This window comes from Alkalinema pantanalense CENA528 (assembly GCF_050753345.1).
GTDB lineage: Bacteria > Cyanobacteriota > Cyanobacteriia > Leptolyngbyales > Leptolyngbyaceae > Alkalinema > Alkalinema pantanalense.
Genome location: NZ_JBLZFX010000008.1, coordinates 1 through 106,686, shown reverse-complemented (window position 1 = coordinate 106,686; position 106,686 = coordinate 1). Strand labels below are relative to the sequence as shown.

General features: G+C 49.9%; 95 protein-coding genes and 1 pseudogene. 49 read left to right on the top strand and 47 right to left on the bottom strand.

What is annotated here, in order from left to right; all coding sequences use genetic code 11:
- Nucleotides 1-135 precede the first annotated feature (135 nt).
- The 3 genes from ACN4EG_RS04790 to lexA form a co-directional block, all read right to left on the bottom strand.
- A complete protein-coding gene (locus tag ACN4EG_RS04790) occupies nucleotides 136-480 on the bottom strand; it encodes a DUF4870 domain-containing protein (protein WP_431628076.1) in 345 nt (114 codons plus the stop codon).
- Between the two features lie 222 nt (nucleotides 481-702).
- Nucleotides 703-2,052, bottom strand: coding sequence for a bifunctional ornithine acetyltransferase/N-acetylglutamate synthase (argJ, locus tag ACN4EG_RS04785; RefSeq protein ID WP_431628075.1), 1,350 nt, complete (start codon nucleotides 2,050-2,052; stop codon nucleotides 703-705).
- Between the two features lie 621 nt (nucleotides 2,053-2,673).
- The gene (gene lexA, locus ACN4EG_RS04780; protein ID WP_431628074.1) at nucleotides 2,674-3,306 is read right to left on the bottom strand and encodes a transcriptional repressor LexA; all 633 of its coding nucleotides are present in this window, start codon (nucleotides 3,304-3,306) and stop codon (nucleotides 2,674-2,676) included.
- A 312-nt stretch (nucleotides 3,307-3,618) separates the two neighbouring features.
- Here lexA and ACN4EG_RS04775 point away from each other — a divergent pair, with 312 nt between their 5' ends.
- Together ACN4EG_RS04775 and ACN4EG_RS04770 are read left to right on the top strand one after the other, a co-directional pair.
- Entirely contained in the window at nucleotides 3,619-4,596 is a 978-nt protein-coding gene (locus tag ACN4EG_RS04775) for a sodium-dependent bicarbonate transport family permease (protein ID WP_431628073.1), read from the top strand.
- A gap of 2 nt (nucleotides 4,597-4,598) precedes the next feature.
- On the top strand, nucleotides 4,599-4,934 hold the full coding sequence (locus tag ACN4EG_RS04770) for a P-II family nitrogen regulator (protein WP_431628072.1): 336 nt from the start codon (nucleotides 4,599-4,601) through the stop codon (nucleotides 4,932-4,934).
- Nucleotides 4,935-5,025: 91 nt separating this feature from the next.
- Here ACN4EG_RS04770 and hpsU read toward each other — a convergent pair whose 3' ends face one another.
- From hpsU to rimO, 9 genes are all read right to left on the bottom strand, one after another.
- Nucleotides 5,026-5,709, bottom strand: coding sequence for a hormogonium polysaccharide biosynthesis acetyltransferase HpsU (gene hpsU / locus ACN4EG_RS04765; protein WP_431628071.1), 684 nt, complete (start codon nucleotides 5,707-5,709; stop codon nucleotides 5,026-5,028).
- Nucleotides 5,710-5,814: 105 nt separating this feature from the next.
- Entirely contained in the window at nucleotides 5,815-6,774 is a 960-nt protein-coding gene (locus tag ACN4EG_RS04760) for a glycosyltransferase family 2 protein (RefSeq protein WP_431628070.1), read from the bottom strand.
- Nucleotides 6,749-6,955: a hypothetical protein gene (locus ACN4EG_RS04755; protein ID WP_431628069.1), complete on the bottom strand. Its 207-nt coding sequence runs from the start codon at nucleotides 6,953-6,955 to the stop codon at nucleotides 6,749-6,751. Before ACN4EG_RS04755 ends, ACN4EG_RS04760 begins: the two co-directional genes overlap by 26 nt.
- A gap of 66 nt (nucleotides 6,956-7,021) precedes the next feature.
- Nucleotides 7,022-8,314: a glycosyltransferase family 4 protein gene (locus ACN4EG_RS04750; protein WP_431628068.1), complete on the bottom strand. Its 1,293-nt coding sequence runs from the start codon at nucleotides 8,312-8,314 to the stop codon at nucleotides 7,022-7,024.
- A 415-nt stretch (nucleotides 8,315-8,729) separates the two neighbouring features.
- Nucleotides 8,730-9,596, bottom strand: coding sequence for an NAD(P)-dependent oxidoreductase (locus ACN4EG_RS04745; RefSeq protein WP_431628067.1), 867 nt, complete (start codon nucleotides 9,594-9,596; stop codon nucleotides 8,730-8,732).
- Nucleotides 9,597-9,672: 76 nt separating this feature from the next.
- A complete protein-coding gene (queC, locus tag ACN4EG_RS04740) occupies nucleotides 9,673-10,368 on the bottom strand; it encodes a 7-cyano-7-deazaguanine synthase QueC (RefSeq protein ID WP_431628065.1) in 696 nt (231 codons plus the stop codon).
- Between the two features lie 107 nt (nucleotides 10,369-10,475).
- On the bottom strand, nucleotides 10,476-11,237 hold the full coding sequence (locus tag ACN4EG_RS04735) for a 3'-5' exonuclease (RefSeq protein WP_431628064.1): 762 nt from the start codon (nucleotides 11,235-11,237) through the stop codon (nucleotides 10,476-10,478).
- Nucleotides 11,238-11,339: 102 nt separating this feature from the next.
- Nucleotides 11,340-12,848 (bottom strand): DEAD/DEAH box helicase, encoded by a 1,509-nt coding sequence (locus ACN4EG_RS04730; RefSeq protein ID WP_431628063.1) that lies wholly within the window; start codon nucleotides 12,846-12,848, stop codon nucleotides 11,340-11,342.
- A gap of 117 nt (nucleotides 12,849-12,965) precedes the next feature.
- Nucleotides 12,966-14,321, bottom strand: a complete 1,356-nt coding sequence (rimO, locus tag ACN4EG_RS04725) for a 30S ribosomal protein S12 methylthiotransferase RimO (protein WP_431628062.1) — start codon at nucleotides 14,319-14,321, stop codon at nucleotides 12,966-12,968.
- A 680-nt stretch (nucleotides 14,322-15,001) separates the two neighbouring features.
- Here rimO and ACN4EG_RS04720 point away from each other — a divergent pair.
- The 6 genes from ACN4EG_RS04720 (at nucleotide 15,002) to ACN4EG_RS04695 (ending at nucleotide 21,114) form a co-directional block, all read left to right on the top strand.
- Nucleotides 15,002-16,762, top strand: coding sequence for an iron uptake porin (locus tag ACN4EG_RS04720; protein WP_431628061.1), 1,761 nt, complete (start codon nucleotides 15,002-15,004; stop codon nucleotides 16,760-16,762).
- 578 nt (nucleotides 16,763-17,340) lie between these two features.
- Nucleotides 17,341-17,637 carry a hypothetical protein gene (locus ACN4EG_RS04715; protein WP_431628060.1) on the top strand — a complete coding sequence of 99 codons (297 nt, stop codon included), beginning with the start codon at nucleotides 17,341-17,343 and terminating at the stop codon, nucleotides 17,635-17,637.
- A 234-nt stretch (nucleotides 17,638-17,871) separates the two neighbouring features.
- Entirely contained in the window at nucleotides 17,872-18,336 is a 465-nt protein-coding gene (locus ACN4EG_RS04710) for an RrF2 family transcriptional regulator (RefSeq protein WP_431628058.1), read from the top strand.
- Between the two features lie 103 nt (nucleotides 18,337-18,439).
- Nucleotides 18,440-19,393 carry a cysteine synthase A gene (gene cysK, locus ACN4EG_RS04705; RefSeq protein WP_431628057.1) on the top strand — a complete coding sequence of 318 codons (954 nt, stop codon included), beginning with the start codon at nucleotides 18,440-18,442 and terminating at the stop codon, nucleotides 19,391-19,393.
- A gap of 140 nt (nucleotides 19,394-19,533) precedes the next feature.
- Nucleotides 19,534-20,235 (top strand): J domain-containing protein, encoded by a 702-nt coding sequence (locus ACN4EG_RS04700; RefSeq protein ID WP_431628056.1) that lies wholly within the window; start codon nucleotides 19,534-19,536, stop codon nucleotides 20,233-20,235.
- A gap of 615 nt (nucleotides 20,236-20,850) precedes the next feature.
- Nucleotides 20,851-21,114, top strand: a complete 264-nt coding sequence (locus tag ACN4EG_RS04695; RefSeq protein ID WP_431628055.1) for a DUF7219 family protein — start codon at nucleotides 20,851-20,853, stop codon at nucleotides 21,112-21,114.
- 125 nt (nucleotides 21,115-21,239) lie between these two features.
- On the opposite strand, the gene ACN4EG_RS04690 is transcribed toward ACN4EG_RS04695, so the two are convergent.
- From ACN4EG_RS04690 to ACN4EG_RS04665, 6 genes are all read right to left on the bottom strand, one after another.
- Entirely contained in the window at nucleotides 21,240-22,370 is a 1,131-nt protein-coding gene (locus ACN4EG_RS04690; RefSeq protein WP_431628054.1) for a glycosyltransferase, read from the bottom strand.
- Nucleotides 22,371-22,376: 6 nt separating this feature from the next.
- Nucleotides 22,377-22,688 carry a hypothetical protein gene (locus ACN4EG_RS04685; protein WP_431628053.1) on the bottom strand — a complete coding sequence of 104 codons (312 nt, stop codon included), beginning with the start codon at nucleotides 22,686-22,688 and terminating at the stop codon, nucleotides 22,377-22,379.
- A gap of 70 nt (nucleotides 22,689-22,758) precedes the next feature.
- Nucleotides 22,759-23,907 (bottom strand): NAD-dependent epimerase/dehydratase family protein, encoded by a 1,149-nt coding sequence (locus ACN4EG_RS04680; RefSeq protein ID WP_431628052.1) that lies wholly within the window; start codon nucleotides 23,905-23,907, stop codon nucleotides 22,759-22,761.
- 485 nt (nucleotides 23,908-24,392) lie between these two features.
- Nucleotides 24,393-26,177: a ribonuclease J gene (locus tag ACN4EG_RS04675; protein ID WP_431628051.1), complete on the bottom strand. Its 1,785-nt coding sequence runs from the start codon at nucleotides 26,175-26,177 to the stop codon at nucleotides 24,393-24,395.
- A gap of 522 nt (nucleotides 26,178-26,699) precedes the next feature.
- Nucleotides 26,700-27,584, bottom strand: coding sequence for a 4-hydroxy-tetrahydrodipicolinate synthase (gene dapA / locus ACN4EG_RS04670; protein ID WP_431628050.1), 885 nt, complete (start codon nucleotides 27,582-27,584; stop codon nucleotides 26,700-26,702).
- Nucleotides 27,585-27,753: 169 nt separating this feature from the next.
- Nucleotides 27,754-28,788 carry an aspartate-semialdehyde dehydrogenase gene (locus ACN4EG_RS04665; protein ID WP_431628049.1) on the bottom strand — a complete coding sequence of 345 codons (1,035 nt, stop codon included), beginning with the start codon at nucleotides 28,786-28,788 and terminating at the stop codon, nucleotides 27,754-27,756.
- Between the two features lie 788 nt (nucleotides 28,789-29,576).
- Between ACN4EG_RS04665 and tig the strand changes: the two genes are divergently transcribed.
- The 4 genes from tig (at nucleotide 29,577) to ACN4EG_RS04645 (ending at nucleotide 34,329) form a co-directional block, all read left to right on the top strand.
- Nucleotides 29,577-30,986: a trigger factor gene (tig, locus tag ACN4EG_RS04660; RefSeq protein ID WP_431628047.1), complete on the top strand. Its 1,410-nt coding sequence runs from the start codon at nucleotides 29,577-29,579 to the stop codon at nucleotides 30,984-30,986.
- Between the two features lie 205 nt (nucleotides 30,987-31,191).
- Nucleotides 31,192-31,875: an ATP-dependent Clp endopeptidase proteolytic subunit ClpP gene (clpP, locus tag ACN4EG_RS04655; RefSeq protein ID WP_431628046.1), complete on the top strand. Its 684-nt coding sequence runs from the start codon at nucleotides 31,192-31,194 to the stop codon at nucleotides 31,873-31,875.
- Between the two features lie 76 nt (nucleotides 31,876-31,951).
- Nucleotides 31,952-33,298, top strand: a complete 1,347-nt coding sequence (gene clpX / locus ACN4EG_RS04650; protein WP_431628045.1) for an ATP-dependent protease ATP-binding subunit ClpX — start codon at nucleotides 31,952-31,954, stop codon at nucleotides 33,296-33,298.
- Nucleotides 33,299-33,450: 152 nt separating this feature from the next.
- A complete protein-coding gene (locus ACN4EG_RS04645) occupies nucleotides 33,451-34,329 on the top strand; it encodes an alpha/beta fold hydrolase (RefSeq protein WP_431628044.1) in 879 nt (292 codons plus the stop codon).
- Between the two features lie 26 nt (nucleotides 34,330-34,355).
- Here ACN4EG_RS04645 and ACN4EG_RS04640 read toward each other — a convergent pair whose 3' ends face one another.
- Nucleotides 34,356-36,200: a M3 family oligoendopeptidase gene (locus ACN4EG_RS04640; protein ID WP_431628043.1), complete on the bottom strand. Its 1,845-nt coding sequence runs from the start codon at nucleotides 36,198-36,200 to the stop codon at nucleotides 34,356-34,358.
- Nucleotides 36,201-36,328: 128 nt separating this feature from the next.
- A complete protein-coding gene (locus ACN4EG_RS04635; RefSeq protein ID WP_431628042.1) occupies nucleotides 36,329-36,874 on the bottom strand; it encodes an NADPH-dependent FMN reductase in 546 nt (181 codons plus the stop codon).
- Nucleotides 36,875-37,235: 361 nt separating this feature from the next.
- On the opposite strand from ACN4EG_RS04635, the gene ACN4EG_RS04630 reads away from it, so the two are divergent.
- From ACN4EG_RS04630 to ACN4EG_RS04615, 4 genes are all read left to right on the top strand, one after another.
- Nucleotides 37,236-38,204, top strand: a complete 969-nt coding sequence (locus ACN4EG_RS04630; protein WP_431628041.1) for a sensor histidine kinase — start codon at nucleotides 37,236-37,238, stop codon at nucleotides 38,202-38,204.
- Nucleotides 38,205-38,381: 177 nt separating this feature from the next.
- Entirely contained in the window at nucleotides 38,382-39,566 is a 1,185-nt protein-coding gene (locus ACN4EG_RS04625; protein ID WP_431628040.1) for an NAD(P)H-quinone oxidoreductase subunit H, read from the top strand.
- Nucleotides 39,567-40,714: 1,148 nt separating this feature from the next.
- Nucleotides 40,715-40,930, top strand: coding sequence for a hypothetical protein (locus ACN4EG_RS04620; protein ID WP_431628039.1), 216 nt, complete (start codon nucleotides 40,715-40,717; stop codon nucleotides 40,928-40,930).
- Nucleotides 40,931-41,344: 414 nt separating this feature from the next.
- Entirely contained in the window at nucleotides 41,345-42,634 is a 1,290-nt protein-coding gene (locus ACN4EG_RS04615; protein WP_431628038.1) for a class I SAM-dependent methyltransferase, read from the top strand.
- Between the two features lie 338 nt (nucleotides 42,635-42,972).
- Here the strand turns inward: ACN4EG_RS04615 and ACN4EG_RS04610 are convergent, their stop codons facing one another.
- The gene (locus tag ACN4EG_RS04610) at nucleotides 42,973-44,079 is read right to left on the bottom strand and encodes a septal ring lytic transglycosylase RlpA family protein (RefSeq protein WP_431628037.1); all 1,107 of its coding nucleotides are present in this window, start codon (nucleotides 44,077-44,079) and stop codon (nucleotides 42,973-42,975) included.
- Between the two features lie 438 nt (nucleotides 44,080-44,517).
- Between ACN4EG_RS04610 and purM the strand changes: the two genes are divergently transcribed.
- The 4 genes from purM to ACN4EG_RS04590 are packed head-to-tail and all read left to right on the top strand — an operon-like array spanning nucleotide 44,518 to nucleotide 47,848.
- Nucleotides 44,518-45,546, top strand: coding sequence for a phosphoribosylformylglycinamidine cyclo-ligase (gene purM / locus ACN4EG_RS04605; RefSeq protein WP_431628036.1), 1,029 nt, complete (start codon nucleotides 44,518-44,520; stop codon nucleotides 45,544-45,546).
- A 4-nt stretch (nucleotides 45,547-45,550) separates the two neighbouring features.
- Nucleotides 45,551-46,534, top strand: coding sequence for a 16S rRNA (adenine(1518)-N(6)/adenine(1519)-N(6))-dimethyltransferase RsmA (gene rsmA / locus ACN4EG_RS04600; RefSeq protein ID WP_431628035.1), 984 nt, complete (start codon nucleotides 45,551-45,553; stop codon nucleotides 46,532-46,534).
- Nucleotides 46,531-47,481 carry a 4-(cytidine 5'-diphospho)-2-C-methyl-D-erythritol kinase gene (gene ispE, locus ACN4EG_RS04595; RefSeq protein ID WP_431628034.1) on the top strand — a complete coding sequence of 317 codons (951 nt, stop codon included), beginning with the start codon at nucleotides 46,531-46,533 and terminating at the stop codon, nucleotides 47,479-47,481. The genes rsmA and ispE overlap by 4 nt, the downstream gene beginning before the upstream one ends.
- A 34-nt stretch (nucleotides 47,482-47,515) precedes the next feature.
- Nucleotides 47,516-47,848, top strand: a complete 333-nt coding sequence (locus tag ACN4EG_RS04590) for a DUF3082 domain-containing protein (RefSeq protein ID WP_431628033.1) — start codon at nucleotides 47,516-47,518, stop codon at nucleotides 47,846-47,848.
- Between the two features lie 247 nt (nucleotides 47,849-48,095).
- Here the strand turns inward: ACN4EG_RS04590 and ACN4EG_RS04585 are convergent, their stop codons facing one another.
- Nucleotides 48,096-48,512 (bottom strand): DUF4351 domain-containing protein, encoded by a 417-nt coding sequence (locus tag ACN4EG_RS04585; protein ID WP_431628077.1) that lies wholly within the window; start codon nucleotides 48,510-48,512, stop codon nucleotides 48,096-48,098.
- 234 nt (nucleotides 48,513-48,746) lie between these two features.
- Complete coding sequence (locus ACN4EG_RS04580; protein ID WP_431628031.1) at nucleotides 48,747-49,310, bottom strand: PadR family transcriptional regulator; 564 nt, start codon at nucleotides 49,308-49,310, stop codon at nucleotides 48,747-48,749.
- A gap of 474 nt (nucleotides 49,311-49,784) precedes the next feature.
- Between ACN4EG_RS04580 and ACN4EG_RS04575 the strand changes: the two genes are divergently transcribed.
- The 3 genes from ACN4EG_RS04575 to ACN4EG_RS04565 all read left to right on the top strand — a co-directional run bounded on the left by ACN4EG_RS04575 (nucleotide 49,785) and on the right by ACN4EG_RS04565 (nucleotide 55,240).
- A complete protein-coding gene (locus ACN4EG_RS04575; RefSeq protein WP_431628030.1) occupies nucleotides 49,785-51,245 on the top strand; it encodes an efflux RND transporter periplasmic adaptor subunit in 1,461 nt (486 codons plus the stop codon).
- Between the two features lie 114 nt (nucleotides 51,246-51,359).
- Nucleotides 51,360-54,719, top strand: a complete 3,360-nt coding sequence (locus ACN4EG_RS04570) for an efflux RND transporter permease subunit (protein ID WP_431628029.1) — start codon at nucleotides 51,360-51,362, stop codon at nucleotides 54,717-54,719.
- Between the two features lie 77 nt (nucleotides 54,720-54,796).
- On the top strand, nucleotides 54,797-55,240 hold the full coding sequence (locus tag ACN4EG_RS04565; RefSeq protein WP_431628028.1) for a hypothetical protein: 444 nt from the start codon (nucleotides 54,797-54,799) through the stop codon (nucleotides 55,238-55,240).
- A gap of 127 nt (nucleotides 55,241-55,367) precedes the next feature.
- Here the strand turns inward: ACN4EG_RS04565 and ACN4EG_RS04560 are convergent, their stop codons facing one another.
- Nucleotides 55,368-57,080 carry a calcium-binding protein gene (locus ACN4EG_RS04560; RefSeq protein ID WP_431628027.1) on the bottom strand — a complete coding sequence of 571 codons (1,713 nt, stop codon included), beginning with the start codon at nucleotides 57,078-57,080 and terminating at the stop codon, nucleotides 55,368-55,370.
- Between the two features lie 60 nt (nucleotides 57,081-57,140).
- Between ACN4EG_RS04560 and ACN4EG_RS04555 the strand changes: the two genes are divergently transcribed.
- The 3 genes from ACN4EG_RS04555 to ACN4EG_RS04545 all read left to right on the top strand — a co-directional run bounded on the left by ACN4EG_RS04555 (nucleotide 57,141) and on the right by ACN4EG_RS04545 (nucleotide 61,418).
- The gene (locus ACN4EG_RS04555) at nucleotides 57,141-57,338 is read left to right on the top strand and encodes a hypothetical protein (protein WP_431628026.1); all 198 of its coding nucleotides are present in this window, start codon (nucleotides 57,141-57,143) and stop codon (nucleotides 57,336-57,338) included.
- Nucleotides 57,339-57,399: 61 nt separating this feature from the next.
- Nucleotides 57,400-58,695 (top strand): dicarboxylate/amino acid:cation symporter, encoded by a 1,296-nt coding sequence (locus ACN4EG_RS04550; RefSeq protein ID WP_431628025.1) that lies wholly within the window; start codon nucleotides 57,400-57,402, stop codon nucleotides 58,693-58,695.
- A gap of 917 nt (nucleotides 58,696-59,612) precedes the next feature.
- Nucleotides 59,613-61,418 (top strand): DUF6345 domain-containing protein, encoded by a 1,806-nt coding sequence (locus tag ACN4EG_RS04545; RefSeq protein ID WP_431628024.1) that lies wholly within the window; start codon nucleotides 59,613-59,615, stop codon nucleotides 61,416-61,418.
- A 332-nt stretch (nucleotides 61,419-61,750) separates the two neighbouring features.
- On the opposite strand, the gene ACN4EG_RS04540 is transcribed toward ACN4EG_RS04545, so the two are convergent.
- The 8 genes and pseudogenes from ACN4EG_RS04540 to ACN4EG_RS04505 form a co-directional block, all read right to left on the bottom strand.
- Entirely contained in the window at nucleotides 61,751-62,506 is a 756-nt protein-coding gene (locus tag ACN4EG_RS04540) for an HAD family hydrolase (RefSeq protein WP_431628023.1), read from the bottom strand.
- Between the two features lie 187 nt (nucleotides 62,507-62,693).
- Nucleotides 62,694-63,122, bottom strand: coding sequence for a tetratricopeptide repeat protein (locus ACN4EG_RS04535; protein WP_431628022.1), 429 nt, complete (start codon nucleotides 63,120-63,122; stop codon nucleotides 62,694-62,696).
- A 375-nt stretch (nucleotides 63,123-63,497) separates the two neighbouring features.
- A complete protein-coding gene (locus tag ACN4EG_RS04530; protein WP_431628021.1) occupies nucleotides 63,498-64,463 on the bottom strand; it encodes a DUF1517 domain-containing protein in 966 nt (321 codons plus the stop codon).
- A gap of 192 nt (nucleotides 64,464-64,655) precedes the next feature.
- Entirely contained in the window at nucleotides 64,656-64,865 is a 210-nt protein-coding gene (gene thiS, locus ACN4EG_RS04525) for a sulfur carrier protein ThiS (protein WP_431628019.1), read from the bottom strand.
- A gap of 283 nt (nucleotides 64,866-65,148) precedes the next feature.
- On the bottom strand, nucleotides 65,149-65,901 hold the full coding sequence (locus tag ACN4EG_RS04520; RefSeq protein ID WP_431628017.1) for a phycobilisome rod-core linker polypeptide: 753 nt from the start codon (nucleotides 65,899-65,901) through the stop codon (nucleotides 65,149-65,151).
- A 362-nt stretch (nucleotides 65,902-66,263) separates the two neighbouring features.
- Nucleotides 66,264-67,343, bottom strand: coding sequence for a thiamine phosphate synthase (locus ACN4EG_RS04515; RefSeq protein ID WP_431628016.1), 1,080 nt, complete (start codon nucleotides 67,341-67,343; stop codon nucleotides 66,264-66,266).
- Nucleotides 67,344-67,402: 59 nt separating this feature from the next.
- Nucleotides 67,403-67,711: an element excision factor XisI family protein gene (locus tag ACN4EG_RS04510; protein ID WP_431628014.1), complete on the bottom strand. Its 309-nt coding sequence runs from the start codon at nucleotides 67,709-67,711 to the stop codon at nucleotides 67,403-67,405.
- Nucleotides 67,696-67,971 (bottom strand): annotated as a pseudogene (locus tag ACN4EG_RS04505) (element excision factor XisH family protein); the annotation flags it as partial. The gene ACN4EG_RS04510 and the pseudogene ACN4EG_RS04505, both read right to left, overlap by 16 nt.
- A 311-nt stretch (nucleotides 67,972-68,282) precedes the next feature.
- On the opposite strand from ACN4EG_RS04505, the gene ACN4EG_RS04500 reads away from it, so the two are divergent.
- The 4 genes from ACN4EG_RS04500 to ACN4EG_RS04485 all read left to right on the top strand — a co-directional run bounded on the left by ACN4EG_RS04500 (nucleotide 68,283) and on the right by ACN4EG_RS04485 (nucleotide 73,543).
- Complete coding sequence (locus tag ACN4EG_RS04500) at nucleotides 68,283-70,163, top strand: DUF1565 domain-containing protein (protein WP_431628013.1); 1,881 nt, start codon at nucleotides 68,283-68,285, stop codon at nucleotides 70,161-70,163.
- Nucleotides 70,164-70,222: 59 nt separating this feature from the next.
- Nucleotides 70,223-71,551, top strand: a complete 1,329-nt coding sequence (locus ACN4EG_RS04495) for a hemolysin family protein (RefSeq protein ID WP_431628012.1) — start codon at nucleotides 70,223-70,225, stop codon at nucleotides 71,549-71,551.
- Between the two features lie 570 nt (nucleotides 71,552-72,121).
- Nucleotides 72,122-73,066, top strand: coding sequence for a hypothetical protein (locus ACN4EG_RS04490; RefSeq protein WP_431628011.1), 945 nt, complete (start codon nucleotides 72,122-72,124; stop codon nucleotides 73,064-73,066).
- A 216-nt stretch (nucleotides 73,067-73,282) separates the two neighbouring features.
- Nucleotides 73,283-73,543, top strand: a complete 261-nt coding sequence (locus ACN4EG_RS04485; RefSeq protein WP_431628010.1) for a YiaA/YiaB family inner membrane protein — start codon at nucleotides 73,283-73,285, stop codon at nucleotides 73,541-73,543.
- Between the two features lie 55 nt (nucleotides 73,544-73,598).
- On the opposite strand, the gene ACN4EG_RS04480 is transcribed toward ACN4EG_RS04485, so the two are convergent.
- Entirely contained in the window at nucleotides 73,599-74,384 is a 786-nt protein-coding gene (locus ACN4EG_RS04480; protein ID WP_431628009.1) for an MlaE family lipid ABC transporter permease subunit, read from the bottom strand.
- Nucleotides 74,385-74,834: 450 nt separating this feature from the next.
- Between ACN4EG_RS04480 and ACN4EG_RS04475 the strand changes: the two genes are divergently transcribed.
- The gene (locus ACN4EG_RS04475; protein WP_431628008.1) at nucleotides 74,835-76,076 is read left to right on the top strand and encodes a DUF4912 domain-containing protein; all 1,242 of its coding nucleotides are present in this window, start codon (nucleotides 74,835-74,837) and stop codon (nucleotides 76,074-76,076) included.
- Between the two features lie 455 nt (nucleotides 76,077-76,531).
- Nucleotides 76,532-78,013: an ABC transporter substrate-binding protein gene (locus ACN4EG_RS04470; protein WP_431628007.1), complete on the top strand. Its 1,482-nt coding sequence runs from the start codon at nucleotides 76,532-76,534 to the stop codon at nucleotides 78,011-78,013.
- A gap of 12 nt (nucleotides 78,014-78,025) precedes the next feature.
- Here ACN4EG_RS04470 and ACN4EG_RS04465 read toward each other — a convergent pair whose 3' ends face one another.
- Nucleotides 78,026-78,250 carry a hypothetical protein gene (locus tag ACN4EG_RS04465; protein WP_431628006.1) on the bottom strand — a complete coding sequence of 75 codons (225 nt, stop codon included), beginning with the start codon at nucleotides 78,248-78,250 and terminating at the stop codon, nucleotides 78,026-78,028.
- A gap of 246 nt (nucleotides 78,251-78,496) precedes the next feature.
- Between ACN4EG_RS04465 and ACN4EG_RS04460 the strand changes: the two genes are divergently transcribed.
- From ACN4EG_RS04460 to ACN4EG_RS04440, 5 genes are all read left to right on the top strand, one after another.
- On the top strand, nucleotides 78,497-79,063 hold the full coding sequence (locus tag ACN4EG_RS04460) for a hypothetical protein (protein WP_431628004.1): 567 nt from the start codon (nucleotides 78,497-78,499) through the stop codon (nucleotides 79,061-79,063).
- Between the two features lie 215 nt (nucleotides 79,064-79,278).
- Nucleotides 79,279-79,836: an NUDIX domain-containing protein gene (locus ACN4EG_RS04455; RefSeq protein ID WP_431628003.1), complete on the top strand. Its 558-nt coding sequence runs from the start codon at nucleotides 79,279-79,281 to the stop codon at nucleotides 79,834-79,836.
- 35 nt (nucleotides 79,837-79,871) lie between these two features.
- Nucleotides 79,872-80,279, top strand: a complete 408-nt coding sequence (locus ACN4EG_RS04450) for a DUF2358 domain-containing protein (protein WP_431628001.1) — start codon at nucleotides 79,872-79,874, stop codon at nucleotides 80,277-80,279.
- Nucleotides 80,280-80,401: 122 nt separating this feature from the next.
- On the top strand, nucleotides 80,402-81,592 hold the full coding sequence (locus ACN4EG_RS04445; RefSeq protein WP_431628000.1) for a TRC40/GET3/ArsA family transport-energizing ATPase: 1,191 nt from the start codon (nucleotides 80,402-80,404) through the stop codon (nucleotides 81,590-81,592).
- 38 nt (nucleotides 81,593-81,630) lie between these two features.
- Nucleotides 81,631-81,774, top strand: coding sequence for a hypothetical protein (locus ACN4EG_RS04440; RefSeq protein ID WP_431627999.1), 144 nt, complete (start codon nucleotides 81,631-81,633; stop codon nucleotides 81,772-81,774).
- 41 nt (nucleotides 81,775-81,815) lie between these two features.
- On the opposite strand, the gene ACN4EG_RS04435 is transcribed toward ACN4EG_RS04440, so the two are convergent.
- Nucleotides 81,816-82,454 carry a phosphoribosylanthranilate isomerase gene (locus tag ACN4EG_RS04435; RefSeq protein ID WP_431627998.1) on the bottom strand — a complete coding sequence of 213 codons (639 nt, stop codon included), beginning with the start codon at nucleotides 82,452-82,454 and terminating at the stop codon, nucleotides 81,816-81,818.
- Between the two features lie 491 nt (nucleotides 82,455-82,945).
- Here ACN4EG_RS04435 and ACN4EG_RS04430 point away from each other — a divergent pair, with 491 nt between their 5' ends.
- A complete protein-coding gene (locus ACN4EG_RS04430; RefSeq protein WP_431627997.1) occupies nucleotides 82,946-84,262 on the top strand; it encodes a site-2 protease family protein in 1,317 nt (438 codons plus the stop codon).
- Here the strand turns inward: ACN4EG_RS04430 and ACN4EG_RS04425 are convergent.
- The 4 genes from ACN4EG_RS04425 to ACN4EG_RS04410 form a co-directional block, all read right to left on the bottom strand.
- Complete coding sequence (locus ACN4EG_RS04425; protein WP_431627996.1) at nucleotides 84,259-85,107, bottom strand: acyl-CoA desaturase; 849 nt, start codon at nucleotides 85,105-85,107, stop codon at nucleotides 84,259-84,261. The genes ACN4EG_RS04430 and ACN4EG_RS04425 overlap by 4 nt on opposite strands.
- 186 nt (nucleotides 85,108-85,293) lie before the next feature.
- Nucleotides 85,294-86,382, bottom strand: coding sequence for a photosystem II q(b) protein (gene psbA / locus ACN4EG_RS04420; RefSeq protein ID WP_431627995.1), 1,089 nt, complete (start codon nucleotides 86,380-86,382; stop codon nucleotides 85,294-85,296).
- A 337-nt stretch (nucleotides 86,383-86,719) separates the two neighbouring features.
- The gene (gene hemN, locus ACN4EG_RS04415; RefSeq protein ID WP_431627994.1) at nucleotides 86,720-88,117 is read right to left on the bottom strand and encodes an oxygen-independent coproporphyrinogen III oxidase; all 1,398 of its coding nucleotides are present in this window, start codon (nucleotides 88,115-88,117) and stop codon (nucleotides 86,720-86,722) included.
- A 436-nt stretch (nucleotides 88,118-88,553) separates the two neighbouring features.
- A complete protein-coding gene (locus tag ACN4EG_RS04410) occupies nucleotides 88,554-89,312 on the bottom strand; it encodes a biliverdin-producing heme oxygenase (protein WP_431627993.1) in 759 nt (252 codons plus the stop codon).
- Nucleotides 89,313-89,603: 291 nt separating this feature from the next.
- Here ACN4EG_RS04410 and acsF point away from each other — a divergent pair, with 291 nt between their 5' ends.
- The 3 genes from acsF (at nucleotide 89,604) to ACN4EG_RS04395 (ending at nucleotide 93,229) form a co-directional block, all read left to right on the top strand.
- Entirely contained in the window at nucleotides 89,604-90,671 is a 1,068-nt protein-coding gene (gene acsF / locus ACN4EG_RS04405; RefSeq protein WP_431627992.1) for a magnesium-protoporphyrin IX monomethyl ester (oxidative) cyclase, read from the top strand.
- A gap of 679 nt (nucleotides 90,672-91,350) precedes the next feature.
- Nucleotides 91,351-91,611 (top strand): hypothetical protein, encoded by a 261-nt coding sequence (locus ACN4EG_RS04400; protein WP_431627991.1) that lies wholly within the window; start codon nucleotides 91,351-91,353, stop codon nucleotides 91,609-91,611.
- Nucleotides 91,556-93,229, top strand: coding sequence for a hypothetical protein (locus ACN4EG_RS04395; protein ID WP_431627989.1), 1,674 nt, complete (start codon nucleotides 91,556-91,558; stop codon nucleotides 93,227-93,229). The genes ACN4EG_RS04400 and ACN4EG_RS04395 overlap by 56 nt, the downstream gene beginning before the upstream one ends.
- On the opposite strand, the gene hetL is transcribed toward ACN4EG_RS04395, so the two are convergent.
- Nucleotides 93,226-93,939 carry a heterocyst differentiation pentapeptide repeat protein HetL gene (gene hetL, locus ACN4EG_RS04390; protein ID WP_431627988.1) on the bottom strand — a complete coding sequence of 238 codons (714 nt, stop codon included), beginning with the start codon at nucleotides 93,937-93,939 and terminating at the stop codon, nucleotides 93,226-93,228. The genes ACN4EG_RS04395 and hetL overlap by 4 nt on opposite strands.
- A gap of 494 nt (nucleotides 93,940-94,433) precedes the next feature.
- Here hetL and ACN4EG_RS04385 point away from each other — a divergent pair, with 494 nt between their 5' ends.
- Nucleotides 94,434-95,723 carry an NAD(P)/FAD-dependent oxidoreductase gene (locus ACN4EG_RS04385; protein WP_431627987.1) on the top strand — a complete coding sequence of 430 codons (1,290 nt, stop codon included), beginning with the start codon at nucleotides 94,434-94,436 and terminating at the stop codon, nucleotides 95,721-95,723.
- 64 nt (nucleotides 95,724-95,787) lie between these two features.
- Here ACN4EG_RS04385 and ACN4EG_RS04380 read toward each other — a convergent pair whose 3' ends face one another.
- Together ACN4EG_RS04380 and ACN4EG_RS04375 are read right to left on the bottom strand one after the other, a co-directional pair.
- A complete protein-coding gene (locus tag ACN4EG_RS04380) occupies nucleotides 95,788-96,168 on the bottom strand; it encodes a hypothetical protein (RefSeq protein WP_431627986.1) in 381 nt (126 codons plus the stop codon).
- A 9-nt stretch (nucleotides 96,169-96,177) separates the two neighbouring features.
- Nucleotides 96,178-96,327, bottom strand: a complete 150-nt coding sequence (locus ACN4EG_RS04375) for a hypothetical protein (RefSeq protein WP_431627985.1) — start codon at nucleotides 96,325-96,327, stop codon at nucleotides 96,178-96,180.
- 279 nt (nucleotides 96,328-96,606) lie between these two features.
- On the opposite strand from ACN4EG_RS04375, the gene mazE reads away from it, so the two are divergent.
- Both mazE and ACN4EG_RS04365 read left to right on the top strand, forming a co-directional pair.
- Nucleotides 96,607-96,831, top strand: coding sequence for a type II toxin-antitoxin system MazE family antitoxin (gene mazE / locus ACN4EG_RS04370; RefSeq protein ID WP_431627984.1), 225 nt, complete (start codon nucleotides 96,607-96,609; stop codon nucleotides 96,829-96,831).
- On the top strand, nucleotides 96,824-97,198 hold the full coding sequence (locus ACN4EG_RS04365; RefSeq protein WP_431627983.1) for a type II toxin-antitoxin system PemK/MazF family toxin: 375 nt from the start codon (nucleotides 96,824-96,826) through the stop codon (nucleotides 97,196-97,198). The genes mazE and ACN4EG_RS04365 overlap by 8 nt, the downstream gene beginning before the upstream one ends.
- A gap of 61 nt (nucleotides 97,199-97,259) precedes the next feature.
- Here the strand turns inward: ACN4EG_RS04365 and ACN4EG_RS04360 are convergent, their stop codons facing one another.
- From ACN4EG_RS04360 to ACN4EG_RS04350, 3 genes are all read right to left on the bottom strand, one after another.
- Nucleotides 97,260-97,391 (bottom strand): hypothetical protein, encoded by a 132-nt coding sequence (locus ACN4EG_RS04360; protein WP_431627981.1) that lies wholly within the window; start codon nucleotides 97,389-97,391, stop codon nucleotides 97,260-97,262.
- A gap of 106 nt (nucleotides 97,392-97,497) precedes the next feature.
- Nucleotides 97,498-98,061, bottom strand: coding sequence for a Uma2 family endonuclease (locus tag ACN4EG_RS04355; RefSeq protein WP_431627980.1), 564 nt, complete (start codon nucleotides 98,059-98,061; stop codon nucleotides 97,498-97,500).
- An 81-nt stretch (nucleotides 98,062-98,142) separates the two neighbouring features.
- Nucleotides 98,143-98,388, bottom strand: a complete 246-nt coding sequence (locus ACN4EG_RS04350) for a hypothetical protein (protein ID WP_431628078.1) — start codon at nucleotides 98,386-98,388, stop codon at nucleotides 98,143-98,145.
- Here ACN4EG_RS04350 and ACN4EG_RS04345 point away from each other — a divergent pair.
- Nucleotides 98,272-99,609 carry a toll/interleukin-1 receptor domain-containing protein gene (locus ACN4EG_RS04345; protein ID WP_431627979.1) on the top strand — a complete coding sequence of 446 codons (1,338 nt, stop codon included), beginning with the start codon at nucleotides 98,272-98,274 and terminating at the stop codon, nucleotides 99,607-99,609. The two genes, ACN4EG_RS04350 and ACN4EG_RS04345, sit on opposite strands and share 117 nt — an antisense overlap.
- 49 nt (nucleotides 99,610-99,658) lie before the next feature.
- Here ACN4EG_RS04345 and ACN4EG_RS04340 read toward each other — a convergent pair whose 3' ends face one another.
- Entirely contained in the window at nucleotides 99,659-100,888 is a 1,230-nt protein-coding gene (locus tag ACN4EG_RS04340; RefSeq protein ID WP_431627978.1) for a glutathione S-transferase family protein, read from the bottom strand.
- A 136-nt stretch (nucleotides 100,889-101,024) separates the two neighbouring features.
- On the opposite strand from ACN4EG_RS04340, the gene ACN4EG_RS04335 reads away from it, so the two are divergent.
- From ACN4EG_RS04335 to ACN4EG_RS04320, 4 genes are all read left to right on the top strand, one after another.
- Complete coding sequence (locus ACN4EG_RS04335) at nucleotides 101,025-101,315, top strand: nucleotidyltransferase family protein (RefSeq protein WP_431627977.1); 291 nt, start codon at nucleotides 101,025-101,027, stop codon at nucleotides 101,313-101,315.
- A complete protein-coding gene (locus ACN4EG_RS04330) occupies nucleotides 101,305-101,655 on the top strand; it encodes a HepT-like ribonuclease domain-containing protein (protein WP_431627976.1) in 351 nt (116 codons plus the stop codon). The genes ACN4EG_RS04335 and ACN4EG_RS04330 overlap by 11 nt, the downstream gene beginning before the upstream one ends.
- 143 nt (nucleotides 101,656-101,798) lie before the next feature.
- Complete coding sequence (locus ACN4EG_RS04325) at nucleotides 101,799-102,689, top strand: FecR family protein (protein ID WP_431627975.1); 891 nt, start codon at nucleotides 101,799-101,801, stop codon at nucleotides 102,687-102,689.
- 40 nt (nucleotides 102,690-102,729) lie between these two features.
- Nucleotides 102,730-104,640 (top strand): CHASE2 domain-containing protein, encoded by a 1,911-nt coding sequence (locus ACN4EG_RS04320; protein WP_431627974.1) that lies wholly within the window; start codon nucleotides 102,730-102,732, stop codon nucleotides 104,638-104,640.
- Between the two features lie 13 nt (nucleotides 104,641-104,653).
- Here the strand turns inward: ACN4EG_RS04320 and ACN4EG_RS04315 are convergent, their stop codons facing one another.
- On the bottom strand, nucleotides 104,654-106,288 hold the full coding sequence (locus ACN4EG_RS04315; protein WP_431627973.1) for a hypothetical protein: 1,635 nt from the start codon (nucleotides 106,286-106,288) through the stop codon (nucleotides 104,654-104,656).
- Nucleotides 106,289-106,686: the final 398 nt, after the last annotated feature.

Genomic DNA, 106,686 nt, shown 5'->3' with positions numbered 1-106,686 from the left:
CTTCAATGAATACCTTCTCAATCAATTTATTCACAAGTTAGAGCTTGACCCGACTTCGATTAAATCACATCCCAACTACTCAACCCTCTGTGAACACGGCATCATCGCCGCTTAATTTTGTCCGGAGTATTGCAATTATAGTAAATGAAGGATAAAAGGATAGCGATAAGGCCGATCGAAGTTTGCTGCACACCCCACCATAGCAAGAATCGGCAAAACTACATTTAAGATAATCAGCGGAATCAGTGCTAAAAAGCCAATCAACACGAAACACAAAATTCCAACAATAATGCCATAGATAAAAAAGGTGAGTTGGAAGTTGACAGCTTCCTTGGCATTTTCCTGAACAATATAATCTTCGGACAAAAGCAAAATAACGATCGGAATCGCAATCGACACGATCGAGAAACTCAGCAACCCTGCAGCATGGCTGACAATGCAAAGTAACTTTTGTTTAGTCCGGTCTTGGTGACTATGCATGATATTGGGTGAAGTGAGGGAATCGGGTTTCGACGCTCTGCATGCCCCTTAGGAAGCTAGTCTCCTAGAAGGATACCAACTAGTCTAAGGGATGCCACTATCTACAGTCGGAGATGACACCATTCCCGATCCCTTGGCACAGAAAACCGGCTGATTAATGACCTGTGATCGCCTCCCTCATTGAAAGACGATCATCCTCACATCAACCTCCTCACATCAACCTCACGTGGTATATTCCGCGTTGATCTTGACGTAGTCATAGCTCAAGTCACAGCCCCAAGCTTTACCCTGGCCAGTTCCTTCACCCACTTGAACTCGAATGATCACAGGATGGTTCACAAATTGAATACTCGCCGCTTCCCGATCGAATACGGTTGGATAATTCCCTTCTAATACCAGTAATTCATTACTGTTTGCAGCACTCACCACGGATTTACCCGCCAAGGGACTGCTGCTCGCGTTGGACTGCTGGACAAGATAGGCGTTGGCTCCCGATCGATCGAATTCCAACGGCTGGCCATTTTGCATCAAGCAAAACTCCCCTAACCAAATGCTGAGCTCCTCTTGGTTAAAGGGGACTCCAGCTCGTCCTGCCGCTCCGGCAATGCGCCCCCAGTTAGGATCTCGGCCAAAAATCGCAGACTTGGTCAGGGAAGACCCCGCGATCGTCCGAGCAATCTGACGGGCAGCGGCATCACTACTAGCCCCAGTCACCTGAACTTCAATTAAACACGTTGCACCCTCGCCATCCCGTGCGATTGACTGAGCGAGATAGGTACAAACCTCCGTCAGCATCGCTTCCAGTTTCTCCGCCTCCGGACCCATTTCAGTAATCACGGGCGTACGAGATTGGCCGTTTGCTAGAGCCATTAGAGAATCGTTGGTGCTGGTATCGCCATCCACCGTGATTTGGTTAAAACTCTTGTCGGCGGCACGGTGCAGCATCTCCTGCCACAGGTGAGGAGCCACGGCAGCATCGCAGGTAATGAAGGCCAGCATCGTTGCCATGTTGGGATGAATCATACCGGAACCCTTAGCAATTCCACCGATTCGCACAGGGCGATCGGCAATCCGCGTTTCCAGCGCGATCGACTTTGTGACTAAATCCGTCGTGGTAATTGCCTTAGCTGCACTATCGGATCCATTCTCATTCAAGGCCACAACCACATTAGGAATCCCTGACCGCAGTCCCGTCATCTTGATCCGTTGACCAATCACCCCCGTTGAAGCCAACAAAACCGCATCCGGTGAAATATCTAGGGCTTGGGCCACCAACTGCGCACTTTCTATCGCATCCTCTAGCCCTTGCTGTCCAGTCCCTGCGTTGGCCTGACCCGCATTGCACAGAATAGCCCGAGCATAATGTTTAGCCTTAAGGCGTTGACGGCAATAGTCCACACAGGCAGCTCGCACACAACTGGTGGTAAACACCCCTGCCGCGATCGCGTCTACATCCGACACAATCAACGCCAAATCTGGTAATCCTGAGGGTTTCAATCCGGCAGTAATGCCTGCGGCCCGAAAACCTTTGGGTGCCGTTACCCCACCTGCGATCGTTTGCCAATCCACCATTCCTACTTCTCCGCCTAAATCGCCTGATTCGCGATTATATCAGGGGCGAAGAATCGATTGTGCCAGGAGACTAAACTTTTCGGGATCGCTGGAGCAACCCGAGTTAATTATCCAAAATTAGTTACTCAATTAGTTGCCCAAAAGGAGAGACCTATTAGCTTGACTCAAATGAAGGGCTCGCAGTAGTTGCCTAAAAGCACTGACTTTATTTCAGTTGCGGAGCTTCACCAGGAGGCTTTTAGGGCATAATTATCAAATTCAAAGAAAAAAGGGAGGGTTGCTAGGGCAACTCCCCCTATCATCAGGGTGCATCTACTAGGCATAGTATGCCACATTCGGGGTGAGGGGTAACACCCCTCATTTTGAAAAAATGGAGAAGAATTTACTGAACTTTTGATAAAGCTATTTCCAAAATTCAGTATTTTACGTATTGACGATCGGGTGATTGGCCGAATTATCGCCTCTACAGCGACTACAAAACACCCTGACAACTCAGCTAGCAGATCAAACTTTTTTTCCAATAAGACCTTCCAATAAGAAATTAAGGACTCACTGAGGGCTGAGTTAGCTTCAGTAAGCCCCTATTCTGAGATAGACCATGGAATAGTTATTGGATCCAAGTTACTTGCAGCTACGCCACACTGCAACTAAAACGCCCTCAATTTCTACGTCGGAGGCATTCACTTCGGTAATGGGGTAGGTTTCTCGATCGGGGTTTCCAGGCATCAAGATCACTTTCTTACCCTTTTTCTGATAGTACTTCAGGGTAATTTTGCTCTCGACTCGGGCTGCAACGATCGTGTCATTTTTAATCGTTTTCGGGTCAGTCACCGGCTGCATGATCACAATATCACCGTCATCAATCAGGGCGTCAATCATACTGTGACCGCGCACCTTTAAAGCAAAGTGTCCCGGCTTCATCATGATGTTGGAAAAGTCGAGATGCTCCACTTCCGTATCATTGAACGTTTCCACCAAGCTGGTTGCCGCGATCGCACCGACCACGGGAATGCCCTTAGGCCGTGCATGGAGCAACCGAATCGTTCTTGCTTGGCCTTCTTCCCAAGCGATATACCCTTTCTTTTTGAGATGATCAAGACGACTTTGAACCGGAGCCGGGGATCGGAGATCCATCGCCCGCATCATTTGTCGAATCGAAGGGGAGTGCTGATGCTCGTTAATGTATTCGGTGAGCCAGTCATAGAGTTCCTGCTGGGCTTCGGTCAACGGATCTAAGCGTTCTAAAGGTTCCATAGCGGTTTGGGGTGAAATGCGTTTAGGGATAATAACCCACCATAGAACACTTGTATCCTAAAACATTTGCACTTGTCCAGGACTTTGTTAGAAAACTTTGCTAGCGCCCTGAATCTGCACCTAGAAATCGGTTGAGTCTCTGAAAATCAAGAATTTGCTCCAGATATTTTGTAACCAGGGAAATATATCAGCATTTTACGATCGTTGCTTTACATTGCTGAGACTGAATTTCCTCCTGAACTCACGGTAAAATCCATCAACTTAAATCAATCTTCACGATTGAAATACCCAATTCTCCTAGGAGGAGTGTTTGTGGACACAAGTTTGTTGCTGTTCAACATTCTTAACCCGCCTGTTTTATTCTTTTTCTCAGGGATGCTTGCCAAATTGGTCAAATCCGATCTGGAAATTCCACCTCCCCTACCCAAGCTGTTTTCGCTGTATCTGTTAATGGCGATCGGCTTCAAAGGGGGGTATGAAATTGCAGAAAGCGGCTTTACCAACGAAATTGCCCTAACCTTAGCAACCTCGGTGGCGATGGCCTGCTTGATTCCGATCTACTCGTTTTTCATCCTGCGACTACGCTTAGATGTTTACAATGCAGCGGCGATCGCGGCAGCCTACGGTTCCATTAGTGCTGTGACCTTTGTAACGGCAGGTTCCTTTCTGAATAAATTGGGAATTGACTTTGGAGGGCATATGGTAGCAGCCCTTGCCCTAATGGAATCCCCTGCAATTATTGTCGGACTGTTGCTAGTTCGGATGTATGCAGCTAAAAAACAAGAAACAGAGTCGATGTCTTGGAAGGAACTCCTACGAGAAGCTTTTTTAAATGGTTCCGTCTTCCTGCTGATGTGCAGCTTAGTTGTTGGATTGCTGACAGGCGAAGCGGGCTGGGAAAAAATGAAGCCCTTTGTCAATGATCTATTTTACGGAGCTTTAGCTTTCTTCCTTTTAGATATGGGCCTTGTTTCCGCCAAGCGTTTAGGTGATTTGCGGAAAGCTGGCTCTTTCACAGTGGGCTTTTCTATTTTTATGCCAGTTTTCAATGCAATTCTAGGAATTCTGATTGCTCGATTCCTCGGAATGACAGTGGGCAACGCTCTGTTATTTTCTGTCCTTTGTGCGAGTGCATCCTATATTGCAGTTCCGGCAGCAATGCGGATGTCTGTACCTGAAGCAAATCCCAGTATTTACATTTCCATGGCTTTAGCGTTGACTTTTCCCTTCAACATTGTGGTGGGAATTCCTGTCTATCTAGAAATCATTAAACAGATTTGGGGGGTATAGAAATGACAACACCAGACATTAAACAAGGCCCTAAACCTGTAAAGCGGATTGAAATTATTGTTCCAGCCGTAGAGTTACGCAAGATTTTAAAAGTGCTCGATCGAATTGGCGTTGGTTACAGTATTTTTCGCAACGTCATGGGCCGGGGAAATTGTGGTCAGTCAGTGGATGACTTTGATCTAGGGACTGATTTAGCTAATGATTACATCCTCACCCTTTGCGATCGCGATCAAGAAGAGCAAATTGTGGAGGGAATTCGCCCCCTATTAGAACGCTATGGTGGAGTTTGCTGGACTTCGGATGCGAATTGGGTCATCCACACACTGTCCTGTGAATGAGCTGTAGTGCTAGTGCGTTGCATTGCTAGGTTAGTTCAATTCGCTTGATTGAATTAGCCTAGTGAGGCGTCCTCTTATCCAGTTGCCAATCTCATGAAGGATCTTGAGAATTAGATGACTTTCGATCGTTCATCACCCGTTCATATCGAGGGCGACAAGGGCTACCCCAACAAACTTGTTGACTAGGTAAGTCATTGAAAACACTACTACGAGCGCCAACGACTGTATTAGCACCGATCGTAACACCGGGTGCAATAAAACAATCCGCCGCAATCCAACTTCCATTTCCGATCGTAATTGCTGCGGTTTGTAAACCAAAACAACGATCGGTCATGTCATGGCTACCAGTACACAGATAGCTTTTTTGCGAAATGACACAGTGATTACCAATACAAATAGTATCTAAACTGTAAAAAACAACATCATCGCCAATCCAACTGTAATCACCAATCTCCATTTTCCAGGGATAGGTAAATCGCGCCGTGGGTCGAATCAGCACACCCTTGCCAACCTTAGCGCCAAACCGTCGTAACACCCAACAGCGCAATCCACTAGCGGAATGCAAACTGAGGGGAAAGACGATCTCCTGCACCAGCCACCACAGCAGAATCTGCCAGCCTGGACGTCCACGATCGAACCAGGATTGATCATAGGTACGCAGATCCACCCAGGCAGGTACCGTGAGCGGATCAATCCCACCTTGTGGAACGCTATCTGCTGACATGCAATCTTCTGGAATGGAAGAGATCGGTTGAGAGGCTGCGTTGGGAAGCATAGAAGATCAATCAGGGATATTGGGCATAGGGAAGATAACCCATGCCCTCTTGCAATCGAGTCCTAATCCTGTCGTAGGCAGAGCCTAAACTTCTGGTTGCAGAATCTAGGCTTCCGGTTGGGGAACAGGAGACAAGGGCATCCGCTCGGTCAGGGTATCAGCCTGATTCAAAACGCCGCCCAATTGCTCTAATTCAAATAGCTTAACGCCAATTTGATATTCGTACTGGCTAAGCAATCGACCATAGGTATAACCTGCTTGGCCGTCCAAAAATCCTAAACGCAGAATGTAGAACAAAATAAACCGCAGAAATGGTCGGAAGGGTAAACGCACCCAAATCTTTTTCAAAAAGCGTTTTCGCTGAACGGCTCCTCCAAATAAATTGGCCCCGATCGTCCCGGCTTCGTCTTTCCCGTTACGCAAATTGTAATAAACCTGAGCTTCCCAGTTGGAATAGCGATTGTGGCGCTCTAGCCAGTGATAAATATCCCGGAAATCAATGTGGAGCATATCATGTTTCAGATAGCCCACTTCCCCTTGCAACACCACATGTTCGTGGACTTCGTTATCCCCAGTATTGCGCATTCCTTCAGTCCCCAGGTTCTCGTAACGGCCCTGAGCGTGCTGGAACAGACGGAGATTCCAGTCCGGATATTTTCCACCATAGCGAATCCACTTGCCTAGAAAGAAGACTTTGCGATTGAGGTAGTAGCCTTGGAACGCTGGATTCTGAATGGCCTCGGCAATTTCATCCCACAATTCTGGAGTAATCCGCTCATCACAATCCACAATCAACACCCAGGGATTGCGAAAAGGCAGATTGTCCAAAGACCAGTTTTTCTTCTTGGGATAGCGCCCATTGAACTGGAATTGCACCACCTGAGCACCGTAGCTTTCGGCAATTTCAACGCTTCGATCGCTGCTTTGCGAATCCACAACAAACACTTCATCCGCCCGAGACACACTTTGCAAACAAGCGGGTAAGTTGGCTTCTTCGTTGCGGGCAGGAATCAGGACAGAAACGGGAATTTTCGGTGAATTAGACAAAGTCTTGGAGTAGGTCATAACCGTTGAAACTAAAGGACTGGCCTAGAGTGCGTGATTCGGTATGGGAAATGGTTGTCTTAGTGTGCCCTAGGAGAAGTCGATTTGCGCGATCGGCCTGTAATTTTTGGGCTGTAGGGCTGTCCCAGCCATGAATCCCCAACAGCCCCCTAACACGATAGAACGATCGAGATACGCCCATGGCAATCTCGATCGTTCCAACCTGGAGATCTTGAATGGTTACACTGTAATAGTCACAAGGGATTGCTTAACTCCCCGACTTTTCAGGGCTGAGGGTGTAGGTTTCCACTAATTCACTATCCTGTACGCCCGATCGCACAGTTGCTTGCTTAAAGAGTGCTTCGTATTGATTGAGCGCTTGGTCAAAGGAATAGCGTTCTAGGGCAAATTGCCGACCTTGCTGCCCTAGAGTTTCCACTAATTTAGGATCCTGATAGAGCTTGAGCAGAGTCTTGGCAAGGGCTTCAGCATTTTCTGGCTCAACAACAACACCCCCATGACTTTTTTCGATCGCCTTTGCAGCACTACCCGTACTGGGAACCGAAGCCACGACTGCCCGACCACTGGCTAGTAAAACCTGGGTCTTGGACGGCATATTAAATGAAACCACATTGCGCTTTTGCACAATTAAACCCACATCCGCCGCAGACAACATTTCAGGCAATTTTTCCCGAGGTTGGAAGGGGAGTAGTTTAACGTTATCCGTACCGTAGTGACTGCACAGCTCCTGTAATTTTGCGATCGCCTTCGATTCCCCCACAATGACAAACGCAATGTCAGTCTGGTGCTTGAGTTGGGCTGCTGCTTGAATCACGGTTTCCAGCCCTTGGGTCAAGGCAATATTACCGGAATACATAACAACAAACTTATCCTCAAGTCCATGGGCTTGGCGGAAAGCATTATTCGTTTTGGAAAGCGGGCGGATGAATTGCGTATCCACCCAGTTGGGAATACAGGTAATTTTGTCGGCAGGAACGCCTTTTCCCACTAAATTATCGATAAAACCATCTGCAATGACGCTGATTGTATGGGCTGATCGATAGGCAAATTTTTCAAGTTTTTCTAATACCTTAATCAGCGGTTGATTGCGCAGTAATCCCAAATGAACCGCAGCTTCCGGCAAAATATCCTGCACATTCAGAACCACAGGTGCGTTATAAATCCACCCCAGCAATGTGGCAGGAACGCAGACGGGTAAGGGAGGAACTGTCAAGAGAATGACATCCGGTCGCCACCCTCGCAACGCTTGCAGAAAGCTAGTCAGCACAAAGCTGCCATCGAGAAGAATACGATCAATTAAATTCGGGCGAGGTTTGACCCAAATATAGCTACGTTGAATCGTGACTCCGTTCCGCTCTTCGGTCATGTAGAGCTTGTTGCGATACCCTTCGTAAATTTTGCGTTGGGGGTAATTGGGCATGCCCGTTATCACCCTCACTTGATGTCCTCTTTTCACAAGCCCTTCGGCCAACTCTGTCATCAAAGGGGCAATGCCGATCGGCTCCGGGTGATAGTTGTAGGCGTAGATCAAAATTCGCATATTTGAGTGTCGCGCTGGCACAGAGGAGATTCATTCAGAAGGTTCCAGCTTCCTCAAAACTGAGGTCGCATCTGCCAGAAAACCAGTCCCGCTCAATTCAAGGATGCTCTGGGTAGATTGAGAATCTAATGTCACAGTAGCGACAGACAAACTTTCCAGAAAAGCCCCTGTGGGCTGAGTTCAGGGAATCTTTGTCTGACTCCAGACTGTCCTAAAGATTCTTTAAAGATTCCTCATGATTTCTACGGGGCTACAGCGGCTTTCTATGTAGCATTAATCACTAATCCATGAATCAATACACTGACCCGTACAGGCACAGAAATATCACTCTATGGAGGTATGTGAGTTACTGTGCCCAGTTTAACGGGGTGCCTCTGGGGCTTCCTCTGTGCAAACACTAAACTTACACCCGGCTTTATTGCGGGGAATGATGAATCGCTGCGAAAATTGCGGAATAGTCTTTGTCAGCCCACCCTTGTTCGATCGTAGTTTGTAAAATTTGCTGCACTCCTGCCATCGCCTCTACCGAGAGCTGCTGAGATCGGGCCGTCTCAATGACCAGATTCATATCCTTAAGGAGGTGCTTGGTGGGAAAGTTGGGATTCTCGTAATTTCCGTCCAACATCCGTTGTAGCTTTTTATCAAATGTCGGTGCATAGAGCGCACTCTGCCGCAGGATATCCATAAAGGCCGACACATCCCCACCCGTCTGTTGAACCAAGGCCAAACTCAGCGCAAAGGCAGAGGTTAATGAGCCAATTAACTGATTTAAGGCAAGCTTGAGGGTAGAAGCGCTGCCCACAGGGCCAATGAGTCGAGGAGATTCACCCAGGGCTTGCAGGATGGGCAGACAGCGATCGAAGGATTGCGGTTCAGCCCCCACCATGACCAGTAGAGTGCCATTTTTAGCTTCCGGAATACTACCCAACACAGGAGCTTCTAGGTAGTCCCCCCCAGCGGCAACCATTTGATCACGAATGGCAACACTTTCCGATGGGGCGATCGTGCCCATTTGAATCACCGTTTTGCCCGCTAAACTGGAACGATTCTCGGGGGTCAGTAATGTGGCGCGGATGGCCGCCGCATCGGTCAGCATTAAAATTAGGTAATCCGCAGCGGCGATCGTAGCTTGAGGAGACGGGGCAATTTGGGCACCCACTTGCTGCAACGGAGTTAATTTTTCTGCAGTGCGATTGTAGGCAATCACCGTATGTCCAACTTCTAGCAACCGCTGGGCCATCGGTAATCCCATCAAGCCTGTTCCCAAAATTCCCAATTGCATCTCGATGACGCTCCCTTGTTATGACCGTACTTAGCCTACTACGGGAATGATGGGTTACTAGATATGACGGGGCGCACTAGACATCTTGATGATGCAGTTGGCGGCCTTGCTCCGTTGCCAAGTCTGGATAGCCTGCGTCAATCAGGGCTTTGTCTCGAATCCGGCAGGAGTCGCACAAGCCACAGGGTTGCAATCCACCTTGGTAACAAGACCAGGTTTGTGCGATCGGCACCCCCAATTTCACGGCACGATGCACAATATCGACTTTACTGTCTAGAACTAACGGAGCCACCAACCGAGGGGCATGGCCCTCTAATCCTGCCTTAGAAGATAGTTGGGCTAATCTTTCAAATGCCGCCAGATAGTCGGGCCGACAGTCAGGATAGCCAGAATAATCCACGGCGTTGATACCTAGGTATATCGCCTCCGCTTGTTTGGCCTCTGCCAAAGAGAGTGCGATCGCGATGAAGACCGTATTACGACCGGGAACATAGGTGCTAGGAATGATATCGGGTTGGACACCGTCTATGGGAATCTCGATTTGCCGATCGGTCAATGCTGACCCACCCCACTGGGACAGATTCACATCCAAAATAAAGTGCTCACTCAGGTTCAGGGCTGCAACAATGTCTCGGGCGGCTTGTAGTTCCCGATCGTGGCGTTGACCGTAGTAGAGCGATAGGGCAATGACTTCGTAGCCATCGGCGATCGCTTGGGCCGCAGAAGTTGCAGAATCCAAGCCACCGGATAATAGAACTACTGCTTTTTTCATGGATGTTATCTTCCCTTGCACACGCAAAAAAATACAATACAAAAATCACAGACCTATGATAAAAATCACAGCATTCAAGTGATTCTCTCTACCACACAAAACAATCCCTAATTTGCAATCTCGTGAATGAGAGACTCTACCGCCGATCGTGGATAGAGGAAGGTGCGACGACGGCTCGATTCACGGGATTCAATGCCTGCTTGTTGCAATCGCTGGGCGGCAGCTTGGGGTTTGCATTGCAAGAGACGCGCCACTTCAGGGAGGGGTAACCATTGCTGGCCAAACCGTTGCAATAAAACCTCATCCTCAGTATTCAAAATTTCAGTCAGCAATTGCTGGGCCAAAAGCCAACAAGCCAGTGCATCCGCTGCGGCCCGGTGCGATCGCTCAACAGTAAACCCAAAATACTGAACTAAATCCGGCAGACTGCGGGAAGGCAAGTCAGGTAACATTAATCGCGCTAGTTGTAAGGTACAAAAACGCTCCTTTCTAGCTTTAGAGAAATCGATCTGACAACAGCGTAGTTCTGCTTTGAGAAATGCATAGTCAAACTCTAGGTTATGGCAGGTGAGAATTCCGGATTGCACCCAGGGCCAATACTGTGGCCATACCTCGATCGCCAGAGGAGCATTATCCACCATGGCTTGCTGAATGCCTGTTAGCTGGACAATGAACTCAGGAATCTGGGTTTGACTATTGATTAAACTGGTCTGCTGGAAAGTAATCCCTGTTGTGAGGTTGGCATGAATGACCGCAATCTCTGTAACCCTTGCTTGGGGCGGCTTATACCCAGTCGTTTCCAGATCAACGATCGTCAAATCTTGCTGGGCAATGTCGCGATAAAAGGCAAGCAAATCGGTGGATAGCATAGTACTCGGCTAAACAAATAAAAGACGTGCCAATGACACGTCTTTCAGTTCTGAATTAATCCAGGTTAATCGATAATAGTGACATCGATGACTAGGTTGCGATTATTTTTTCAACACTGGACGGGGCACGTTACCACGCTCGGCATTGTTTCTAGAGCGGCGCTCTCCATTACGATCACTACGATCGCTGCGACCCCGCACACCGCCCCCGCGTCGATCATCCGAGCGGAAGCGACGGCCACCCCCACCATTACGCATTGGGCGATCGGCAGCCAATTCTTCCGGTGTGGGATCTGCCGAAGCATTCATCCAGTTAGGACGAGTCTTATCGTAATAGAGTTGCAAAGCTGCAGCTGCGATCGCGTGGGTTTCGTACCCTTCCTCCGACAGTTGGGAGACGATTGGTAGGAACGACGCCATCCGTTCACCAGAGACTGCTTCTGCTAGTTGGGTCTTCAGCTTTTCAAGATGCTTCGCTTCAATTTCCGCACGGGTGGGCACATTGCGAATATCTAGTTTTTGGCGAATGTGAATTTCAATGTCACGCAGTTTTCGCTTATCCAGAGGATGCACAAGGGAGAGGGCTGTTCCTTCTTTACCAGCACGCCCAGTTCGACCAATCCGGTGAACATAGTTATCTACGCTATCGGGCAGATCGTAGTTAATCACGTGGGTCAGGTCATCGACGTGAATCCCACGGGCTGCAATATCAGTCGCCACAATCCAACGAACTTGGCGTTGCTTAAACCGCAGCAGCAATCGTTCCCGTTGGCTTTGGGTCAGGTCTCCATGGTACTCATCCACGCTATGCCCTGCGGACTGCAGTTGGCTAGTCAGTTCCGCCGCTGCCTTCCGAGTTCGCACAAAGATAATGGCAGATTCTGGATCTTCTAATTCCAAAACGGGTTGTAGCGATCTCGCCTTTGTCCAACCCCGAGGCACCATATAAACCACTTGGTTAATCCGGGAGGGGGCTGCCTTCGGTTGTTCGATCGTGACATTCACCGGAGAACGCAAAAACTTAGCAACCAACTTGCGGATTGAGGGATCCATAGTTGCGGAGAAGAACGCCGTTTGCCGTTCGCTGGGCGCTTGGCTGAGGATTTTTTCCACATCCTGAATAAAGCCCATATTCAGCATTTCGTCCGCTTCATCGAGGACAAACCAGCTAATTTGATCCAGCTTCAGGTCGCCTCGATTCATCAGATCAATGACTCGACCCGGTGTTCCGACAACAATTTGCACACCCCGTTGCAGACGGGAAATTTGTAAGTCGATCGACTGACCACCGTAAATCGGCAGAATCCGCACACGACGATCGTCTGCAAAGCCACGCACTGCGGCACAGACTTGCACCGCAAGTTCACGGGTAGGGGTCAAAATCAGGGCCTGGACGGCATGGTTCCGGGGATCAATCCGTTCCAGAATCGGCAAGGAAAACGCCGCCGTCTTCCCCGTTCCCGTTTGCGCTAATCCCATCACATCGCGACCGGCTAGAAGCTGGGGAATCGCCTGGGCCTGAATAGGCGTCGGATTCGAAAATCCCTGCTGCTCTAGAAATTGAACGCGAGCTTCAGAGAGTCCAAGGCTTTGAAACGAAAGAGTCGTCATCAGATTTCCTAAAAACAAAGAAGGTTAGGCAAACGGGTGCGCGATGACCGCTGGGCGCGACCTGATTACGCACCAATCCCAAAAGTTTTTTAATGGGAAAAGGAGAAAGTTATAAACCTACCGAACTAGCGCGGCTTGGTGCAAGACCAAATCGGCAGCGGTAGCAACATGTCCATAGAGATCGTAGACATCAGCATCGTCAATGCGCACAGGCACGAGCGAGCCCAGGGATGCTTCACCCTGCACATAGACTAAACCATCCACTTCCGGGGCAAAGCGAGCCGATCTACCCACCAGTTCCCCAGTTTCAGGATTTTCTTGTTCAATTAAGACATCTACAACTTTGCCAATTTCCGATCGGTTGCGCCGGAGGGAAATGGGTTGTTGAAGTTGCATGAGTTCATCCCGCCTTGCATCCATAACGGCTTGGGGGACAGGATTCGGCAAATCATAGGCAGGTGTGCCCTCCTCCGCAGAAAAGGTAAACACCCCAATGTGATCAAACTCATGGCGCTGGACAAACTGCTTCAAGTGGTCGAAGTGTTCGTCCGTTTCCCCCGGAAAGCCCACAATAAAGGTTGTACGCATCACAGCATTGGGAATGGCGTCCTTAATGCGCTCAATAATGCCGTCGTTGACGCGACCTTGCCAGGGTCGATTCATCGATCGTAGGACTTCTGGGTGGGAATGTTGTAACGGTAAATCAAGATAGGGCAAGATGTTTGGGGTCTCTCGCATCGCTGCGATCACCTTGGGCGTCAACCCCGTTGGATAGGCATAGTGCATGCGAATCCAAGGAATATCCACTTTACCTAAGGCTTGAAGCAGCTCCGCTAGTTTCGGTTCACCATAAATGTCCAGACCATAGTTAGTGGTGATCTGGGAAATCAGAATAGCTTCTTGCACCCCTTGAGCTGCTAGCGCTTCTACTTCCGATACGATCGATTCGATAGAACGGGAACGCTGCTTGCCGCGCAAATGGGGAATGATGCAAAAGGCACATCCGTAGTCGCAACCCTCTGCCACCCGCACATAGGCAACGCCTTCGGTGGTAGTGCGATAACGAGGTGTGGTTTCATCGGCAATGTAAGTGGGTTCCAGGGAAACCTCTTTAACCCGTTCTCCCGCTTCAGCCCGATGGATCACATCAACGATTTTGTGATAGTCCCCGGTGCCAACCAGGGCAACGGCTTCGGGCAGCTCTTCCAGGAGTTGATCCTGGAAGTGTTGCGCCATGCAGCCCGTAATCACAATCTTCTTATTCGCCTCGGCCAGTTCTACTAAGGTACGAACCGACTCTTCTCGAGCCGCTTGAATAAAACTACAAGTATTAACAATAACGTAGTCTGCTAGGGACTCATTGGCATCCACATGATAGCCTGCTTGAACCAGCAGCCCCAGCATATGTTCGGTGTCAATCCGATTTTTTTCACATCCCAAGTGGGAAACGGCGATTGTTGGCTTATTGCCCATGTATTCAGCTTATGCTCGATGAGTAGACGAAAGGAATAGAACGTGGTGTGTACCACTGCGATCGCGCCCCAAAACGGTCTAACCTTCCGTATCATCACCCTCAGAAATTCCTTGGGTGCATAGCCGCAATCGCTAATAAATCGGCCCAGAACACTCTAACGCATCGAGATGCAAAAGCATCACTGTGCCCTAGAGCATGCCTTGAGGAGGCCGTGTTCCTTCCTATCCTAGACGCAATTGTGAATTATTACAATCTGTTACACACAATTTAGGTCAAATTAGATTTCGGTCGAACAGGTCAACGTGCGGTCGAAGAACCGCCCATACGCCTAGTTAACCCAGAAAATCTAATTTTTTCAGCGCACAACCATTGGCAAACAGCTGCGTTTCCACGGAAATTACCAAGAAAATTCTATGAAGAAAGTTGAAATTTTCTAGGAGTATCCGTATTTTTTTGGGCATTCTGACGATGATGGCTGTGCCAGATTGGAACCAATCCCCAACTGGAATACCAACGGCAAATTTTCAGGCATCTAGATGATTTCAACTCAAGCAGCCTCTTGAACCGCGCAACAGCAGCTTTAAGAGGCCGCTTGAGTAGGAAGCCGATTGAGAATGCCTGAATCATCACTGAATGCCGAATATTGTGCTTTTAACTGAAGGCTGAGAGATCAAGAATCATGCTGGTATCTAAACAATTGGCTCAGGTGGCTGCAATCGTGCCTTGGATAGTAGGGAGCATCAGTTTATCGGCATCAGCTCAAGCGATACTGCCGACCCCTACCCATATCCCCGTGAATTCCAATGCGGTTAACCCACCTGTCAAGATTGCTAACCTCAGTTCAGATACAAGTTCCGAGACAAGTTCAGACAGACAGACTCTTCTCCAGCAGATTGAATCCCTCGAATCAGAGGGGCCTACCCCCAGTGCTGGGATGGAACAGGTCACTGCAACGGCTCAGTTAACGGATGTGCAGCCGCAGGATTGGGCGTTCCAAGCACTGCAATCTCTCGTCGAACGCTATGGCTGCATTGCGGGCTATCCGAATCGAACCTTTCGAGGCAATCGAGCCTTAACGCGCTATGAGTTTGCCGCTGGGTTAAACGCTTGTATGGATCGGATTAATGAATTGGTGGATGCTGCCACCGATCCCTTGGCGCAGCAGGAAGATTTAGCCACGATTCAAAAGCTACAGGAAACCTTTGCCGCAGAGTTGGCAACGTTGCGCGGTCAGGTAGATACGTTAGAAAGTCGTGCTGCAACGTTGGCAAAACAGCAGTTTTCAACGACTACAAAGTTGATGGGGATCACGATCGTAGGATTGCAGGGAACCAGTGAAAATACGGCACGGCGGGGCGCACAAGCCGTTCGCGATCTGGGCACAAACGTTAATTTGATCAACTGGAACTATGTCATTTTGAATACGGCCTTTAGCCCCACTAGTGTTCTGACAACTAGTTTCATCAACATTAACGGCAACAGCAGTGGGCCATCCTCATTTATTCGATCGCGTAATGACGATAGGGTAGGGTATGACTTTTTTGATGTGCCTGGTTTACAGATTTTTGACTTGAATTACCGCTTCCTAGTGGGTAATAAATTTGCTGGATTTGTCGGTACCGAAGGAATTTATACTTACGCAGCCTTCCGAGGCCCCAACCGAGTTGAAAGTGCAGCCACCGGGCCAATTTCCTTCTTTGCCCAGCGCAATCCTATTCTAAATATTGGTTTAGGTCGTGGAGGAGCAGGATTCGACTGGCAATTTGCCAAACGGGCCAGCTTACAAGGCGTCTATCACACCAATGTCCCTGGCGTCTTTCCCAGTGCCTCTGGACAGAAAGGGCACAACACCTTTGGATTTCAATTGGCACTAACGCCGATCGATCCCCTGGATATCAATATTTACTACGTCAATAACTACGCACCCGATGGCATTCTTCTAGGGTTTGTCGGAGACGATATTCTGACTGCGCCCAACCTTACCACTGGCAACTTTCCACCCCTGTCCACCCATGCGATCGGAACTAGTGTGAATTGGCAAATCTCTCCCAAGCTGGCCTTGGGCGGTTGGTTTGGCTATACCAACTCCCACATCCCCGGTCAGTCTGGCAATGTGGAAACCACCAACTACATGGTGTACCTGAACTTCCCAGATCTATTCGGCAAAGGCAACTTAGGTGGGATTTATGTAGGGCAACCACCGAAAATTGTCAGTAGTACTTTACCCGTTGGCAGCAATTATCCAGATTTCCTGACAACGGGGGCTGGCCGTGCTGGCGGCCAGCCTGGAACCAGTACCCATGTGGAAGTGTTCTATCGGTGGCAAGTGAGTGATCGCATCAGCATTACGCCAGGATTTTTTGTCGTCTTCCAACCGGGGCATTCTCCTGACAGTGATCCGATCGCGGTGGGGGCTCTGCGTACTGCTTTTACTTGGTAAAGGGCACTTTCCAGGAGGGCGCTTCCCACGGGGCAAGCCCTCGAACCGTATCAATCATTGCCCTATGCCCTAGAACCATTGCCCTAGGAAGTAGCTTCCGAGTTTCTCTACAGCGATCATGGGAGCAGCTAACACATTACAAAACTTCAGAAAGAGTCCTCAACAGATTCCGTAAAAGTTCGCTTATGGGATTCAGAAAGGGCTGGTTAGACTTGCCATAGATTTGGGTGTCGCAGGGCTAAATGACCGCCGATATCTGCTACCTCTGGGTGTTCTGGATGGTTACGAGCTTTCGAGCAACTCAGTCATTCCAGATGGATTACAAAGCTGACTGTACTTGGACTGAATTGACTAAATTCTCATGGATTTGAGAGGCTTCTCATTGATTTGAGACTTTTGCAAGAGTAGTCGTAACTGTAGAGGGTGACTTCATCCCACCGGGGGATCGGGTTGCTTACAGCTTTTAGGAAAGGCTTGATATCCAGTAACGGAGGCGGTCATTCGCTGGAGATCGGTGACTCTGAATATGCAAATTGGAAAGTCTCAACATCATGATGAAATTGTTACCTTGTGCTTTCATGGCTGGTATCGTGGGCTGTGCTGTGTTCGTGAGTACCCCCGCCAAGGCTGATAATGCGCTAACCGAAGGGCAGCAACCGGCCCCATCCTCCCAATTGGAATCTGAACTATCCCGCCAGCCATCGCAAGCATCAACCGACAATCGAGCTAGTCAAAAGCCGTTGTCCTCGGAGCGATCGGAGACTCCAGTAGAAGTCGCCCAGGTTGAAGTTCAGAATCCATCGACTGCAAAGCCAGCTAGCATCAGGACTCCGATGATGAGCCGAATTTTTCCCTGCCCCTCAATGATGCAGTAGCAATCTGACAAAATTGGCCTGAGAACTGACCGTAAAAGAACATTGCTCAGTCCTTCCCGTCCAACTTGACTTGATCCTCTAGAGCATAATGGACTCTAGAGGATTTTTTATGGCCTGAATACTGATCTGGAATGAACCAAGTGGGAAGAGGCACCCTTGGGGTTTCCTTAAAAACCTACAAAACCCTAGCGGAAAACCGGGGTATACTGGAACCAATCATCTTGTAGTTGCCGAATGGGCTTAGCTTCAACTGTGGAACTGTCCTGCAAAAGTGAGTATGCACTCCTAGCTCTACTGGAACTTGCTGTTCGTTACCGGAGTAGTGAGCCCCTGCAAATTCGCCAAATTTCAGCCCAACAAAACATCCCCGATCGCTATTTAGAGCAATTACTGGCGATATTACGCCGAGGCGGTATTGTGAAATCGCAACGGGGAGCCAAGGGCGGCTATTTGTTGGCGCGGGAACCCTGGAAAATTTCGCTATTCGATGTGCTGAATTGCCTAGAAGGGGTGGAATCTCAAGAGAGTGAGGGAGATCATGAAGGGAACCCAAACAGGACGCTAGAAAATAAGGTTGTGGATGAAATTTGGCAGGAAGCTTGCCAAGCGGCCTATGCTGTCCTCCAAAACTATACCCTCCAAGAACTCGTCGATCGACGGGATGCCCGACGGCAATTAGATTTGATGTACTACATTTGACTCGATCGAGTCCTTGGTTAGTCGGTATTTGACTAGTCAGTCTTCAACTTGTGGGCAGTGAGGCAGCATTGCCCTCGAACCGAACATTTCAGCGAAAACCATCATGCAGATTGCCCAAAACATTACCCAACTCATCGGTCGGACTCCCCTAGTCAGGCTCAATCGCATTCCCCAAGCGGAAGGCTGTGTTGCTGAAATTGTTGTCAAGCTAGAAAGTATGAATCCCTCGTCTTCTGTGAAAGATCGCATTGGGATCAGCATGATTGAAGCCGCAGAATGGGAGGGACTCATCACACCAGGTAAGACAGTACTTGTGGAGCCTACGTCTGGAAATACAGGGATTGCATTAGCAATGTCAGCGGCGGCCAAGGGTTACCGTCTAATTCTGACCATGCCAGAAACGATGAGTTCTGAAAGACGCGCAATGTTACGGGCTTACGGAGCCGAGTTGGAGCTGACTCCGGGCATCGAAGGGATGGCAGGGTGTATCCAACGAGCCCAAAAGATTGTGGATACAACCCCCAATGCTTACATGTTGCAACAGTTTCGCAACCCAGCAAACCCCGAGATTCACCGTCGCACAACCGCAGAAGAAATTTGGGCCGATACCGATGGACAGATAGATTTTTTAATTGCGGGGGTTGGCACAGGCGGCACCTTAACCGGCGTTGCGGAAGTGATCAAACAGCGGAAACCTGAGTTTCAGGCGATCGCAGTAGAGCCTATGAATAGTCCTGTTCTCTCCGGTGGTAAACCTGGGCCTCACAAGATTCAAGGGATTGGTGCAGGATTTATTCCACCCGTTCTCAATACGGCCTTAATTGATGAGGTCATTCAAGTAGCCGACGAAGTGGCGATCGCTTGTAGTCGTCGCCTTGCCCGCGAAGAAGGTCTGCTATCGGGCATTTCCACCGGAGCCGCACTCAAAGCGGCCTTAGAAATTGGCCAACGTCCAGAAAATGCTGGCAAGTTGATTGTCATGATTCAACCGAGCTTTGGAGAGCGATACCTCAGTACCCCTCTTTTCCAAGATCCAGAATTTCTGCCCAACGGTTAACCTAAGGCTCAAGTTGTGGAATCGGTTTAACGAATCCATGGGTGCATCGGTTTCGTGGATTAGATTGCTGAACCAACCGTTGAGCAATTTTGCAGGCTGGGGGGACAGGAGCCAGGAATCACCCAGGGTAAAATGGGGATATGGCAACCTCTCCTACCCATTACGACACCCTTGAACTGCCTCCGACGGCTACCCAAGAGGACATTAAGCAAGCCTATCGACGGCTCGCTAAAAAATTTCATCCCGATCGCAATTCCAGTGCTGCTTGCCAGGAGACATTTAAGCGAGTCAGTGCGGCCTATGAGGTATTGGCCGATCCGCTGTCACGCCGATCTTACGATCAACAATTGCGCTATGTGCCAACGGTGAATTTTTCCGATCGCCAATCTCGATCGGAAACTGCTCAATCCTCCTATCGCCAACAACGCCAAACCGAGAAAGATGGCGATGACCAACTACGGCATTGGCTGAATCGGGTCTATACTCCCGTGAATCGATTCCTCAACCAAATTATCAAACCATTACGGGGACAGATTAAGGAGCTTTCAGCCGATCCCTTTGACGATGAGTTAATGGAAGCCTTCCAAGCCTACGTGGAAACGAGTCGATCGGCCCTAGAAAAATCCCAAACAGTATTTAAATCCCTGCCGAACCCACCCATGGCAGCAGGAGCCGCCGCCCATTTGTACTACTGTATGAACCAGTTAGGCGATGCGCTAGACGAACTGGATTACTTCAGCCAAAACTATGACGAAACATACTTACATACGGGGTATGAAATGTTTCGGATCGCTGAAGGATTGCGTAAAGATGCGCAAGTCGCTGTCAGAAGCCTTCGATGATAATAGGCGCAGATCTGACGAGTGAATTAACTGACAAGTCCCTGGCTAACCCAGAACAGGGCTGACAAGGGCATGATTACAGACACGCCTATCAGTCAGGTCAGTGCTCCTAACTTGTCTGATCTCGGCTGTTTTGTCCTTGCGATTCCCCTCTTCGGCTTTGCCCCTCTCTCGGCTGGGCAGCAATCACGTTGTGCAATCTGGAAAACTCGATCGCGTGCTTGTTGATCCTAGCAAATCTAGGGAATCCCCAGCCCGCGATAGCATGCACTGACACAATAGCGTGACTGGAGATCATCCAGAGCGGGATGATTTACGTGGATCGAGTCAGACTGGGCCCCCCAGCAAAGAGTACAAGGATGATCCATGCACGTCATGAAAATCCCACAAACCCTACCAGAAAAACATCAAAAATCTGATAAAGTACCCAACTTTTTTTCAGGTTAATGTTAGGTTAAGTATGGGTTAAATAATAAGAGTTCAATCCTTGCCAAGAGGGGAGACCACTTGATGGAGCAAAAACTGAGTTCTTAAGCGTTGATGGAGCGATTCAGCAACAGGGAATGAAGTGAAGCAGACATAGTCAATCACTCAATGAGAGAAGGAGGTTAAAAGATGTCTGATAAGTTTGACTTTATCAATCCTCGGAGCCGGTACCGGGGCCAAGTCAAGCCGGAAAATCTTGTTTTCAATGCAAATCTCCAAGAGTTTGCTCAACGGGTGATGACTATTTCGAATCTTGAAACTGGGGGCAAACTCTCGCCAGAGCAGTCCTACGAGCAGATTAAGCTTTTGTGGAAAGAACTAAAGCGCAGCAAAAAGTCTCTCGGAATTGGCAACAACTCTCCTTTTAACGGAGGATCTGCGGAAGCCAGCTAGTGCTCACAGTTTCTTTTGACAGGTAGACCTGACAGACAATCTCGAGAATTCTATCGTTAGGGAGCTAAAAGCAGTGTTAACTCCCTAACCGTTCGTCGTTTTGTATCCGTCAAATTCACGCCGTTTTAAACTGCGATCGGAACTTTGCCAATCACCTGTTCGTAATAATTTTGAAGTTGTCGGGTGGCAGCAGACCAACTCCAGCGTTCTGCCTCCTGACGAGCATTCTGACGCAGAATATTGCGCTCTTGGGGATTGGCTAGTAACCGTTGAGTCGCTTTGATTGCCCCCACTTCATCTTGGGGTTCAAAGAGAAACCCATTCACGCCATCCGTCACAATATCGGGAATGCCGCCGGAATTTGCTGCAATGACAGGACATCCTGCGGCCATCGCTTCTAGAAGCACAAGTCCTAAGGTTTCTGTACGGGAAGGGAAAATAAAGGCATCGGCAGAGGCATAGGCTGCACCTAATTCTTTTCCGCTCAAATAGCCGACAAAATGGGTACAAGTACCCGCAAAGTGAGCTTCTAAATTTTTACGATTGGGGCCATCACCCACAAGGGCTAACCGTGCATTGGGAATCGCCTCCAGAACAGGTTTGATGCGATCGATTTCCTTTTCTGCCCCCAATCGTCCCACATAGAGCAATAGCGGATCCTCAGGATGGCCTTGGGAAAGATGATAGCGCACCTGCTGACTCATCAGGCTAGGTTCAAAGGTTTCAGTATCAACTCCCCGTTGCCACAGATCTACTCGCTCAATGCCATGTTCTACCAACGCTTCTACCATTGCAGTCGAAGTACATAGATTGAGACGAGCCTGATTATGGGTCAATTTCAGGAGTTCCCAGAGCACAGGTTCCAGTAACCCCAAGCCGTAGTGCTCCAAATATTTGGGGAGATGGGTATGGTAAGACGCCATTAGAGGAACGTTATGGGCCTTGGCATAGAGCACTCCCCCCACGCCTAAAATTGCAGGATTGACCACATGGATGATGTCCGGCTGAAATTGTTTAAGGGCTTCGCCGATCGCCGGTCTGGGAAAAGCCATTTTCAATTCTGGATACCAAGGTAAGGGATAGCCCGAGACACCATAAATCTGTGCCCCTTGATATTCCGTTAACCCACCATCTGGACAAAACACCATCACCTCATTCCCCAAACGTTGGAGATGCTCAACGGTATGCTTAAGGCGAGTCACAATACCGTCTACTTTGGGCAAAAAGGTTTCGGTAAATAGGGCAATTTTCATCATCACGGATCAAGGTTCAAAGGATTTTGAAGAATGGGGCAGTCCACAAAGGCCATGGATCCCGATCGTCACCATTGTCCAACCCAGCAAAACACCCACCCCTTCCGCAAAGCAATTGATGCGGTGGCGATCTTCAGCAGCCTTGGCTAGCAATAACTGCTGAACGGTAGGCTTACCATCTGAGATTGCGGAAAGCCGAGTGACTGCCCGATCTAATTCCTGCCAATCCAGCAATAAAAAGTGGGCACTGTATCCGGTGAAAAACAATCCTGGTGCGATCGTGGTTGTGCAGATGAGAGCAATGCGTATGATAGAGTTCATCGGATTTGGGATAGCTACAACAACCGAAGGGTCACGCTCAATAGCTACCCCATCAATCCAGCGAAATCCGTTATTTCCACTTCACTTTGGGCAGAATTTCATTCATATCTACCCGATGCTTATACTTCGTTGCAAAGTTCAGCAGGGAATCTAGGAGAGAATCCGAGAGATAGTGGGGCTGCAGTCCCAGATCGATCAACTTAGTATTCTTCGCGTTGAAGTAATGTTCTTCTTTCTCAACCCGAGGATTTTCCAAGTGATTAATTTCCACCTTCAATCCCACAGTGGCTCCGGCTTTTTGCACCATGGTCGCCAAGTCACTAATACTAAAGAGTTCAGTGAATTGGTTGAAGACACGGAATTCGCCCTGTTCTGCGGGATTGTTGATTGCGATTTCCACACAGCGCACCGTGTCGCGAATATCGAGAAAGCCACGGGTTTGACCGCCTTTACCATAAACCGTGAGGGGGTGGTCAATGGCCGCTTGGATGCAGAAACGGTTAAGAGCAGTGCCATAAATGCCATCATAGTCCAGACGGTTGATCAACAACTCATCCATGCCAGTTTCTTCCGTGAGTACGCCATAGACAACGCCCTGGTTCAAGTCCGTCGCCCGGAGTCCCCACACACGGCAAGCAAAGTGAATGTTGTGAGAATCGTGGACTTTGCTGAGGTGGTAAAACGATCCAGGTTGTTTGGGATAGGGCAGAGTATCTTTGCGACCGTTGTGCTCGATCGTGATGTAGCCTTCTTCAATGTCAATGTTGGGCGTGCCATACTCACCCATGGTGCCTAATTTAACCAGATGGCAATCGGGGAAGTGTTCCTTAATGGCGTACAGAATGTTCAGGTTGCCGATGACGTTGTTGCTTTGAGTCAATACAGCATGTTCCCGATCGATCATAGAGAAGGGAGCCGATCGCTGCTCGCCAAAGTGAACAATCGCTTCGGGCTGAAAGTCTAGGAGAGATTTAATCAGAAAGTCGTAGTTGCAGATGTCACCAATGTACAAATCAATGGTCTTGCTGGTGAGATCTTTCCAGCGTTGGATGCGTTGTTGAATCGGTGCGATCGGAGTGAGGGTATCAATCTGCAGTTCGTTATCCCAATGTCGTCGGATCAAGCTATCGAGGATTCCAACTTCATGACCTTGATTGGAGAGATACAGAGCGGTTGCCCATCCACAATAGCCGTCGCCACCAATAACTAAGACTTTCATCGCGTTTTGTCTTGCTTGCTGATACTTTTGCCAAATCTACCAGGTTTGGGGATCTTTAGCTATGGCAAGTCAGAGGGAAAACTCAGGAAACAAACTGATCCCAAAGGGGGGGTAAAGGTCAATTTAAGATGGTTAAGGAAACTGCCTGCCTCAGTTGAAGATGATGATTTTTCTGAACGTTGTACAGAGAAAATTTAATCAGCGGAGCAAGTCTTTTCTCTGCAAGAATTCTGCCAATCACTATTCTCGTTATCTCTACAATCCCTAGCAAACTAGCCATTGCCCATCACATCGAACAGATTCATTGCCTCGATCGGCTGATCGACTAAACCGACTAGTAAATATCCATTAACAAAGATAAAAAAGACGTTAGATTCAGTCTCTAACGTCTAAATAAAATCAATGGCCCGATCAGAGAATATTTGTCACCTATGGAAAGGCGGGCGATCGGGGATTTTTAAGGTTAACGCCGCAGCAAACTTCGACTAGGAAGCAACTTTCGCAGTGACCCGTTGCCGTGTCGCTCGGGTTTTCGTCGGTGTATCCACCGGATCATCTTGGGGAGTATCAGGGGTTTGCATCAAGAACACGAGCAGGGGGCTGCTTTGCACTTCTCGGCGCAGGGTTCGTTGGACTTCCCGTTCAACGTGGTATTGCAATCCCACCCAATCAATATCCAGTTTGCCACCGTCCTTAATCGGTCGGGCATACTCACTCCAGCGATCGCCCAAAACATGTTCAATGCTGTTTTGAATCTTGGCCTGTAAAATTTCTCGACTTAAGGTGGTGACAACCCCTCGCAGGTGCACTTCTGGCTTGGTCATCAACTTGCCGTTCCAATTGACCGTAGCCGCTACGGTGACCACACCATCCCCTGCTAGATGTTGCCGTTCCTTCAGGACTTTGTCATCCACGACGCCCGATCGGGAGGTATCCATCAACTCGATACCCGCTGGTACCCGATCACCCTTGCGAATAGCATCCTTGGTCAGTTCAACGGTATCACCGTTATCAATGATCACCATGTTTTCCGCAGGTATCCCCATGGACTGGGCCGTTTGGGAATGCTTGACCAACATGCGGTGCTCACCATGTACAGGCAGGAAGAAGCGGGGCTTGGTCAGGGCTAACATCAGCTTTTGATCTTCTTGGCAGGCGTGGCCGGAAACGTGAATCCCTGCTTCCTTACCGTAGACAACCTTGGCTCCCTGCATCATTAGCTTGTCGATCGTGTTAACCACGGCAATCGTATTACCTGGAATCGGGTTAGCAGAGAAAACGACAGTATCGCCTTGCCGTACTTTAATTTGACGATGTTCCTGATTAGCAATCCGAGTCAGAGCAGACATCGGCTCCCCCTGGGAACCCGTGGTCAAAATCACCAGTTTGTTATCTGGCATTTTAGTGGCCATATTCAGCGGCACCAAGGTCTCATCTTTACACTTGATGTAACCAAGGGTGCGGGCATGGGCAATCACGTTCAGCATCGATCGACCTAAAACCGCCACCGATCGACCATATTTCTCCGCCAACTCCAAAATCATGTTGACGCGGTGAACGGAGGATGCAAAGGTCGTGATGATAAGCCGACCCTGGGCTTGCATATAGACCTTTTCCAGGTTTGGAAAAACCGCCCGTTCTGAGGGGGTAAATCCCGGCACTTCAGAGTTGGTTGAGTCGCTGATTAAGCAATGCACACCCTTTTCGCCGTACTCAGCCAACCGTTGCAAATCGAAGCATTCACCATCTACAGGCGTGTGATCAAACTTAAAATCACCGGTATGAATCACTACACCTACTGGCGTATGCAGGGCAATGGAAAAACTATCAGCAATGGAATGGGTATTCCGGATGAATTCCACTACAAAGTAAGAGCCAATACGGATGAAATCCCGAGGGCCAACGGGACGCAGTTCAGTGCGATCGGCCACCCCCGCTTCCTGCAACTTACCCTCTAGCAAAGCCAGAGCGAGCCGAGGCCCATACATGACTGGAATATTAATTTGCTTAAGATGAAAGGGAATTCCGCCAATGTGATCTTCATGACCATGGGTGATGATCATTCCCTTAATTTTGTGCTGATTTTCCCGCAGGTAAGTCATGTCGGGCAGCACAATGTTGACCCCGTGCATGCCATCCGTGGGGAATGCCAGTCCGGCGTCCAAGAGGAGAATTTCGTCACCGTATTCAAAGACGCAGGTGTTTTTGCCAATTTCGTGCAGACCACCGAGGGGAATCACTTTGAGGACTTCTTCGTTCGTTTTAGGCATGGAGTTTCTGTTGTTCAGTACAGTAAAAAATTAGGAATATGAAAATCTAGGGTGAGCATCCAGCGATCAGCCTGAAAGAAGCAGAACTGAGGTTCTTTCTTAAGACATTGCACTCACCGTCTTGGATGCTCATCGGTGCAGTCTTAAAATTTCTAGCTTCTATCCTTGACAGCTGCTTCGCCTTAGGAAGGCTCTCAATTTCGAAGAGAGTGAGTAGAGGGAACTTAACCTGGGGGTTTAAAAAGCATCTTGGGACAGGCATTTGTAGGATTCATAAGGTCATTAGACAGAAAAACGATCGATAAACCAGACATACGCAAATTAGATTTAGTGATGGATTGTGAGAAGTTCATGCGTGAGTTATTCAATTGTCAAAACTTTTTCCGCCATGGCTTCAGTTGTTTTAGCGAGCACAGGAGGATTTGAGGATGGACGATCAGACTGTTGCACCAACTGGTTTTGTTCTACCGATTTCGGGTTGCACCGACTGTATTGCACTCAACTTAAGAGGTTGCACTTAAATCAGAGAAGATGAAGATCGTGCAGCACTTGCTTTAACTCCATGACCAGCAACTCCGGAGCCTCATCCAAGGGTAGACGACAGGATCCCACTTCCCAGCCCATTAACCGCAGGGCTGTTTTGACAAGAATGGGATTGGTGGTCAAAAAAAGGGCTTTGCATAGGGGTAAAAGCTGGATATGCAGTTCTCTAGCCGCCGAGGGATTGCCTAGCTCAAAGGCTTGAATCATTTGTTGCAACTGATTGCCCACTAAATGGCTGGCTACACTCACAACTCCGCATCCACCCACGGCCAAAATTGGCAAGGTCAGCGAATCATCCCCGGAGTAAATTAGGAATTCTGGGGGAGTTAACCGCCGTACTTGACTAACTTGATCAAGATTCCCACTTGCTTCCTTTATAGCAACAATATTGGGAATTTCCGCAAGACGAGCTACGGTTTCCGGCAACAGGTTTTGGCCTGTACGCCCCGGAACGTTGTAGAGCATGATCGGCAGATCAGGAGACGCCTCCGCGATCGCCCGGAAATGCTGATACAGACCTTGCTGGGGCGGCTTATTGTAGTAGGGCACCACTTGCAGAGAACCCTCTAAGCCCAAGGACTGAGCTTTCTGAGTCGCAACGATCGCCTCTTGGGTCGAATTGGAGCCAGTTCCAGCCATCACTTTTGCTTTGCCAGCAACGGCAGATTGAATCACCCGAAAGAGTTCAAATTCTTCATCCCAACTCAGGGTCGGAGACTCCCCGGTCGTCCCGCACACCACCAGCGTATCGGTACCATTTTCGGCGAGGTGGACTGCTAGTTTTTCTGCGATCGCATAATCTACATGCCCCTCTGCATCAAAGGGGGTAATCATTGCTGTCAAAATCCGTCCAAAATTCACCACACCCGAATTTCACTCCTTATCCTTTACCAAAGGTTCCTTATAGGGGATATATCAGTCAGACACCGACAATCCATCAATGCTACCTGAAACAACCCCAACACTACCCAGCCCAAGCTTATTTAAGCGATCGATTCAGTACAGCAACCCCTGCCCAATTCAGCTTCTGGCATTAAGCAGTCACAGTTGGTTTCAGCCAACTTTTTTCAACCAATAACTCGGCAATTTGCACCGCATTGAGGGCCGCCCCTTTTCGAATTTGATCTCCACAGAGCCAGACTTCTAGGCTATTGGAATGGGAAATATCTTGACGAATCCGCCCCACCAATACATCATCTTTGCCGCTTGCATCCATCGGCATCGGGAAGTAGTTTTTCTCCCAATCTTCCACCAGTTCAACCCCTGGAGCCTGCTGTACCAGTTCTCGGGCTTTCGCCACATCGAAAGGGCGATCGAATTCTAGATTCAGGGCTTCGGAGTGGGCACGGAGTACGGGAACCCGAACACAGGTCGCTGTAACTCGTAAATCAGGTTCCCCAAAGATTTTACGGGTCTCGTTGACCATTTTCATTTCTTCTTCGCAGTAGCCGTTATCCCCCAGCTTGGAATTATGGGGAAATAGATTAAAGGCTAAGGGATAGGGCAAAATTTCGGGCGTTGGGTTTTCGCCATTAAGAATTGCTTGGGATTGTACTTTCACCTCTTCCATGGCCCTTGCTCCGGCCCCACTGGCTGACTGATAGGTCGCTGCAACAATGCGACGAATCGGCTGCACTTGATGGAGCGGGTAAATCGCTACAGACATCAGGATAGTCGTACAGTTGGGATTAGCAATCACACCCTTGTGGTCTTTAGCCGCTTCAGGATTGACCTCGGGCACAACTAATGGAACGTCGGGTACCATCCGAAAGGCACTGGAGTTATCAATCATGACTGCACCCGCTGCCACAATGCGATCGACCCAGGCTTTGGAAATGGAAGCTCCCGCAGAGGCAAGCACAATATCCACTCCTTTGAAGGAATCCTCGCTGACTGCTTCAACAAGAATATCTTGCCCTCTAAAAGACAAGGTCACGCCCGCAGAACGGGGAGACGCTAGTAATTTCAACTCTGAAACAGGAAACTGTCGCTCCTCCAAGAGGGTGAGAAGTTCCGTTCCCACTGCACCTGTCGCGCCTAGGATGGCGACGCGATACGACTGACTCAAATCAAACCTCCTACAATCAAGCCATTTCTAAAGAAAACTTTGCATCTTAAGCCATTTGTTTAAAAGTTCATGGAATCAGTCTTAATCAACGTTAAAATTCTTTTTCTTCCTCATTCCTCAACTCACACTGACAACTGATTTGATTGATGCCTTCCAAAATTCTGATCAAAGTTCAAAGCGGGGAAGAGGCGTATCAGTCTTTTATTAAGTCTTTTTAACGATGATCGATCGAAAAGCTGTGTAATCTGCAATCTAATGGATATGGATACCCCTAGGCTACAGGGATGTTAGACTATCGCACCAGAAGTTATCTGCGCGAGTCTTCCAGCTTGCAGGTTCAATTAACTGGATCCCAAGTCGAACCATCTGCTTTCTAAAAATCCTAACAATTTTCTCTAATAGAAAATTTTAGATTCTAAGTTGAGAGAAGACATTCCGACTCGTTATAAGACAAGTCAATAGGTCACTCTCGCCCACTTGAGCCTTGCACCTGGATGCCTTAGGGCCCCTCGCCTTAGAGCCTCACTAAAGATTACTCTAGCGCGAACAACTGAAGCGTGACTAAATAAGTGATTCGCCTGAGTTGAAAGGTGCTGACCCGGTAATCATACTTACTGTGTAATCTGATTTTCTGAATTCTATCGAACTTTCCGGATCACTAACAGCGATTTTGCGATCGATTTCGAGTCAATTCGTCGCAAAAATCCACAGAGTGAATGAACGATTACGCACTCCAATGAGTTAGTATAGCTTACTGCGAAGCAGTCAATCTAGAGTTTTTACACGCGATGAAAGTAACCCAGGAAAAGCTACCCGCCAGCCAAATTGGCTTGGAGATTGAAATCACGGCGGAAATGACCAAGAAAGCCTATGAGGCGACGATTCAAAAGTTCATGCGCCAAGCCAATATCCCTGGGTTCCGCAAAGGCAAGGTCCCCCGGCAGGTGGTGATCCAGCGGTTTGGCTCCATGGGAATTAAGGCCACTGCCCTCGAAGATTTGATTGATACTGCTTTGAAAGATGCCCTCAAGCAAGAAAAGATTGATTCGCTGGGGAACTTCCAACTCAAGTCCGACTTTACGGAATTGGTGGAAAGTTATGAGCCAGGCAATCCGCTGACTTTTAAGGCGTCGGTGGACGTGCAGCCCGAAGTGACCTTGAAGCAATACACAGGCTTGACGGTTCAAGCGGAAGAAATCAAGGTGGATCCCAATCGGGTAGCAACGACCCTAGAGGGATACCAAAAACAAATGGCCACCTTAGTTCCCGTGGAAGATCGGGGAGCACAGCTAGGGGATGTGGCTGTAGTGGACTACCATGGCCGCTATACCCCCGATGAAGAGGGAGCCGAGGAGACAGATGTTCCCGGCGGCAAGGCGGATAACTTCCAACTAGACATGGAGGAAGATCGGTTTGTGCCCGGTTTTGTGGCAGGGCTTGTCGGCATGAAAGTCGGCGAAACTAAGGAAGTGGAAGTGCAGTTTCCCGAAGATTACTTCAGCGAGGAATTGCAGGGGCGACCTGCTAAGTTCTCCATGACCTTGAAGGAACTCAAGGAACGGGAACTGCCGGAATTGGATGATGACTTCGCTAAAGAGTTGAGCGAGGAAGAATTTGAAACGATCGCCGCCCTGCGAGAAAATTTAGAAACCCGTTACCAGGAAGAAGCTGATTCCAACACCAAGCAGAACAAAGAAACGGCTCTAATCAATGCCCTGTTGACTCAAATTGAAGTCGATTTACCAGAAACCCTGGTGGAGCGGGAACTGAACTACATGATTACGCAAACTGCCATGCAGCTTCAGCAGCAGGGAATGGATGTGCGCAAGTTGTTCACTGAAGACACGATCGGGATGCTGAAGGAGCGTTCTCGTCCAGAAGCCCTCGATCGGCTCAAGCGAACCCTCGCCCTCGGCGAAGTGGCGAAGCGGGAAGACCTCAAGGTTGACGAAGCCGAGCTGAACGCTAAGTTCAAGGAAACAATGGAAGCCCTTCAAGGCCAAGATGTTGACCCAGAGCGGCTGAGATCGGTCTTGTCAGAAGACTTGCTCAAGGAGCAAATTTTGGCTTGGCTGGAAGCGAACAACACGGTTGAGTTAGTGCCTGAAGGAACCCTGGAACCCGAAGAGGAATCCACGGATGATTCTGAAGCAGAAGACGCTGAAGCAGTAGAAGTCGCCGCCGAGGTCGTAGAATAAGCGGCCTCCTAAGACTGGCTGGGTAGAGGCAATTCTATCCAGTCTTAAATTTTCGGGGTCAAAACGATTACTAGGGACTCAAAATTTCCGTAGATTTTCGGAAATCCAAAATGAATCCATGGAAAACCCCGACAGACCCCGGCGACTTAAGGCATAATGTGAGCAAGAACGCTTAAAATCAAGGACTGCAACGGTTTAAACCGCTATGGTGATCTCTCAATCCTCTGGCTACGGGCTTACGAGTACTTGTCGTCATGACGTGATTTCCGCGTCAACGGTTGTTCCCATGGTGGTTGAGCAGTCTGGACGAGGCGAACGCGCCTTTGACATCTACTCTCGGCTTTTACGGGAACGCATTATCTTTCTGGGAACGGATGTCAACGATACAATCGCTGACTCTATCATTGCCCAAATGCTCTTTTTAGAAGCTGAGGATCCGGACAAAGACATTCAACTCTACATCAACTCCCCCGGCGGCTCAATTACCGCTGGCATGGGAATCTATGACACTATGCAACAAGTGCGGTGCGACGTTGCCACCATTTGTTTCGGGTTGGCAGCGAGCATGGGTGCTTTCCTCCTATCAGGGGGGGCAAAGGGTAAGCGGATGTCGCTGCCAAGTTCCCGCATCATGATTCACCAGCCTTTGGGAGGGGCACAGGGGCAAGCCGTTGATATTGAAATCATGGCTCGGGAAATTCTCTATCACAAAGATACGTTGAATCGTTTATTAGCGTCCCATACAGGGCAGCCCTTGGAACGAATTGCCGCTGATACGGAGCGTGACTTTTTTATGTCTGCGGAAGAAGCGCAGGAGTATGGCCTGATTGATAAGGTGATTTACCGTCAAGATCGTCTTGGGGTTGAATCTCTTGCTGTAGCTTCTTAGCATTAAAGTCTGTCCTGCCTTACCGTTGGTATTGAGGCCCATTCCGAACCGATCGCTGCACGAGGTTTAAACGTCTATGCCGCCGAAAAATTATGACTCCCATCTCAAATGCTCCTTCTGTGGCAAGTCCCAGGAGCAAGTGCGGAAGCTCATAGCAGGCCCCGGTGTTTACATTTGCGATGAGTGCGTGGATCTCTGCAATGAGATCCTGGATGAGGAGCTGTTTGACAGCGGTTCGACCCCTCAGCCTGTGCCGCGTCGGGATCAACCTGCGGAAAAGCGTCGCACCCGCACTTCTCCCATCACCCTCGGTCAAATTCCCAAACCGCGAGAAATCAAGAAGTATCTTGATGAGCACGTCGTCGGACAGGATGAGGCTAAAAAAGTGCTTTCTGTGGCGGTTTATAACCACTATAAGCGCTTAAGCTATGCCGAATCCAAAGTAGAGGGTGGCAAGAGCGAAGACTTGGTTGAACTCCAAAAGTCGAACATTTTGCTGATTGGCCCGACGGGCTCCGGCAAAACTCTTTTGGCTCAGACCTTGGCCACCATTCTGGATGTGCCCTTTGCCGTTGCCGATGCCACCACGCTGACGGAAGCGGGGTACGTTGGTGAGGATGTGGAAAACATTCTGCTGAGACTGCTGCAAGTGGCAGATCTCGATGTAGAAGAGGCCCAACGCGGGATTATCTACATTGATGAAATTGATAAGATTGCCCGGAAGAGTGAAAATCCTTCCATTACCCGAGATGTCTCCGGCGAAGGTGTTCAACAGGCATTGCTGAAAATGCTGGAAGGAACGATCGCCAATGTGCCGCCCCAAGGTGGCCGGAAACATCCCTATCAAGATTGCATCCAGATTGACACCAGCAATATCTTGTTCATTTGTGGTGGTGCATTTGTTGGTCTAGAGAAAATTGTTGAGCAACGCATCGGTAAAAAGTCCATGGGCTTTATCCAAACCACAGGGGAAAGCTTGAGCCGGGATAAGCGAATGGCAGATGTCCTGAAAAACATGGAAGCCGATGACATTGTCAAATTTGGTATGATTCCGGAATTTATTGGGCGAATTCCGGTGTCGGCAACATTGGATCCGTTGGATGAGGATGCTTTGGCCGCGATTCTGACGGAGCCGAAGAATGCTTTGGTGAAGCAGTATCAAAAGCTGATGAAGATGGACAATGTGCAACTGGAGTTTCGATCGGATGCGGTGCGAGCGATCGCCCAGGAAGCCAACCGTCGCAAAACTGGCGCACGGGCCCTTCGCAGCATCGTCGAAGAACTCATGTTGGATATCATGTACGAGTTGCCCTCCCGCAAGGATGTTTCTCGCTGTGTGATTACCCGTGACATGGTGGAAAAACGATCAACGGCGGAGTTGCTGGTTCATCCCTCATCTTTACCGAAGCCCGAATCGGCTTAATTACTTGGAGTGACCATTGCATTAGCTCCCGTCACCGTTTTCCGGTGTTGGGTGTTGAGGTGATAGAAATCTTACAAATACAGCCCTCGTTTTGAGTTCCTGGTAACTTGAAGACGGGGGCTTATTCGATCGATCTCAAGGTGTGTAGATCCATGCCATTTATTACAATTCACCACTGTCCACACTATTACGAATGGATTACGGCAGCGAGTCAGCAACGGACTCACCGCCCCGTTTTAGTGTTTATCCATGGCTGGGGTGGATCGGCACGCTATTGGGAGGCAACGGCTCGTGCGTTGAGCCACTCCTTTGACTGCTTGCTTTACGACCTGCGCGGATTTGCCCGATCGCAGTTACCACCGCATAATTCACCCGATCGCTATACGCTGGATACCTACGCAGAAGATCTGGTGCAGTTATTGAAGGCCCTCCAGGTTGAAGCAGCTACCGTCATGGCCCATTCCATGGGCACCTCGATCGCAGTGTATTTTCTCCAACAATCAGCTATCCAGATCGATCGGGCTATTTTGACTTGCGGTGGCATTTTTGAATACGACGAACGGGCCTTTGCAGCTTTCTATCGATTTGGGCAATGGGTCGTTAAGTTTCGCCCCCGCTGGTTGTATCAGTTACCTGCCATGGATCGTTTGCTGATGCAGCGCTTTTTACATCGCCCCATTGGCAAGCACGATCGCCAAGCTTTTTTGGAAGATTATCTACAAGCTTCAGATGCGGCGGCCATGGGTACCCTGTTCGATGCGGTCAGTCAGCATGCGATCGATACCCTGCCCCAACATTTCACCGATTTATCTATTCCCACCTTGCTGGTTTCGGGGCAGTGCGATCGGATTATTCCACCCCAGTTAGGCCGGAATGCAGCAGCGCTCAATCCAAGAATCCGCCATCAGGTAATGCCTAAGGTCGGACATTTTCCCATGCTGGAGGATCCGGAAGGATATTTAACGCTAGTCCGATCGTTCCTGGGGCTAGAATCGGGTATTCAGCCGACTCCTGTCGGAGATCGGGGGTAGGGTTTTACCCACTCCTTTGCTACACGTTAGTCCAACGTCGTTTGGAGCTGATCTAGCAAGTTTTCTACGTAGGAAAGTGCGCCACGAATCGTCGCCGTATCTTCCAGATCGACGCCCACGTACTTGCGCAGCGCTTCCACCTGATCCAAACTGCCACCCACAGACAGGAGTTCCAAATAGCCCGGAATAAAGTCTTTGCCAATTTCGCGGTACTTCTGGTAGCAGGCCAAGCTGACAATATTAGATGCGGTGTATTGGTAGCAGTAGAAGGGTTTGAAGTAAATGTGTCCAATTCTGGCCCAATCGTACTGATGCTCGGGCAGGATCTCGATCGCGTCTCCGCCCAATTCTCCGTACAGTTGCATCCAAGTATCGTTGACAAATTGCTGGTCAAAACTGCCCTGGGCCGCCCGATCGTGGATCGCCAACTCTAACCGACTAATAGTACTTTGGCGGAATAGCAGGTTGAGCTGATCCTCCAATTGGCGGGTAATCAAAGATTTTGTCAGCGTTTTATCACCCTCTGCTTGCTTCAGCAGATAGTCTAACAGCAACAACTCGTTAAACGTAGATGCAATCTCTGCGGACACCATTGGGGGATTGCTATTGAAATAGGATTGTTTATCGCCAATCCAAGAAAAATGCAACCCATGCCCCATTTCGTGGGCCAAGGTAAAGAGGGAATTGTAGTCGTCGGTGTAGGACTGCAATAGGTAGCTATGTTTGCCGTGGACGTACCAGCAGAATGCACCTCCCCGTTTGCCGGGACGCACTTTGGCATCCACCCAGTTATGGATGAAAAATTCTTCTGCCCGACGAGCATAGTTGACATCAAACTGTTCTAAGGCTTTGAGCAGGGTATCTACACCGTCTTTGTAGGAAATTGCAGGCAGGGCGGTGTCATCCGTTGTCCAAGGCGCGTAGAGATCGGCAGTACGAATTTTTTGGCCAAGGGCTTGGCTTTTCAGGCGGTAGTAGCGTTGAAAAAGATCGAACCGATCGCGGGTGCCATCCATAATTGCCTGGAAGACAGGTTCCGACACCTCATCGGCGAGTAGTTGTTTCTCCAACGTGGAGCCATACCCCCGCATCTGATTTTCCAGCTTATGATCCTGCGCCACGGTGCTGAGAATGTAGGCGTACAGCGAATTGTGTTGCTGCATGACCTGGCGAATCGATCGGTAAGCTTGGGTGCGAATCTCCCGATCGGGGTGGAAAGCTAGGGCACCCAAGGCCGCTTCTGTGTCAGCGGTGCGACCATCGGGCAAGGGAACGGGTGTGTATTTTTGTTCGCCCAAATGCACCGATCGTAATTGGATAAAGGCATCCCGCCCGGTGAGGCTGTCTTGGTTGCGCGTTTGTTCCACTTCCTCCGACAGTGTGTAGGGTCGGTATTTGACAATCTGCGCTAAATAATGGCGATAGGTTTGCAGTTCTGGGGCAGCTTCCAACGCGGCAAAGGCTTCTGAATCCAGCTTCTTCAGTTCTAAGTCAAAAAAGAGCAACTGGTTCTGAATTTGGGTGTAAGCCTCCATCGTCTTATCGACATACTGCTTGGCTTCAGTATTCTGGGTATCGGCTGAGAAAATCAGCGAAGGGAAGGCATAGAGATAGCCCGTTTTTTCTGCGATCGATTCCAGAATGCCCAAGCAAGTTGCAATCTCCGCTGGCGTGAGGAACTGGACTCGCCCACGATACTGTTGACGAAAGTCGATCGCCTGTTGGTGAAGAGCTTGCAGATCAACTTCTAAAGCGGGATCCTGAAAGTTCTGATACAAGTCGGATAAGTCCCAAGTAGGGGCATCGGTTAGGTTAGATAACTGGGCCTGTAAGGTTTCCGATGCATGGGGAGAAAATGGGCGATCGAACATAGATTTCACCGTGGCGATTAAACTTGCAACTGGTTGAACTGAAAGGAAGCTGGGCCAAACTGAGGCATGGAACCCCAAGGGTTTCGAGCAGCGAAATTGAGCAAACTAGAACGGTGTTGGTGGGGCCGTTATAGCGCAACCCCTCGAATCTTTTGAGTGTGCTCTACTAAACTTTGGACAAATTGGTCAAACCGCTGGCTCAGTGCTTCATCCACCAGCTTTCCATCAGGGGTAAAAGCTTGCCAAGCTTGACCGATCGCTACTTGCTCCGGAATGACCCATGCATGCACCCACCGCATAATCAAGCGTAGATCATTCAAAGCATTGCTGTTAGGTTGGCCCCCTAGGACACTAATCAGACCCGTCACCTTACCCGACAATTCTTCAAAACTCAGCAGATCGAGGGCATTTTTTATCACCCCACTCACACTGCCGTGATACTCCGGCGTCGCTAAAATTAGCCCGTCGGCAGCTTTGACCGTTTCCCGCAATGTGGTGACATCGGGATAATCAGGATAGGTTTTGCCACCGTTGCAGAAGGGCAAGTTCATCTCCCGCAGATCTAAAACGGTCACCTCAATGCCCAAGGCTCGCACCCGATCGACGGCTTGCATCAAGGCTTGGTAGCTGTGGGAGCCGGGTCGCAAGCTGCCACCAATGGCTACAAATTTCATGACTTTCACCAGATAAATTTTTACCAGACCAATTCAGCATAGGTGGACGTTAGCGCCAACCAGTCAGACGGCGACCTTCTTCCACCGCAGCATTGCTACGATCGAGAGCCTCTTTAACGGCTTGGCAAGTGGACTGAATCCAAGGACGATGCAGGAGATTTTTCATAACCACCCTCCTAATCTAGAAATGAAGTCTAAAACAGATTCAATAACTCGAAGTCATTTCGACTACGCTTAAGATAGCAAGAAAATTCCGATCGCGTCAAGTCTCGTCAAGGGTGGGGCGTATCGGCTAGAGTTGGCCAGAGGCTTTTTAAATTGGCCTAGCAGAATCGTCTGAGACATTAGCTAAGGGATGAGTATGACAAGCTGGGATCTGGCAGTGGTATTGGGTGGCATTGGGCTTGGCTTGGCGATCGATACCTGGCGACGATCGACGGTCTTAGATTCGGTCAGGCCAGCCACCTCTGCCGCAGCAAAATCTCCCCATAACATTGACGGCTCAGACGCGGCCCCAACGATCGACGACACTGCAAAAATTCAGCCACTCCCACTCGCCAACCCTGTTGCAAATCCCTCAGAGCCAAACGCCTCAGCCTTGGGCTATTGGGCCGCGATCGAACTGGCGCAATTCAAAGGCAGCTTTTTGGCTCGTACGGCCCATGAGTTGCGATCGCCGTTGAATGGTTTAATCAGTAGCTTGCAAATGATCCAAGCCGATCTCTGCGATAGTCCTGAAGAAGAGCGAGAATACATCGGCATGGCCCACGATGCCGCCCTCAAATTTGTCGGTTTGCTTGATGAAGTGATTGGGGTGTCCAAGGTTCAGTGGGGATCTCGCCCTCTGAAACCAGAAGCGATCGACCTGGATTTGCTGCTGCAAGAAATTGCCTACTTAATCCATTTACAGGCCCAAAATCGTAATCTCAAAGTCCATTTCCCTGAACTAGAAGATGATATTTCCATCTCTGGCGATCGGCAATGTCTCCAACAAGCCATGACCATTCTGGTAGACATCCCCCTCACACTCCTGCAAGAAGGAAACATCTACATCGACTGCCAAATCGTAGATCAGCATGCCCAGATTACGATTCAAGACGATCGTGCCCAAGCCGATTGGGAAACTGCGATCGCCATCTTGAAATCACCAGCAGACTTTGCCGACCTCCAGTCCCCTGCCGCTTCTCAGCCATCACTTCCACAGCTTTCCCCAACTCTCCGATTGTTGATTGCCAAGGAATTGCTAATGGCCAATCAAGCGAGTTTGGCCATTGTGCAGGAGGCCGATCGCCCCCAACTTCGATGTCTGATCCCCCTGGCATCTATCTAGCGATCGCGCAAAAAATTTGTCAAGAATTGGGTAGAGCCTATTTCTCCGCTTAGAAATTCAAATTTCGATCTTGTATCAAGGCGCAAATACTTCGGGATTCCAGTCCGTATAATGGAGCAATGGGTACTTTTGCGTATCCTACTCCGCATTTCACGAGACACGGGGAGAAGTTCAGTCATGCCAATGATCGAAACCAAAACCGAACCCATGGTGGTGAACATGGGGCCACACCACCCAGCCACCCACGGGTGTTTTCGGTTGGTGGTCACCCTCGATGGCGAAAATGTTATTGACTGCGAACCCGTCCTAGGCTATCTCCATCGGGGTATGGAGAAAATTGCCGAAAACCGCACCACCATCATGTACGTGCCCTACGTCAGCCGTTGGGACTACTACGGCGGCATGTTCAACGAAGCGGTGACGGTGAACGCGGTAGAAAAATTAGCTGGGATTACCGTTCCCAAACGGGCTAGCTATATTCGCGTCATTATGCTAGAGCTATGCCGCTTAGTGAATCACCTGCTGTGGTTGGGGCCCTTCGTAGCAGATATTGGGGCACAAACCCCCTTTTTCTATACCCTACGCGATCGGGAAATGATTCTTGACCTGTTTGAAGCCGCTACGGGCTACCGCATGGTCAACAACAACTACTTCCGAGTTGGCGGGTTAGCAGCCGATCTCCCCTACGGCTGGGTCGAGAAGTGCATCGACTTCTGCAACTACTTCACACCCGTCATTGATGAATATGAACGCCTCATCACCAATAACCCCATCTTCCGGCGGCGACTAGAAGGGGTTGGGGTACTCTCCCGCGAGGACGCCATCAACTATAGCTGCTCTGGCCCCATGCTGCGGGCGTCAGGCGTGAAGTGGGATCTGCGTAAGGTCGATCACTACGAATGCTACGACGACTTTGATTGGGAAATTGCCTGGGCAACGGAAGGGGATTGCTATGCCCGCTATGTGGTGCGGATGCAGGAAATGCGCGAATCCCTCAAAATTATTCGGCAGGCGATCGCAGGACTACCCGGTGGATCCTACGAAAATCTAGAAGCCAAGCGCATGGTGGAAGGCCCGAAATCCGAGTGGGGGGGATTTGACTATCAGTATGTCGCCAAGAAAGTAGCACCCACGTTCAAGATCCCCAAGGGCGAACATTATGTACGCCTAGAAGCGGGTCGTGGAGAGATGGGTATTTTCATTATGGGGGACGACAACATGTTCCCTTGGCGCTGGAAAATCCGAGCCGCTGACTTCAACAACTTGCAAGTTTATCCCAAGCTCGTACAGGGAACGAAAGTAGCAGATCTGTTCGTTATTCTAGGTAGCGTCGATGTGGTGATGGGATCCGTCGATCGTTAATCTAGGGTGAAATGTTGATCCCCGAAGGTTGATCTCCGAATCATGCCCTGAAATGAGTTCATGTGCTCGCCCTTAGAAGATATCTCAAGGGCGGGTATTTTCATGGGTAATATTCCTGTGTAATAACCCAAAGAGAGGTGTTCACACTCGATCGTAGGAGCCCCACCAAACAACGCCCGGATAGAAGCCCTGCTACTGACGCAGTCCGATAGGGACGAACTCTGCCACAGATAGACAATGCCCTCTGCCATCGCAAAGTCTGCATAAAGTCTGTCAAGCAATAAAGTCTGTCAACAAGTCTGCAAAATTGGGTTCCTCAGATGATGGTAACTGAGTAGACACAGGCCAACTATGGCCTGCCAATTTGTGCCGATTATATGCCGATCCGCGAATGTGATTTATCCGAGTATCAGTCCCAGGTAGAAGATTGTGCAGGAAGTCTATTCAAGACAAATGGAAGTCTATTTCAGCAAAGGGAATGGGTAAAAATTCAGGGTGAGAGATTATGCATGGTTAGGAAGCGTAATTATGGTGAAATCTACGTTAGAGTAAGGGTAAGTATTCACGATCGGTTTGGTATCCTAATTACCCGGTGTCTAGTTGCCCGGTGTTTTAACCAGACCCGAGATCGCTATGATTTCCAACTAAACCCCCATCAATCTTGCTTTAAAATTGCAGGGGCTTCCCTGCGATCCCTTTACTGAACTTGGTAAAACTTTAAATTCCTGGCCTAAATCTTTTGGCCTACATGTTTCTCTGCAAGGATCGCGTCTTTTTAATTGATACAAAACTACTCCTTGCGTAAACCTCAATATTGCGTTTTAATCAAATCCTGCATGGTAAAAATTATCTTCTGTCAACGCGAGTTAAAACATTGAAATTTCTCTCAGAAGCTCGAAATTTTAATGGGTTGCCAGAGGATTGATTCGCAGAGGGCTTTTCCCTGCGGTTCGGGTTTTGTCTATTGATTTCGCTTGTTTGCGCATTTCAATTCGCATTCCACTGACCTACGCTAATTTCCATACTTGACTAAACAGCATACTGTCTTTTCGACAGCGACTTCTGATGCTGCCATGGATTGGTAAGTTTGTCAGAATTTTTGTCATGCAAAATTGCGTTCACTTTCCCACCCTACACAGAGAGAACTTATGAAGTACCAAGCGCAATTAACACCTTGGGTTATCTATCAAATCGCGGCTGAAGCACGTACTCCTGTAAGTCGTTTTCGTCGCCGGAACGATGCGGATGCTTATCTCAAGGTTCTGCGGAGTACAAAACCTGGTTCCGAATTCCTAGTAGCCTTTGATACGGAAAGCTTTGCCCCTGTCAAAACAACTGAAGATAAGGAACTGGCAACAGTCTAGAGATCGATGGATCGATTTGTGATGAACTAGTGATCTCGTTGGATGTAAACGTCGTTTTTAGTTGACTGAATGAAAGGTAGCGACACCTGAGCCTGAATTCCGTTAAAAGTTAAGCGCTGAGTTCAATTGACCGATTAATTGTGAAGCTGCTGCTAGAAGGAAGCTGTTGCTAAAAGTTAGCTAATTCGAAAATTGCATTATGGTCTCATTGAGCGGATGAAAGTTGTAGTCTAAGTAACAATTTTTATTGACGATCGCTGAGTTTACCGAATTGTGATCACGAATGACCCATGATCAATAACCTTATTAACTCTTGTGGAAGCATATCTTCTAATGACTCCTGCTTCTACAAGAGTTTGATTATGGAGTTTTGACAGAAGAAACTTGTCTAGCTGCTAAAGGTGAAATCAGACGATGACACAACATTCAGCCCAGGGGTTTCCTTGGAGTCATCCCACTGCTCATCATCCCAATCAAGTGGATCCCGATACAAAATCATCCACTCCTGAGGGAATCACTGCCAGTAACCCAGAGCTGCTCAGACTGATTGTCCAACAAATTTCCCAACGCTCGCGCCTCACCTTTGCTGAGTTCATGGAGTTGGCGCTATACCACCCAGACCAAGGCTACTATCTTAGACGAGCCTCAAAAATTGGAGCAACGGGAGACTTTTTTACCTCGCCCCACCTAGGGGCAGACTTTGGAGAATTGCTAGCAGAGCAGTTTGTCCAAATATGGCAGATTTTAGGCCAACCGCAACCATTTACCTTGGTGGAAATGGGAGCGGGGCAAGGGGTATTAGCATCTGACATTTTGCGCTACCTCACCCAGCACTATCCCGACTGTGCCCGATCGCTGCAATATCGCATAGTTGAAAAAGTTGCGACCTTGATTGCGGCTCAACAACGGCAATTGATGCCCTGGCTCGATCGAGGTCTATCTATTCAGTGGACTAACTTGGAGACAATCGCAGCAGCGCCGATCGTCGGCTGCTTCTTTTCCAATGAACTCATTGACGCCTTTCCAGTCCATCTGATTCAGATGCAAGCAGGGCAACTTCAGGAAGTTTATGTTGGATGGGATGGGACAGAGTTAGTTGAAATGGTGGATCAGCCGTCCAATCCGGCGTTAACTGCCTACTTTGAGCGGCTTGGCATTGATCTCACAGCACCCGATTATGTGGAAGGCTATCGCAGTGAAGTGAATTTGCTGGCACTGGACTGGATGCAGGCCGTCGCCACTGGATTGCAGCGAGGCTACGTGCTGACGATCGACTATGGCTATCCCGCAAATCGCTACTACAGTCGCACGCGATCGCAAGGCACCTTGCAATGCTATTACCAACATAGCCATCACAACGATCCCTATCGCTACGTCGGGATGCAGGACATTACTGCCCACGTAAATTTTACGGCCTTGGAAATGCAGGGCCAGCAGTGCGGGCTGCAAACCGTCGGAGTAACCCAACAAGCAATGTTTTTAATGGCCTTGGGGTTGGGCGATCGCATTGCCAATCTGGGGCAATCAACTGCGGAAGCCCACCAGGATATCAATGCCCTACTGCGGCGACGGGATGCGTTGCATTCTCTGATTAATCCAATGGGCTTAGGGAACTTTGGGGTTCTGGTACAGTCTAAGGGGTTAACCGAGTCCGAAAAGCAACACGCCTTAACGGGCTTAACCATTCCCGATCGGGGATTTTAGCTGAAACGAGAGGTCAGGCAATCTAGCTCTTCCCAATGATCCACCAGTAGGTAGTCAAAAAGAGCTAATCAAAAAGGGATACCGAAGCCGGTACCCCTAAAAATCCCACGAAAAGGTTAATTGGATTCGTCAAAATCAGCGAACCCTATTTATTCAGTTGTGAATGATTCAGTTGTCGATCGTAAGCAATTTAGTAGATTGAGACTTATTTAGTTAAGGCTTATTTAGTTCAGCAGTATTCAATTTTTAGTAGATGGATTACATGATGACTCGGGAAATCGCAGTGGAGTAAATCCAAGCTCGGCTAGATTTGCTCAGTGGACAATCTCAGTGTTAGATTAGCGACCTAAAATTTCCAACCGAACCGGAGCAACGCCAGAATCCATAACCCCAATCAGTCGAGCAGCACCCGCTGAAAGATCGAGGATACGTCCACCGTGGTAAGGGCCACGATCGTTAATACGAACAACCACCGATCGACCGGTATCTTGGTTCGTCACACGCACACGGGTTCCCATGGGCAACGAGGGATGGGCAGCAGTCATGGCTTCTTGATTAAAAATCTCACCACTAGCCGTGTAATTGCCATCGAAGCCAGGGCCATACCAGGAAGCCCAGCCTTGAATCGTTCCAACTACATTACCAAAGGCCAGTTGCACTCCCGATGGGCGATTGGGCTTGCCTTCTACCTGACTAATGGGAGTCGCTTCTCCAAACAGTCGGCGTAGACGGTTAGCGACTTGCAAGGCATCCTGCTCCTTGTCGCGCTGGCTATCGGGGGAAATGGTCTGGGGATCAAGAGCAACGAGTTCAATTTTGTCAGCGGTGACAATGAACTTACCGTCTTCCGATTGGGTCGCCGCATTCGCACCTTCTTTAGCGGCTTTCCATTTGACGGAAATCTTGTCCGCTGCAATCCCCTGCTGGTAGAGCGAATTAATCTGAGCTGCGATCGCACTGGCTCGATTTAGAGGATCGCTGGGATTCGATTGTTCAGAAACTTCTGTAGATGCGCTGTCTGCAAGCCCTCTTGCATTGGTCGAAACAGCTTTTGTCTTTTCGCCGGGGCTAAGTTCCTCAACCTGCACTGCACCCATCTTGACGCCATCGGCTTCTGTGGGTTGGGAACCTACGAAAGTTAGAACTGGAATATTGCGGACGTACAGCGTCGCAGCTTGTTTTCCAGCAAGTTCGTGGGAGTAGATCTTCGCAACGGATTCGTCACGAGTTGCCTTGCGGCTTGGGGTTTGTTGTTCTCCAACTTTAACTGCTTCTTGAGCAGGTTGGGGAATGGATGCTGGAGAAGGTTCAGCCACTTTTGCTAGCTTTGCTTCAAGGCTCACACTTTTAGGTTGAGCCATACCAGCTTGAGGTTTTGCAGCGACACCGACAACTGTTGAAAAAATTAACAGGCCGGCTAAACTGCCAGAAATTGAGTTGTTCATACTGTCCTTAGTGTGAAGAAGCACTCTAGACGGAGTACGACAACCACGATCGAGGCCTACTTCGATGGAAGTAGCTCGCATGAAATTGTGGTTGATGCATAAAACGACGCATAACTCGTACTCAATCCGCGTTCATCTCTGAGTTCGGAACTGCAACAGACTAACATGAAGTTTTGGGTCTTTGTATCTAGCAACTATACGGAAGCCAGAAAACTTTACCTTAACTTCATAAATCATAATTCCCTAAAATGCACTTCTTGTAAACAAAGTGATTCTTTTTTAAGAAAAAAGACAAACGGGAACTTCATGAAAACTTTATATAAAATTCAGAAATTCTTGAATGAGGGAGTGAATCCAGCAAATTGAACTCGGATTGAACTGCGGAAGGATGGCATAGGGGTAAAATGACCTTTGCGGTGTTTCCGATGAGTAATTCCTATGGACTATCGATCGGCTGGTGTAGATGTTGAAGCGGGGCGGGATTTCGTCAAACGCATCACCCAAACGGTGGAGCGAACCTATCGTCCGGAAGTTCTGGGGCGATTGGGCGGATTTAGCGGCCTCTTCGACCTGCCGAAGGGATATTCCGAGCCCGTTTTGGTGTCGGGAACGGATGGAGTGGGCACCAAGCTGAAGCTGGCCCACCAACTCGATCGCCATGACACAGTGGGCATCGATTTAGTGGCGATGTGCGTCAATGACGTGCTGTGCTGTGGGGCGGAACCGCTCTTTTTTCTAGATTATTTAGCCACCGGACATCTGGAACCCGCGCAGTTAGCTCAAGTGGTAGAAGGCATTGCCAAGGGCTGTGAACTGTCGGGCTGTGCCTTGCTGGGGGGGGAAACCGCAGAAATGCCGGGGTTCTACCAAGCGGGTGAGTATGACCTGGCCGGATTTTGCGTAGGAATCGTAGAAAAAAGTCGGATCCTAGATGGTTCCCAAGTGCAACTGGGAGATGTGGCGATCGGGCTAGCCAGCAGCGGTGTGCACAGCAATGGATTTAGCCTCGTACGGAGAATTATTGCCGATCAGGGATTGGGCTGGGACGATGCTCCGGCGGCCTTGGGCGGGCAAACCCTAGGGGAAACGCTGTTGACTCCGACGCAGCTCTATGTGAGACCAGTGCGCGAAGCATTCAAAGCCGGAATTGAGATCCATGGGTTGGCGCATATTACGGGCGGGGGACTGCCGGAGAATTTACCCCGTTGTTTAGGCGCAGGCCAAACTGTAAAACTGGATCCGACATCCTGGGAAGTGCTGCCAATCTTCCAGTGGTTGGCGGAGGTGGGTCAGGTTTCACCTATAAATATGTTTAATACCTTTAATATGGGAATCGGATTAGTCGTGTTGACCCCTGCCGATCGCGCACAAGCCACCCTGGAATTTTTCCAATCCCAAAATCTAGCTGCCTACCGCATTGGGGAAGTGGTTGAAGGGAATGGGGAATTGCTGGGGTTGCCGGAGTAGCCCGATGGTCAAAACGCGCAAACAGTTTGGACAACACTGGCTCAAGAGTGAAAAAGCACTTAGCAAAATTGTTGCCGCTGCAGAATTAACAGGGAGCGATCGTGTTCTGGAAATTGGCCCAGGGACGGGAATTCTAACACGACCGTTACTGCAAGCAGCTCAATCCGTGATTTCGGTAGAAATCGATCGAGATCTATGCGATTTGTTGGGGAAGAAGCTGGGGAAGATCGAAAATTTCTTATTGCTGCAAGGCGACTTTCTATCACTAGATTTATCACAATTGTTGCAACCCTTTGAACAGTTTCAGAATCCCAACAAGGTTGTTGCTAACATTCCTTACAACATCACGGGGCCAATTCTAGAGAAATTGCTGGGACGCATTGCAGAACCAAATCCCCAGCCCTTTGAGTCGATCGTGCTACTGGTGCAAAAGGAAGTCGCTTTGCGGATCTGTGCCAGTGCAGGTAATCACAATTACGGTGCGCTCTCGGTACGGGTGCAATATCTAGCAGACTGTGAGTTCCTCTTTGATGTTCCAGCAAAAGCATTTCAGCCACCGCCCAAGGTCGATTCTGCGGTCATTCGCATTAAGCCCCGTCCGATCGAACATCCAGCCCAAAATCCCAAACATTTAGAAACGATTTTGAAGTTGGGATTTGCCAGTCGGCGCAAAATGCTGCGGAATAATCTCAAGAGTGTAATTGAGCCGGAGGAACTTAACTCGTTACTGGAGTGCCTATCGCTGAATTCTCAGGCACGGGCAGAAGAATTGAGTGTAGCTAATTGGATCCAGTTGAGCGATCGACTGCTGGAACGAGTCGGTAGCTCGCCCTTAGACGATCCGCAATCGGACAATCCGCTATCGGATGACCTGCAATCGGACGATCCAGAATTAACGAAACCAGGATTCACTGCCCCAGAATTCACTGGCCCGCGATCGGACAGGGCAAACATGGCAAATATGATGGAGGGAGGCTCGGAAGCATGACACGGTCTTACACACTCATTGCACCCGCAAAAATCAACCTGTATTTAGGAATTGTGGGCAGCCGAGCCGATGGCTTCCATGAACTGGTCATGGTGCTGCAAAGCATTGGACTCGCTGATACCGTGACAGTGCAAGCCATTCGTAATCAGGAAATTCAGATCACCTGCGATCAACCCGATGTGCCCGTAGATGAAACCAATTTGGCCTGGAAAGCAGCGGATTTGATGCGGCGTAATTTTCCCGAAGCGGCGGCGAAACATGGTGGCGTGGCGATCGCGATCCAAAAACGCATTCCCATGGGCGCGGGTTTGGCGGGTGGCTCGGCGGACTGCGCAGCGGTGTTGGTGGGCATTGACCTGCTGTGGAATTTAGGACTGACGCAATCGGAATTGCAGGATTTGGCCGCCATGCTGGGGTCAGATATTCCTTTCTGTATTTCCGGTGGCACAGCGATCGCTACGGGGCGAGGGGAAGTACTGGATCCCCTACCAGACCTGGACAATATTTACGTCGTGTTGGCGAAGTATCGCGATCTACCCGTCTCTACGCCTTGGGCCTATAAAACCTTTCGCGCTAACTTTGGCCACACCTACCCCGACAGCCCCGAAGCCCTGGATAGCCGTAAGCAAGCCATGCAGTCTGGGGAAATGATGCAGGCGATAGCCCACAGAGACGCCAAAGCGATCGGGCAGTTGCTCTACAACGATTTAGAAAAGGTCGTACTACCGGAATATCCCCAAGTCCAAGCCCTGCGCGATCGCTTTGCGGAAATTGGCTGTCTGGGCACGATGATGTCGGGTTCAGGTTCAACGGTCTTTGCGTTAGCGGAATCCCAGGAAGCAGCGGAGACGATTTGTTCTAAGATGCTATCGGCAGTACCCGATGAAGATTTGGAACTGTGGGTGACGCAATTTAATCAGTCGGGGGTTCGGCTAGCTGCAACGTAATGCGGCAAGAAAAAATACATAGGAGTACAAGAATATGGCTAACGAAGACAACAAAGATTCAATCACAACAAGCAACACCGAGCCAAATACTGCACCAACACCATTGCGCTGTTTTTTGGGCGCGATCGTAGCGGCAGTAATCTCTTACTTGGCTTGGAATTTAACCCAATCGATCGCACTGGCCTTTGCTGCTAAGCAAATCACCTCTGACAACATGATTGTCATTCGGATTTCGATCGCGGTACGAACGCTTGTAGTGGGATTATCCACCTTTGGGGCAGGCATTTTTGGGTTTGCAGCTTTGGGCTTGACTGGCCTTGGGGTCAAGTTACTGATCGCCCCAGATAAACCTTCAGAAAATTCCTAGGCAAACTTGGAAAGCTGATATTAACCCTGCGACTCAGAAACGACGATCGAGGCAATGTCACCTGCGAAATCGATGCGGCAGGCGAGATCACGGATCACACCTATGGCGAGAACAATTGAGTATTATCGGAGACAGTGATTTCGGATCGATCGGCTTTTCCCAGGATGCGATCGCGATTCCAAGTCATCGATCTGTCTATCCCTGATGATCTAGCCAATGGGTGAGGTCATCGATTCTCTACGAGAGGCTATGCCAACGACGCAAAATCGAGCAATGCTTCACCGAGAGATTCGAGTTGAGCGATCGAGAGGGTGTTGATTTGATCGAGGGTGTGATCGTCAAGAGAGCCAAACTTACGATTCAATAGGCGAATGAGGATCGCTCGTTCCCCTGAAATCAGTCCCCGTTCCTCGCCCCGCTCTTCAGCCATTCGTTCCCATGTGGTGACATACTTCATCTGCCTTGCCTCCTCAAAAGCCTTCAACTCTACGTTGTACCGATCGCGTAGCCGATAGTTATAGCTATACATTCTGGCCTCGAAGCCCGATTCATCTTCATTTTGGACTTCAATGTGACAAATGACGATCGCCCTCTCACCGCTGAGACGATGCACTTCTACGAGCTTGTCCGCATAGCGTTTGGGCATTTCGGCATCCCGCACCACCTTTTGCAATTCCTTGTCCAGAAAGCGAATTGGCTTTGACCAATCAATGTCAGCTTCAATAGGAGGGAAGAAAAATGCAAGAAAATTTCTGAAATATAGTTCTATAAACGTTTTCCAGGGATTTTCATAGTCGGTCTTAGCGGTTTGAGGCTAGCCCATGGTGCAGGACGTAGTTTAAATGTTCTGCATTTTAGCAGTTTTGCCCCAGCGTGCAATTTGACCCATCATACTGTTCTATCTCTGTGATTCCATAGATTCCGCTTGCTGCATTTGTTGTTCCTGCGCTAAGTTTTTCTCGAGCCATTGGATTTCAAATTGAAGATTATCTAGATGCCACTGGTGAGCTTCCTGTGCGTAGAGATTACCAGGATAATCCGTGGCAACAAATTGATTTTGCTCCGCCCAGGTTTCCAACCGCAGCCGACAAGTCGCCAAGCGATGTTCCAGTAGGTGCACCCGTTCGAGCGGCGTCATTTGCTGAAAGAAAAAGAACTTCACAACAAATCGAGAGCGACTATTTACCCAACTTTCGTGGGGTTGAGCCAGCATTTTCTCCCGCCAGCGCTGCTGCCCTTGTGGGGTAATGGCATACACTTTGCGCCGAGGCTCGGAGAAAGACACTTCAACGGCGGATAGGGTTTGGATGAAGCCATGCTCTTCCAATCGCTTCAACAGCGGATAAATCGCACCGTAATTGACACTGATACAGCCACTCATAAATTGCTCTAGTTGCTGTTTAAGGCGGTAGCCATGTAAGGGATTTTGGGTCAGCAAACCGAGGGCTGCAAGTTCTAACATAGGGCAAGGGGTGGGCAGAGAACGGGAACAACGTAGGAGGGCAGTAACCAGTTGGGAACGCGAGCAATGGGGAACGTGAGCAATGGAGAACGCAGCGGGCAGGAGACAGAGAAGCCGTCACAACTCATCTTGTACAACTGATTCCGTCATACCGCACCCATCCCCACTCATTCCGCAAAATTCATCACTGTATTGGGTATATCAGCCTGATATATCAAGTTATGTTACCTTTAGAAGTGTTGGTTCTCAAAATATTCCAGCGAGTTGAGAGCTAGAGCTTTGCTGGATGCGGGTTTAGCTGGGGATTTAGCTGCTAAGTGGGTCACTGGATTGGCCACTGGGCTAGCTGCGATCGCCGCTGGGACCAAGGTTCTGTCATGACACAACCGACAGAACCATTTTTTCTGATTGAGCCTTTATTATTCGACTTGCATTGTTTAGCGTTGGTTTGCTCCTTCCTCACCCTTTCTTCCTATGTTGCAACCGCTTAGTTCCCATCCATTGTTAGGTTCGTTGAAAGCCCCTTTTAGATGGCTTCAGGGGCTGTCGATCGCCATGCTCCTCGTGGGGACTGGGATGACAGGCTGTAGCCTGATGCCTCCCAGTGAAGCCCAAGGGGAAGCTAGAGCCAAGGACGAATCCGTAGCCGTCGATGCGCAGGTGGCCCAAACGAGCGAATTGTCCAATCGCATTGAATACGTGGGGACAACCCGCCCCTATCGTCAGGTTTCCCTGCGATCGCAGGTGGCGGGGCAACTGTTAGACCTGAGGGTGGATGTGGGGGATGCGGTTAATCGCGGGGAATTTTTAGGGCAGTTGGACGATCGGGTTTTGGCGGCCACGGTGAATGAGGTGGAAGCAGAAGTGGCGGTGCGTCAGTCGGAAGTGGTGAGTTTGCAGGCAGATGTGGACAATGCCCGCGCCCAAGCCGAACAGGAACGCCTGAAACTCCAGCAAGCCCGATCGGACGCCCAACGACTTCAGCAGTTATTGAAAGAAGGGGCCATTACTGAACAGCAGGCAGAACTGGCTACGACGAATGCAAAAACAGCAGAACAAGCCTTACGTGCGACGGAGCAACAGGTTCGCAATCGGCAGCAGGCAGTAATTGCAGCCCAGCGGCGCATTGAAGTCCAAAATGCCCTTGTTACGCAGGAACAGGGACGCCAAGCCTTTACTGTCCTGCGATCGCCCATCAATGGCGTGGTCTTGTCAAAATCCCTAGAAATGGGGGATTTAGCGCAGGTCGGGACGGAAGTTCTCAAGCTGGGCGACTTTAACCAAGTCAAGGTGGAAGTGCAGGTGTCTGAGTTGGAACTGGCGAATATTCGGGTGGGCCAATCGGCACAAGTGCGTTTGGATGCTCGTCCGAAGGAGACACTAACGGGACGGGTTACTCGTATTTCCCCAGCAGCAAACCCCAGCGATCGCTTGGTTCCCATAGAAATTACGATGCCGAATCCCGATGGGCAAATTGGCAGTGGATTACTGGCGCGAGTTAAGTTTGGCCAACGCAATCAAAGCAAAATCGTGGTACCAGAAGTTGCGCTCAATCTCGATCAGCCGAGAGGAAAATCGCGTAACGCAGATCGATCGACCCAATCGGGACAGGCTCCCCGACGACGATCGATGGGTTCTGGGGGTTCTGGGGGAGCTGGCAGTGCTAATGACTCTAATTCTGGCGCGAATGCATCTGGCTCAAAACCTCAGTCGACAACAGGAACCCTGTTTGTTATCCAACGGGAGGGGGAACAGACCAAAGTCGCGAAACGAACCGTGCAACTGGGCGATCGGGCGGATGGGCAAGTGGAAGTACTAGGTGGACTGGCGGCAGGCGAGTCGATCGTGGTGCGCAGTAGTGGAGAGTTGGCGGAGGGTCAGCCAGTACGCCTCAGCATACTATCGGAGCAGCCAACTGAGAATCGCAAACGGTGATGCAATGCAATCCGTTTTAAACGTAATTGCAACAGGATTTCAAACTCACGGCAATGCGATACGAATGTAGTTTAATCGCAAACACTCTGAAAAAATTACGCTTCTCAGATAGCTATGAATTCCACCCAAAACAACCATTCCAATAACGGCTTGAGTGAAAAGTTAAGCGCTGGATTCAGCATTAGTGGCGTCGCTATTCGCCAGCACATTGGAACCCTGATGCTGACCCTAGCAGTCATTATCCTAGGGATTTTCTTCATTTTCAACTTGCAAGTGGATTTGCTGCCTTCCATTACCTATCCCCGCATTGGGGTACGGCTGAATACCCCCGGCATTGCCCCCACCGTAGCGATCGACGAAGTGACGAAACCCCTAGAGGAAGCACTATCGGCCACGGAAGGGGTGATTCAGGTCTATTCCCAAACCCGTGAAGGCCAAGTGAGCCTCGACTTATTTTTTAAGCCGGGGGGCAATATTGACCAAGCCTTGAATGATGCGACGGCATCCCTCAACCGGGCCCGAGCAAATTTACCCAGTACGATCGAGCAACCTCGGTTATTTAAAGCTGATCCGTCGCAGTTGCCCGTCTATGAATTGGCGTTGACTTCTCCCTCATTAGATTCCGCTGCGTTGCGAGTCTTCGCCGATGAAGAACTGGCGCGGGAATTGGGCGTGGTGGCTGGTGTGGCGGCGGTGGATGTATCCGGTGGATTGGAAGAAGAGGTACGAGTTCTCGTCGATTTAAACCGCCTGCAAGCCCTCGGAGTTGGGCTCAATGAAGTCCTGACAGAGTTGCGAGAAAGTAATCAGGATGTTTCGGGGGGACGGATTCTCGGCAATAACTCGGAACCTTTGACCCGCCTTGCTGGACGCTTTCGGGATGCAACGGAGATCCGTAACTTATCCTTCGAGTCTGGAACAGTTGGCAGTCCGGGAGCTAGTTCAAGTAGTTCAACCACAGCGGGCAGTGCGAACGCGGACAGTGCCAACGCAGTGACCACTCGGCGGCGGGTTTATTTACGAGACTTCGCAGAGGTGAATGACGGAACTGAAGAACAGCGCATTTTTGTCAATCTAAATGGCCAAGCTGCCGTTAAAGTCAGCATTCAGAAACAACCGGATGCCAACACGATCGCCGTGGTAGACGCGGTCAAACAACGCATTGCAGAGTTGAAGAAATCGGGATTAATTCCAGAGGATATGGAATTTTTGCCAACGCTGGATGAATCCGTTTTTATTCAAAATGCAATTTCCAATGTGACCTCCTCCGGTATTTTTGGGGCAGGATTAGCTGCAATTGCAGTTTTGCTCTTTCTCGGATCCCTGCGGCAAACCTTAATTATCGTTCTCGCGATTCCCTTAGCAACCTTGGCTGCCATTATTTTAATGCGGTTGTTTGGCTTATCCATTAATGTATTTAGTTTAGGCGGCTTAGCGTTGGGGGTGGGGATTGTCGTAGACAACTCGATCGTGATGCTGGAAACGATCGCAGAAGATACCGGAATGACACCGGGACAGGATTCCCGATCGACCCTTTCCCCTCAACAAATTATTGCCACCTCAATTCAAAGCGGGCAAAGTGTGGAGTCGGCTTTGCTGGCTTCAACGGCGACCAACCTGGTTGCAGTTTTACCCTTTTTGATGATTGGTGGATTTATTGCCCTACTGTTTAATGAATTGATTCTCACAATTAGTTTTTCCGTTGCTGCGTCCATTGTCGTTGCGGTGACGGTGGTGCCCATGCTGACCTCAAGGTTGCTGGCCATTCCTCGATCGAGCGGGCTGAGTCAACTCTGGCTTTTTCAGGCATTTAACCAACGTTTTGCCATCGCAACTCGGCAATATGGGGCCTTCCTCCGGCGAGTTTTACAGCAACGATTACTCATTGTAGCTGCCACTTTTATCTTTTTAGGCGGCGGCAGTTGGCTCGTGTTGGGTCAAATTCCCCAGGAAATTTTGCCCCGCATTAATACCGGACAAGCGAACCTGATTGCCCAATTTCCATCGGGCACGCCCCTCGCCACGAGCCGTAAGGTAATGGAAGCGGTGGATGAAATTCTGCTCAATCAGCCGGAAACGGATTATGTCTTTACAACCGTGGGGGGCGTGTTGTTTGGCAGTAGCACCAGCGAAAATGCCCTGCGCAGTTCCAGTAACATTACCCTCAAACCGGGGGCGAATGTGTCAGTCTACATCGATCGCGTGACGCAAGAACTCAATCAACTCAACTTGGTCGATATTCTGCTGCGTCTCAATCCTGGTCAAGTGCGGGGCTTAATTTTAAACAATTCCCCCGTGCGCGGTGCCGAGATTGACATTATGCTGCAAGGCACCAATCCGGAGACCCTAGCCCAGGCCGGACGCCAAGTACTGGCAGCATTGGGAGAACAGGCCACCCTCTCTCGCTTTCGCCCCGACGCCGATCGCCGCCAGCCAGAACTGCAAATTCGCCTCGATCGGGAACGGGCAACTAGGGTGGGGCTGAATGTTGAAAACGTGGGCGCGACGTTACAGACTGCCATTCAAGGTTCCATTCCCACCCAACTACAACGGGGTAACCGCTTGGTGGATGTGCGGGTTGAGTTAGCCAACGACGCCATTCGTCAGCCTTCGCAACTACAACAACTGCCGCTATTTACCTCAGACAATCGCCTGATTCGTCTGAGTGATGTGGCCACCGTTGAATTGGGGGAAGCACCGGGGGAAATTCAGCGGATTAACCAACGACAGGTGTTTTTGATTGCAGGGAACTTGAAGGAAGGAGCTAGTTTAAGTCGTGCCTTGGCTGAAGTCGATCGCATTTTCAATTCCCTAACGCTGCCGGAAGGGGTGAGTCGGCTACCTAGCGCAGCCGCACAGAGTAATCAGGACATTCAGGGCGCGTTGCCTGTCCTGGGTGGTTTAGCGGCTTTTCTAGTATTCGTCGTTATGGCCGTTCAATATAACTCTCTAGTTGATCCCCTAGTAATTATGTTTACGTTGCCCTTGGCACTATCAGGTGGGATCTTAGGACTCTTTGCGACACAGACGGCGATCGGGGCTACGGTGATTGTCGGTGCTGTGCTGCTAATTGGGATTGTGGTGAATAATGCGATTCTGATGGTGGAATTGGCCAATCAAATCCGCGATCGGGATCAGGTCAGTCGTCGAGCTGCGATTTTACAAGCGGCTCCCCAACGGTTACGACCCATTTTAATGACTACCATTACGACCGTTGTAGGGATGTTTCCCCTAGCATTAGGGATTGGCCAAGGTGGAGAATTTCTTAAACCATTGGGAATTGTTGTTTTTTCTGGATTAGCACTAGCAACATTACTCACGTTATTTATTATTCCCTGCCTCTATTTGTTGCTGCATGATTTCTTTGGAGGCCGATCGGATGATCGCCTCTCCCCAGAATTTGAGATCGTGGCTTCTCCGGAATCACAGACTGGTTCTGTTCAGGAAGAGGTTGGAGTGGGGACGCGCGAGTGACCTCTAGCCCAATTGCATCGGTTGGCTGAGGAACTGACTGTTGGGCTATGGTAGGACTGGAGTCTTGAGGTTGGTCTATGCGGTCTGCTTGGCGATTGAGTTTAGTAGCAGTTCTGTTAACCCCAATCGTCCCTCTTGCTGGGGCGAATGTTGCTGGAGCCAGTAGTGATTTCTACAACAGACCTGAAATCAATTCCAGTGGTGATTATTTAACCAATGCTGGCCCGGTGAAAGGGACGGTCACCAGTGGGAGTTTGCAAGCTGGAGCCTTATGGCGCGTGGTGAGTTCGCGATTGAATTGTCGGCAGGATTCTGAGGTAACGGCGGCGATTTCCAGAACGTTTAGCCAGGGCAGCATTCTGCAAGCGGACTTAGGGCGGGGTGGGTCAGATGAAGTGCTTTACAACGCAAAAGATCGCCAAGGACGAACGTGGATGCGGGTGCGGAGTCGAACGGGACAAAGTTATCAATGCTACGTTCGAGCCAATAAGCAGTATATTCAACCCGTTCTGACTCGGTAGGGGAATTGGGAACGCTCATCACATCCTTAGAAGAGTCATACTAGCAATACTATTGAACAAGCACGGCTACAAAAAAGGTGGGATTGCTCCCACCTTTTTACAGATTAAGATCAATGGACGATATTTTTTATTGGCTGTTGACTTCGCCGTTCAAAAGCACATCATTCCCCTCACCCCCAATCAAAATATCATCCCCATTTCCGCCATCTAATCGATCGTCACCTGCATTGCCCAGTAGAATATCGTCGCCATCATTGCCGAGTAACCGATCGTTGCCTGCACTTCCCACAAGAACATCATCCCCTGCGCCACCGGATAGAACTAATAATCCAGATGTGTTAGAGAAAAAGCTGCTCTCAATAATATCGTTACCATTAAGTCCGTTGATTGAAAACTGATCCGTTGGATCGCTTCCTAATAGGCTAATGCTTGCGCTGAGGCCGCTGATGATAGAACCTGTTGTGTTACTGGCAATCACAATGCCATCATCGCCATTGGTACCAAAGATATTGACTTGATCAACAGTGCCATCTCCAGTGGTTAAACCCGCTGCTGCTAGGTTGATGACAATCTCTTGAACATCGGTACCCACGAGGGATTGAATATTAATGATGTCCGCACCGCCTAGGGCATTGAGTTCAATCTTTTCAGTATCATCAAAATCCATGACGATGTTGCCTACGTTGCGATTTAACTTCGCCCGATCGCCGTTGGCGACAATGTCAAAAATTTCAGCAATGTTGGCACCGTTAAATCGTAGGGTGTCGAAGCCAGCCTGACCTTCCACAACATCACTGCCGTCACCGGGATCCCATTGGAAGATATCGTTCCCTGCACCAAGAAAAGCGATATCATTACCACCATTCCCGTCAATAAAGTCGTTCCCCAAACCGCCGAATAAAACATCTGCACCTAGCCCGCCGAGGATGACATCATCCCCATCACCCCCATCGGCAGTGAATTGAATTAAGGTACTGCGTAGGGTATTGGCACGAAGGGTATCATTGCCACCGAGGGCATTGACAGCCAGTTTATCAGTTGCTTCTGCACCACTAATTTGTACAGCAGCAGCTAAGCCAGTTATCCGATGACCACTATCGTTACTGGTGAGATCGATCGTATCTGCATTGTCGGTTCCGTTGATGATAATGGAATCCAGTTTGCTGTCTCCCAGGATTTCCCCTAGGGATGCACCGAGGTTAATTTGAATATCTTTAACATCGGTTGTCGCTAGATTGTTAATGGTAATCGTATCTGCGCCACCCAATGCGTTGACATCCACTCGTTCAATATCATTGGTATCCATGACGATATTGCCCAAGTTGCGGAAGAAGCGCAGCCGATCGCCCTTGGCAGAGAAGTCAAATATTTCATCGCCGTTGGAGCCATTGAAAATCATGGTATCCAGTCCCAGCCCCCCTTCTACGAGGTCACTGCCATCACCGGGATCCCACTGGAATACGTCATCCCCTGCACCAAGAAAGGCAAAATCGTTGCCACCGTTGCCGTCGATAAAGTCATTACCATCCCCGCCGTAGAGATAGTCGATCGCGGAGCCACCTTTGATAATGTCGTTCCCCAATCCCCCAAAGATATGGGCAGTGGGTAGTTTGCCTTTACTTTCATCAATGGTAATGGTGTCATTACCGCCTAAGCCAAAGACTTGAATTTGGCTATTGCTCGAGAAACTACGACGATTACCAAAAATCTGAACACTACCATTATTAATTTCTAGATCGCCAGCGGCATTGCGACCAATTGTAATTGCATTGTTTTGGTTGTCTCCTACAACAAATAGGGAACCGTCATTGAAGGGAGAGAAGAATGCAAAAATTCCCATGGGAGTCTCCGTAAGTTGAGGGCTAACTAAAGGAAAAACATTGGCTACGGGACAGGTCAAATGGACGATTCCTCGCAGTTAGATCTTTCCACGGTGGAGTTGGGAGATTTATGCAGCGATCGGCGATCGCACCAGATTTCCAACCCGACCCGACCTCGGGTGCACTTCCCCCTTCCCCCCTTTCCCCTCTTGTATCCCTTACCTTCTCCCCCCATTACCACATCATGCACCCCCCGACTCATCCACGGAACACAATAGATGGTACAAAACTCAGATAAATTAGTTTTGTGGTGCGCGTTAGTGAGTACGATCGCGGATTATGACTCTTTCAACTCTCATTTTGCTGGCTTTAGTGGGAGGCGTAGCAGTTGGAACAGCCCTCCATGAACTCTGCCCTACCTGGGTTGGGGCAATTGATCATTACGGGTTTGATCCATTAGGGCAAGTCTTTCTGCGGCTGATTCAGTTTGTTGTTGTGCCCCTCATCTTCTCCTCACTGATTTTGGCAATGACACGCATCCGGAATGCCGCCGAAATGGGGCGATATACAGTCCGGCTTTTGGGCGGTTATTGCCTCACGAGTTCAGTGGCCGTTGCGTTGGGCATGGGAACGGCGATAGTCCTGCGATCGTCCGTTCAAATGACAGATCTTGCGATCGAACCTGTACTGGTCTCTCCCCAGGCTCCCGATGTATTGGCATGGCTGATTAGCTTAGTCCCCACTAATCCTCTCACAGCGCTGGCAACGGGGCATTTATTACAAACCATTTTTTCAGCCGCGTTGCTAGGTCTAGGAATCCAGCAAGCGGGAAAACAAGCCCAACCGTTTGTTCAGTTGATTGAGAGTATCTATGCCATTAGCGAGAAAGTTTTATTTCTTGTGCTTTATACTTCACCGATCGGTGTTTTTGCGTTGATGAGTTCCGTCATTGCTAAGCAAGGTTTAGGCATTATTGTTAGGTTATTTAACTACGTGGCAGGAAACTTTATTGCAATTCTATGGATGATTGCCGTTTACATTGTCCTACTGATTGCCTTCAAAATTTCTCCCCTCAAAATCTTTCAAAACTTTTCGCCTAGCCTGTCCCTAGCGTTTGCAACCGCTAGTTCCAATGCAGCTTTACCTGTCACGCTCAAGGATGCCCAGACCGCCTATGGGATGCGAGATGAGATCGCGAGCTTTGCGATTCCTTTAGGGACAGCATTGAAGCGGGATGGTTCAGCAATTATGCAGGGCTTTAACGCGATTTTCATTGCGCAATTGTTCCAGATCCCCCTCACTCCGACAGTACTCTCCACAGTCTTTCTCAGTACTTTCTTAGTGTCCTTGAGTACAGCTGGGGTTCCCGGTGCAGGGATCATCATGATGACGACGGTATTGACGGCTGCGGGGCTCCCCGTGGAAGGAGTGGCGATCGTCGCCGGGGTAAATCGACTCATTGATGGACTTTCCACGATGTTAAATGTCCTGGGAAATATTGTCCATGCAGCGATACTCGAGCAGGTGGAGAGCACTGATTTAAGCAAAGCTGGCGTAGAACCAGCTCAACCCCTCTCCACTCCGACTACGCCTCTTTTAAACCGATCGCCCAATCCCCCCCATTCCAACTTTTAGGACTGCCTATATCACAGCGCCATGGGTTGATGCCCCCTCCAATCACACACCAACCGACAATCAACGGTTCAATAAAACGTTAATTTTCTATTCAACATTTCAGTTTTTCAAGGGATTTTCTACAATTGAAATAGGTAAAATCCCTACAGGTCTTTAACGTTAGTTTTTGACTGAACCTTTGACTGAACCTTTGATTTAATCTCTGACTGAGCCACTCACGCATGGGCCTCTGACGCATTGGTCTCTAAGATCTTTGCGGTTAACGCATCCATCTCTGAAAATTTGACTTTCAGATGGGTTATCTATTCAGATTGATTGTCTGTACAGTCCTGCCAGTTTTTAGAGCTTACTAATACTAGTTGGACAATACTGGTTTGATAAGACTGGTTAGTAGTTAAAAGTGATTAGCTAAACGCTAGTCGTTAAAGGCTAGTAGTCAAGATTTTCCTTGTTCTCCTTGATGAAAGACAACACCGGATACAACCGATTCAATTCTTTAAAAAGCATGACTGGAGTTCATGTTTTGCCAATGCTTTTTGAATATCTACGGAATATTTAGGGAATAGATGAATTAAAAAAGATGATTTTAATCATCGCATGAGTAGTTCTCTCCATCGGTTATCTCCTCACGATCGAACATAGAGTTTTTATTGGTGGGCGATCGTGACACATCTCCCATGGCGGAGGCTTTTCTAACCTTCAAAGTTCCGCCGACCTGTTGTGGCCCAAACGATTAACGAATCTCCCATACAACCGGAGAACTGAGATCCGTCAATACTGTTCCGTAAAGACTATAGGGAGCACGGGGAAATGCATCTATCCCAAAAAAAGACCTGAAATCGAGGCTCTTCGATCGTCGGTAGCAAACCTAATTTTCAGGTCAGCCCCTCTCTAGGACATGATTTGGGAAGGAAATTATGCTGATATCCAATCGCTTATTTACAAAACTCTTACTCTCTGGAACCACCCTCATTACAGTATTGTTTTTGAGTGCTGCTATGGGGCAAAGCCAGTTCCCTGGGCCGATTCGGGATCCTATCATCAAGCGACCGGATGTGATTAAGCCGATCGGTCTCACCCCAAAAATTATCATGGAACGGGTTCCCCTGGAATCGCCCCAAGGGATGCAGATCTATGCAATGAAGCGGTTACAAGTTCAGCCTAAACTGATTGAACAACTGCGCCTACAACAAAATCTGATCGAAAAACCCAGAGTTCAAACGCTCCCCAATCTGAAGCAACCGCTCTTGTCTCCACTGCTGCTTTCGCCGAATCGGCTCAAAGTCTTCATGGAAAGGGATCAATCCTTTACCCGACTATCCCTGGATGAGAACACAGGCCATATCTTTTTCCTGCCCCGAGCTGAACAGTTGGCAAGCAATAAGATTACATTGCTAAACCGCAATGAAGCGTTGAAAGTGGCATTGAACCACGTGAATACGCTCAAGTTGTTGCCATCAGACAGTAGTCAATTTGAGCCCCGACAACTGGTAACCCTACAAAAAGCAGATGTGAAGCAAGGGCAATCACCCGTAACCCAGAATGTTTTACAAACGGTGATTTTTTCCAGAAGCCTCAATCAAAAACCTGTGATTGGAGAAGGGTCACAGCTCTTAGTGGATTTAGGGAACCAAGGCAAGCTAGAAGGACTGGAACGGCGATTACAACAGTTGGTACCGACTAATTTACCGACTGAACTACGGCGCGATCGAGAAGTCTATGATGAAATTGAAAGCCTACTGAAACAGAAGTTTCGCGGTGCTTCGGAAATTCGGGTGACTCAACCCAGTTTGGTCTATTCCGGCAACGATCGTAAATACGTGCAACCTGCTTATACCTTTACGGCTGAAATTTCTTCGCCCAATGGGGTCGGTAAAGCCTTCTTCTCAGGGTTAGTGGCAGCGCTGAAGAATCCCCCGGAACCCGTAGTGGTGGAAGATACCCAAGCTCGTGAGCTACCAAGCGAACCGAGTGGCGTGAAGCAGTTACAATCCGACAAGCTCGCTCAGCTACCAGGAGGCCCCACTGGATCGATCCTCCAAAGCCCAACGGTGGGTCGGTATGTGGTTCGAAATGATCATAGCGCGTGGGTAGATGACGCCAACGATTTGAAAAATGGCATGGCTTGGGGCAAACTCATGGGATTCCCAGCCATTACCTATGGTGATTACTATTGGGATGAACCTCGGCTCTGGCTCAATCAGGAAGATTCCTTTGTGGACAAGTGGAATGTTGTGCTGATGGAAGGCCATGGAGCCAATTGGCTATTCACAACACGCAGCAATTGTTGCGACATTGTGGATCTCAATCTAGGCACTCAACCGGCCTACGGCGATCGCAGTGGCAGCAGTATGCGGTACCTATTCTTGAAGGGCTGTTCCATTATTCCGGCTCCGCCCGATCGAGCCAACTGGCCTGATCCGTGGTGGCGTGTGTTTAAGGGATTACGTCAAGTGGCAGGTTTCCGCACAACCATGTTTATCAATGATGACATTTCCTATCACTTTGGCTATCACATTGCGTTGAATTCGCGGATTCTTGATTCTTGGTTCCATGCGACCAATGGTTCATCTTCCTATCAATGGCAACGAACCCATGGAGGCGAAGTAACGGGCTATGGTGCCGTGGTGATGATTCCAGGCCATGAAGGCGATGGCATCTATTTCACCAACCCTGCACCACCCGCAACTTCGACGGGGTTGACAATCTGGTGGCAACATTAGCCTGATAGCAACATGAGTCGCTGCCAGTCTCTCAGTCAGTTGATTTTATGTGCTAGTTATTAGCAACTCATTCCAGCGTGTGACTCGCCGATCGTGGTTATTTCTTCTGCCGAGCAATGTTTTCTGTTTCAGACGTTGCTGGAAAAGGTAGAAGCCACGATCGGCTTTCTAATTTTGATGAGACCAGTTTTTTCTGTTGGACATTTTTTGCAATTTTGACATCATCTGTTGCCTACCAACAAAATTCCTTCAGAATTGATCCTCCTCTTGGTTCATCCAGGGCACTGGAAAGCAGTCCTAATGCACTATCCCAGCAGATCGGGTAAAGGCAGTTAAGACCATAGGTCAAACGATTGTTGAAACTGATCCAGGTTCAGTAGATGGAGCCGATCGCTCTGTTGAGCAATATCCCGATCGCGTACCAGGTTATAGCCCCAATCCGCTAAAAAAAGTTCCACATCCGTTAACTCAGGATGCTGTTCAATCATTTGCAATGTTTTGAGGCGATCTTCAATAAACCAAATCGTGTCATACTCCGGTTTAAGTTGGCGCAGAATTTCGTACTTAGGCCGTTGTTTTTCTTTGCCAAACAACCGATCATCTTGAATTTCAACCCCTTGTTCTTGCAGTAATTGGCGAATAAATCGCGCTTCTTTGGTACTAATAATGACAAAATTTTCAGTGGCTTTGAGTCGATCGATCACCCCTGGATAAAAGCGATGTTCACCTAACCAACTCGGCAGATCCTGGGCAATCCATTGATCTCGAATACGATCGACGATCGCCCCCACTTCTTTCGGATTCAGGCGATGGTGATGCAACAGTTCTAGGGCGAGGTTGGGCCACTCTTGCAAAATTGCAGCTTCGCTAAACCCTGACTCTAAAGCATGGATCAAAACGGGCATCTCCCAGCCTGTTTCCACCACCGGACGCAGTCGATAGAAGGTTTGGGCAACTTCTTCGGTCGGGGGGGTATTGTCTGGATGCCATAGCTGGCAATAGGCACGCCAAGCGGTCTGAAAATACTCAAACAGGCCATCACAGATGACACCATCAAAATCTAAGGCCAATAAATTAGGACTACGCATATTCAGAGGAGTTACCCATCAGGGAACCGAGGAAGGACGCTGTTGTGAGGAGACGTTGTTATAGAGTAGCCTAAGCTGGTCTCCTTACTCAGTCGTCTCCTTACTCAGTAATCTAGCAATCTCCTAGCCAGCCCTCAACAGGCCATTCCAGAACCGTTTCAGTCACCCTAGCCAAACAGCACGGCGATTATTTTGCCTGCTTGCGCTGCTTCAGCGCCCTTAAATGCTGTTTCACAAGCTCGGCTGATGGCCAATCGTTTTGGACTAGATACAACTCCGCCGCCCTAACAAAACTACGAGTTGCTTGATCGTCCTGCCGTAGATTGGCCAGACAGAGCCCCCGATCGTGGAACGCCTCGGCCAAATCAGCCTGGATTTGCAGCACTTGATTAAACGCATCCAGGGCACGCCGATAATTGCCTGCACAGTAGGCACTCACCCCAGTCTGAAATAAATAATGGATAGCATCGGGCAAACCTTGCGGTGCTGGCATCACTTCTAGGAACAGGACAGCCACACTGCCTGCGCCTTTATAAGCCCAGAATAGCGATCCCGCGCCGATCGTTGCGATCCCCCCCAATGACAGCAAGGCAATTCCCAAATGTGCATTATCCATAGCAATCCAGAACAATTGAGGTCAATCAATTTTCAATAGTTCAAAAAACAGAAATCGTTATTGATTTATCAATGTCAAATAAAAACTTATAGAATCATTCAATTTTAATATAGCTATAACCAATGAGTTTGGGACAGTAATATCCAAGTGATATCTAATTGATTCTATTGATGCGACAGATTCCATCCCCCCTATCCTGCTTATTAAGGGGGAATCGGTCAAATTATCTTAAAGTCTCCTTTTTCAAAAAGATGATCATCCTCACAATTTTGGCTACAGCTATAACAAACAATCAAAAATAAACTCAATGGATTTTAGTGAACAAAAAAGGATGCGCTATTGAAAACGCATCCCATCTCCGTAAAACAATCTAACTTACACCAGCTTCAACGTGGGATAGCTGACAATCATGTCATCACTAGTGAAGACATCCCCGTCTGCCTGTGGCGTCCACAGTACTTCTAAGGCCATTAAGCGATCGCTCGAGACACTTCCTAATACACTCAATGCCTTCCGCACATCATCTGCGCTGGTAATCTTCGGTAAATCAACTTTACCTTCCGCCCCTACCACCAGGGTCACCACAATATATTCCCCCGGTGCTTGGGTTGCAAGCTCTCCCTTCTGGGCAACGGTCAGGGAACTACTATCCGCTTGCTTCAACTGTCCACTCACATTGGAAAGCGACTCGCCCTTAAACTTACTCCGTTCCGCCAGGGCCATGCGGTTAAATTCCGCTTCCGCCGCTGTCAGTCCTGCATTTTTCGTTTCTCCACCTGCATAGACCCAGTATTCCGGGTGCCGCAGCAACGACAGTGTGGACTCCTGCAACACTTGCGCCAAGCCAGCATTGGAACTGGTATCTGCCCGTTGGGCAATGCGATTGAGGTCGGCTTGCAACTCCCGTGCTTGGGCCAACAGTCCTACTTGCAGCTTGGTCACCGAGAGGGTAGATCCACCCAAGCTATCGCCTTCACCGGACTGGGCATTGCGCAGGGCACGAAACGCAAAGTTCGCGATCGCGACGAAAATCAGCACGGTGAACAGACCGCCAAAGGCACCGCCGCCGCCCCAGAAAAACATCCACGGCGAAGGGAAGAAGAAGAAACTGCTGCCACCGCCACCATAGTAACCACCACCGCCGCCATAGCCGCCACCGTAGGAACGGGGTGCGCTGTAGGTTCGGCTAGGGGCAGATCGAAAAGATCCCCCACCAATCCGTCCACCATAGCTCGCCGCTTGGGCTTGATCCACCGCTCCAAAGAATAGAGTAAAGATCAATGCGATCGCGAGAATCGGTTTCAAAAGGGGTTTCAGTAAATGAGTCAATCGAGTTTTCATAGCAGCATCTCGCAGAAGTTAGGTCGCATGGCTCAGGCGGGCTGACCGGATGAGACGACATGCTTCGCTCTTTCTACTTTATCGTTTGCGCCTCCGTTCGGGAATGCGAACCCGGCGTGACTTGAGGTCGGGATTCCCGATCCCACCCTGGCTTGAGCAATCGATAGCGAACAATGACTGTAGACCCAAACCCTAGCCCCCTCCCACGATCGTCACCACTTCCAAGCGATCGCCCGCCTGCACTTCTGTATTTTCCCAAAACTGACGATGCAAAATTTCACCGTTGTATTCCACGGCCACCAAACGGGGATTCATGCCCAAATATTCCAACAACTGCGGCAAATTCAGCTTAGGGGGGCAAGATTTGGCTTCACCGTTGATTTGTAAGGTAATTGTTTCCATGAAATTCCCACCGTTCAAAATTTCAGACTGCAATCTGCGATCGCATCCGTTTACAAACAACTCAGCTTGCAAACAACTCAGCTTGCAAATAGCTTTTCCAGCCTACAATCTTCCGGGCCTGACTGGCGGTGGCTTTCCTCAATCTCTCGACAATTCCACACAACAAAAAAGCAACCAGGTGGATAGTGTCTGGTTGCTAGAAGTTGAGAGGGCAAACTTGCTTGAAAAACTTTGAAATCACTACAATTGCTGCAACTCGCAACAATGACTAGCCAAACACTAGCTACCAGCCAAAAATCAACCCTAACAGGGGCAAGCTCAGGCAGCCAACACTGGCAAGAATGATGCCATACCAAATCTGGGCATAACGGTTATTGGCTCCCTGTTGCCATGCCCAACGATCGGCCCGACCAATATTCGTCACCCGATAGGTGCTCGCAGACACAGCATAGGCACTCGTCTTCGGCAATTGCGCCAAGTGGAATTCGTCGTAGCGAGCCATCCGTGCAAAGGGAAGATCTCCAGTGGTGCGCTGCTGCACCACTCGACGGCGTTGAAAGGGCACGGTGTGATCGCCAAAGTTTGTCAGATATTCTTCAGACTCCAACAGATCGCTAATAAAGCCATTGAGTCCCTTGGTAGCCAGTACCGTAGACCAGGCAAATTTTTCCCGATCGTTGTAAACTTCCCGACCCAGTAGCCGCTGGATGCACATTTGCACAAAGCGATAGTTATTGTTCGTGTCGTAATTGCGGGTACGGAAGACCTCAGAAGTGGCCAACCCCCGAATAAACTCCCGAACTGTGATTTGGCCAGAACGCAGTTGCGACTCCAGATAGGGAATCCGCGAACTACTCGTCATCTGTTGTTCATTCAAGATTTGACGATAGGCAGCCTGGATAACCGCATCCATCTCAGCAGCACTCAAAATTGCATCCGCGCTGAAAGCCCAAGCCTGTTCATCACCTGGGACTTCAAAGCCTGCAACCCGTTGATTTTGAGAAGAAGGCGCGTACTCAAGCAAAGGAAGGGACATTGCAAAAATTCTCCTAACAGATCATTCACACCATGCCCTATCGAAAGCAAGTCTCAATAAAGTAACAAAAATTTATACTGGTTTGTTACTTCGTCAGTTGCTCGTCAATAGGTAAAAAAGCTTAGTTCGATCCTAGGCTAGGCGATCGAATTACCACTTCCATAATTCAGAAATGAACTGTAATATCTTGATCAAGAAACTTCACACTTGACAGTTTGCCTCAATAGATGCAACTCAATCTCAATTATAAAGTTCGCAGTAGTCCAACCTGAATCTGCCACCACAGGAACAACTAGGAGAACTAGAAAAACCCCGCGATCATCCTACAAACACCCAACAATCTCACGGTCATTCACCAGCCCTTAGGCCATTAATCGATCGAGGAATTGCTGGGTCATGACCTGAGGGTTCTCCGCTTCCATCACGGCTCGTACCACAGAAACCCGCCGCGCCCCCGCATCAACGACTGCTTGCACATTACTTAGATCAATCCCCCCGATCGCAAACCAAGGAATCGCACAATTCTCAGAGGCATAGTGCACATAGTCATATCCGGCAGCGGCTTTCCCGGCTTTCGTCGGCGTTTCATGCACCGGGCCAACGCCAATGTAATCGGCTCCTTCCTGCATCGCCTTGGCAAATTCCTCGGGATTCGTCGTCGATCGGCCAATAACTTTATCCGGCCCCAGGATCTGCCGTGCCACTTCATAGGGCAAATCCTGTTGGCCCAAATGCACCCCATCCGCATCTACCGCCAAAGCCAAATCCACCCGATCGTTGACAATAAACAAGGCACCGTATTGTTGACAGAGCGCTTTTAACTGCTTTGCCCGATCGAACCGCAATCCATCATCGGTATTTTTATCGCGGTACTGCACTAACGTCAGCCCGCCTTTCAGCGCAGATTCCACCACCTCAACTAAGCGATCGGACGGCGAAGTCACTAAGTACAGTTGTGCTTGGTGGAGGCGATCGTGGCGGGAAAGCGTCATGGTTGGCAGTTCCGGTAACGTCTCTAATGTCTGAGTTTGTAAAGGACTAGCTTGTGAGCTAGCTTGCAACTGACTATCCAAGGTATAGATTTTGTAGCGCATTTGCTTCATGGCAGCGCCCATTTCGGCACTATGCACCTTGCCGTATTCCTCCAGTACCCGCAGCGATTCTTCAATTCGGCACAAATTCGCCTGCAAAACCTGGGCAATACTGTCCCGCTTGGCCTCCTGGGGATGGGTCATCTGGGTTCCCAGATCCCCCGGCGTATTTCGCGCTGCCCGAAATTCCGGTAGGTGCCACTGGGCCAATTCCTGCCGCATCGCCTTACATTGCTCCGTCAACGCCGCCTGATTGAGGCCAAAGCGACACCATTCCTCCACCACTCGCAACCCTTCACGGGCGCGATCGAGATTGGCGTCCAGAATGCGATACAGCGCAGCAGAACTCATGGGAACCTTCGAAAAACCTCAATCATCGTAACGTGTCCCTTGAGCGGTGGCTAGGGACTTTATGCCGTAGCCCTGAGATCCTCGTGCCGTATATCCTCTTTTCTAACTCCACTCGCAATGAGCACTTGAGTTAAGCTCTCCTCAAAGTTATCTTCCTCAATAAAGATTTGCTGCCCCACCAAACGAGCATGAAACAAGATGGTGTCCATCCAACGTTGCTTGTCCCAGCCCGTTGCCAGAACCAAAAAATGACCAGACTCAGTGTCGCACACAGAATAGAGTTTAATTTCCTGCAATCGGGGTTGATTGACCACCGCTGCTCGCACAGTCTTTTTTAGAATGTCTGCATAACTCAAGGTTTGATCCATTGCAGAATGACCTCCTGACTGGGTTCATAAACTAAAAGGTTGATTTTATTGCGCTGCACAGCCATCTGAAAAATCGGCTTTTGGAAATGCTTGATGTAGATGTCTTGACTCACCGCCAAGAACAATTCGCGCTCTGGCTCCTGTTTTTCCAAGGCCCATTGATAAAGCTGAAGCTGCCCCATCGTTTTTTCTAGTTCACTGATCACAGACATCCCATCGAAATCTTTCACTTCTACAGCAACTTTGCGTCCGTCTTGGTCGGCGGTAAAAAAACTTCTCGGCTCCTAAATCAGCCTTTAAGAGGAATGATGGGGATCAATGCATAGAGTTGGCTGAGGGGACTGCAAGAATCTGTGATTTATTAAAGCATTTGCAGATCCAACTGATTGCTGTACGGAAACAATTTCAGCGATCGTCCATCTATCTACTAGTAAATCCTGGTCATCCTCAGCTCCTTGCAAAAATTTTCCGAGTCCTGAAAATTTGTTCAGATCCAGTGCATCAGACCGAGAAATTTCGAGTAAGCTACAAGTCCAATAATCCTATAAGCCGTGAATAGGAGATTTCTACCGTGACTCCTCAGTCTAGTCGTCACCTGGATCGTCCATTGTGCTGTGTTCCTCGTCCTGCGCAGATTTTACAAGTTAGTCTCCTGACAACCTTAGGGCTAGGCGTGCTGAATACCCTACCCGCGATCGCCAGTCCCGTTCCCACCTCCCCTTACCAAATTGCCCAAGCAACCCCAGCGGCAGATTACAACCTTTTGTTTGTCAATTCCCAGGGGGGCAACGATGGCAACAATGGTAGCGACCAATCCCCCCTGCGCAGCATTACCAAAGCCCTACAACTCGCCCAGCCAAATACCATCATCGTCCTAGCCTCCGGCACCTACAGCACCGCCAATGGGGAAGTCTTTCCCATCAACCTCAAACCCGGTGTCACCCTGCAAGGCGAACCCCGCGATCGGGGGCAGAATATCGTCATTCGTGGTTCCGGGGTTTTCCTGAGCAAGAGTTTTGGGCGGCAGAATGTGGCGATCGTGGGAGCGAATCGGGCCGGACTGCGTGGCGTCACGGTATCCAACCCTGAACCCCAAGGCTACGGGGTGTGGGTCGAGTCCAGTAGCCCTGTCCTCAGCGACAACACCTTTACAGGCAGTGACCACGATGGCGTGTCGATCGTTGGCAATAGCGCCCCCGTTCTGAAAAATAACTACTTCTACGAAAACGGAGCCAATGGCGTCACAATCTACGGCACCTCTCGGCCTGAATTGCGGGAAAACATTTTTGAGAAAACCGGATTTGGCGTCAACGTTGCCCAAAATGCTGCCCCCCGTCTGATCGGGAACCGCATTACCCAAAACAAAGATGGGGTCGTTGTGCAAGGGAATGCCCGCCCGATCCTGCGGGGTAATGTGATCGATGGCAACGAGCGGGACGGCCTAGTCGCGATCGCCAATACTCAACCGGATTTAGGCACGGTGGGCGACTTGGGAAATAATACATTCCTCAGCAATGGACAATCCGATGTCAATGCCAAAACCAGTAGCCAGATCATTCCAGCGGCGGGAAATCAGTTCTCCACCAGTAGTGGCCGCCTGGATTTGAACGCGGCTACCGTTGCAGCAGTTCCTGTAGAGAACCGAGAACCGCTGAGGTTGAGTACAGCCCTGCCTACCCGTCCGACTGCACCTACCCGCCCGACTGCGACGCCGATTCCTGTACCTGTCGCCACTTCAGCCATATCGCCTGCGATCGCATCAACAGCAGCCCCCTCTGAACAACCCGTACGGGAAATTACCTTCTCGCGTCCCACATCCGGCGAACCTTCACGACCTGTAGCTACCCCGATCTCGATCGCCCCTCGGCCCAACAATGTAGTCGTACCCACCAGCAACGGATCGAGTACTCCACCACCGAATTCTGTGATTGTGCCCGTTGCCGTCGCTCCCACAAGTTCCAGCAGCCGATCGCTCCCCTTGCCCAAACAAGCTAAAAGCGATCGCTTTACCGCAGGCACGGCCACACCTTCCAGCCTCGCTGCTAATCCCAGTGTTATTAGCCCCGCCCCGCTAACCTTTAATGCTTGGACGGCCACGCCAGCACCCCGACCCAGTAATGTGCTCCCCGTACCCGGTTCTAATATTCCCCTCGGTAATGTTGGCGATATGGCAGCGGTTCCCGTTTGGCGAGGAGGCACACGACCTAGCGCAGGCAGTCCGCCCATTCCCCCGACTCGATCGGGCGCACCTGCTACGGTTCTGCGCGTTCGGGTGGTAGCGCCCCTATCCGATGAGCGGGCGTTGCGGACGATCGTTCCCGATGCCTTTACCACTACGTCCCGAGGCCAAACCGTCTTGCAAGCCGGAGCCTTCAGCGATCGAGCCAAGGCGGAACAACTGCTGCAAAGTTTAACCAGCCTGGGAATCCAAGCCATGATTGAGGAGTTTTAGGCGATCTTAGCGTTCTCCGATAAACTAAGACAGTCATCTTCTCGCTATCCCCAGGGGACATGTCTTCCTTCGCCACTAACTTTCTCATCATTTTGCTGCTGATTATCGCCAATGCCCTGTTTGTGATGTCAGAGATGGCGATCGTGTCTGCCCGAAAAGTACGGTTGCAGCAGGCCGCCAATCAAGGCGACAAAGGTGCCAAGTCTGCCCTCCACCTCGCGAACAATCCCAATAACTTTTTGGCAGCAGCCCAAGTTGGGATCACGTTAATTGCAATTATTTCTGGGGCATTTGGGGAACAGGTCTTCTCATCGGTATTTAAGCCAATCTTGGAAGACATTCCGATCCTCAAGTCCTACAGCGAGGGCCTAGCTTTCGGTTTGGCAGTCTTAACAGTGACCTATCTCACCCTCATTTTGGGGGAATTGGTTCCTAAACGGCTGGCTCTCAACTCCCCCGAAGGCATTGCTGCAACGGTGGCAGGGCCGATGAGTTTACTTGCAAAGGTAGCTGCTCCGATCGTCTATTTGCTGAGCCAGTCCACGGATGTCGTTTTGCAAATTTTGGGTATCCGCCCTTCCGATGAACCTCAAGTAACAGAGGAGGAAATTCGGGTACTGATTGAACAGGGCACCGAAGCCGGAATGTTCGAACAGGCCGAAGAAGACATCATGAAGCGGGTGTTTCAACTGGGCGATCGGCGAATTAGTGCCATTATGACGCCTCGGGTAGACATTTTGTGGCTCGATTTAGACGACTCAGACGAAGAAAATCGTCGCGCCATGCATGAAGGTTCCCATGCTCGCTTTCCCATCTGCCAAGGTGGACTCGACAACCTATTGGGGGTCATCCAAGTCTACGACTTACTCATGGAAACCCTAGATGGCGATCCACTGGATTTTACGAAGTCCCTTCAAAAACCTGTTTTTGTACCGGAAAGTACCCGTGCGCTTAAAGTCTTGGAATTATTTAAGCAAACGGGAAATCAAATCGCCTTTGTTGTGGATGAATATGGTGTGATCCAGGGATTGGTGACCCTGACAGATATCCTGCAAGCATTGGTAGGGGATCTGCCCAGTGCAGAAGAACTGGAAGAACCCCAAGCTATTCAGCGGGAAGATGGCTCTTGGCTGTTGGACGGAATGCTGCCGATTTATCAGTTCAAAGAATTGCTGGAACTTGAAGAACAAGACCTCCCTGGGGAGCATCGCGGCAGTTATCAAACCCTAGGTGGATTTGTGGTGATGTATTTAGGCCGCATTCCCATGTCCGCCGATCACTTTACTTGGGATGGGTTACGCTTTGAGGTCATGGATATGGATGGGAACCGAGTAGACAAGGTGTTAGTGATGCCTGAGGCACGATCGAACTCACTGATTGCCGATTAATTGCCATCATCACACCACCTGCTCCGATGAGCCACCTGACTCTGATTGATCTGACTCCGATCGATCAGAGTTATTATGCCATCCAGTTTTCCGAAGGGCCGCCCATTGTCCCCCAATATATCCAGGTGGGTCATCCCCTCGGGTGATATCCATTCTGTTTTGGGCATGTTAGGTTAGAGCAAGAAAAAGTTTGTGATGTCTTTAGGACTTTTTTGATGTCTTCAGGACTATATTGCCCTTAAGAAAGTGCCCCTAGGAAAGAACCCCTAGGGATAGCTGAGCTGGAAAGTCTTGATTGAACCGCCTCGCAACCGCCTCGCAACAGTCTCGCAACAGTCTCACCTTTGATACTTCAACTTGAGCATCAACCTCGATCTAGGGTTTTCCTGCAATCCTGGACTAGAGGGATCTGACTTAGCCAAAAATTCAGCCAAAAACTAAGCCAATCGATCGGAACTTCGGCGTCATTCTAGAAACATGCACCCTGATGAGGGATGAGCTATCCACCCTAGACTGCTGGATCCTCACGCCCATCCCTCTCTCCTTCAGCCCCATTGGAGGAAATGCTATATGCATACATTGCTTGTTCCTGAAAATTTGCCCCAGCATTCATCCCATAATGTGCTTAACGAAAATAGAGATATTGCAGGTTCCTGGGTATCCCATCCCAACTACTTACACACTCGCGCACGTATCACAACTTTGCTCGATCGCTACCTCAGCAGCGAACAACTGAGTTATCATCTCACCCATTTTACAGAGCCTGCCGAATACGCCTACAGTTGCCCTTGGAAGGCAACGCCCTTGCATGTTTCTAATCAAGTGATTGGCATCGATCGCGAATTATTTGTACAGGTTTTAACGAGCTTAATGCAAGTTGAACCCATTTCTGATGAATGTGTCAGCGCTTATTTAGAAGAGTGGCTACAGACTACAAAAATTACGAAGTCGTTGCCACCCATTGCACCGGATATTCAGACGGCACTTAAGGAGCTCCTTGATCTAGATTACTTTGCCAACGATTTATCTCAGCAGCTCTACCACCGCATTACCCATACTGGAAGTGCAATTTCGATTTACTTTTGGTTAATGGCGCATTCAACAGGCGATCTCCAACAGGCGATCGTCCATCTGTTGCAATCGGAGATTTACCAACTCGCACGAGTATGGGGTCTGAGCCGTTGGGCCTTAGGTGGCAAGTTTCTAGTGCAGTTACAACGTTTACAACAAGAATTTCTCACCCCTTTTGATCAAGCACATGAACCCTCGCCGGATCAAGCGCAGGATCAAACATCTTCGGGAGAACCTATTCATTCATCATCAGCATCTATTCCGCTTCTGCAAAGATTACCGATGACGATCGAACTCACCTTTACATTTTTACAAGTCATGGTGCGTTTACAGGAATGGAATCGTCAACTGCATCCGATCGCCCTAAAGAGTTTATTTGAGCAGAGTCTCTTTGAGCCAGAACACTTCTCCGATCTCGTAGAAAACATCGCCCTTGGAGAATAGCAAAATACTCATACACTAACAAATCCATCAGCAACTCCGTTGATGTAAATTTGTTGATGTAAATTTGTTGATGTAAATTTTAGTTCAATGAACACTTGCCTAGCCCCATAATGCACTGTCTTCAAACTAGATGCACTGTCTTTAAACCAGTGGGGTTTTGCAAGTAAAAATATTTGCAACTGACTGCGCTTTAGCACTGACAGCGCCTTACAACTTATGACCTCATCAAAACCGAACAATCTCGCCTCTAGTCAGGATCATAGTGTGGCATGGATCACTCAAGTCTGGCTATCCTTTGTGATTTCTATTACCGCAACTACAATGGGAATTTTCTATGCACCGGTTAGACCCTGGGTTCGAGCATATTTAGGGATGGGGTTAATGTTTTCAGTTGGCTCGTCCCTGAGTTTAGCCAAAACCACTCGAGATTTGCATGAATCAAAAAAGTGCTGTCTCGAATTGACGAAGCAAAGTTAGAACGATTACTAGCCCAGCACGATCCTTACCAACAATAAACTACCCACGATAAACACTATAACCCGTTCAATACCGCACTTCCTGGGCCTTGGAACATTAACCAAGAAAGGAAAAAGTTCGTAATAAAAATTGCTAACAAAGAAGTAACAACCGCAGTAGTGGTCGATTGCCCAACGCCTTTGGCCCCCCCTGTGGTTGTCAAACCCCAACTGGAGCCAATAATCGCAATCAATAATCCAAACACAACACCTTTAATGGGAGCGCTACACAAATCCCAAAGATTAACAAAATTCTTGGCTGAATCTAAGAAAACATGGTGGGAAATACCATACATCCAATCAGCAATAAACATTCCGCCTGTCATCCCCGTAGCTAGAGACATCAGCGTCAGCAACGGTAACATCAAACAACAGGCAATTACCCGGGGAATCACTAAATAATCCACCGGATCGGTGCGCAGCATATAAAGTGCATCAATTTGCTCAGTCACTTGCATCGTGCCCAATTCCGCTGCGAAGGCTGAGCCAACCCGTCCCGCTAAAATTACCGCCGTTAAAACTGGAGCCAATTCCCGCGATAGCGAAATCGCGAGCACCCCACCCACTGCTGAACCTGCACCCAAATTAATAAATTCCCGTGCCACCTGAATCGTAAAGACCATCCCCACAAAACTCGCAGTGAGAAGGGCGATCGCTAGGGATTCTGGGCCAACCAGCACCATCTGCTCTAAGGTATTGCGGCGGTGAATTTTGCCTTGCAATAGGTGCACCACCACCTGCCCCGCCAAAAAACAGGCAGCGATGAGACGATTTCCCCACTTAGCAAGCGAACTGGTAGCCATAGAACTTCAGATATCAGAGTGAAGACGGTTGAGCAATGAGAGAGACCCAGAGAGAGACCAACTTGCAATAAACGAGCTTGCAACCGATGAACTTGAAGATGAACCGATGATAGGCGGAACGTCTCTGTCTGAGCTTACCGTGTTTCTGCAAATTCAAAATTTCTGCCCTTAGCTTCTTGATCGATCGCAGGTGATCCAAGCTGTGGTCAAAGGCCATGGACTCCAATCAGCTTGAATATTAAATTTCCATGACATGAATGATCTCGATAAATACCTATTTGTTAGGGAATCATGACATAACGATCCCCGAAACCCCCATAAAACGGTTGAAACCCGGATAAAACGATCGTTTCAGGGGTTGATCCCCAAGGGGAATCCGTGCACTATAGGCTCAAGGGTTTGCGATCCCCCATTCGGCTAGAAAGTTCGGCTAAAGAAATTGGAGGTGCCATGATTCAAGAAGGAATTCCATTGAGCGAGATGACACTGCGGCAGTTACGCCGAGTGGCCAGCGCCGTAGGCGTCTCCCGTTACAGTCGAATGCGGAAGGATCAGCTACTCACCGCGATCGTCGCCAGACAAGGATCCGAAGAAGCCACGATCGAAGCCTCGAAGTATGGTTTGCAAGCTGCCGCTGTTGAGAGTATTGAAATGCCCCTAGCTGACCTAACCCTCGCTGATGTTGATGAAGCCCTGTCCGATCTGCCCGGTGGCTACGGTGAAAGCCGGATTGTGTTGCTGCCCCGAGACCCGCAATGGGCCTACGCTTACTGGGATATCCCCAACGAGCACAAGGATGAACTGCGCCGGGAAGGCGGCCAACAGTTAGCGTTGCGCCTCTATGACGTCACTGACATTAATGTCAACTACCAAGCGCCCCACAGTTTGCAGGAGTACAGTTGCGATGAGCTGTCTCGGGAGTGGTACCTGCCGGTTCCAGTCAGCGATCGCGATTATGTTGTGGAGATTGGCTATCGGGCTTGGGATGGTCGTTGGCTAAGTTTGGCTCGATCGGCAGCGGTACGGATTCCTCCGGTATACCCCTCTGATTGGATTGAAGATCATTTCTTGACCATTTCCTGGGAAGAAGACCTAGCCGGAAAGACCTTCACAGAGCTGGTTCCCCCCAGCAAGAAGGCTGCGGCAATGGCGACGGCACAGGGTGGAGTTGGAACGCACGCAGAAATGTTTGGTTTGGCCGGTGATGTTGAAGCCATGCGGGTTGCGGGCTCTCTCTACGGTTCTATGCAGCACATTCCGGGATCGGTGGCTGGTTCGATTCAACACATCGAGAGCCTCAGCTCCTATGTCTTCCCATCCGGCGTGGGCATGTGGGCGATCCCGACGGTGTCTGGTCTGACCATGTCGGGGGCTGGCTTCTCGGCTTCGGCTGCGCCTCCCCGTCCTCGCAAGTTCTGGCTGATTGCCGACGCGGAACTGATTGTATATGGCGCAACCGAGCCGGATGCGACCGTTTACGTCGATGGCAAACCCATCAAGCTTAATTCCGACGGCACTTTCCGCTTCCAGATGTCCTTCCAAGATGGTGTGCTTAACTTCCCCATCTTTGCGGTGGCGGCAGATGGTGAGCAAAACCGGGCTATCCACATGAACTTTGAGCGGCAAACCCTAGAACGCCGGACGAACACCAAGGAAGAAGCGATCGAAGAATGGATCGATATTCCTTCCTAGTCCGCTGCTTGAACGTTGATTGCTCAAAAGTTGGTTGCTTGAAAGTTGATTGAGGTTCGTAACTGGCCGTGTGTAAAGCCTCAATAAACTTTGCGGAATTTGCGTCTCCCAGTCCGTAGGGAGCATTAGCTAAGCATCCAACGATCGCCAGTGAAAGCTGAAATCTACAGCGATCGTTGAGAATGCTCCCTCTAGCAAGTTTGATCTCTCCCTTCCTGTCCCCTGGCAATTGCTGGGGGCTTTTTGTAGGTTGCTAAAGCTGGCTTTTGCGAACGCTAGATTGCTCGCGGTGGAAAGTTGAACTTGAGATTCCAACTTGAGATTTCAACTTGAGATTCCAACTTGAGATTTCAACTTGAGATTTCAACTTGAGGTGCTAACGGTAGGATGCTTAGGATGATATCGCTGGAATGCTATAGGCTGATAGCACAGGTGTGTTAGCCGTAGGATGAGTAATGCAGCGCAAGAACGATACTGTTGCCTTAATTTTGGCTTTCTTGATTACTGCTGGATTGTTGGGAACAGGGCTGTGGTGGCTACAACGATCGGGGATGCAGATCCAACTGCCGACCAATCTGAATCAACTCACGACAGGCAATCTCAACGATCGACTCAGTTTTGGAAACCAACTACTCATTCTGGACAATGCCAGCCCAGACAAAACTCAAGGAGTGCAAGCCTTTAGTCAGGGGGATTTCCCACGGGCCATCTCCCAATTTGAAACTGCGTTAGCCGCCCAGCCCAATGATCCAGAAACGCGGATTTATTTAAATAACGCGAAAGCTATCCTTTTGGAGCAACAGGGCAGAACCGTTTTTACGATCGCCGTTAGCGTCCCGATCGGGAGTAACTTGAATGTTGCCAAGGAAATTTTGCGAGGGGTGGCCCAGTCGCAAACAGAACGAAATCAACAGAATCGTAACTTTGCAACCAAGATTCTGATTGCCAATGATGACAACAACCCTGAAATTGTTAAAGCCATTGCCACCCATCTAATCAACGATTCCGAGGTCGTGGCGGTCGTCGGCCATAACGCTAGCAATGCCTCCCTCGCTGGAGCACCCATCTATCAAGCTGGGAAGTTAGTTATGATTTCGCCCACCAGTTTTGGCAAAAATTTAACCGACGTTGGCGATCATATTTTCCGGACAGTCCCGAACGTCCGATCAGTGGCTAATTTGATTGCAAAATACGCTGTTCAAACCGATCGCAAAACTAAGCTAGCCGTCTGCGCCGATGCCCAAACGGAAGAACCGAAAACGTCACGGGATGAATTTATTGCAGCCCTCTTTGATTTACAGGCCCAGTACATCAATGTCCCTTGCGATCTGTCGGCTCCAGATTTTAATCCTGAGGTGGTCATCCCCAAACTCGTCAGTTCTGGTGCCGAAGGGATCTTTCTAGCTCCCTATATCGATCGGCTAGATCGCGCCATTGGGTTTGCGCGGGCCAATCAAGGACGACTGCCCCTCTACGGCAGTTCAACGCTGTTTACGTTTAAGACCCTACAGACAGGACAGGCTGATATCAAGGGGCTGGTCTTGGCAGTGCCCTGGCATCCCGATGCCTTTCCCAATAACCCCTTTCCCCGCAATGCCCGTCAACTGTGGGGCGGGTCGGTGAACTGGCGCACCGCGATGGCCTTTGACGCCTTCCAAGCCATTGAGCAAGCCTTGCAAACCACCTCACAGCGTCCCGGAACAGCCAATCCGCAGGAAACTAAGGCATTCCGAGAACAGGTGCGATCTCAGATTCAACAAACTTTGGTAAAACCCGATTTTGCAGCTAACGGAGCAGCTAACGGAATTCAGTTTTTGCCATCCCGAGATCGCAATAGTGCAGCGGTTTTGATTACGGTGAAACCAGGCCGCGCTTCAGGCACTGGCTACGATTTTGTTCCCGTGTCCTCGATCGCTTCGCCGAATGGATCTCCCTAGGAATGGATCCTCCTAGGAGGACTCCATCTGTTCTTGGTAAATCTGGTGTAGCAAATGCTCCAAGGGTTCTTCTGGGCAATATTCGATCAATTGTTCAAACACTTCTAGCAACTTGGCCGCACTGTCTCCCAGCATTGGACTCAAGCCCCACACATCCTGCACCCAATCCTGAGCCGTAGAGTCATCAAAAATGACGCGCTCTAGTAATTGCTTGGTTTCTATTTTGGACATTGCCATTTTCGATCATCACCTGTAAGGAGTATGGACTGGCAGCCTGGGTTGAACCACCGCTAATGATTCTAAAGGACGATCGGACGGCAAGGATGGAGAAGTAAGGCTCTAACGATCGAGGGATAGCGAGGTGTCCCCTCTGCCTTGTAACCTAGACCCTGTAGGCTGCTGTCTAAAAACATCCCGTCTGAAACATCCCGTCTAAAAACATCCCGTCTGAAACGTCCCGTCTGAAACGTCCCGTCTGAAACTATGACGCCTCAAGAAATTCCGAACATTCTAGCCACGCTTTTTGGCGATCGCGCCCAAGCCCTAGCCCCCGGCTCCTATCAAATTGAGCAGGATGGCTTCCGTCTCTTGGTTTTGCTATCGGACGATCAAACGTGGCTACGGATGCTAGTCCCGATCGCACCTGCTGTGGAAGCACAGGCATTTTTGCAGGAGTTGCTAGAAGCCAACTTTGATGAAACCCAGGAAACCCGCTACGCCATCCAACAAGATGTCCTATGGGCAGTATTTCACCATGCCTGTGAAAGTTTAGTGCCGGAAGATTTCAAGGCTGCCATTCAACGCTTGATTATTTTGTTTCAAGATGGGTTCAATACCGTCTTTAACACCTTCATTGAAAAACAAGTTCGCCAAATCATCAGAGCCGCAAAGTTACAAGGGCAGACAATGGAGGCCACCTTGCAAACGTTGGAACACTTTTATACTGAAGGGGTGATGGGAGATTTGGAAGACAGCGAAGCAGCGAAACAGCAAACCTTGGCCGCATGGCGCTACCAATTAGAACGATTGTGGCCTGAAGTGGATCCTTAAGATGACTAGATGTTCGCATTACTCAACATACGAATCTCTAAACATTCAAATTGCTCAATGTTCAACTAGATTGTTTAATCGATCGGGTGCGCTGCTTATCCGGGTTTATCCAGTTTGACCCGTCATTCAATAAATCTGCTATTCAATTAAAAGGTCGAGTCCATGGGAATTCAAATGAATCCGATTCAGGGGAGAGGTATGCAAACGTGGAAATTATGAAACAAGTATTTTTCCCCGATCGTGCGAGTTTACGTTCCTATTTATTGCAAGTCGCAGCAGCAGATAACTTGGGAACGTTAGCCACGACCGATCGGGTGCTGAATTTTCGCCATGTCCCCATCAAGGTCGGTGTGACGGGCTATGTCCTGCAGGGCGATCGCATTCTGTTGTTGGAGCGATCGAACCTAGTGCAGTTTTCGGGCAAATGGAGCACGGTTTCCGGTTACATCGATAATATTGATTGGATTCACGATCGACCGCAATTTTGTCGTGATCATCTCATCCAGGAATTTCAGGAAGAAATTGGGTGGAAGTTGGCCGATGAGATGTCCTTACGGGAGTGTGGCACATATACGATCGATGAACCGGATGTTAAATTGCACTTGGAAATGTTTGCCCTAGAGTGTGATCAAACAGTACCCGAAATTCGGCTGAATGGTGAACATACAGCTTACAAATGGCATTCGCTCAACCAATTAGCAGCCCTTGAACCCATTTTGATGCCTCACTTTATTCCGGCATTGCAAGTAGCGGGGCTCCTGCGATCGGCCTAGAGAGGGTGGCCATCAGTTCGTTCATTCAGGTGGTTATGGATCAGACTCAGCCCAATCTCCTACAAATTTTGCGCCAAGATTACGATCGTTTCCCCAACGATCAAACCTATAGCATTTACGCAGCGGATGTATTTTTCAAAGATCCGTTGAACGAGTTTCGGGGGGTCGATCGCTATCGCCAGATGATTGGCTTTATTCAACAATGGTTTCGCGAAGTCCGGCTCGATTTACACAACATCACCCAAGACGGCCCCAACATCCGTACTGACTGGACTTTACACTGGACGACTCCTCTCCCCTGGCAACCCCGCATTGCCATTTCCGGCTGGAGCGAGTTAATTACCAACGATCAAGGACTCATTATTTCTCATATTGATTACTGGTACTGTTCCCGCTGGTCTGTCCTACAGCAGCATTTCCCCTGGCGCAGTCCCTCTGCCTAATTCTCCCCACCCGCCTACCCTTTCCCTTTCCCAACCGAACCACCCGGAAATCCAATCCCTATGCCACAATGAGAATAAGTTAAAAAACGTAAACATTGCTCAGAGTAGGAATTCAGACTCCCATGCGTGTAATTTTGATGACCGGAAAAGGTGGCGTAGGCAAGACGTCTGTTGCGGCTGCCACTGGCCTGCGCTGTGCGGAGCTAGGTTACAAGACGCTGGTATTGAGTACTGATCCGGCTCACTCTTTGGCCGATAGTTTTGATATGGAACTGGGCCACGATCCGCGATCGGTGCGGCCCAACCTATGGGGCGCAGAACTCGACGCACTCATGGAACTGGAAGGCAACTGGGGCGCGGTGAAACGCTACATCACCCAAGTGTTGCAAGCAAGGGGATTGGAGGGCGTCCAAGCGGAGGAGTTGGCGATTCTGCCGGGGATGGATGAAATTTTCGGCTTGGTGCGGATGAAACGCCACTACGACGAAGGCGAGTACGATGTGCTGATTATTGATTCGGCTCCCACGGGAACGGCACTGCGGTTGCTGAGTTTGCCAGAGGTGGGTGGCTGGTACATGCGCAAGTTCTATAAGCCGTTCCAAGGGATGTCCATGGCTTTGCGTCCGATCGTAGAGCCATTGTTCCGACCGATCGCGGGATTCTCGTTACCCGATAAGGAAGTGATGGACGCGCCCTACGAGTTCTATGAGCAGATTGAAGCTCTGGAAAAGGTGCTGACTGATTCAACCAAAACATCGGTACGGTTGGTAATGAATCCAGAAAAGATGGTGATTAAGGAATCACTACGGGCTCACGCTTATCTGAGTTTGTACAACGTGGCAACGGATTTAGTGATTGCCAATCGCATCATTCCAGAAAGCGTTCAGGATCCCTTCTTCCAACGCTGGAAGGAAAACCAACAGCAATACAAGCAGGAAATTCATGATAATTTCCGGCCTTTGCCCATTAAGGAAGTGCCCTTATATTCCGAGGAGATGTGCGGCTTAGCAGCGCTCGATCGCTTGAAGGATACATTGTTTGGAGGAACGGAAGATCCCACCCAAGTGTACTACCGAGAAACGACCTTGCGGGTAGTGCAGCAAGATAATCAGTACAGTTTAGAAATGTATTTACCCGGCATTGAAAAGAGCCAAATTGAACTGAGCAAGACAGGCGACGAGTTAAATGTTCGGATTGGTAACCATCGCCGCAATTTAGTGTTGCCACAAGCATTGGCCGCGTTGCAACCATCGGGAGCAAAAATGGAGGAGGATTATCTCAAGATTCGCTTTGCTGATCCCGCCAGAATCTGATTTGGAAGGCATTGCTGATTGAAGATTGGATAATGCGGGTGACATTTCAGCTTGTTTCTGTGGGGGTTCGATCGAAGAAGCGATCGAACCCACGATTGGCTAACTGGATGGCTGGTCAACTGCGATCGACACAAGGCAAGATTCCCGATCTAACAATGGCTGCCCTCAGAGGCACAGCCTAGGGAATCCGGTCGAGTGATCACCGCAATTGCTGCTGACTCGGCTACCTATATTCGCTCACCTGTTGAAATAACTGCTCTACCAAAGCCAAATCTTTATCCCCCGGTTGATTTTCCACGCCACTGGAAAGATCAATTCCCTGGGGGTGAATCCATTGCAGCGCCTCACAGACATTCTGGGGAGTCAGGCCGCCCGCCAACAGCCAGGGCTTCCCAGGACGAAATGCCTGCAATGTTTGCCAATCCAACGTTTTACCTGTGCCACCGCCCAGGGTGGGGTGATAGGCATCCAACAATAGCCAATCCACATGGGGCTCATACAGTTGCGTATAGTCCAGATCGTCGATCGTGCGAATCCGGAACGCCTTAATCAACTCCACCTCCGGCAGCAACTCCCGCAGGCGATCGCAATCCTCCGTCGATTCGTTCCCGTGCAGTTGGATACTCGTCAACCCGGCAACCTGGACAATCTCCACGATCGCTTCGATCGCCTCATTCATAAATACCCCCACCCGCACCACCGTCTCCGGCAAGGCTGCTCCAACGGCCCGGATCTGCTGTGGCGTCACATAGCGAGGCGACGCTGGTACACAGATAAACCCAAGGGAATGGGCTCCCACCGCCGCGATCGCCTGCCCCTGCTCAGGCTGGGTAATGCCACAGATTTTGATACGCAAAGCCATGAAATATCGTCCCAGGAAAAATAGCAACCTAACCCTCGTAACCCAGCCCTATCAACATTCCAGTGAAGCCAATAGGTCAGCCTGGTCCCAAAAACCATCACAAGATTCCGACGCTTCGTTGCAAAACTTAATCAGTTTGTTAACTCTTCAAACGATTGATCGAGATTAGTCAATCTATATCCCTATAATCCCATTAATGGCAATTCGCACCAACCCACAACGGTGTTGCTCTCATTCCACGACTCTAATGTGCGGAACGCGGGTTGTCAAAAATTCGAAGTGTTGTCATGGTTCTGGTTGATGGGGTTTCCTTCAGCCAGTTTTTATTTGTAGGGACTGTTTATTTGTAGGGACTGTTGTTATCGCTAGGTTATACCCAGCAACTGTCGCTAGGGGGCAATCCCCCCAAGAGCCGGGAGGGTTTCCGGGGCAATTTGCTGAACCCTCCGTTTACACTAGAGAAAACGGCACCTTAAATCCCCCGAAATCCCATGCAAACTGGTTGGCGCATTGGCTCTCTCTTTAAAATTCCACTTTATATTGATCCCTCTTGGTTCCTGATTGTTGGGTGGATCACTTTCCGCGATGGTCTGGTTTGGCAGCAGAGCCATCCCAGTTGGAACGCAGGAATTGCCTATGGCGCAGGCTTCGTCATGGCGTTGTTGCTGTTTGGCTCAGTGCTGCTCCATGAACTGGGTCACAGTCTGGTCGCCAAGTCCAAGGGTATCGATGTTACCTCGATCCGGCTCTTTCTCTTTGGGGGCGTCGCCTCGATCGAAAAGGAACCTGCCAAACCCACGGACATGCTACAAGTGGCGATCGCAGGGCCATTGGTCAGCTTTGGCCTCTGGCTGCTCTTCACCGCGATCGGGTTATTCCTACCGTTTTCCACTAATCCGCTGTGGATGGTGCTGTCGATCGTGCTGTCCAGCCTCGCCACCTTGAATCTCACCCTGGTGATGTTTAACCTGATTCCGGGTTTGCCCTTGGACGGCGGCCAAATGCTGAAAGCGGTGGTGTGGAAGTATAGCGGCGACTATTTAACCGGGGCGCACTGGGCTGCAAAAACGGGGCTGTGGCTGGGCTGGGTGATTAGCTTAGTGGGCTTTGCGGATGTGCTGGGGATTACCGCAGAATTAGGGTTACCGTCGGTGATTGGTATCTGGGGCATTTTGATCGGTTGGTTCATGCGGCGGAATGCCTTGAATGCCGATCGCTTTACCGATGTGCAGGAAACGCTCTTGAAGATGGAAGCCCAAACCGTCATGACCCGTGATTTTCGGGTGTTGGATGCGGAGATGAGCCTGCGGCAGTTTGCGGAGGAAATTGTCTTAACTGAAAATCCCAAAAGCATGTTGTTCGCGGCCTCCGATGGTCGCTATCGCGGTTGGGTCAGTGCCGATATGCTGCAAGTTGTGGAGCGGAGTCAATGGGATCACAAAACCCTACGGGACATTGCTATTCCACTGGTAACCATTGCATCGGTTACGGAAAAAACATCCCTAGCGGAAACGATCCATAAAATGGAAACCGAATCCCTGACGCAAATTACTGTTCTGACCCCGGCGGGGGCGGTGGCTGGGGTGATCGATCGGGGTGATATCACCCGCACCGTAGGAGAACAGCTTGGATTTGCCGTCTCTCCCGTGTTGATCAAGCAAGTGAAATCCTCCGGAGCCTATCCGCCAGGGCTGCCCCTAGGGGCGATCGCGGCCACGGTGATGACGCTACAAGCCGATCGCAAGGTGGGTAATCTGCCTGTACAACCCGAGGCTTCCACAACCCACCCCACGGAATCGCAGCACTAGCGATAACGGTTATATACCGGCGGCATAACCACTTTTTGGGCTAGTCCTAGCACTCGCAGGACTTGGATGACCCACCAAGTGGGATCAATTTCCCACCAACGCCATCCCGCTTTAGCCACGTTGGGATAGGCGTGGTGGTTATTATGCCAGCCTTCGCCATAGGTGAGAATGGCGGCCCACCAGAGGTTACGGGAATTGTCAGCGGTATTGAATGTGCGATAGCCCCAGCAATGGGTCACGGAATTGATAAACCACGTACTATGCCATAGACAAACCGCACGAACAAACACGCCATAGATGACAAACGGCCAACCGCCTAGCCAATACAATCCGATCGCTAAAGGAATCTGAAAGAGAATGTAGTAGCGATCGAGCCAGCGGTAAAAGCGATCGCGGGCTAAATCTGGGGCAAAGCGTTCGTACTGACGGTTTTCGAAGAATTCTGGGCGAGGATACAAGATCCACAGCATATGACTCCACCAAAATCCGCGCCGTGCTGAATAGGGATCCTTCACTTCATCTTCCGTAAAGGCATGGTGCAGACGGTGGCCACTGACCCAAAAAATCGGCCCCCCTTGTAGCGCTAAAGCCCCAATAAACCCAATGACATATTCCAACCACTGCGGCACTTGGAAACTGCGGTGACTCAGCAAACGGTGATAGCCTAAGCAAATGCCAATGCTGCCGAGGAACCAATGCAAAAAGATGAGTACGCCCAACGCCTGCCAAGTGAAGAACCAAGGCGCTAGCAAAGCCACCCCATGGACAGCCGCAAAGAAAACCACTGCCCGTCGATCGATTTTTAAGGGCTGTTCCGGTTTTCCTGGCATTAATTCTGAAGTCATGCAAACGCCTCCGCACCTGAAAAATGAACGAAAACTATGAACGAAAAACAAAAACTGTCGTAGGAATGCGAGTTGATATCGAAATACCAACTCGCGGAAATCGTTAGGTTGTTATCTCGCCAAACCAATAACCTAAGGCAATTAATTGTCAGAAGCAACGTGAGAAGCTGCGTGGGAAGCAATCATCTAGGAAACGGTAATTGCTGGAGCAGAGAGGGCGATCGGTTCTGCTGAACCAGAGGCCGCTAAATCTAAGGGGAAGTTGTGGGCATTGCGTTCGTGCATCACTTCAATTCCCAAGTTGGCGCGGTTCAACAAATCAGCCCAGGTATCCACGACTCGCCCCTGACTATCCAGAATCGAAGCGTTGAAATTAAACCCATTAAGGTTAAAGGACATGGTGCTAATCCCGAGGGCTGCAAACCAAATCCCCACCACGGGCCAAGCTGCTAGCAAGAAGTGCAACGATCGGCTGTTGTTAAAGGAAGCGTATTGGAAAATCAAGCGACCGAAGTAGCCATGGGCGGCCACGATGTTGTAGGTTTCCTCTTCTTGCCCAAATTTGTAACCGTAGTTGAGAGATTCCACTTCGCTCGTCTCACGAACTAGGGAAGAGGTGACCAACGAACCATGCATCGCTGAAAACAACGCGCCACCAAACACACCAATGACACCCAGCATATGGAACGGATGCATCAAAATATTATGCTCCGCTGTAAATACGATCATGAAGTTAAACGTACCGGAAATGCCAAGCATTAACCCGTCAGAAAAACTGCCTTGACCGATCGGATAAATCAACAAGACCGAGGTTGCAGCTGCCAAGGGTGCAGAGTAAGCAACGGGAATCCAAGGCCGCATTCCTAAGCGGTAACTCAATTCCCACTGCCGACCCATGTAAGCATAGATGGCAATCAGGAAGTGAAACACAATCACTTGGTAGGGGCCACCGTTGTAGAGCCATTCATCCAAGCTGGCTGCATCCCAGATGGGATATAAGTGCAAGCCGATCGCGTTGGAAGAAGGGACAACTGCGGCAGTGATCAGGTTATTTCCCCCCAGGAGCGAACCCGTGACGGGTTCCCGAATCCCGTCGATATCGACGGGAGGCGCTGCAATAAAGGCCAGAATGAAAACAATGGTTGCAACGAGGGCGGTGGGAATGAGCAAAACCCCGAACCAGCCAACGTAAAGTCGATTTTCGGTACTGGTCACCCAGTTACAAAATCGATCCCAGAGACTTCTCTTCTGAAGATCATTGAAAGTGGTTGTCATGATTTCTGTGCTCGTTGAAGTGAATTCAGTCTGAAAGTCGAAATTGCAAGATGTGCAATGGCTAGGGTAGGCAGTGATGGAGGCTCTTGTACCGCCAGCCTACGGCTTCAATTCGTGGGTCTGTGAGTGATTCGATGGCTTAAATCTGGACGATCGGGGTCATCGAAATTGCAATCACAAACTGCGCTTTTTGGAGAGGATTGGTCATGGAGGAAGGGAATGAATTGAAGACCGCAGTCGCTTCAGACTGAATATATAACTATTTAACGATATAACACTGAAGAAGTCAAGCAGGCTGATTGGCAATTTGTTGGGACGCTCGCCCCGGATTCGTCTGCTAAATCGATCGCGAGAATGCCGATTTATTCTGACGACGCAGGTAGGCATCAAACACCGACGCCACATTACGAATCAACAGTCGTCCTGCTGGCGTAATTTCTAGGTGGTTGGCCGATCGATGCAAGAGGCCGTCGGCTTCCAGGGCGTCCAGTTCTGTACTTTCCTGGGCAAAGTATTCATCAAAGTCGTGGTCGAAATGCAGGCCATACTTTTCTTCTACGGCATCTTTATCTAAGCGGAACTGACACATCAATTCCATGATGATCGCCCGCCGCAAGACATCATCCCGATCGAGGGTCACGCCCCGTTCGATCGGCAGTTCCTTGGCATCAATCGCTTGGTAGTAATCTTTCAGTCGCTTGTGGTTCTGGGTATAAACATCGTGCAGCATACTGATCGACGTCACCCCAAAGCCCAGTAGATCGGATTCCGGCTTGGTGGTATAGCCTTGGAAATTGCGATGGAGTTGGCCGTTGCGTTGGGCGATCGCCAATTCATCGTTAGGTTTAGCAAAGTGATCCATTCCCAGGAAGACGTAGCCCTGGTGGGTCAACTCATCGATCGTCATACGCAGGATTTCCAACTTTTCCGCAGCCTCGGGCATCGCTTCCAGAGGCATCCGCTTTTGGATTGGCTTCAACCAAGGCACATAGGCAAAGTTGAATACTGCAATGCGATCGGGGTTGAGTTGCACGGTTTTCGCGATCGTTTCCCGGAAGGTCGCTAGGGTTTGGAAAGGCAAACCGTAAATTAAATCAATATTGACACTCTCAAACTGCGCTTCCCGCATCCAGTCCATGACTTGGAAAAGCATTTCCTCCGGCTGCACGCGGTTAATCGCTTCCTGCACCTGGGGATTGAAATCCTGAATGCCAAAACTGATGCGGTTAAAGCCCAATGCTTTGAGACCGTGGATATAATCCCGATCGAGGTAACGGGGATTAACTTCAATGGAAATTTCCGCTGCCGGATCAAAGGAAAAATGTTGATGGAGCGCGTTCCACAGCCGTTCGACTTGATCGAGGGACAAATAATTCGGCGTGCCACCGCCCCAGTGCAATTGTTGTACCCGTTGTTCGCCTTTGACCAGGGCACCCGTTTGGGCAATGTCGCGAATTAAGTAATCCAAATAGGGTTCAGAGACGGCTTTGCGTTGGGTGATGATGGTGTTGCAACCGCAGAAGTAACAAGGAGTTTCACAAAAGGGAATGTGACAGTAAATCGATAACGGGGATTGTTTGTGATTACCAACGGCGATCGAAGTCACTAAGTCAATGGCATTAAAGTCCGTATCCAATTCCGTAGCGGGTGGATAGCTGGTATAGCGGGGTAGGGGACGATTGTATTTCTGGAGGAGGTTGGCGTCGAAGGTGACATCTTGGGACGTAAGCTGCATTGGACTTAATGTTCTCCTTTCTGTGACTGAAGTAAGGGGAGGAGTGATGTTTAAGCTGAAGTGAATCCCATCACTCCAAGTAATTCCCGAAGGCTGTTAGTTCTATTAGGATTGCAGTCGATCGCGCGGGTGTTGATCCCCCTAAATCCCCCTTAATAAGGGGGACTTTCAAACTTTCCGGTTCCTCCCTTAATAAGGGGGGCGAGGGGGGATCGAGTGGAAAATCTCGTCGATCGCGCGGGTGTTGATCCCCCTAAATCCCCCTTAATGAGGGGGACTTTCAAACTTTCCGGTTCCCCCCTTATTAAGGGGGATAGGGGGGATCGAGTTTGAAGGGGGGATCTCAACCCACTCAGCGATCGATGGTTTGCGATCGACTGAATATCCATAAAACTTAGCCGCAAAAAACGGTAAAGCATTCTTGCAGGATGACAAATTATTCCGCTGTAACCAGTTCAGCAGCAGCGCCATGACCTCTGGAATGGGCAGCGGTACTTCCAGGCCGATCTTGGCGGGTCAACAGTTCAAACACATGATCGCCAATGGTGGCTTTCACTTCTGGCTCTAGCTCGTGGAAAATGTCGCGGTTGAGGCTAAAGGCCAGAATTGCTTCGTTGACGATTTGCTCGGCCAGCGCTTCATCCACGGGCAACTCATTCAAACGATCGCGGTAGGTAAACTTAAAATTACGCCGCGCCTCCACCGTGGGCAACGCCTTAAATTCATGCAAACTGGTGCCCCGATCGGCGGGTAAATTCAAGGCCGATCGAATGATGCTCTTCAGCCCTTGGCCCCCGGACAGATCCCCCATGTAACGCACATAGGCATGGGCAACCAACAGCGCAGGCTCGGAACTAGAGACTTCGTAAATGCGGCTGACGTAGGTTTGGGCCGCAGGGGAAATCCGGATCTGCTCCCACCAATTTTGGCCGTAGTAGAACGTTAAATCCTCTTCCAAGGCGGCTTGACGGTTCAACTCTGGAAACTGGATTAGCCCGACGATCGGATGATCCGTGTGCTTGGCTAGTTCTTCCTCCAGCGCCGAGTAAACAAAGTACAAATCCGCCAGTAACTTACGCAGGGGATGGATCTCCACAATGCCCTTCAAAAAACATTTCATAAATGCTGAGTTCTCGGCGGCGGTATGGGCTTGCTGGGTTCCTTCCCGCAGGCGCGCGGCCAAATCAACCGTCATGGTTATACCCTCATCCAGGTAAAGTTCTATAAACGTTTAATTACCATATGGCGATTAAAGGATTAAATAAAGAGGATATTCTCATAACTTAACAAATGGCGTGGAGGTGAAGTTTTGTGAGAGGCTTGCAAAGTCCTTTCAAATCTGAGATATTTTCTGATCTGTTGGGTCTATATCCCTGCGCCCATGTCATTCATAAAGGCTTCTTTGAGCTGCTTCGTTAAATCACGATATTGTTTTGGCTCCCCCACTTAGCGCTTCATAACTCTGCATTTATTTTTCGAGGAAACCATGGTTGAAACACCCATCAAGCCGATCGCGAGCAATCGTGGCTACGCTGAGATTCAGGAAAATCTGCTGACCCCCCGCTTCTACACCACGAACTTTGATGTCGCAGCTCAGTTGGATCTCTCCGCCCAGGAGGAGGAAATCCAGGCCATGATTGCGGAAATGCGGGCGGACTACAACCGACACCACTTCGTCCGGGATGAGTCCTTTGAGCGATCGTGGGAGCATTTACAAGGGGAAGATCGGCAGGCGTTTCTGGATTATCTAGAGCGATCGTGCGTTTCGGAATTTTCCGGCTTTCTGCTCTTTAAGGAACTGTCCCGTCGCTTGAAGGATCGCAACCCGGTCTTGTCGGAAGTGTTCCATTTAATGGCGCGGGACGAAGCTCGCCATGCGGGTTTCCTCAACAAGGCCATGGGCGACTTTAACCGATCGATGGATTTGGCAAAGTTAACGAAGGCGCGGACTTATACATTCTTTCCGATCGAGTGGGTGATTTACACTGTCTACCTCTCGGAAAAAATTGGCTACTGGCGCTACATTCTGATCCATCGCCACCTGCAAGCCCATCCCGAAAATCACTTCTATCCGCTGTTCCGCTACTTTGAACCCTGGTGTCAGGATGAAAACCGCCATGGGGATATCTTTAAAGCTCTGTTGCGATCGCAGCCGCAGTTGTGGAAAACCTGGCAATCGCGGCTCTGGAGTCGATTTTTCCTGCTGACGGTCTTTGCCACCCATACCTTAACGGTGCATGAGCGATCGGGCTTCTATGGCTTGTTGGGGATTGATCCGACGGAGTTTGATGAAGATGTCATTCGGCGAACCAACGAAACCGCCGCACGAACCTTCCCATCGGTACTAGACACGGAAAACCCTGAATTTTTCCATCGCCTTTCTACCTGTTCCGATCTCAATCTCAAAATCACCGAAATCAACCAGTCCAACCAACCCCAATGGTTAAAAGCACTGCGCAAGCTACCGTTGCAACTGGGAATTTTTGGGCATCTGTTGAAGATTTACTTACTGAAACCGATCGATGCTGAAGCGCTACGGGGAACGGTGCGTTAATCCTCCACAAACCGCCAGTCTCCTAAGGCGATCGGAAAGCAATAACCGATCGACCTATCTAGCCTTTAACATCCTTCCAAAATCAGACTTGAGCGATCACCAGGCATAGCGTTGACTATGCCTTTTCCTTTTGTTATACCAAATCAACTGATAATTGCAACACATAACGATCCCCCTAAATCCCCCTTTTAAGGGGGACTTTGAAAGAATTTGCCTGAATTCCCCCCTTTTAAAGGGGGGCTAGGGGGGATCGGATCTGTAGCATTCATTAATCAATTTGGTATTACATCATGATTGGATCGTTTTACAACTCTTTTTATTTAAATCAAGTATTTTACAATTTGCTATTTTTGCTGGGGCAGCTCTTTCGCTTTTCTGTAAATCACGCCAAATTAGAACTGCTACCTAATGAATTGCAGTTCACTTTGTCGTAACGCCTGATGATCAGCACCGCAAAGCCCCCGATCTCGTCCCGTCCGTCAAAAACCTCCAAACTTCGATCACCCTTTCCCTCAGGGCGATGGGGCCTTGTTGGATTAACGATTTTGCTGTGGAAGGGCTGGAGCTATTGGCTACTCAACAGGGTGCAGCATCCCGACGAACCCCTGACAGTGAGTGCTCTGTACCGCGTGGGTGATATTGAATACTACCCGCTCATCCATGCTGTGGGGCAAGGACAATGGGGGAGTTTGCGCTGTGGGAAAAATTAGGGACTGGCTTGGGGGCTTTTCCTTGGATATCCGTCAGTTTCCATGGGCTCCTCGATCGCCTGTTGGGCATCCATAGTTTTTGGGTCGCAGATGGACTCATTACGATCGCCTACTACAGCCTGATGCTGCTGGTTCTTCAGGGCTTTGGACTGGGACGCAGGTGGGGCAATCGGGGTGGCGGGATTGCTGACTACGGGGGTGATTGGTGGATTATTCACCGAGATTTCTAATTTAATATTCAACGCTCTCAGTCAAATTCCCATAGCAGCCCTCAATCGATTGCTCGTCGTATTACTAATGGGGCTGGGATGCATTCTAGGGTATGTCACGACACGATTCACAGCCTTGGGAACCCGGCGTAAACAGTGGTTCCTCTTAGCGATCGGAGTTATGGCCATTATCTTTCCCCTACTATTTTCGCTTGTGCTAATTCCCTGGTGGGGTGGGCGCATTCCTCGTCCCTTTGTGACTGAATTGTTCTGGCTGATGCAAGTAGCCTGTTTAGCCGTCCTATTTATTCGTCAGGGCCAGTGGTTAAAGAATTTAAAAATTTGGGCTGGTTTAGGAATTAGTTTTAGCCTACTCTTCCAAGGGGATGTCCATTCCGCTGTGATTCTCGCGATCGTAAATATTGCAATCATGGCCCGTTTATGGTGGCAATTCCGGCAACACCCTTCCGAACAGAAAGTTTGTCTTCAAGGCATTGGCGTTAGTTTGGTTAGTGCAATTATCACCAGTCTTCCCTTCTGGATTCAGCGCAGCTTTGCCAATCCTGATGCAGCAATCCGTTTGGGCCTGTTTCCCGTCGATCGTTGGCATCCCCTGTTTCTACCCAGTGAATTACCCTACTGTTTATTAGCGGGCTTATTACTCTGGGGCTGGTTTCTTGGGTTGACGGAAGATCGATCGCCCCAAACCCGACGAGGCTTGGGTTTGATTGCCATTTTGAGCGTAGCGGCCTGTTTTGCATTACCCATTTCGACGATCGTTTTAGGGCAAACGGTGCAGATTTACCAGTTCTTCGATCGCTTTCTGCGGGTGATGGGCTTGGGGTTAGTCGTTTATGGCAGCTACGGATTACAGCAACTGATGCAACGAATATCCCCAGCCCAAATTCCCCAACGCTGGCGGTCGATCGGGATTACCACGGGTTTAGCTGTAGCGCTGATCTTCCCATTACGAGAGGCTCAGTCGCTGGTTACAAATAGCCAACATATCCGTGCTGACTTTCCTGAATGGCAAGCTTTACCTAACTATCGCCAAAACTTGAATGCTTTGGTGGCAGAACTATCTAAGCCCGATTATCGCTCTACAAAGGTGATGGGCACGTTCGATGTGCAGGTCTATGCCTGGTGGGTGGCGTTTCAAAAGGGTGCTTCCTATTTGCCGGAAGCGCCCTTGACTACCGTGGGCGATCGGGAAATCGAAACCCGATTACTCACGTTTTGTAAATTGCTCAACCTCAGGCCCGAGGTCTTTTTGGGGCTGATTAATCGACCAGGGACTAATTTATTTTGGCTAGGGCATGGCAAGTACCAAGCCTCGCGAGCCTACACCTATGCCCCGTTATCGGATTATGTTCCTGCCACCCAGCGACAGATTACGCAGACTGGATTGCTAAATTCGCTCAGTGTTGCGTTACCCATTAGTGTCCAGCGGCGCTTACTGCAAACCTATTTGCAAACGCCTGACCTCGATCGCACGAAAACTCGGTTAGATCTCATCGTGTTAACTCAGGATGCCCTTCTCCAAGGTACAACGCCGATCGATCCAGACTTTGAACTGACCTATGAAAATCCAGCCTTTCGTCTCTGGCGACGCAAATCGCTCAAGATGGACTCTCCCTAGGATGCAAGGGTTCCATCGGGCATGATGGCTCCTTGCAGATCAGCATCCTTTAAAATCGTGCCTGTTAGATCTGCGTTTTGCAAATTGGCATTGCGTAAAGTAGCGCGACGCAGATCGGCATAGCTTAAATCCGCTCCGCTCAGATTGGCTCCGGTGAAATCGACGGCAGGTAAATCACGTCCAACGGCACGATGCATATTAGCACGGCAAAACTTAGCCCCCGTTAAATCTGCATAACAAAAGAGCACGCCATGCAGTGTGGCATAGCTCAAATTTGCCCCTTGTAAATTCGCAGATTGAAAATCCGTGGGATGGGCTGTGCTGGATTGTAAGTCTGCATCGTAGAGGACTGCGTTGACTAAGCTCCCATGGCTCAACACCGCACCATTCAAGGTTGCCTTGCAGAGATTCGCATCATCCAAACAAGCATTCACAAACGTTGCACCACTCAGATCCGCTTCCCGCAGAATGGCCCCGTGTAAATTTGCACCCGTTAAATTTGCGCCCCATAAAATTGCTTCACTTAAATCCGCTGACTGGAACCCAGCTTGGGTTAAATCTGTTTTACCCAACCGCGCCTGCCGCAAGTCCGATCGACTGAAATTTGCACCTTGGAGGTTTAAATTCGTTAACTCGGCTTCTTGCAAATTGAGTTGCAAAAAGTCTCTTTCCCCACGGAGATAACAGGTAATCAGATCGGTTACGTTCATACACACAAAGCCATACGCAGATTAATAGAACAATTTAATCGAACAATACCAGAATCAATGTCAGCGAGTGATCAGCCCGTCACGAGTATCAGCAGTATGAGTGTGTTACTAGTATCAACAAACCATCGGTACACCTCAAGGATTGCAGGTACAGCGTATCACCAGACAGCGTATCGCCACCGATGCAACCAGGAGTATAGCCAGAAGTATAGCGAGTTGATCCTGGGATAGCGCTATCCCAAGCCCTGGCAACGCAAAATCAGGATCCCCTATCCCAAACACGCTGAGCAAGACTAGCTTGATCACCTAGTCTTAATATTCACTGTTCTACTATATAGAGATATAGCGAATCTTGTTAAGAGAGTTGGATAAAAATCTTGAGAAATCATTAACTCAGCCCTTCGATCGTGGGAATCTTCATTAAGATCGATGAAATATATTACCCGACGGTAGTATGTTAAGAATTGCTGTGTTTCGCTCCGGAGTCAATTCCTGTGTCTTCTACCGTGAACTCTGCGCAAAGTCCGTCTTCCACCACTGGCACTGCTGGTACACACCATCAAATCGTAATTGTCGGCGGCGGAGCCGCAGGCATTACCGTTGCGGCTCAATTACTCAAGCAATCGAGATCGTTGGATGTAGCGATTATTGAACCTTCCGCCAAACATGATTACCAACCGGGATGGACTTTGGTTGGGGGAGGTGTTGCGCCCCTGTCCGACTTTGTACGGGATGAGCAAGCGGTGATCCCGCCCGGTGCAAAGTGGTTACAAACAGCAGTGGCGAGTTTCGATCCCGCCCAGAACACCCTGACCACGATCGACGGCCAACAGATTCACTACGATTACCTGGTGGTGTGTCCTGGGATTCAAATTAATTGGCATTTGATTAAAGGACTGAAGGAAGCCCTCGGAAAAGGCGGCGTCACGAGTAACTATTCCAAAGAGTTTGTCCCCTACACCTGGGAAACCATCCAAAATTTCCAAGGCGGCAATGCGATCTTCACCCACCCCGCCACGCCGATTAAATGCGGGGGAGCACCACAGAAAATTATGTACATGGCCGATGATGCCTTTAAAAATCGCGGCCTAGGCAGCAAAACCAACGTCACCTTCTGCATTGCTGGCCCCAAAATGTTTCCGATCGCGCCCTACTCCGCCACGTTGGATCAAGTCGTGGCTCGCCGGGGCATTACGCCAAAATTCCTGCATAACTTGAAGGAAATTAAAGCCGATACGAAGGAAGCGGTTTTTGATGTCACCTCTGCCGATGGCGTTCAGGAAGTCACCCTGCCCTACGACATGATCCATGTGACACCGCCCATGAGTCCCCCCGACTTCATCAAGCAAAGTGCCCTTGCCAACGAAGCGGGCTGGGTCGATGTCCACAAACACACCTTGCAGCACAACCGCTACCCCAACGTCTTTTCCCTAGGGGATGCCTCCTCCCTGCCCACATCCAAAACCGCCGCCGCCGCCCGCAAACAAGCTCCCGTTTTGGTGCATAACCTGCTGACTGTGATGAATTCCCAACCCTGCGACGCCCAGTACAACGGCTACACCTGCTGTCCGTTGATTACGGGTTACCAATCGGCCATGATGGCAGAATTCGACTACGACGGCAATCTAGCCCCATCCTTCCCGCTGGATCCCACCAAAGAGCGATACATTATGTACCTCGCAAAGGTGCATGTTCTGCCTTGGCTCTACTGGAACCGTATGTTAACAGGTGAAGGTTTTGAGGCGGATGTGTTTAAACCCCTGAAAAAGCTAGCGGGTTGGTAGCCCGATCGCTCCCGCACAACTCTTGTAATTTACCTTGCAGGAGAAGCCAGACCAAATGAATTGATCAAGGCGACAGACCCGAGTTCCCCTGATTAAGGGGGAATTTAGGGAGATCCTTATCAATTGCAATCACGAGTTGATTGGATATCCTCCCCGCAATCAACCGATCGTCCAACCGATCGTTCAACCGCCCCATCAACCGCTGAACCGACAACACCTTCCCCGCTCGGTTCACCTCATACACCCAATCCTCCTGAAAATTCGTCACCACCACCCGCAACCGATCGGTCGTCACCTGCGTCAAACAAGGCTCCTTCGGCGCAGCCGTCGGCGATCGAAAACACTCCGTCATCTCCTCCAGGCTCCGAATATGCAACTGCTCCATTGGCAACTTCAATCGCGATCCCGCATCCTGCAACACCACCCGCGCTAACCGAGACGGCAACCGATCCGTTCACACCGGCAATCCCCCGATCGCCTCCGTCCGAATCCAAAACTGTTCCCCCACCCGATACACCTGCCGTTGCCCCGATCGTCCCTCCACCGTTACCCGATAGCCCCGCTCACCCATTCCACAATCCTCGATCGGCAACGGCAACCCCAAACACCCCCCAAACTTCCGTGCCTCCCCACCGGGTTAGCAAAAACGACCTTGTCAGCCACACCTTAATTTTGTTCTACCTGCCCTTGAAGCGCTTGGACTTGTTCGTTGGCAAAGCCTTCCACCTCGGAAATCAACAACCCTGTCGCTTGAGCGATCGCTTCGTTAGGCATCTCAGGCTACTCACCGGTTGGTTTAAATGCAGTATCGTTGACACCTAATGTAGGATTAGCTAGTATGACAGTGTAATCCTACATTAGGTGTCGCAGTCGGCTTACAGCCATGAGTAAGAAAGTTAGTATCACCTTGGATGACGAAGTTCTAGAGTTTGTAGATCGGCTGGCAAGCAATCGTAGCAGCTTTATAAATAATGTTCTCTGGCAAGAGAAGAAAAGGATTTTCATGCAAGAGCTAGCAGATGCTTATAAAGCTCAGGCTAATGACCCAGAATTCCAGGAAGAAATCTCTGTCTGGGATATTACAGTAGGCGATGGTTTAAATGCCTAACGGAAACTTAACCTACAAGCGAGGAGAGCTATGGTGGGTCGATTTAAAACCCGTTATTGGTCATGAAACCGATAAAGAACGCCCTTGCCTAATTCTGCAAAATGATATTGGCAACCAAAATGGGGCTACAACAATCGTTGCTCCATTGTTGCCTGGAACAAGGACTTACCCGTTCGTTGTGAATATTAAACCCACTACGCAGAATGGACTCGATGGAGATCGGCACATCAACTTAAGTCAATTGAGGGCTGTAGATGCTCAGAGGATTAAGAATAAACAGGGTGTTTTAGAAGAAGTTTATTGGGAAGAAATCGAGAAAGCAGTATGTATTGAGCTTGGTTTCAGTTTAGCGTTTAAGTCTTCGTAGCTCGCCTAACAAGCGCATACACACGCAACGGAAATATACACTATCAGTTATGCTGCAAGTATTATCGCCGTCCGGTGACGCACCAGCCGATCGAGAGCATTCCTAGCTTTAGAAAATTAAGAGCGATCGTCTTCGCTTTCTCTTCTTGCGCTTCCCGAAAGACCCGCGTTTCTTCCAATCTAGTGCCTAGCATAGTATCAATTTCCTCCCGCGATAAATTCGTTCCATCCCCCCAATTTCCCTTGCGATGCTGCGGAAATTTCTGAACTTGATTTATTTGATTGCTTAAAAACGAAAGATTACAGCTTCAGCCAACCCAACACATCAGCGATCGTGAGCTGCAAGTCAGCCACTAAACGGGGAACCGGTAAAACATCTTGTGCTTCTTGTAAAAACTCAGGTTGTTGTCCCGATGGGTAGATGAGAATAGACTTTTCTGCTGGATCAATCAGCCATCCCACCTGACACCCGTGCTTTAGACAATGCAAAATATTACCCGTTACTTTGGTCGGGCTTTGATCAGGAGACAGGATTTCGATCGACCAATCTGGACATAGCGGAAAGACATTAGCAATGTCGCCATTATCATCCACTGGAATTCGATCCCAAGCAAACACAGCAACATCAGGAACGATCGATCTCCCACCAAAAGTACAACGCAATTCTGGAAAAGCCAAAGCAATCTTCCGATCTTCAGCAAGCTGATTAATTGCTGTTACCAGCTTTCCCTGTAGTTTGCTGTGCTTTCCCTGTGGCATCGGTTTTTGAACAATTCGCCCATCAATATACTCACTCGCTGGTTTGGTCTCTGGCAACTTCAGAAACGCCTCTAGCGTGATTGTTTTATCTGGAACCTGTACCATCCGCAACCTCTCCTTCGCCCAAAACCAATCCAGCAGAGCAAAAAGGGCATGGCTCATTCATCAATCGCACCATACCCCATTCTAACCCGACTGATCCGATCGCACTGGCCCTTGAAACACCCCGCCCTGTAGATTTATCAAAGATTTCCAACCCCCCAATTTTCCCTTGCTATACTGCGGAAATTCCTGAACTTGATCCGCGATCGCGCCATGGGCCAGACCATCACCCCAGACCCCATCCAACCCACCCACTGGGTCAGCAAAAACGACGTTTTCATCTCCTACTCCCGCCGCGACAAAGCCTTCGTCGAAAAACTCGTCGCCCAATTCCAAGCCCTAGGCCGCGACCCCTGGATCGACTGGGACGACATCAACAAAGGCGAAGACTGGTGGAAATCCATCCAACGCGGCATCGAAGCCGCCGACAGCTTCATCTTCATCATCAGCCCCGACTCCATCCTCTCCAGCGTCTGCCGCGACGAAATCGACCACGCCGCCAAACACAACAAACGCTTCCTCCCCCTCCTCTGGCGCGAAGGCTTCGACATGGCCACCGTCCACCGCTGCATCTCCCAACACAACTGGATCTTCGCCCGCGAAACCGACAACTTTGCCCAAGCCTTCCAAGACCTGATCACCGCCCTCGACACCGACCTTGACTACGTTCGTGCCCACACCCGCCTCCTCGTGCGTTCGATCGAATGGCAACATCACAGACAAGACTGTAGCTACCTCCTGCGCGGCAGCGACCTCACTGCCGCCCAAACCTGGCTCAGCCAAGGCATCAGCAAACACCCCCGCCCCACCGCCAACCACAGCGCCTACATCACCGCCAGCCTCAACGCCCGTACCGCCAGCCTCAACGCCCGCCAAAAAGCCAAATGGATCGTCGTCCTCACCACCATCATCGCTAACCTCCTCTTCGCCGCCGCCGGACTCACCGTCCTCTACTGGCGCATCAGCACGATCGCCGAACAACAGGTCGAGCAAACCATGGAAGAAACCCTCGACGGAGCCTTAGATGGCATCGACGGCGACGAATTTGCCCAACTCAGCCGACTCAGCCTCGCCCCCGGCCAAACCGAACCCAGCACCAACCCCCTCTACCAAGCGCACCAAGACTGGTTACAAACCGTCCACCAAATCACCCCCAAAGCCTTTCCCGCAACCTACACCCGCAACCCCGATCGTAAGCTCATCCTAGTCGGCGACCTCAACCGCATCACCAACCCCACCCAAGCCTCCCCCTACCACAGTCTGATCGACGGCAACCTCAGCGAAATGGAAAAAGGCTTAACCGACGTCGTCGTCAACCTCACCCCCTACAAAAACGAATTCGGCACCTGGGTTTCCATCTACGGCCCCATCAAAACCCAGTCCGGGGAAGTCGTCGGTGCCCTCTGCCTCACCTACGACTCCACCTACTGGACTCACCTCACCGACAAGATTAGGCAAATGATGACGATCGCCTACATCCTCGCCTTCCTCTGGCTTACCCTCTCCAGTTGGCTAATTCTACGAGCCATCCAACCCACCAGCCAGGAATAATGTCCAGGGATAATGACCAGGAATCACCCCCAACAATCATCAATGCCTATCAACTAGCATTGACAAAATTAGCCGGATCCTGATCGCGACGGTGTTTCACTGGAATCGGCACCCCTGGTCGATCGCCCACTAATGCCGCCGTTGTCTCCAGCGCTTCCCGTAATCGCTTCGCCGCATAGATCGACATATCCCGAGGCACACTAATGCGATCGCGCAAATACCGCAACGCCGAATCCATTCCCTCCGGCGGCACGCAACGTTCCCCCGTCATCATGTACGTCAACGCACAGCGCAACGCCACCTCAAACGCACCATCCTCCGCCGGATTCACCCGAATAATCTTAGATCGATGCTTCAACACCCGAAACAACGCCTCCGATCGGGAATCCTCCGGCTCTGGATAGGTCACATCCGGCAACCCCAACCAAGGCCCACCGTCCACCTGCTGCTGCGCCGCCTGCATCTCCGCTGACCCATTGCCATAACAGCCCCCCATCTGCGGCGGCAAATCATGGGCATGGGTATGGAAATCACTCTGCGTCCCCCGATAGGTCGATCGCGTCTCCATCGCGTCAAACCAGGCCGACAACCGAGGATTCTCCTCCCGCAACGAATACCCCTTGTAATAGAACAAACTGGCATTCATCCGCTCCACATAGGGCGTAAAAATCACATCCGCCGTGCCAAACTCCGCCAGAAAATAGGGCCCCGGTGTCCTCGCCAATGCCGCCTCCACCTCTTGCACCACTTCCACAAACTGCGATCGACTGCGATCGTCCTCCTGCCGCGATCGGGCCGGATAGCACAACCAGCTACACCAAGCCCGAAACAACAAGCGCTCCAACCGCCGCAACGGCAACACCTGCGGATCTTCCATGCCCAGACCCAGCGGCCCATAGGCCCGTTCCAGCGCCCACAAAATATCATCACTTTCCGTAATCAGCCGCCCATCTAAGTCGATCGCCGGAAGCATTCCCGAAGGCACCTTCTGCTTATACCAGCGCTCCTTCTCCCCATAGCAAAACATCGTCACCTTCTCAATGCGGTAGGGAATCTGCTGCTCCTCCAACCACAACCACACCTTTTGGCAATAGGGACACCAAGCATGGTGATCGCGATACAACGTCACCCGCACCGCCGACTCCGGCTGCCCAAACAACCGCAACCGCGACTGGGCATTCGTCGGGCCATTGACATAATCCAGTTGAAAATCCGTCAAAGCTTCCAGTTCAGACCAAGAAAGGGGCGCGATCGTCATGGGAAATCTGCAACCTGTCACGAAACTAGCGCCTCCATGCTACCCGAAACCGTGATCCCATGAGACTTGGACTTACAATAGAGCTATAAGAAACCTAAATCCATCACAGGACGCAAACTAGAAAACCTACAATTTAGGCAACCATTAAGCAATCCGTATGCAACGCGAGACCGTCCTAGCCATTTTAAGACAGCATCGAGAAGCACTTAGAGGGCTAGGTGTACGCTCGTTATCGATCTTCGGTTCCGTCGCCCGCGATCATGCCCATGCAGACAGTGACGTCGATATTCTGGTGGATTGGGACGCTCCGCTCACCTTCGATCGCTACATGGATGTCAAGTTGTACCTAGAAGACCAACTGGGTACACAGGTTGATCTGGTTAGCTGGAAATCCCTCAAACCCCAAATTCGCCAGACCGTCGAGCGGGAAGCCATCCATGTCGCGTAATCTTCGGCTGTATTTAGAGGACATCCTGCACGCCTGTACCAAAATCCAACGCTATACCCAAGGGCTAACCTTCGAGCAATTTGTGGCCGATGAGAAAACGATCGATGCCGTCGCCCGCAATTTGCAAATCATTGGCGAATCCGTCAAACAAATTCCGCAGGATATCCGCGATCGGGCCCCTGCCATTGAATGGCGCAAGATTGCAGGACTCCGCGACATCCTTGCCCATGCCTATTTTCAGGTTGAAGATGAAGTGCTCTGGGATATAGTGCAAACCAAAATACAGCCTCTACAGGAGCAAATTCAGCCGTTACTCGTCAGTGAATTTTGGGATTCCTGATTATTAGATTGAATGCCTGAAACCCAAATTATCCGGAAAATACGGATGCTAAAGAGAAGAGGATCCTAGTGCTTTTCTATACGCAACCGACTCGATATATTTACACATGGATTGACATATTTCCTACTCAAACAGAACTTGCTATGGCTGACTTCCCGGTATCTTCTCTCAATCTTTTTCTCACTGCACCGCACTCAACCGTAACGCTACAAAGATTAACCCGATTATTATTGACAACTAGCATCGGCTTACTCCTGGGAACTAGCGCTGTCCAGGCCAACGACGTCACACTTCCCAAAGGCCAACGCAGCCTAGAAGTCAGACAAACCCAAGGGAAAGTCACCTACAAAGGCTCGCGCCCCCGCCCCGCCCAATCGGGCGATCGCCTCAGCGCAGGCCAAGGACTCACCACCGGACCACGATCGAGCGCAGTAGTCGGCATCGACTCCAACATCGGCATTGTCAAAGTCGCCGAAAAGACCGACTTCACCGTTCGTAACCTCACCATTGCCGCCGACGGGGGCCGCGTAACGCTTCTGACGGTCTACCGGGGCCAAGTCGCTCTGCAAGTGCGTCCCTTCACCAACAAAGGGTCTCGCTTGGAAGTCAAAACCCCCTCCGGCATTGCAGGCGTGCGCGGAACGGAATTTGGTGTGGCCGTCAGTCCCCAAGGTCGCACCGCCATCCTCACCAACGAAGGAACCGTCTCTGCCGAAGCCCAAGGGCAAAGCATCCTGGTGGGTGCAGGCTACTCCTCCCTGATTTATCCCGGTGAACCGCCCACCCCCGCCCGCCCCACAGTAGAAGATCTCTCCCTTAAGCTTAAAACCGCTGATGCCTATCGATCGGGCCTCGTGCGGGTGGGGGGGCATGTTGATCCGATCAATACAGTCATCTATGAAAATCAGGAACTGGAAGTTGCGCGGGATGGCAGCTTTCACCTAGAGTCCTCCACCCAGCAACGGAATTGGGCCACGATCGTCGTCCGAACTCCCCTCGGCAACGAAAAAATCCACACCATTTGGCTGCGATAAATCAATCCAGCGGTCAATCAATTTCTAGGATGCAATCACCATGGTGACCGTTCAAGCTAGGTGGCAGCGGTGCAAAACTCGCCTTGCCAGATATTGGGAAAATTGTTTGAATAGTCGCCGGATCACCCCCGCTGCGGTGGCAGTCTTGCTGGGCTGTGGGCTGTGGCAAGCCGGGGCATGGCAACCGCTGGAACGGTTAGGCTATAACTTGCTGTTCCAAATTCGTGAACAATTGCCCCATCCTGGCTGGGACGATCGTCTGGTCGTCATCGCGATCGACGATGCCACATTGGAGCATTACCGCCAATTTCCCCTGCCGCGCCATCTCTACGCCGATCTCCTACAAACCCTAGAAGCCTCCCAACCCGCCACCGTTGGCTTTGACCTGCTGTTTGCAGAACCCACCCCAGAGGATGCCAAGTTTGCCCAAGCCCTGGAAATTAACGGCAAAGCGGTGATTGCGATCGCGGCCAATCGGGATAAGAAAGTCATTAACTTGGTACCCCAGTTAAGCCAAGTCACGGGCCAAGGCCACATCCACAGCCGTCCCGATCCCGATGGGGTCTATCGCCAAATTGACCTCTACATTCGAGGGTTTCCGTCCCTGAGTGTGGCAATGCTACAAGCCTACAATCAAAGCCTCAGCCAAATTGTCCAAGCCCCTGATCAACCACCGCTGGCCAAGCCAGTCGCTTTGCCGCCCCCCAAGGCTAAGCACTTGGAACAAACCGCTTGGATTAATTGGCCGGGATTGACCCAAGGCCCTCAAGGCGTACCCACCTACTCCCTCGCTAGCATTCTTCAAGGCAAAGTCGATCCCCAAGCCTTTGCTAACAAAATTGTGCTCGTGGGCGTCACGGCAACGGGCAACGATCCGCTACAAACTTCCCTAGAGCAGCATTTGCCCACCTCCGGCGTCTATATGCACGCGGCAGTGATTGATAATTTGTTGAACCAGCGCTTGCTCCAGCGATCGCCGGACTGGATTCATTTATTAATCTTGGTGAGCATTGGCATCATTTCCAACCTAGTACTCTTTCCCCTCGGATTTCGCCAGCGGACGATCGTTGCCTTAGCCTTGCCCTGCGGTTGGATTGCCCTGGCGGTGGGTGCGTTGATGGGCTTCAATCTCTGGTTACCCACGTTCGCCCCGATCGGCACCTTTTTAATCGCGGGCACTGGCTTGCAATTGCTAGAGCAACGGGAAAAGCAACTGGTGATGCGCCTTTTTGCCCGTCACGTCGCCCCGGAAACCGCCAAGCTGATCTGGAACCATCGCAGCGAAATCTTTCAACAGGGACAGTTAACAGCCCAGGAAATGGTTGTGACGGTTTTGTTTACGGATATTCGAAGTTTCACCTCGATTTCCGAAACCATGTCTCCCTGTGATTTACTAGACTGGCTTAACCAATATCTCGATGTGATGACGGATTGTATCCATGCCCACCATGGGGTTGTTGATAAATACATTGGTGATGCCATTATGGCTGTGTTTGGCATTCCCTTTCCCAGCTCTGATGCAGAAGCGATTCAACAGGATGCGCTCAATGCCGTTTCCGCTGCGATCTCCATGCAGGAACGTCTCACCTCAATCAATCAACAACTGCACAAGGCCGGTAAACCCACCATCCGGGCTGGCATTGGCATCCACACCGGCTTAGTCGTCGCTGGCAGCATTGGCGGAGCCAAACGGGTGAATTATTCTATCCTAGGCGATGCAGTCAATGTGGCCGCTCGGCTGGAAGCGCTCAATAAACAACTCCATCAACAGAACTGTTACGATATTTTGATCAGTGAGGACACCTTTATTCAAGTGGGTCACAAAGTTCCGGGATATGCAGTAGAAAACCTCAAACTGCGGGGTCGTCAACAGAAGACGGCAGTCTATGCAATTCAGAAAGCCGATCGGGCCATGATAGGTACGGCAGACAGCACCCAACCCGCCGCCTAAGGTTCTGCGCATTCTATGGGCTGGGCAAATATTCCACCGTGGGAAAGGTCACTTGATCGACCACTTGTTTGACTCGCATTTGCGCTTGATAGGTGGCTCCCGATCGGGTGGTTTGGGTGGTGGTAATCGTATAGGTGAGCAGTTTACCCGGTTGCAGCAACGGCGCAAATTCCTCGCTGAGTTGGAGTTTATAAATATCGCCCAAAACGGTTATGGAATTCGCAGTGGATAGCTTGCCGTTACTATTGCTGATGACATAGGTATCAAAAATCGTTTTCTTGTCATCACTGACGTTGACTTCTACCTCCAGACTCGTAATTTCTTGCATTAATTTGCCTTCATCAATTAGCGCAAAGTTACGGGCATCTTTAAATTGGTCAAAACCCCGAAACTTGATTTGCTTGAGTCTTCCCGGCGCAATTCCATTGACAATTTCAATTTTGTAACCCTTATCGTTGCGGGTATTGCGGTATTCCAAGTGACCTGGAATTTGGAACGATAAATCCCCGATCGCGTCAATGCGGGCCGCAATCTCTGGGTTCCCGAGAAGATCGAGGGACTTATTGGTTTTCCACTCGACTTGAAACTGGTTCCGCACGGTTTGCAGGAGTTGATAATCACCGGAAACGTCCGAGCCAGGAGCCAGGGATTGCACTAAATCAGTTCTATTCAGCCAATTGTTTTTCAGGAGCCCGATCGATTGACCTTGAATTTGCCCGATCGCAGCTCGCACCGTCAGATTTTCCTGGGGAATCTGCCCCCCCGGCACCACAGACACTGTTCCATAGCTACCATTCGTGCCCCTGCGGCCATCCTGCCCCGGCGTTCCCGCTGGCCCCGCTTCAGCATAGTAGCGATCGTGATCGACTACGCCGCGATGTTCCCAGCGATATTCGTAAGTTTCATTGTCATGCTCGTAGGATTTGTGGCCCGATTCTTCGCAATCTTGCTTTTCGCGTTCCACTTCCTGCCAACTGGCATTGGGATCCTTGCGAGGCCGACGCATTAACGCCCATTCGCAAATCTCGATCGTCCAGGTCGGCTGATAAGGTTCACAGCCCCGTCCCGCTGGGCCACCCCGCCCCCCTAGGCCACCCGTGCCACCGGAATTGCGCAGTTGCAAATTCCGCAGTTGCGTCAGTTCACTCAAGAAAATGGTCACATTCCCACCATTCCCACCGTTGCCGCCATTCCCACCATTCCCGCCATGGCCCCCACTGGCCCCTTGCAAATTGTAGGCAACGTTGCGAGGAGAGCGGCAGTACTGGGCATCTTCTCCAGAGCCGCCATGGTCACCGTTTTCGCCATTGGTTCCCGACAGGTCAAGCAATTGTGGGCCATTGGTCAGTTGAATGGATTGGCTGCGGCCATCCTCTCCACTGCGGCCACTGCGGCCAGAGATGCCATCCCGCCCTGGCTGTCCAAAAATTTCCGTACGGGCGATCGCGCTAGGAATAAAGTAAGTGACCATCGCAGCACTGAGGGCAGTACTCACGGCAAGCAGCTGAAGAGGTTTCATAGAAGATCTAGCAGGGAGTGAAGAACCCAAGCACCAACTCCAGCGATCGCGCTGCCCATAGGCAGAGCCATCCCCGGCATCGGTCTCCGTTTGGGTAAAGATGACGGCTTCCCCCGTGAAATTGTTCACCGAAGGAATTACGAAGATCTACTTAGAATGCTCTCTAGCTTATGCAAGGGAATGGCGCATGGATTGACCGATCGACCTAGCAATCTTCCGCGATCTCTAGCAATCTCTAGTCATCGCGCAGTCCTTCCTATTTCTTCAAGAATAATCAGGCGTCGTCACAAGCTTTGTAGCAGGAACCTCACCGCTTAAAATTATTTTTCTCTGTCTTTTACATCAATAGTCCGGACAATTTTAGCGAGGCAGGAGTGGACAGAGAAGCTATCCATCGGATAGGGTGCAAATTAATCCAAAACGCACCGGATGGATAGCCATATGGAAAATATTGTACAAAGCCTACTTGCAAAAGTGGGCATTTTCGCAAACCGCAAGTGACCTTTTTCGTGACGTTATTTTCGACG

Bases quoted from the DNA above. Each gene is read 5' to 3' on its own strand.
- ACN4EG_RS04465 (WP_431628006.1), bottom strand. From the start codon at position 78,250: ATGGCAATGTCCAAAATAGAAACCAAGCAATTACTAGAGCGCGTCATT.
- ACN4EG_RS04485 (WP_431628010.1), top strand. From the start codon at position 73,283: ATGACCTCATCAAAACCGAACAATCTCGCCTCTAGTCAGGATCATAGT.
- ACN4EG_RS04610 (WP_431628037.1), bottom strand. From the start codon at position 44,079: ATGAACAACTCAATTTCTGGCAGTTTAGCCGGCCTGTTAATTTTTTCA.
- ACN4EG_RS04410 (WP_431627993.1), bottom strand. From the start codon at position 89,312: ATGACGGTTGATTTGGCCGCGCGCCTGCGGGAAGGAACCCAGCAAGCC.
- ACN4EG_RS04640 (WP_431628043.1), bottom strand. From the start codon at position 36,200: ATGTTCGATCGCCCATTTTCTCCCCATGCATCGGAAACCTTACAGGCC.
- ACN4EG_RS04755 (WP_431628069.1), bottom strand. From the start codon at position 6,955: ATGGGCGTATCTCGATCGTTCTATCGTGTTAGGGGGCTGTTGGGGATT.
- ACN4EG_RS04510 (WP_431628014.1), bottom strand. From the start codon at position 67,711: ATGGATCAAACCTTGAGTTATGCAGACATTCTAAAAAAGACTGTGCGA.
- ACN4EG_RS04565 (WP_431628028.1), top strand. From the start codon at position 54,797: ATGCGGTCTGCTTGGCGATTGAGTTTAGTAGCAGTTCTGTTAACCCCA.
- clpP (WP_431628046.1), top strand. From the start codon at position 31,192: ATGGTGATCTCTCAATCCTCTGGCTACGGGCTTACGAGTACTTGTCGT.
- ACN4EG_RS04720 (WP_431628061.1), top strand. From the start codon at position 15,002: ATGCTGGTATCTAAACAATTGGCTCAGGTGGCTGCAATCGTGCCTTGG.
- ACN4EG_RS04515 (WP_431628016.1), bottom strand. From the start codon at position 67,343: ATGAGTTCTGCTGCGCTGTATCGCATTCTGGACGCCAATCTCGATCGC.
- ACN4EG_RS04690 (WP_431628054.1), bottom strand. From the start codon at position 22,370: ATGATGAAAATTGCCCTATTTACCGAAACCTTTTTGCCCAAAGTAGAC.
- ACN4EG_RS04615 (WP_431628038.1), top strand. From the start codon at position 41,345: ATGACACAACATTCAGCCCAGGGGTTTCCTTGGAGTCATCCCACTGCT.
- ACN4EG_RS04550 (WP_431628025.1), top strand. From the start codon at position 57,400: ATGACTCTTTCAACTCTCATTTTGCTGGCTTTAGTGGGAGGCGTAGCA.
- ACN4EG_RS04470 (WP_431628007.1), top strand. From the start codon at position 76,532: ATGCAGCGCAAGAACGATACTGTTGCCTTAATTTTGGCTTTCTTGATT.
- purM (WP_431628036.1), top strand. From the start codon at position 44,518: ATGGACTATCGATCGGCTGGTGTAGATGTTGAAGCGGGGCGGGATTTC.
- queC (WP_431628065.1), bottom strand. From the start codon at position 10,368: ATGAAAAAAGCAGTAGTTCTATTATCCGGTGGCTTGGATTCTGCAACT.
- ACN4EG_RS04700 (WP_431628056.1), top strand. From the start codon at position 19,534: ATGGCAACCTCTCCTACCCATTACGACACCCTTGAACTGCCTCCGACG.
- ACN4EG_RS04355 (WP_431627980.1), bottom strand. From the start codon at position 98,061: ATGGTACAGGTTCCAGATAAAACAATCACGCTAGAGGCGTTTCTGAAG.
- ACN4EG_RS04460 (WP_431628004.1), top strand. From the start codon at position 78,497: ATGACGCCTCAAGAAATTCCGAACATTCTAGCCACGCTTTTTGGCGAT.
- ACN4EG_RS04335 (WP_431627977.1), top strand. From the start codon at position 101,025: ATGCAACGCGAGACCGTCCTAGCCATTTTAAGACAGCATCGAGAAGCA.
- ACN4EG_RS04760 (WP_431628070.1), bottom strand. From the start codon at position 6,774: ATGACCTACTCCAAGACTTTGTCTAATTCACCGAAAATTCCCGTTTCT.
- ACN4EG_RS04735 (WP_431628064.1), bottom strand. From the start codon at position 11,237: ATGCTATCCACCGATTTGCTTGCCTTTTATCGCGACATTGCCCAGCAA.
- ACN4EG_RS04630 (WP_431628041.1), top strand. From the start codon at position 37,236: ATGACAAGCTGGGATCTGGCAGTGGTATTGGGTGGCATTGGGCTTGGC.
- ACN4EG_RS04680 (WP_431628052.1), bottom strand. From the start codon at position 23,907: ATGAAAGTCTTAGTTATTGGTGGCGACGGCTATTGTGGATGGGCAACC.
- ACN4EG_RS04330 (WP_431627976.1), top strand. From the start codon at position 101,305: ATGTCGCGTAATCTTCGGCTGTATTTAGAGGACATCCTGCACGCCTGT.
- ACN4EG_RS04455 (WP_431628003.1), top strand. From the start codon at position 79,279: ATGAAACAAGTATTTTTCCCCGATCGTGCGAGTTTACGTTCCTATTTA.
- ACN4EG_RS04540 (WP_431628023.1), bottom strand. From the start codon at position 62,506: ATGCGTAGTCCTAATTTATTGGCCTTAGATTTTGATGGTGTCATCTGT.
- thiS (WP_431628019.1), bottom strand. From the start codon at position 64,865: ATGGAAACAATTACCTTACAAATCAACGGTGAAGCCAAATCTTGCCCC.
- ACN4EG_RS04365 (WP_431627983.1), top strand. From the start codon at position 96,824: ATGCCTAACGGAAACTTAACCTACAAGCGAGGAGAGCTATGGTGGGTC.
- ACN4EG_RS04710 (WP_431628058.1), top strand. From the start codon at position 17,872: ATGGGCTTAGCTTCAACTGTGGAACTGTCCTGCAAAAGTGAGTATGCA.
- ACN4EG_RS04545 (WP_431628024.1), top strand. From the start codon at position 59,613: ATGCTGATATCCAATCGCTTATTTACAAAACTCTTACTCTCTGGAACC.
- ACN4EG_RS04555 (WP_431628026.1), top strand. From the start codon at position 57,141: ATGGACGATTCCTCGCAGTTAGATCTTTCCACGGTGGAGTTGGGAGAT.
- ACN4EG_RS04435 (WP_431627998.1), bottom strand. From the start codon at position 82,454: ATGGCTTTGCGTATCAAAATCTGTGGCATTACCCAGCCTGAGCAGGGG.
- rimO (WP_431628062.1), bottom strand. From the start codon at position 14,321: ATGGGCAATAAGCCAACAATCGCCGTTTCCCACTTGGGATGTGAAAAA.
- ACN4EG_RS04360 (WP_431627981.1), bottom strand. From the start codon at position 97,391: ATGCTAGGCACTAGATTGGAAGAAACGCGGGTCTTTCGGGAAGCGCAA.
- ACN4EG_RS04450 (WP_431628001.1), top strand. From the start codon at position 79,872: ATGGATCAGACTCAGCCCAATCTCCTACAAATTTTGCGCCAAGATTAC.
- ACN4EG_RS04320 (WP_431627974.1), top strand. From the start codon at position 102,730: ATGGTGACCGTTCAAGCTAGGTGGCAGCGGTGCAAAACTCGCCTTGCC.
- hetL (WP_431627988.1), bottom strand. From the start codon at position 93,939: ATGAACGTAACCGATCTGATTACCTGTTATCTCCGTGGGGAAAGAGAC.
- ACN4EG_RS04695 (WP_431628055.1), top strand. From the start codon at position 20,851: ATGTCTGATAAGTTTGACTTTATCAATCCTCGGAGCCGGTACCGGGGC.
- tig (WP_431628047.1), top strand. From the start codon at position 29,577: ATGAAAGTAACCCAGGAAAAGCTACCCGCCAGCCAAATTGGCTTGGAG.
- ACN4EG_RS04635 (WP_431628042.1), bottom strand. From the start codon at position 36,874: ATGAAATTTGTAGCCATTGGTGGCAGCTTGCGACCCGGCTCCCACAGC.
- mazE (WP_431627984.1), top strand. From the start codon at position 96,607: ATGAGTAAGAAAGTTAGTATCACCTTGGATGACGAAGTTCTAGAGTTT.
- hpsU (WP_431628071.1), bottom strand. From the start codon at position 5,709: ATGCTTCCCAACGCAGCCTCTCAACCGATCTCTTCCATTCCAGAAGAT.
- lexA (WP_431628074.1), bottom strand. From the start codon at position 3,306: ATGGAACCTTTAGAACGCTTAGATCCGTTGACCGAAGCCCAGCAGGAA.
- ACN4EG_RS04520 (WP_431628017.1), bottom strand. From the start codon at position 65,901: ATGTCCCTTCCTTTGCTTGAGTACGCGCCTTCTTCTCAAAATCAACGG.
- ACN4EG_RS04475 (WP_431628008.1), top strand. From the start codon at position 74,835: ATGATTCAAGAAGGAATTCCATTGAGCGAGATGACACTGCGGCAGTTA.
- argJ (WP_431628075.1), bottom strand. From the start codon at position 2,052: ATGGTGGATTGGCAAACGATCGCAGGTGGGGTAACGGCACCCAAAGGT.
- ACN4EG_RS04590 (WP_431628033.1), top strand. From the start codon at position 47,516: ATGGCTAACGAAGACAACAAAGATTCAATCACAACAAGCAACACCGAG.
- ACN4EG_RS04645 (WP_431628044.1), top strand. From the start codon at position 33,451: ATGCCATTTATTACAATTCACCACTGTCCACACTATTACGAATGGATT.
- ACN4EG_RS04750 (WP_431628068.1), bottom strand. From the start codon at position 8,314: ATGCGAATTTTGATCTACGCCTACAACTATCACCCGGAGCCGATCGGC.
- clpX (WP_431628045.1), top strand. From the start codon at position 31,952: ATGCCGCCGAAAAATTATGACTCCCATCTCAAATGCTCCTTCTGTGGC.
- ACN4EG_RS04745 (WP_431628067.1), bottom strand. From the start codon at position 9,596: ATGCAATTGGGAATTTTGGGAACAGGCTTGATGGGATTACCGATGGCC.
- ACN4EG_RS04675 (WP_431628051.1), bottom strand. From the start codon at position 26,177: ATGCCTAAAACGAACGAAGAAGTCCTCAAAGTGATTCCCCTCGGTGGT.
- ACN4EG_RS04530 (WP_431628021.1), bottom strand. From the start codon at position 64,463: ATGAAAACTCGATTGACTCATTTACTGAAACCCCTTTTGAAACCGATT.
- ACN4EG_RS04425 (WP_431627996.1), bottom strand. From the start codon at position 85,107: ATGACTTCAGAATTAATGCCAGGAAAACCGGAACAGCCCTTAAAAATC.
- ACN4EG_RS04575 (WP_431628030.1), top strand. From the start codon at position 49,785: ATGTTGCAACCGCTTAGTTCCCATCCATTGTTAGGTTCGTTGAAAGCC.
- ACN4EG_RS04560 (WP_431628027.1), bottom strand. From the start codon at position 57,080: ATGGGAATTTTTGCATTCTTCTCTCCCTTCAATGACGGTTCCCTATTT.
- ACN4EG_RS04480 (WP_431628009.1), bottom strand. From the start codon at position 74,384: ATGGCTACCAGTTCGCTTGCTAAGTGGGGAAATCGTCTCATCGCTGCC.
- ACN4EG_RS04685 (WP_431628053.1), bottom strand. From the start codon at position 22,688: ATGAACTCTATCATACGCATTGCTCTCATCTGCACAACCACGATCGCA.
- ACN4EG_RS04445 (WP_431628000.1), top strand. From the start codon at position 80,402: ATGCGTGTAATTTTGATGACCGGAAAAGGTGGCGTAGGCAAGACGTCT.
- psbA (WP_431627995.1), bottom strand. From the start codon at position 86,382: ATGACAACCACTTTCAATGATCTTCAGAAGAGAAGTCTCTGGGATCGA.
- ACN4EG_RS04345 (WP_431627979.1), top strand. From the start codon at position 98,272: ATGGGCCAGACCATCACCCCAGACCCCATCCAACCCACCCACTGGGTC.
- ispE (WP_431628034.1), top strand. From the start codon at position 46,531: ATGACACGGTCTTACACACTCATTGCACCCGCAAAAATCAACCTGTAT.
- ACN4EG_RS04430 (WP_431627997.1), top strand. From the start codon at position 82,946: ATGCAAACTGGTTGGCGCATTGGCTCTCTCTTTAAAATTCCACTTTAT.
- ACN4EG_RS04580 (WP_431628031.1), bottom strand. From the start codon at position 49,310: ATGTTAGAACTTGCAGCCCTCGGTTTGCTGACCCAAAATCCCTTACAT.
- ACN4EG_RS04325 (WP_431627975.1), top strand. From the start codon at position 101,799: ATGGCTGACTTCCCGGTATCTTCTCTCAATCTTTTTCTCACTGCACCG.
- ACN4EG_RS04400 (WP_431627991.1), top strand. From the start codon at position 91,351: ATGGGGGAGTTTGCGCTGTGGGAAAAATTAGGGACTGGCTTGGGGGCT.
- ACN4EG_RS04730 (WP_431628063.1), bottom strand. From the start codon at position 12,848: ATGACGACTCTTTCGTTTCAAAGCCTTGGACTCTCTGAAGCTCGCGTT.
- ACN4EG_RS04570 (WP_431628029.1), top strand. From the start codon at position 51,360: ATGAATTCCACCCAAAACAACCATTCCAATAACGGCTTGAGTGAAAAG.
- hemN (WP_431627994.1), bottom strand. From the start codon at position 88,117: ATGCAGCTTACGTCCCAAGATGTCACCTTCGACGCCAACCTCCTCCAG.
- ACN4EG_RS04495 (WP_431628012.1), top strand. From the start codon at position 70,223: ATGTCTTCCTTCGCCACTAACTTTCTCATCATTTTGCTGCTGATTATC.
- ACN4EG_RS04770 (WP_431628072.1), top strand. From the start codon at position 4,599: ATGACAACACCAGACATTAAACAAGGCCCTAAACCTGTAAAGCGGATT.
- ACN4EG_RS04715 (WP_431628060.1), top strand. From the start codon at position 17,341: ATGGCTGGTATCGTGGGCTGTGCTGTGTTCGTGAGTACCCCCGCCAAG.
- ACN4EG_RS04620 (WP_431628039.1), top strand. From the start codon at position 40,715: ATGAAGTACCAAGCGCAATTAACACCTTGGGTTATCTATCAAATCGCG.
- acsF (WP_431627992.1), top strand. From the start codon at position 89,604: ATGGTTGAAACACCCATCAAGCCGATCGCGAGCAATCGTGGCTACGCT.
- ACN4EG_RS04625 (WP_431628040.1), top strand. From the start codon at position 38,382: ATGCCAATGATCGAAACCAAAACCGAACCCATGGTGGTGAACATGGGG.
- ACN4EG_RS04490 (WP_431628011.1), top strand. From the start codon at position 72,122: ATGCATACATTGCTTGTTCCTGAAAATTTGCCCCAGCATTCATCCCAT.
- ACN4EG_RS04535 (WP_431628022.1), bottom strand. From the start codon at position 63,122: ATGGATAATGCACATTTGGGAATTGCCTTGCTGTCATTGGGGGGGATC.
- rsmA (WP_431628035.1), top strand. From the start codon at position 45,551: ATGGTCAAAACGCGCAAACAGTTTGGACAACACTGGCTCAAGAGTGAA.
- cysK (WP_431628057.1), top strand. From the start codon at position 18,440: ATGCAGATTGCCCAAAACATTACCCAACTCATCGGTCGGACTCCCCTA.
- ACN4EG_RS04790 (WP_431628076.1), bottom strand. From the start codon at position 480: ATGCATAGTCACCAAGACCGGACTAAACAAAAGTTACTTTGCATTGTC.